Genomic DNA, 109,971 nt, shown 5'->3' with positions numbered 1-109,971 from the left:
CAGGGTGATGTTGGACTGCAGGTACTCGGCGATGGCCTTCTCCGGCAGCTTGATGGTGCAACCGGCGGCGGAGCGTTCGGCCGAGGCGTCGGACAGCTCGAAGGCTTGCTCGACGGTCAGGTCGTTGAGGCCTTCGATCTCCAGGATGCGGCCGGAGAAGGCGTTCTTCTTGCCTTTCTTCTCGACGGTCAGCAGGCCTTTCTGGATGGCGTAGTAAGGGATGGCATGGACCAGGTCACGCAGGGTGATGCCAGGCTGCAGCTTGCCCTTGAAGCGCACCAGGATCGACTCCGGCATGTCCAGCGGCATGACGCCGGTGGCAGCGGCGAAGGCCACGAGGCCCGAGCCTGCCGGGAACGAGATGCCGATCGGGAAGCGGGTGTGCGAGTCGCCACCGGTGCCGACGGTGTCAGGCATCAGCATGCGGTTCAGCCAGCTGTGGATGATGCCGTCGCCCGGGCGCAGCGACACGCCGCCACGGGTGCGGATGAAGTCTGGCAGGGTGTGGTGGGTGGTGACGTCGATCGGCTTCGGATAGGCCGCGGTGTGGCAGAACGACTGCATTACCAGGTCGGCGGAGAAGCCCAGGCACGCCAGGTCTTTCAGCTCGTCGCGGGTCATCGGGCCAGTGGTGTCCTGGGAGCCGACGGTGGTCATCTTCGGCTCGCAGTAGGCACCTGGGCGCACGCCCTGGCCTTCTGGCAGACCGCAGGCGCGGCCGACCATCTTCTGCGCCAGGGTGAAGCCTTTGGTCGAAGCGGCAGGTTGCTCAGGCTTCTTGAACAGGTCGGAAGGGGCCAGGCCCAGCTCGGCACGCGCTTTCTCGGTCAGGCCACGGCCGACGATCAGCGGGATACGACCGCCAGCGCGGACTTCGTCCAGCAGCACTTCGGTTTTCAGCTCGAAGTTGGTGACCAGTTCGTCGCTGCCGTGACGGCGTACTTCACCTTTGTAAGGGTAAACGTCGATGACGTCGCCCATGCCCAGGTTGGTGCAGTCGAATTCGATCGGCAGGGCGCCGGCGTCTTCCATGGTGTTGTAGAAGATCGGAGCGATCTTGGTGCCGAAGCAGAAGCCACCGGCGCGCTTGTTCGGCACGTACGGGATGTCGTCGCCGAAGAACCACAGCACCGAGTTGGTGGCCGATTTACGCGAGGAACCGGTACCGACCACGTCACCGACGTAGGCGACCGGGAAGCCCTTGGCCTTGACCGCTTCGATCTGCGCCAGCGGGCCGACCGAACCAGGCTGCGAAGGCTCGATGCCGTCGCGGGCCATTTTCAGCATGGCCAGGGCATGCAGCGGGATGTCTGGGCGCGACCAGGCGTCCGGGGCAGGGGACAGGTCGTCGGTGTTGGTTTCGCCAGGCACCTTGAACACGGTCAGGGTGTACTTGTCGGCGATCGCCGGGCGCGAGGTGAACCACTCGCCGGCAGCCCAGGATTCCAGCACGGCCTTGGCGTGGGCATTGCCCGCCTTGGCTTTTTCGGCCACGTCGTGGAAGGCATCGAACATCAGCAGGGTGTGCTTGAGCTGTTCGGCCGCGACGGCGCCCAGTTCGGCGTCGTCCAGCAGCGCGACCAGCGTTTCGATGTTGTAGCCGCCCTGCATGGTACCCAGCAGCTCAGTGGCGTGCTTGCGGTCGATCAGTGGCGACTTGGCTTCACCCTTGGCGACAGCGGAGAGGAAAGCGGCCTTGACGTAGGCGGCTTCGTCGACTCCTGGCGGAACGCGGTTGGTGATCAGGTCTACGAGGAAGGCTTCTTCGCCGGCCGGCGGGTTTTTCAGCAGCTCGACCAGGCCTGCAGTTTGTTCGGCGTTCAGCGGCTGGGGCACGATACCCAGAGCGGCACGCTCTTCGATATGTTTGCGGTAGGCTTCAAGCACAGTTATTACCCTCATCAGTGGTCCCTAAAGGGAGTCCGGGACGCTCATCCAGCATTCTTCTGCACCCATGCGCTGAAGACGGCTTTTTGAGCCGGCAAGCCAGGGTCGCAGAGAATCCTTACAGAAGCTGTTTTCAAAGTTTTACGCCTGTAGAACGGAAGGCTGATGAGGGGTTGGCCGTGGCCATGCGCTCGCATGGACAGGGCCAACGCCGTTCTACCGGATGAACTGTGCTCGTGACGCTTTGAAAACAGCTTCCAACGGACATGGTTGCCTTGAAAAGGCGGAGTGATTCTACGGCAAAAATTAGCCGAAAGTAAGGCGGCGAAGAAGACTTTAACGGGTGACCCTGGTTAGACAAAGGGCTAACATGGGGGCGTGTTCCACCGCCAAGCCGTTGTTTTTACATGTCCAACCAATCCATCAAGACGCCTTGCGTCGGCCTCTGCTCCACCGTGTATGGAGACCTGGTGTGCCGCGGCTGCAAGCGCTTCCACCACGAAGTGATCCACTGGAACGGCTACGACGACGAGCAGAAGCGCGCCGTGTGGCTGCGCCTGGAGCAACTGCTGGTGCAGGTGATGATGGCCAAGCTGGAAGTGTTCGACAAAGCGCGCTTGCGTGAGCAGCTCGAACAGCGTTCGATCCGCTATGTGGCACAGCAGTCGGAATATTGCTGGGCCTACCAGCTGATCGCCCGCGGGGCGCGGATGATTCGTGACCTGGAGGCCTACGGGATGGCCTTGCTGCCGGAGTTCCGCGACTGGGAGCTGCCACAGCTGCGCGACGCCATCGACCGGGAATTCTTTTTGCTTTCCGAGGCGCATTACCAGCGCTATATCGCCCCGAGCTTCTTGCGTGATGCTTTGGCGGCAGATCAGAAATAAGCGTTGCCCTCATCGCTGGCAAGCCAGCTCCCACAGGTTCCGCGCTGTCTTAAGAACGTGCGCAAGACCTGTGGGAGCTGGCTTGCCAGCGATAGGGCCCATGCAGATGCTCGATCAGTCGCCGGTGTACTCGCACCCGCTGGTGCAGGTCTCGTGGATGCGCACCTTCGACAGTTCCGGCAGCAGCGGCTTGACCTGATCCCAGATCCACTTGGCGATCACTTCGCTGGTGGGGTTTTCCAGCCCGGGAATATCGTTCAGGTAGTTATGGTCCAGTTGCTCGTAGATCGGCTTGAAGATCGCCTTGATCTCGGAGAAGTCGCGGATCCAGCCGGTGTGCGGATCGAGCGGGCCGGTCAGGTGCAGGGCGACCTTGAACGAATGGCCATGCAGGCGGCCGCACTTGTGCCCGGCCGGGACGTTGGGCAGGCGGTGAGCCGATTCGAAGGTAAATTCCTTAAAGATTTCCACGCTGGCATAACTCTGTGTGAATCAACGATGCGCGCAGTCTACCAGCATGCCCGCTACAAGGCTTGCAACTGATCCTGCAACCGCCCGGTGGCGATCAGCTCCAGCAGTTCGTCGCCCAGGCGCCGGCTTTCGGCGATGGCCTTGTACCAGTAGCGCTTGCGGCTCGGCGCATCGCCCATGAAACGCTTGAAGTCGTTGCGATCCGGCAGCTTGCCGTAGGGCAGGGCGGCGAGGTACTGCGGCGACGGGGTCATCAGCAACACATTCTGCAGGCGTGTGGCATTGCCCTTGCGCCAGGGCAGGGCCTTGTCGAACCAGCCGGGCACCACCTTGTCGGTGAAGTGCGGGTAGAGCACCAGGTCGTCGCCCCGGTAGGGCAGGTCCAGATGGTAGTCGAGCAAGCCGCCGTCGCGGTAGGTGCCGGCACCCGCGCCGGGGATGTCGCGCACACCCTCCATGACCATCGGGATCGAACCCGAGGCGAGCAGGGCGTGGCGCAGGTTGGCCAGGTCCAGCGGCAGGCTGCGCGAGGGGAAGTCGGTGAGCGCCTCCAGCGGCGGCGCGGCACGTTCATCGTGCAGGATCACCCGCTCGAAGTGCCGCGCCAGGCGCGAGCGGCCCAGCAGGTTGCTGGCGATCACCGAGCCCAGCCCCACCCCCAGGCGTGCGCGGTGGTCGTGGGCGAGTTGGCCGTGGCTCTTCACCACCAGGATGTTCAGGCGATAGTGCGGGTTGGCGAGGATCTGCCCATCGCGGCCCTGCAGCAGGTCGTCGAGCATGCGTTGGCAGCTCTGGCTGATTTCCCTGGGGGTCACGCCCTTGGCGAAATCCTGCTCGGTATACAGCTCGCCCAGGCGGCGGATGCCGGCCACCGGGTCGTCGAGGCAGGCACTGGCGAAACGCCAGGAGCCGATCGAGGCGCCGATCAATGCCCGTTGCCGTGGTGCCGTCGGCAGCCATTCACCGAACAGCGCCAGGTCCAGGCCCTGGATTCCCAAGGGCTTGGGGCCACCGGCGGCGCCCGGCAGCACGCCGACATCGGCGGCCAGCAGGCCGCGCTCGCGAATCTGCCGCAAGGCGCGCTGGCCGGCCTTGAAGGTCAGGGCGGGGTACTTGATGTGGATGGCGCTCATGGCGGGGTCTCGGGCAGGGCAGGCGGGCAGTATAGGGCTTTATCGCGAGGCGGCGATGCCATCACCGCCCCACGTGGCCGCGACAAGGCCGCAAGCTGCGCTATCATGCGGCCAGCTGTTTTCAGGTTGAGTTAAGGACCGGTGGTTAATCTTAACCCCGTAGACAAATTGCACATCTCGCAGGAGAGAACCTCATGAAAACTTTGACTGCCCTGTTCACCGCCGCCGCCCTCGCTTTCGGTGCCAATGCCGCCTTCGCCAAGGATGTGCAGCCCGATGAAGTGGTCAAGCTGGTGAACGCCAAGACCATCAAGTCGCTGGACGAACTGAAGGCCGCCGCCGTGGCCAAGCACCCCGGCGCCACCGTGACCGACTCGGAGCTCGAGGATGAGTACGGCCGCTACATCTACAAGGTCGACCTGCGTGATGCCCAGAACGTCGAATGGGACGTGGCCCTGGACGCCAAGACCGGTGAAGTCCTGAAGGACGAGCGAGACAACTGATGCCTGCACTACCGCGAACGGCACGCTACCTGGCCTTGGCCCTGTTGACCGTCTGTTCGCTGGCCGCCGCGCGCGACCTGGACCAGGATGAAGCCCTGGAGCTTCGGCAAAAGGGCATCATCCTGCCACTGGAGCAATTGCTCGAAGCCGCCCTGGGGCGTTACCCCGGGGCACGGCTGCTGGAGGCGGAACTGGAAGAGAAGCACGAGCGCTACGAGTACGAGGTCGAACTGCTGACCCCGGCAGGCGTGGTGCGCGAGATCAAGCTCGACGCCCGCACTGGCGCGCTGCTCAAAGACGAGGAAGACGACTGAATGCGCCTGCTGCTTGTCGAGGACAATGTCCCCCTGGCCGATGAACTGACCGCCACCCTGCAGCGCCAGGGTTATGCCGTGGACTGGCTGGCCGATGGCCGCGATGCGGTGTACCAGGGCCAAAGCGAACCCTACGACCTGATCATCCTCGATCTGGGCCTGCCTGGGCTGCCGGGGCTCGAAGTACTGGGGCAATGGCGCGCAAGCGGTCTGGCCACTCCGGTGCTGATCCTCACCGCCCGTGGCTCCTGGGCCGAGCGTATCGAGGGACTCAAGGCCGGGGCCGACGACTACCTGAGCAAGCCTTTCCACCCCGAGGAGCTGCAACTGCGCATCCAGGCCCTGTTGCGCCGGGCCAAGGGGCTGGCCAACCAGCCGAAACTGGAAGCGGCCGGCCTGCATCTGGACGAGTCGCGCCAGTGCGTGAGCCGTGAGGGTGTCGATGTCCAGCTCACCGCCGCCGAGTTTCGCCTGTTGCGCTATTTCATGCTGCATCCGGGACAGGTGCTGTCCAAGAGCCACCTGGCCGAGCACCTTTACGACGGGGAAACCGAGCGTGATTCCAATGTGCTGGAAGTGCACGTCAACCACCTGCGGCGCAAACTGGGGCGCAGCGTGATCGAGACCCGCCGCGGCCAGGGCTACGTGTATGCCGGGAGCGCCGCGTGAAGTCGATCCAGGCGCGCCTGAGCCTGGGCCTGGTGGCGGTACTGGTAGTGGTTGGGCTGGCCCTGGCGCAGTTGACCCTGTGGCTGTTCGAGGCGGGCCTGCAGCGTTACCTGGAAGCTGGCCTGCGCAAGGAAAGCGAAAACCTGCTGGTGGCGCTGGTGCGTGGCCCGTCCGGCCTGCAGTTGGACGAGCGACGGCTGTCGGCAGCCTACCAGCAGCCGTTCTCGGGCTACTACTTCCGCATTGATTTCGACCAGGGTACCTGGCGCTCCCGATCGTTATGGGACATGGACATGCCCAAGCCTGGCAAGCCCGGCCTGGACGATGGCCACGAACTCGGTCCCGACGGCCAGCAACTGCTGGCCTATCGCGGGGACTACCGGCGGCTCGGCCAGGACATCTCAATCAGCGTGGCCCAGGACTACTCACCGGTGCGTGAGGGCTTTCGACGCATGCAACAGATCGGCCTGGGCCTGGGGCTGGTAGCGTTGATATTGGTACTGGTGCTGCAACGCCTCACCGTGACCCGCTCGTTGCGCCCGCTGGAGCGGGCGCGCCAGCAGATCGCCCAGTTGCAGCAGGGCCAGCGCTCGCAACTGGACGCCGAAGTGCCCAGCGAACTGCAACCGCTGGTGGACCAGATCAACCACCTGTTGACCCATACCGAAGACAGCCTGCGCCGTTCGCGCAATGCCCTGGGCAACCTCGGCCATGCCTTGAAGACGCCGCTGGCGGTACTTGTCAGCCTGGCTACCAGTGAACGCCTGCAGGCGTTGCCCGAGGTGCGCGCGCAAATGCGCGAGCAACTGGAGCAGATCCAGCAACGCCTGGCCCGCGAACTCAACCGCGCGCGCCTGGCCGGCGATGCCTTGCCTGGCGCGCAGTTCGATTGCGACGCTGAACTGCCCGGGCTGCTGGCGACGCTGGGGATGATCCATGGTGAAGGCTTGCTGCTCGAACGCGACGCGCCGCCCGGCCTGTTGCTGCCCTGGGACCGCGAGGATTTACTGGAGCTGCTCGGCAACCTGCTGGACAACGCCTGCAAATGGGCCGACAGCGAGGTGCGCCTGGGCATCGCGCCCACCACCGAGGGCTACCAGTTGATGGTCGATGACGATGGCCCGGGCATCCCTGAGGCGCAACGCCTGCAAGTGCTCGAGCGCGGCTCGCGGCTGGACGAGCAGGTCGATGGCCATGGCCTGGGGCTAGGCATCGTGCGCGACATCGTCGAGGCCTGGGGTGGGCGCATTGCGCTGCTGGAAAGCCCACTGGGCGGGTTGCGAGTGAGTATCGAGCTGCCCCGCAAGGTCCGCTGAATCAATCCGTTCCTGCCGAGGGACCGGATCAAGCCTGCAAAAAAATTGCAGTACAGCCGCAGTTTTTTGAATTGGCCCAGCGCCACCCGCGCCCGGCACAATGCCGGCCACGAAACCTTGCGGTTTCCATCTCTCCAAGGAAGGAGCCCCTTGCGCCACTGCATTGCGCAACACAGGGCCCAGGCCGGTCGCGCTGGGCTTTCTTTTTACAATCAGAAGAACACGATCAAAATCACCTCGATGTCTGCCTCGCGTCCCGAATCCCGCCTGCAGCGCCTGCTGCCGGCGCCCCTGAACATCCCTCCCCGAGAATGGTTGCGAGCAGGCCTAGGCGCGCTGCTTGGACTGTTTCTTGCGGGTTACCTGTGCAGCCTGGCCTATGGGCCATCGATCGCCCTGCATTTGCTGGGGCCGCTGGCAGCCTCGGCGGTGCTGGTGTTCGCCGTGCACTCGGGCCCGTTGGCCCAGCCCTGGCCCGTACTGGGCAGTTATGCGTTGGCGGCTGCCGTGGGCCTGGCCATGCGTCACGCATACGGCGATGGGTTGTGGGTCGCGGCCGCGGCGTTGGGCATCGCCATCCTGGCGATGTGCCTGCTGCGCTGCCTGCACCCGCCCGGTGGCGGCGTGGCGGCCAGCGCCGTGCTGGCCGACCCGGGGCTGGTGGCCATGGGTGACCACCTGCTCGAGCCGGTATTGCTCAATGCGCTGATCCTGGTCGGCGTGGCCGTGCTCTACAACCGCCTGACCGGCGTGCGCTACCCCAAGGGCGCGACCCCGCGCCGCGACCTGCACCACACCCACGACGCGCTGCCGGGCGATCGAGTCGGCATCTGCGCCGCAGACCTGGACCAGGCCCTGGAGGAGATCGGCGAGTTCGTCGATGTCACCCGTGACGAGCTGGAGCGGATCATCCTGGCCACCGAGCAACACGCCCTGCACCGTAGCCTGGGCGGCATCACCGCCAGTTCGGTGATGTCCCGCGACGTGCAGTGGGCAACGCCGCGCACCACCCTCGAACAGGCCTGGAAGCTGCTGTCCGGCCATCACCTCAAGACCCTGCCGGTACTGGAAGAGGGGCGCTTGGTGGGGATCGTCAGCCTCAGCGACCTGGTCGGCCCGGCCATGGCGCGTGGGCGTTTCAGCTGGCGTGGCCTGTTCCGGCGCAAGGTGGTGCGCTTGGAACAGGTGATGAGCCGTCGGGTGGTCAGCGTCGGCAGCCAGCATCCGCTGGAGCGCCTGTTGCCGTTACTCAGTGAGCAGGGGCTGCACTGCCTGCCGGTGCTCGACGATGAAAAGCTGGTGGGGGTGATCACCCAGACCGACCTGATCGCCGGCCTCAAGCGGCACCTGCTCACTGCCGCGGCGCAGGGCTCAGATCACCGGGTCCCAGCGCTGTGACCAGTCGCTTTCGCCAGCGGCCACCAGCCGGCGCAACACGCTGAAGGCCTGCTGCAACGCCTCGCTGTCGCGCTCGCGGGCATGCACCAGGAAGGTCGGGTAGGTGAACTCCGGCGCCTGGGGCACGCGCTCGAACACCCCGCTTTGCAGGTAGGCCTGGACCACCCGGGTGCGGAAATAGCCGCTGCCGCCGTGCTCGAGAATGAACTGCAGGGCCAGGGGCCCGAGGTTGAAGCTCAGGGCCGGGCGCGACAGCTCGGGCAGGGCGGCGTCGTGCTGGCGGCGGAAAGCTTCGCCCCAGTCGATGTAGATGTACGGATCGGGCGCATCGACCCGGCGCACACGGATCAGCTTCTCTTCCATCAATTGCTCGACTTGCAGGCCAGGACCATAGGTCGGTTGGTAGACCAGCGCGGCGTCGAGCAAGCCCATCTCCACCTTGCGCAGCAGTGCTTCGCCATCGCTGACCTCGCTGCGGATGGCATGGCTGGGCAGGCCCTGGTGCAAGGCGCTGACCCAGTCGAGCAGCATCGGATTGCCCAGGCTCACTTCGGCGCCCACATGCAGCACCAGCTGGCAGCCCTGGGGCAGCGGCAGGTCACGGCGCGCCGCCTCCCAGGTCTGCACCAGCTGGTTGGCATAGCTGACGAAGGCCTCGCCGTCAGCGGTCAGGCTGGCGCCGTTGCGGCTGCGCACCAACAGCTGGCAGCCCAGTTGCTGCTCCAGGCGCTGCACACGGGCGCTGATTGCCGTCTGCGAGACGAACAGCCGTTCAGCCGCGGCGACCAGGCTGCCGCAGCGGACGATTTCCAGGAAGGTACGGGCCTGATCGATGTCCATGGTGCTGCTTCTGTGGCTGGAGAGGCGGCCTATTCTAGTGTGATGTTTTGCAAATACGACCAATAAATCGCGAGCGACTTTTGCGCTCAGGCAAGGCGTCGCGACGAGTCGTAGCCCAGCTACGGCGAGGAGCGACAACGCTGCATGAGCGCAAAAAGCGCCGCGAGTTATGGTCGTTATTTGTGAAACACCACACTAGATCTATTGCACCTGTTTGGGGCGCTGGTTCAGCCACGTGCCAGCTCAGCCAGGTGTGCCGTGGCCTCTTCGCTCTTGAGTACCAGCACATCGCCTTCCAGCGCATCCAGGACCACTTCCGCCGTGTTGCCGATCAGCGCCCCGGAGATGCCGGTGCGGGCCACGGTGCCGAGGATGGTCACCACAGCGTCAAGTTTCTTCTCGGTATAGGGAATCAGTACGTCGGCCGGTCCTTCGGCGATATGCAGCCTGTCATCGGTAATATCGAATTCCGCCTGGAACGCCGTGCACGCCTCGCGATAGCGTTTCTCGATGGTCTCCGTGAGCTGATAGACCGGGTCGGAAGCCGACAGCATCGGCGATGGATGGGCGCTGATCACGTGCAGTTGGCCTTTGGCCAGGCTGGCGATGTCATAGCCGTGATCAATGATGCTGGCGTGCAACAGACGATGGGCCTCGTCCTGGTTGCCCACATCCACCGCCGCCAGGATCACGCCGCCGGTCCAGGGGCGTTCGCTCTTGACCATCAGCACCGCGCAGGGGCACGCGCGCAGCAGCTTCCAGTCACTGGGGGTCAGCAATGCCTTGCGCAAGGGGTTTTCCGGGCGGTGCTCCTTGATCACCAGTTCACAGCCTTCCGCTTGCTGCACATGGATGATCGACTGGTGCAGGCTGTCCTTCCACTTCTGTTCATGGGTGACATTGTCGTAGCCATCATCATGCAACTGGCTGCTTAGCAGGCTCAACAGCGCGCTGTGGTCCTGCTTCTTGTCGCACATCAGCAGGTGCAGGCGCGCACCGGTCACCCCGGCAATCAGTTTGGCCCGGGTCAGGGCCCGGCTATGGGCGTGCTCGGGGTCGAGGACGACGAGGATGCTGCGCACGGCTTGCATGGACGTGAACTCCTTTCGCGGATGGCGACCAATGCTTGACTATAGACGGCGCGGCGGCTGTTGCCGGTTGATCTGCATCAAGCATAGTCACTGGCGCTCGCCACCGCCGCCGGTATAATCGCCGGTCCCGCCGATGTCCCGTGTGATTGTGAGTACCATGTCCCTGATTCCTGAAATCGATGCCTTCCTGGGTTGCCGCACCCCTGACGCCTGGATCGAGGCGGCACTGGCCGACCAGGAAACCCTGCTGATCGATCACAAGAATTGCGAGTTCAAGGCCGCCAGCACGGCGCTGAGCCTGATCGCCAAGTACAACACCCATCTCGACCTGATCAACATGATGTCGCGCCTGGCCCGCGAGGAACTGGTGCACCACGAGCAAGTGCTGCGTCTGATGAAGCGCCGCGGCGTGCCGCTACGGCCGGTGTCGGCAGGGCGCTATGCCTCTGGGCTGCGGCGGCTGGTGCGGGCGCATGAACCGGTGAAGCTGGTGGACACCCTGGTAGTGGGGGCTTTCATCGAGGCGCGCAGCTGCGAACGCTTCGCCGCCCTGGTGCCGCACCTGGACGAGGAGTTGGGCACCTTCTATCACGGCCTGCTCAAGAGCGAGGCGCGACACTATCAAGGTTATCTGAAGCTGGCTCACCAGTATGGCGACGAAGCGGACATTGCCAGGGTTGTGGAGCAGGTGCGCGAAGCGGAGGTCGGGCTGATCACCTCGCCCGACCAGGAACTGCGTTTCCACAGCGGTATTCCCCAGGCGCAAGCCGCCTGAGTTATTGCCGGCGACCGAGCAGCAACCCGACCACCAGGCCGAAGCCTGCGGAAATCGCCACGGTCTGCCAGGGGTGACCTCCGATATACTCCTGTGTCGCCTCGACCACCGGCTGCGCCTTCTGGCCCAGGCGGCTGGTGGCATCGCGCGCCTGGCGCAACTTGAGCCCCAGTTGCGCGCGCATGCCTTCGGCTTCCTCGCCGACCAGCGACGCGCTGTCGCTGAGCAGCTTCTCGGATTCCTCGATCAATGCCTGCAGTTCGCTGAACACCTGATCCTTGATCTGGTCGTTGTTGCCTTGCGCAGCGGTTTTCCTGGCCATGTACACATCCTCGTGAAGGGTTGGGCGTTGAACAGTGGATGCCACGGTGACGGGAAAGTTGCAGTGGCGTACCGGTGGCGCGTCGACGCAGTGTAAGATAGCGCCCATTTTCCAGCGGCAGGTAATACCCGATGAGTTTCAATCTGGCCAACATGAGCTTCCAGGAACGGGCGCAGATCGAGGCAGAAAAGGCCCGCTTGTTCGACTACTGGCAGAACAACCTGGGCAAGGCCAAGGGCGAGGCGGCGCGACTGATCGCAGAGAAGCCGCGGCGCAAGGGCAAATGGGCGGAATGGGTACGTGCCGAACTCGACGTCATGTCGCCGCCGGAGTTCAACCAACTGGTGCGCAGCGAAGTGAACAAGATGATGGCCGCCGCCAGCGCCAACCGCTGAGCCAGGCGAACACCCCGAACGCCTGCGCTGGAGAATCCAACAGACCTTCCTGACTGGAGTTCCCTCGATGCCCAAGTCCATCGTCGCCGCCCTGCAGATCGGTTCGCTGCCTGGCGGCAAGGCCGCCACCCTGGCGCAGATCCTCGACTACGAGCAGGCCATCTGCGACGCCGGTGCCAACCTGGTGGTGATGCCCGAGGCCTTGCTCGGTGGCTATCCGAAAGGCGAAGGGTTCGGCACCCAGCTCGGCTATCGCCTGCCTGAGGGGCGTGAAGCCTTCGCCCGCTATTTTTCCAATGCCATTGATGTACCGGGGCCCGAGACCGACACCTTGGCCGGCTTGTCGGCGCGTACCGGAGCGAGCCTGGTGATCGGCGTGATCGAGCGCAGCGGCAATACCCTGTATTGCACGGTGCTGTTCTTCGAACCGCACGCCGGCCTGGTGGCCAAGCACCGCAAGCTGATGCCCACCGGCACCGAGCGGCTGATCTGGGGCAAGGGCGACGGCTCCACACTGCCGGTAATCGAAAGCCGTGCCGGGCGCATCGGCGCGGCAGTGTGCTGGGAGAACTACATGCCGCTGCTGCGCACTGCGATGTACGCCAAGGGTGTGCAACTGTGGTGCGCGCCGACAGTGGACGAGCGCGAGCTTTGGCAGGTGAGCATGCGCCATATCGCCGCCGAGGGGCGCTGTTTTGTCATCAGCGCCTGCCAGGTGCAGGATTCGCCCGCCGCACTGGGCCTGGAGGTGGCCAACTGGCCGGCCGAACGGCCATTGATCAACGGCGGCAGCGTGATCATCGGCCCACTTGGGGAGGTGCTGGCCGGGCCGCTGGTGGGCGAGCGTGGCCTGCTTTGCGCCGAGGTCGATACCGATGAACTGGTGCGTGCGCGCTACGACTTCGACGTGGTCGGCCACTATGCGCGGCCGGATGTGTTCGAGCTCAGCGTGGACGAGCGTCCGCGGCCCGGAGTACGTTTCGTCGGTTCATCCGGCGCAGGTGAGTGATCTGCCAGCCTGCCGGTAAAGCTGATTACCAGGCAGGGCCTGCGGTCGTTGGCAGGTCGAGCTTGCCTTTGTCGGTAAAGCGCACGGTACCGAGCGGCCCTCCCGCCAGCTTGCCGCGCAATACATAGGGCAGGCCCTGCAGCGAGTCCACCCGGCTCAGGCCGTAGGCCTGGCGCAGGAAGGCGAAGGCGGTGACGCTCACCGGCACCACCAGCACCGCTTCGTCGTAGCGGCCGATATGCCCGCGCTGGTCGCTCACCCCGGCCGCCAGGGGCTGGTCGTTGACCTCCAGGTTGAGGGCGATGCCGTTGAAATCCACCGGGGTTTCGTTGGGGTTCTGCACGCGGATCTTCACGGCCATGCGCAGCTCCAGGTCCTGGCCGGGCAGGGGGTCGATGCCGATCACGCTGATGTTCAGCGGGTCGCGACCCTGGAACAGGGCGCAGGCATTCAGGCCAAGGGTCAGCAGCAGGATCAGGCAGACGCGGGCATACATGGTGATCAAGGCCTCGTGGCGCGGGCGAGTCGGCAGTGTCGCAAATGCGCGGTGGTGATGAAAGCGGGGCCTGCCGACGTTCCGGGCCTAGCGCGAGCTGAATGTCATGCGCAGGTCTTCCATGAAGGCTTGCTGCGCCTCGCCGGGTGTTTGCCCGCGATGCCTGGCCAGGGTGAACGGCACCACGAAATCCAGCGCGGTATCCAACGCTCGCAACAGGCCTTGGGCTTCCCAGGGCGCGGCACAGTGGCACGGCAGAAAGCCGATGTGTCGTCCTGAAAGGATGAACGTCAAGGCGCTGTCGATCTGCTCTGCCACCGCCATGCTGTGGCGGCTCTGGAAGGGCTCGCCCTGTTTGAGAAAACGATAGGGGTGGCTCACTTGGTCGGCCTCGAGCAACTGCTCGCGGGTTACCTGGGCCTGGGTGAACAAGACGTGCCCCTTGCCGCAGTAAAGCCTCTGGCGCTCCTCGAACAGCGGCAGGTAGTCGAACGCCGCCTGGTTGCCGGAGAAGTAGCTGATGGCGCAGTCCAGGCGCTGCTCCAGCAGCAAGCGTTCGAGTTCGGCCGGTGGCGCGCTGGTCAGTTCCAGGCGCACGCTCTCGTCACGCTGGCGAAACCGCGCGATGGCCTGGGCCAGGCGCAGGCTGACGTCACGGTCCTGGTTCTCGGCCAGGCCGATGCGCACGCTGCCCAGCAAGCGCCCGGCAACACCGTTGGCCTGCTGGCGGAACTGCTCGATCTGCAGCAGCAGGCCGCGGGTGGCCTGCAACAGCAACTCGCCTTTCTCGGTCAGCCGGAAGCCGCCCTTGCCCCGGCTGCATAGGCGATAACCCAGGCGGGTCTCCAGTTTCGCCATTTGTTGGCTGATGCTGGGCTGGCTGAGCCCCAGCACACCTTGGGCGGCGCTGAAACCGCCGGCCTCGACTACAGTGACGAACAGCCGCAGCAGGTGCAGGTCCGGGTCGTGCAATTGTCCGAGCATCACATTGCTCCTGGTGAATGTCAGCTTCGCAAAGTTGCCATTTTTGCAATGTAACCCGACAGGCATGCTGGCGGCATCCACCCCTATGCCGAGGTGTCCGCCATGCGTTCGACGTTGTGCCTGCTTTCATTGCTGATCGCTCTGCCGCTGCAGGCCGAGGAGAAGGTCGTCAACTTGTACAGCTGGGCCGACTATGTCGCCCCGCAGACCCTGGAACGTTTCGAGAAGGAGACCGGCTACAAGGTCCGCTACGACACCTTCGACACCACCGAGGTGCTGGAGACCAAGCTGCTCACCGGTGGCAGCGGCTACGACGTGGTGGTGCCGTCGGCCACGGTGCTGGCCCGAGCCCTCAAGGCCGGCGCCCTGCAGCCGCTGGAGGCGCAGGCGATGCCCGGCTATGCCAACCTCGACCCGGACCTGCTGGCCAAGCTGGCCGAGGCCGACCCCGGCAACCGCCATGCCGTGCCTTACACCTGGGGCACGCTGGGGCTGGGGGTGAATGTCGAGGCCGTGCGCCAGCGCCTGGGCGATGTGCCCCTGGACAGCCTCGACCTGCTGTTCAAGCCTGAGTACGCCAGCCGCCTGAAGGACTGCGGCATCGCCATGCCGGACTCGCCACAGGAAGTGATCGGCGTGACCCTCAACTACCTGGGCAAGGACCCTTACAGCCAGGACAAGGCCGACCTGGACGCAGCCCAGGCGCTGTTGCAGCAACTGCAGCCGTCGATCAGCTACGTGGCCAACGGCCGCCAGATCAATGACCTCGCCAATGGCAGTGTGTGCCTGGCGCTCACCTACAACGGCGACGCCGCCATGGCCGCCGACCAGGCGCGCCGCGCCGGCAAGCCATTCGAGCTGATCTACCGCATCCCCCGTGAGGGCACACTGGTGTGGCAGGACAACCTGGTAATCCCCAAGGACGCACCGCATCCCGAGGCTGCACGCGCCTTCATCACCTTCATGCTGCGCCCCGACTCAGTGGCGGCGCTGACCAACACGCTGTTCTTCGCCAACGCCAACCAGGCCGCCACGCCGCTGGTGGACGAGGCGATCCGCGACGACCCGGACATCTATCCCCCGGCCGCGGTGCGCCAGCGCCTGTTCGCCGACCGCAGCATGGCGCTGGCCGACCTGCGCCAGCGCAACCGCCTGTGGACCGCCTTCCGCAGCCGGCAGTGAATGACAACGACAGGAGATATACCGTGGACCTCGCCCAAGACAACGACCAGGCCATCACCCGTGACAGCCTCTACGGCACTGCCGCCGAGAGCACCTACGCCGGCATCACCAGTTTCTCCCGGCGTCGCTACAGCCGCGATTTGCGGGGTGTCGACGTGGTGGTCAGCGGCGTGCCGTTCGACACCGCGACCAGCAATCGGCCCGGCGCGCGCTTCGGTCCGCGTGCGATCCGCGCCGCCTCGGTGCAACAGGCCTGGGCCAGGCACTGGCCCTGGGCGTTCGATCCGTTCGACCACCTGGCGGTGATCGACTACGGCGACTGTGCGTTCGATAGCGGTACGCCGCGGTCGGTGCCGCAGAGCATCGAGGCGCATGCCGAGCACATTCTCGAGGCCGGCTGCGCCATGCTCACCTTGGGCGGAGACCATTTCATCAGCTATCCGCTGCTCAAGGCCCATGCCCGTCGGCATGGCCCGCTGGCGCTGGTGCACTTCGACGCGCACAGCGACACCTGGCCGGACGAGGAGGGCCAGCGCATCGACCATGGCACGATGTTCTGGCACGCGGCGCGGGAAGGGCTGGTGGACCCGTCGCGCTCGGTGCAGATCGGCCTGCGCACCACCAACGACGATAGCCAGGGCTTTGCCATTCTCGACGCCCGCCAGGTGCATCGCCAGGGCACCGAGGCGATCGTCGCTGCCATCCGCCAGCGGGTGGGCGACCGGCCGGTGTACCTGACCTTCGATATCGACTGCCTGGACCCGGCCTTCGCACCCGGCACCGGCACGCCGGTATGTGGCGGCCTGAGCACGGTACAGGCGCTGGAGATACTCGGCGGGTTGCGTGGGATCAACCTGGTGGGCATGGACCTGGTGGAGGTGGCGCCGGCCTATGACCATGCCGATATCACTGCGCTGGCAGGCGCGACCCTGGCGATGGAGATGCTGTGCCTGTATGCGGCGCGGCACAAGGTTGATAGAGCCGGGTAACGCCAGGGCCGCGCTGCGGCAATCGCCGGCACGCCGACTACCACAGGAAGGCGCATGGCTCAAGGCTGGTACGCACGGTGTGGGAGCCGGCTTGCCGGCGATTGGGCTGCATGGCAGCCCCAGGGGGCGCATACTGAAACATCAGGACCCAAATTCATCCTTTTGCGTCGAACCCTGAGCGCCGTAGGCTATCCAACCTTCGAGCGCGCCTTTTCGTACCGGAGGTGAAGCATGAATCCCACACTGCCAATCCTGGGCCTCGGCCTGTTGCTGGCCTTGCCACTCCAGGCCGCTCCCTTGGCGCCGCCGCTGATTGCCGCCAACGACAGCAACAACCCGTACAACAGCCCGATCATGCGCGCCAATCCCAACAGCCGTCAGGGCAGCGTGCCGGCAATGCCGCCTGTGCGCGGCCCGTCCACGCAACCCAACCCGCGACCTCCCACACTCGATAATCGCGGCATCGGCAACGGCGAAAACCTGCGCCGCGAACAGCAGACCCCGAACCTGGAACCCACCCGCCCACCACGCGATTCACCGCGCGTGCCGTGAGCCCTTGCGAAGGAAGCGAGCATGACGCCACGCATCTGGTTGACCACCCTGGCCGCCGCCAGCCTGTTCCCCCTGCTGGCGCAGGCCGCCGCAGAACAGCAGTACCCCAGCGAGGAGGGCCGACTGACCGTCAGTACTGTCGCTGACGGCCTGCGCAATCCCTGGGCGCTGGCCTTCCTGCCCGGCGGCAAGGACATGCTGGTCACCGAACGCCCCGGCAACCTGCGCATCGTCAACGCTGAAGGCAAGGTCGGGCCGCCACTGTCCGGCGTGCCCAAGGTCTGGGCCGAGGGCCAGGGTGGCCTGCTCGATGTGGTGCTCTCGCCTGAGTTCGCCAAGGATCGAACCGTTTACCTGTCCTATGCCGAGGAGGGCAACGATGGCAAGGCTGGTACCGCCGTCGGCCGTGGCCAGCTGACCCAGGACCGGTCGCGCCTGGAGAACTTCACGGTGATCTTCCGCCAGCAGCCCAAGCTGTCCGAAGGCAACCATTTCGGCTCGCGGCTGGTGTTCGACCGTGACGGCTACCTGTTCATCGCCCTGGGCGAGAACAACCAGCGCGCCACGTCGCAGGACCTGGACAAGCTACAGGGCAAGATCGTGCGCATCCTGCCCGACGGCGAGGTGCCCAAGGACAACCCTTTCGTCGGGCGCGACAACGTACGCCCGGAGATCTGGTCGTTCGGCCACCGCAACCAGCAGGGCGCGGCGCTGAATCCCTGGACCGGCAAGCTCTGGACCCACGAGCATGGCCCGCGTGGCGGCGACGAGATCAACATCCCCAAGGCGGGCACGAACTATGGCTGGCCGATCGCTACCCACGGCATCAATTATTCGTTGCTGCCGATTCCCGAAGCCAAGGGCAAGCATGTCGCTGGCATGGCCGACCCGCATCATGTGTGGGAAAAGTCGCCGGGCATCAGCGGCATGGCGTTCTACGACAGCCCTACGTTCAAGGCCTGGGACCACAGCCTGTTCATCGGAGCGCTGGCGACACAGGAGTTGATCCGGCTGAAGCTCGATGGCGACAAGGTCGTGCATGAAGAAAGACTGTTGGGTGACCTGAAGGCGAGGATTCGCGATGTTCGGGTAGGGCCGGATGGCTATCTGTACGTGCTGACCGATGCCAAGGATGGCGCCTTGCTGAGGGTGGGGCTGACAGAGGGCTGATCGTCCTCGCCTGGAGCAAGGTTGTGGCAGCGGGCTTGCCCCTCGATGGCGTACCATGCGCGGCATGACCCCTGAATCCCTTTATCACAAGGCGCTGGCCGAGCGTGGCTACGTCGCCGATCCCGCCCAGGCAGCGGCTGTGGCTGCGTTGCAGGACTGCTTCGACGCCCTGCGTCAGGGCCAGCCGACGCAAGGCCTGTACCTTTGGGGCCCGGTCGGCCGTGGCAAGACCTGGTTGATGGACCTGTTCCATCGCAGCCTGCAATTGCCGGCCCGGCGTCAGCATTTCCACCATTTCATGGCATGGGTTCATCAGCGCCTGTTCCAGCTCAATGGCACCGCCGACCCGCTCGCGGCCCTGGCCCGGGCGTTGGCCGAGGAGATACGGGTGTTGTGTTTCGACGAACTGTTCGTCAGCGATATCGGCGATGCGATTATCCTTGGCCGTCTGTTCCAGGTGTTGTTCGATCACGGTGTGGTGATCGTCGCCACCTCCAACCAGCCGCCCGGCCAGTTGTACCGCGATGGCTTCAACCGCGAGCGGTTCCTGCCGGCCATCGCCGCCATCGAGCGGCACATGCGGGTGCTGGCGGTGGCGGGGGAGCAGGATCACCGCTTGCACCCCGGCCTGCAACAGCAGCGCTACTGGGTCGGCCAGCCGGGGCGGTCGAGCGCGCTCGAGGCGGTGTTCGGCCAGTTGAGCCCGGACGACCCAGGCAACGACAAGCCGCTGCAGCTTGGCTCCCGGCAGATCGGCGTGCTGCGCCGAAGCACGCAGGCCCTCTGGTGCCACTTCAGCGCTTTGTGCGAGCAGCCTCTGGCAGCCATGGACTTCATGGCCTTGTGCGACCGCTTTCCGGCGATCCTGGTCAGTGGCATTCCGGCCCTGGGCGGGGTCCAGCAGGCCGGGCGAATTGCCCGCGGTACCGAGGATGGGGCCACCCGCGTCGAGGCCGGGGACCGCCAGTTGCCGACACTGGCGCCGAAGGATGACAGCGTTCGGCGCTTCATCGCCCTGGTGGACGAATGCTACGACCGTCGGGTGTTGTTGTACCTGGAGGCCGAGGTCCCGCTGGAAGCGCTCTACACTCAAGGGTATCTGGCGTTCCCGTACCAACGGACCCTGAGCCGGCTACGGGAGATGCAACTGCAACGCTTCGCCTGAAGGAGCCGACCATGGAGCCGCTGTCGCATCATCTGCTGACCCAGGCCTACAACAATGGCTGGGCCAACCACCGCCTGTACAAGGCTTGTCTGCAATTGACCCAGGACGAGTTCGTCGCCCCGCGCTGCAGTTTCTTCCCGTCGATCAAGGCCACCCTCAACCACCTGTTGACGGTGGACTGGTTCTATCTGGATGCACTGGAGTGCGAGCAACGCGGCCAAATGCCGGATCCGGACGGCGAGCGCTTCTTCCAACCCGAGCAGCCCTTTGCCACCTGCACCGACCTGCAGGCCCAGCAGGCCCAGGCCGACCAGCGCCTGATCACCTATTGCCGGCAATTGCGCGACGACCAGTTGCGGCGCTATGTGAGCATCGTGCGACCGGACCGGGTGCAACAGGAGCAACGTTTGCGCTTGCTGTCACACCTGTTCGAGCACCAGATCCACCATCGCGGCCAGGTGCACGCAATGCTCAGCGATACGGCGATCAGGCCACCGCAGTTGGACGAATTCTTCTGTGAAGAGGAGGCCTCACTGCGATCCGAGGATTTTGCCGCGCTGGGTTGGAGCGAGGCGCAGGTCTGGGGGCAGCACTGAGCGGCGTTCAGGCTGTTTCGTCACCCACCAGATCGTGGGCGGCCTGCACCAGTTGCTCCAGCTGGTGATGCACCATGGCGCGGTCCAGCTGCGCCAGGGGCTGGCGATTCCACAGTATTTGCATGTCGGTGAGCGGATCGACACCGATCACAGGCTTGCAGGTGTCCTGGCAGAACAGGTTTTGTTCGCCCCAGCGTATGTTGTCGATTGCGGGAAGTTCGATGAACATCAGCAAGTGGTCCGCCGGGTGCTCGGTGACGTTGCACACATAAGGCCCTGCCCGCAGGCTGATCACCGGCTCGAAGGTCGTTGGGGGCTCCAGCTTCAGGGCAGCGTACAGCTGGGTCAATGCATAGTCATAGTTCGTGCCTGACATGGCGAGCTCTCGATCAAAGGGCTTGCCACGGTAGTCAGTGCATACCCTGCAAGATACTGGGTGTAGTCGCCATTTTTTAACTGCTGGGCTTCCTGCGGTTCGGCGAAGGCTTGCTTCGCATTGCCTTACAGAGTCGATAAATTTCCTACAAGTGATGGCGAATAGCCTCCCTCTCGGCAAGGACAATCCCTGCGTTTATTCGTGGGAAGGCGCCGTAGTCTGTGGTCCTGGCTGCATCGCGGGGGGCAAGGGCTGCAAGGTCATTCGAATCTTGCACGATCTGCTGCTCGATGGTGCGTAAAGGGTCCTACGGGAAGTATGGCCTCGCGTGGAAGGGATTTCTCCAGTTGAGGGCTGGTGTGTGCAAGGTCGGCAGTTGGATGTTGTCGGGGCGGGGTTCGCGTCCCAGGGGCAGGAAGGCTTCTACGCGGTGATGGTGGGGGAGCTGACGCTTCGCGAAAAGGACGACATCATTCACCTACAGGCAGGCGAGCTGCTGTTCGTCAAGCGCGGCACCTATCTGGTGGCGAGCCAATGGCAGGCATGCGAAGTGCTCTGGCTGCCGCTGGATGTGAATTTCGTGCAGGCGTTCGTGAAACGTCATGGCAATGACCTTGCCCACCTCGAACGCCGTGACGAGCCAGGTGTGGGTACCCTCCGGCTGCGACCCTGCACGATGGCGCAGGAATGCGTGACCCGCCTGGCGGCGCTCGGGGGCGAAGGTACCTCGTCGATGCTGGCGATGCTGCGCCTGGAGGAGCTGTTGCTGCTGCTCATTTTCGGAGCGCAGGGGCGGACCTTGCTGGCGGCACTGCGGCAACAGGGCAATCGCCATGTCGATCGCCTGCACGCATTCATGGAACAGCACTATCTGCGCGATTGGCGCCTGGACCAGTACGCCCAGGCCTTCGGCTTGGGCCTGACGGCGTTCAAGAGTTTGTTCAACACCTTCTACAACTGCTCGCCCCGGGCCTGGATCACCGAGCGCAGGATCGTCCATGCGCACCATCTGCTGCTTAACACGCGCATGAGCATTGTCGACATCGCCATGGAAAGCGGCTTTTCCAGCCAGTCGTATTTCAGCCAGAGCTACCGCCGACGGTTCGGCCGCACCCCCAGCGATGCTCGCCGTGGCTGACAAACTCTTCTGTTCCCTCCGTTGCACGGACGATGCCCGTATGAACACACTTTTGCAGCAAATGGCCCGACGGTTGGGCATGCCTCCCTGGTTGGCCAATGAGCGCGGTGGCTACCAGTTGTGCATCGAGGGACGTGCCCTTTCGCTCGAGCCGCAAGGCACGCAACTGGTTGTTCGCAGCTCGCTGTCGTCACTGGCGGGCCATGGCGCCAGCCTCGACCCGCAAGCCTTGCGCCGCTTGATGAGCATGCTGACAGTGTGGGCGCAGCACTGTCCGCAGCGACTGGCGCTGACACCCGCGGGAGAGCCGCTGCTTGAAGCGCAGGTAGACCTGGCCCAGGGCGATCTCGACATCGTGGATCACGTGCTGGGTGCTCAGGTCGACCTGCTCGCTCTCCTGTGCGAGCAACATGCCGATCCAGTGCCTGCGACCCACCGGGGAGCTCGCGTATGGCTGCCTTGAGGTCGCTTGCCGTCGGTGTGACGGCGCTGTTGGCCAGCCTTGCGGCCCAGGGCGAGTCACTGGATTGGCCCCAGGAGCCTTTCCACTACGTTGCCCAGGGCGAGAGCCTGCGTGACCTGCTGGGCAACTTCGCCGCCAACTACCAGGGGGCGGTGGTGGTCAGCGACAAGGTCAGGGACCAGGTGAGCGCCACGTTCGAGCAGCCGGACCCGGAGGCGTTTCTGGAGCAGGTCGCCGTACTGTTCAACCTGGCCTGGTACTACGACGGCGCAGTGCTGCATGTCGGCAAGTCCAGCGAACTACAGACCCGCCTTGTTCACCTGGACAAAGTGCGCGAGCCACAATTGCGCGCCGCCCTGCAGGAGGCTGGCGGCTGGACGTCGCGCTTCGCCTGGCGCGCCGCGGCGGGTGGGCAGCTGGTGTATGTCTCGGGCCCGCCGCGTTACCTTGATCGCGTCGAGCAGACCGCCAAGGCCCTGGAGCAGCAGGCGGTGTTGCAGGACGAACGCGGTGGCAGCCTGAGCGTCGAGGTGATCGCGCTCAGGCATGCGGTAGCCGAAGACCGTGAAATCGATTATCGCGACCAGAAGGTGGCGGTACCCGGGGTGGCCACGCTCCTCTCTCGGGTACTGACGAACGCCGATGTACGCGCGGTCGAAGGTCAGGCTGTGGCACAGGGGGCGCCCGTTCGCTCCAGTCAAGCCGTTGTCCAGGCCGAAGCGTCGCTCAATGCCATCATCGTGCGTGACCACCCAGAGCGCATGCCCATGTACCGGCGTTTGGTGGCGGCGCTGGACCGTCCGGCGGCGCGCATCGAGGTGGGGCTGACGATCCTCGACATCAATGCCGAGCACCTGGCGGAGCTGGGGGTGGAGTGGCAGGTTGGCATAGGTACCGGCAAGCACCAGTTGATCGACATTCGCACCAGCGCAGGCCAGGCGCAGGGCACGCTTGCCGGCAGCCTGGTCGACAGCCGGGGCGTGGACCGGCTGCTGGCCAAGGTCACGTTGATGCAGGGCGAGGGGCGCGCCCAGGTGGTGTCGCGGCCGACCTTGCTGACCCAGGAGAACACCCTGGCGGTGATAGACCACAGCGAAACCTATTATGTGCGGGTGCTGGGAGAACGCGTCGCCGAGCTCAAGGCGATCACCTACGGCACCCTGTTGAAGATGACCCCACGTCTGATCCGCAGTGCGGACCGGCCGGAAATCAGCCTGAGCCTGCATATCGAGGACGGCAGCCAGAAACCCAACAGTACAGGGCCCGATGGTATACCCACCATCAGTCGCACGGTCATCGACACGCTGGCCCGGGTCGACCTGGGGCAGAGCCTGATGATTGGTGGCATCCACCGCGACGAGTCGAGCGAGAGCCTGCGCAAGGTCCCGCTGTTGGGGGACATTCCGTTCCTGGGCGCCTTGTTTCGTTATCAGTCCAGCAGCACGCGCCGCTCGGTTCGGCTGTTCCTGATCGAGCCGAAGCTGATTGACCCGGGGCTCGCAAGTGTCGGCAATGGCTTGAAGTCAGGTCCTGTCCGTGATGAGCGCTCTTGAAATGACTTGGAAACTGCGGGTCTACAGTGGCCTGAATGCGGGGGCCGAGGTGTCCCTGGCACCTGGCCGGGTAGTCATCGGCGCCGACCCGGTGCAAGCCGATCTGGTGCTGGTGGACGCAGGGATCGCCGCTATCCACCTGGTGCTGATGGTCGGGCCTGGCGGGGTACGCCTGCTGGAGTGGGGCGCCAGCGAACCACCGACACAGGCCGGGGTGACGTTAGCGGCAGACGTCGAGTTGCAGGCACTTGCCATCCAGCGTTGTGGTCCGTTGTGCTGGGCATTCTGTACAGAGGGCGAAGTCTTTGCCGAGCGGCTTCCCGAGTCGATCCCCCGGCCCGGATTGCGGGCCGGCTGGTTCATGGTCCCCGGCGCCGGGGTGCTGCTGTTGCTGGCGTTGCTCACTCGATTGCTGAGTCCAGAGGCCGAAGCACAGGGTAAAGCGGACACAGCCGATCCCCAGGTCGTGCCACACAGCCTGCCCGTTCCACAGGCCCGGACGCGCCTGGCCCAACTGCTGCGCGAATGGCGCCTGGAAGATGCCCTGACCCTGGAGGACCGCGGTGACACCCTGGTGCTGCGTGGGGCACTGCATGACCGCCAGCATCAGGACTTTCTCAACCTGCAACGCCAGTTCCGCAAGGCATTCGCCGAGCATCCGCTGTTGAAGCTGGTCGATGAGGGCAGGGCCGCTGTGCCCGGGAAACTCGATTTCCCGGTGCGCGCGGTGTCGCTGGGGCGCGTGCCCTATGTGACGCTGACGGACAACCGCCGTTATCCGGTAGGTGCGCTGATGCCTTCCGGTATCCGCATCCTGGCGATCGATGGTCAGGCGATCACTTTGCGCAAGGGTGGGCAGGACTACTCGATCAATCTCAAGGAGCGCTCCATTAATGATGGATGAACTGTTGCAGGAAACACGTGACCCACAAACACGCGCCTGGATGTACGGGGTGCTGGAGCAAGCGCGGCAAGCCCGCGCCGAGCAGATGTCGCGCCCTTTGCCGCCCACGGCATTCCAGGCAGCGCACGACGAGCGAACGGCCCTTGAAGCGGCCTTGAACATCCTGAAAAAACTGAAGGAACATTGAAATGACAGGCATCAGCAGCGGATTCCACGATGGTACCAACAACACCATGGACATGGTCCACGAAGGCATGGTCAAGCAGGCGCGAGAGGCCAACAAGGCCGTCCTCGAGTCGCTCAGTAAACTCAACGAGAAAAGCGACGACCCCGCGTTGCTGGCCGACATGCGCCACCGTTCGAACATCTGGTCCAACGTGTTCCAGGTCGATGCGACCTTGGGCCAGACCTTCAAGAACACCATCAGCAGCATCCTGCAGAAGTTCTGAGCATGGAGTACTCGGTGAACAATCTGATGGCGCGCCTGGGCTTGCTGGGTGTCGAGCACCATCACCATGACGAAGCGATGGCGATTGCGCGTTGGCTGGCCCGGCAGCCGGAAACCAGGGAAGCCGCCTGTGCGATACGTATCGCCGGCCTGATGGGGGCGGGACGCTGCGAGGAGGCCCTGGCAGAAGGCAATCAGGCCTCCTGGCCATCCCTCGGCCCGTGGCTGGCGCTGTGCGAGCGCCAGCTGGGCTACATGGCGGCGCTGGAAAGGCGCCTTGAGCGTATGGCGCAGAGCGAGGATTGCGATCTGATCCGGTTTGCCGAGGGTATGCGCGCCCAGGTGGTGGCATGAACGGGTTGACCACCTCATTGTTGACGAGTGAGCCAATAGCGCCGATCCCGCAGCCCGTCCATGTCGCTCGGGACGCTGCTGTATTCCAGGCATGCCTGGTCGAGCAGGGCGCAGGTGCTCTGGAGTTCGTGCAGGTGCCGGCACTGGCACAGCAACAGCGCTTGCAAGTGCTCGCCATGGCAATGGACCTGCTCAACGATTCCTTCAAGGTGGAGGGCGACTCATGAATGGCATTGCTGAAGTGACCCGAGTGGTCACCGATCTGCAGTCCCTGGCGGCACCGTCCGTCGATTCCCGCCAAGTGGCCGAGTTCGAGCAGGCGCTATCCAGCAGTGCCGGCAGCCCTGAGGAGGGGGTGTTGCACAAAGTCGCACAGCTCGGCCAGCAGCATGCCGAAGCCAGGCAGGGCGCGCATGCCAGCCTGGTCTCGGGGGTGGGTGATCCGGTGGCATTGATGGATGCCCATTGGGCACTGATACGCACCAACCTGCAGGTCGAGCTGATTGCCAAGGGCGTGGGACGCACCACGCAGAACATCGAAACCCTGATGAAAGCCCAGTAGGTGCACTGTGAAGAATCCATGGCAGTGCTTGCTGCTTGTGACGGTACTGCTGCTGGGCGGATGCAAGGTCGAGCTGTACCTGGGCCTCGGCCAGCGCGAAGCCAATGAAATGCTCGCGGTGCTGGATGCCGAGGGCATCGATGCGGTGAAGGCGCAGGACAAGGACGGCAAGGTGAAGATCCTGATCGATGAGGCTGACATCGGCCATGCGGTAGCCGCGCTCAAGCGCCAGGGCTACCCACGGGAGATGTTCTCCACGGTCAGTGATGTGTTCCCCCGGGATAGCCTGATTTCGTCGCCGCTGGAGGAGCACGCGCGGTTGGCCTATGTGAAGTCCCAGGAGTTGTCACGCACCCTGTCGGAAATCGATGGCGTGCTGGTGGCGCGGGTGCATGTGGTGTTGCCGGAGCCCCGCGACAGCCTGCGTGCAACGGCCCGTGCGGCTTCGGCGTCGATCTTCATCAAGCATGCGGCGGACGCGGCGCTGGACCTGTACATCGGGCAGATGAAGCAGCTGCTGAGCAACAGCATCGAAGGCCTCGACTACGACCGCATCAGTGTGGTGCTGGTGCCTTCCACGCAGGCTCGCCAGCTGTGGCCGGGGGAGCGTCATGCGACGCTGTTGTCGATTCATGTGATGGAGGGTTCGCGCCTGCGTCTTCTTGCGCTGATTGGGACATTGCTGGGGGTGCTGGTACTGAGCAATCTCGCGCAGTATCTGTGGTGGCGCCAGCGGGCATGAGCATGACCCCGTTTCAGCTTCGCTACTGCCCGGCGCGTTACCTGCACCAGGCTCATTGCCCGGAACCGTTGCGGCAGGTGGCCCAGGTCTTGCCACATTGGCGCCGGGACAGCTCGATCAATGGTTGGTTGCTGTCGGCGCTGGACCTGGCCGAACCCTTTGAAATACCGGAACGGCTGGGTGGGCTGGCCCTCTATCCGCAGCCAGCATTCGAACGTGTTCTGGCCACTGTTGGCGGCTTGTTGCATGGCCAGGCCATTGTGCGACTTCTCGACCGAGCCGGCCAGATGCGCTTGCGCCAGGTGCTCGACGATCAAGGCCAGCGCTATTGCCTGGAGAAATGGCGGCTGATCATCGGCCCATGGCCGCCAGGCTGGCAGCAGGCGCTGCCAAGCGGCGCCCTGGACGTGGAGCTGCCCGTGCAGGGTCTGGCGTTCTGGCTACAGGCCAGCGGGTGTACCGATCCCGGTTTTGCCCGGCGCCTGGCCCTGCGACTGCCTGGCACCGGGGCATTGCCGACCTGGCCGATGAGCGACGATCAGCGCGTCCTGGCGCGCACCCTTTGCCTGAAAGTGGCCCGAGACAGGAGCCCGGAATGTTGCCATTTATTGAACTGAATGATTGCCGGCCGATGGTCGAACCAGGCTGTACCGTGTTGCGCGGCGCCGACTACCAGCGCTTTCTCGACGCCGGCGCATTGACCGAAAGCGCCCACCAGCGGGCCAGCGACATCGATGCCCAGGCCGATGCAGTGCTTGAGGCACAGCAACGGCTTGGGCGGGAGGTCGGGCTGGAAATGGCCGCGGTCGAGCAGGCGGCGTTGATGCACACTGTGCGATTGCGCTGTGCCGAGTTCTATCGCCGGGCCGATCGACAGATGAGCGAGGTGGTGTACCAGGCGGTGGCCAAGGTGCTGGGGGCATACCCGGACATCGAGCTGACGCTCGCGGCCACACGTCAGGCGATGGCGCAGGTTCGCCCACGGGAGGAGTTGATCCTGCACGTGCGCCCTGACCAGGTGTCCGAGGTTCGCCTGCGTATCGATGAAATACTCGCGCAGTTTCCCGACACGGGCCCCCTGGAAATCTGCGGTGATGCTCGGCTTGCACGCGGTGGTTGCCGACTGGAAACCGAAGGTTGCGTCATCGACGCCAGCATCGAGGGGCAACTGAGCGCTTTGCAGCGGGCGTTGTTGCAAGGAGTTCCTGAAAATGAGGCTGCATACGCATGAACCCGCTCGAACATGGCAATGGGGCGGTGCTGGCCGCCGCTGCGCGGGCTATCCGCGATGACCAGGAGCGTGATGCGCTGCTCCAGGTATTCTGGGCGCAGCTTCGTCAGCCTGCTCGACCGTCTGTGCGGGAGGACATCTTGCCCGTGCGCCGGCCATTGCCGCAGCGTGGGATCTTGGTATAGCACCTGCCCCCAAAGCCTGCAGGAACGGGCAAATCCTGCTCAGACCGGCGGCGCCTGCTCTTGCGCCTGCAACCAGCGGATCACCTCGGCGACCGGCTGGATCAGCTCGCCGGGGATGTATTGCTCCTCCAGGCTGTCCGCGAACAGCGCCCGCGCCAGGGGGATGCGTTCCAGCACCGGCACGCCTTCTTCCTCGGCGATCCGGCGCACCCGCAGGGCCTGCTCGTCGGTGTACTTCAGGGTGACCAGCGGCAACGGGGTTTCCCCGGCCTTGTAGCGCAGGCCCACGGCGATGTGGGTCGGGTTGGTGACGATGACCGATGAACGCCTGACGTCCGCACGCAACGTCCCCTGCTGCAGTTCACGGTGGCGTTTGCGGCGCTCGCGCTTGAGCTCCGGCGCGCCTTCCATCTCCTTGTGCTCACGCTTGACCTCATCCTTGCTCATGCGCAACTGCCGGTGATGCTGCCTGCGCTCCAGGCCGTAGTCGGCCGCTGAAATCGCCATGAGGCCAATGGCACAGACGCCGATCAGTTGGCCCAGCAGGCTACCCAGCACAGGCAGGATGCAGCCGATGCCGCACAGTGGGACCCTCAGCAACGCGTGCAGGTTGTCGCTGAGCAGGCCGAGCACCAGTGCGCCGAGCAACAGCACCTTGAGCAAAGACTTGAAAAAGTCGAGCAGGTTCCTGACCGAGAAGATTCGTTTCATCCCCTCCACCGGGCTGACCTTCTTGAGGTCGGGTGAGAGCGATTGCGTGCTGAACACCCAGCCGGTCTGCAGCAGATTGCCCGCGCTGGCGGCAATCAACGTGGTCAGCAGGAACGGCAGGGTGAGCCACAGCAGTTCGTGCAGCAACTGCTGCAGCATCAGCTCCAATGCCTGGCTAAAAGGCAGGTGGAGCAGGGGATCGGGTAGCAGCATCAGCGCTTGCAGGTGGCCGAGGAAGTAGTTGGGAAAGCCCAGGGGCAGCACGGCCAGGCTCAGGATCAGCATGCTGGATACCAGTTCCTTGCTCTTGACCACCTGGCCGTTATGCCGTGCATCGCGCAATTTGGCCCGAGTGGGATGTTCGGTCTTCTCCGTGCTCATGGCTGCTCCAGCAAGGGACCGAGCAGGCGCACCGCGTGCAGCGCGCTGAACAGCTGATCCTGGGCCTGCTCCATCAGCAGGTACAGGTAAGGCACCAGCAATGCGCTGCAGACCAGGCTCTTGATTGGCATGGACAGGATGAACACATTCAGCGACGGAGCGAAGCGGCTGACCAGCGCCAGGCCGAACTCGGCGAGGAACATGGCGATCAGCAAGGGGGCGGCGAATAGCATGCACAGGGTCATCAGGTAGCCGAACTGGGCCAGGAAGAACGCGTTCCACTGTCCGCTGATCTGTGGGTAATAGCTTGCCACCGGCCAGCTGGCGTAGCTGCCCAGCAATGCGCCGAGCAGTCCCAGGAAGGCGCCGCCAGTGAAGAACAGAGTGACCAGGGTCTGCAGCAGCAGTGCTCCGGTGGGGCTGGTCTGGCTGCCCAGCAACGGGTTGAGGGTGGACGCCAGGGTCGCGCCGCGCTGGTTGTCGATGAGAAAGCCGCAGGCCTCCAGCGCCCAGAACGGGATGCACACGATGAAACCGAGCAGTAAGCCGAGCAGCACTTCCTTGCCGATGAGAAGCCCCAGTTGCAGCCCATCCAGGCCTGGCGGCAGCGTGCCCGCCACGCTGGGGTAGATGAATAGTGCCAATGAGCATGCCACGCCATTGCGTACCAATGCGCCGCCCAGTACCTGCTTGCCGAGGATCGGCAGCACGATGAAGCAGCTGAACAGCCTGGGCAGGATCAGGCTGAAGTTCAGCAGGGCCTGTTCTAGGGCCTGGGCAGTCATCGCACCCACAGGATCCGCTCGAGCACAAGGTCGGTGTAGCGGTAGAGCTCGCTGCCCATCCAGTCGGCCGTGACGAACAGGGTAACGACCACCGCGACCAGCTTGGCGACGAAGCCCAGGGTCTGTTCCTGCACCTGGGTCAGCGCCTGGACCAGCGACACCAGGGTGCCCACCAGCGCGGCCATCAGCACTGTCGGCAGGGACAGGATCAATATCAGCCACAGCGCCTGGCTGGCGAAGTGCAGGACTTCGGTACTGCTCATCTCAGCCCCCGTAGCTCAGCACCAAGCCGTGGGAGAGGCGCCCCCAGCCATCGAGCAGGACGAACAGCAGCAGTTTGAACGGCAGCGAGATGGTCACTGGCGAGACCATCATCATGCCCATGGCCAGCAGGATGTTGGAAATGATCAGGTCGATGGCGATGAACGGCAGGTAGATCAGGAAGCCGATCTCGAAGGCCCGGGTCAATTCGCTGATGGTGAACGCGGGCAGCAGGACCAGCAGGCTGTTGCCATCGACCTGTTCGGCGTAGCGGCTGGGCCACAACTGGCGGGTGCTGTCGAGAAAGAAGGCGCGTTCGCGTTCATTGACATGCTTGTCGAGAAACGCGCGAAACGGTGCCAGGCCCTCGTCGAGAAAACGTTCGATCGAGGGTGCGTCACCGAGGGCCGTCTCATGGGCATTCAGGTAGTCGTAGGTGGCCATGCCTACCGGCGCCATGACGTAGATACTGAGGATGATCGCCAGGCCATACAAGGCCATGTTGGGTGGGATCTGCTGCACACCCAGGGCGTTGCGCAGTAGCGAGAAGACCACGGTCATCTTCAGGAACGAGGTAGCCATGACTGCGATGAAAGGGGCCAGCGACAGCAGCGCCAGGCCAAGGATCAGGCTCAGTTCGTCCGGCAGCTGGATCATGTCGGGTCGTTTTCCAGCAGCCGGGTCACACGCACCCCGAGACGACCGTCGATGCGCACCAGCAGGCCGCTGCCGATACAGCGCTGATTGGCAAGAATGCGCACCTCGGCCGCCAGCGGGCTGTGCAGCTCGATCAGGGCGCCTGGCCCCAGGGTCGACAGTGTGTGCAGGTCCAGGGTCTGGCGACCGACTTCGAAACTGACCGCAATGGGCAATTGCTCCAGTTCCCCCAGTGCGGTATCGGGCAGCGGTAACGAATCGTGCATGCGGACTAGCTCCAGATGTGTGTCGTCGAGCAGCAGTTCTGCCCAGGGGTGGCCGTCGAGCACGCCGAGCAACCGGGGTGATACTGGCGCGGCGGCGGGTAGCAGCAGGATGTCGCCGGTACCGAGGCCACGCAGCTCGTGCAGCGACAGTTCGAGGGGGCGCCATTGCAACGAGAGGTTCAGCGCGATGTTCAGACGTTCGCGCATTGGGCGTCTCGGCAAGGTGGCCAGCAGGCGCTCAGAATCGCCCTGCAGCCAGCAGGTCAGCGTGCTGGCGGCATGCTTCAGCGATACTTGCAGGCAGGGCGTGCCCCGGCAGACACCTGCCGGTTCTATACCCAGGCATTGCAGGCCAGGAAGCCAAGGGCTGTCCCGTTGCAGCAACGCCAGTTGCACTGGCGCCGGCAGGCTGGCGAAGTCGGCTTCCTGCAAATGCGGCGCCAGCCATTGCGCCAGATGCTGCCGCCGGCAAAGCAGGCGCACCGGCACGCCCTGCCAATCGACCAGCACGGCCAGGTCGGGGTCGCCCTCGCAAGCGGCGATGTTCAGCAAGGCCTGGCGCTCTGCGTCGCCATAGTTGCGTTGGCGATGGCTCAGCAGTCGCTGCAGGTGCAGCTCCTGTTGGGCAGCGGATGGGAAATTCGCAGGGTTCATGGTTCGGGCCACCACTCGTCGAGCACGTGGCGCCGGTTGCGTGAGCCCTGCTCACCGCCGCCATTGGCGGCAAAACCGAGGCTGACCTGCTGCGCAGGATCCAGCCGTTGCAGACGATCAAGCAGGTCCGCGCAGGCCACCTGCAACTGTCGCAGACTCGCTGGCGCGGCCTGGACCTCTACCTGCAAGCCTGAGCCGACATGGCGCATCTGCACCTCGACAGGGCCCAACTGCGGCAGCCGAGCACGCAGCAGGGTCAGTTCGCGGTTGTCGGCTTTGCAACCGAGCACTTGCAGCTGCAGACGATCCACCAGTGCCTGCAGATCTTGGGTGGGTGATACGCCTGGGCAGGACAGTACCCTCTCAACCACTGCACGTTCACAGGTCATGGCATGAACCGGGGCCGGCATGGCGCTTTCATGGGGTTGCAGACGACCCGGCAGGCTGTCGGTGTGCTCGCGAACATCTTGATGCCTGGCCTCGGGCAAACTTGGGCCGGTCGGCTGGTGCGTCTCGGTCTCCTCGGGCTTCGTCGAGGTGAACAGATGACTGACCGAGTCCTCGGTTAGTGCGGGTGGTTCGAGCACAGGTGGGTAGTGGTCTGCCCGGGCCAGGGCGGGCACCAATGGGTAGCCAAGGCCCAGATGGTCAGGCTCCCGAGGGATGCCCTGCCTGTCTGGCGGGGGTAGCAGCAGCTGTTCGAACAACAGCCGCTGGCTGTTCCGGGGAGGCGAGCGAGGCGTGTCAGTCGAGGGGGGGAGTAAGGCAGGCACAGGCAGGGTCTTCATGGTTGCAAGCCACCGTGTAAACAGTGCTTCTCCAACTCGAACTCCTGCCTGCGCTCCGCCAATCGAGTGGCACGCAGGTGTGCCTGGTCCCGCAGTTGGACGAAACTGTCCCTTTTTTTTCGGGTCTGGGCGAGCTGCGCTTGGGCCTGCTGATGTGCCGTGTACTGGCGCGCCAGTGCAGCCTTGCAGGCAACGACTTGCCCATGCAGGCTCGCTTCGCGCTCACCGAGCAGGCCGACCTGCCGGCGCCAGTGCTCCAAGGCACGACAGTCGGTCAACTGGCCGACATGCGCGGCGAACAGGCGTTGTTGTTCTTCGCGGGACCCGCGGCAAAACGCCAGGTGCGCAGCGACGGCCTGTGCCTCGGCTTGCTCTGTCGCCTGTAGAAGGGCCAGCTGGCTTCGCGCTTCACGCTCGGCCCGCTGAAGTCTGCGTTGCTTGATTTTCGCAAGGGCGGTCAGGGGCACCGGGTGATCTCCAGTAGTTGGTCGAGGCTCTGCCGCAGCGAGACGTTTTCGTTGGGGGGCTGGCACAGCCAGGCGCGGATGGCTTCGCGTTTGCCGATGGCCTGGTCCGCGAGTGGATCCTGGCCCTGCGTGTACTCACCGATCCTGAGCAGCAGTTCGACTTCCTCATACCGGGCCATCCATTCGCGCAGTAGTCCGGCGGCGGCACGGTGTTCCGGGCTGACGACCTGGTGCATGACCCGGCTGACCGAGCGCAGCACGTCGATGGCCGGGTAGTGGTTGGCGGCTGCCAGGGCCTGTGACAGGACGATATGGCCATCGAGGATCGAGCGGGTTTCCTCGGCGATCGGTTCGTTCAGGTCATCGCCTTCCACCAGCACCGTGTAGAGTGCGGTGATCGAGCCCTTGGCCGATTGCCCGGCGCGTTCCAGCAGGCGCGGCAACTGGGCGAACACCGAAGGCGGAAAGCCGCGCCGGGTCGGCGGTTCGCCCGCGGCCAGGCCGATCTCCCGCTGGGCCCGGGCGAAGCGGGTCAGGGAATCCATCAGCAACAGGACCTTGTTGCCCTGGTCGCGGAAATATTCGGCGACGCTGGTGGCGACGAAGGCCGCCCGGGCGCGCTCCATGGCCGGGCGGTCGGAGGTCGCGACCACCAGCACCGCACGCCGCAGGCCGTGCTCGCCGAGTTCGTGGTGAATGAATTCACGTACCTCGCGACCGCGCTCGCCGATCAGGGCGAGCACGATCACGTCTGCCTCGGCGTTGCGCAGCAGCGTGGCCAGCAGGGTGCTCTTGCCGCCACCGGCGGGGGCGAAGATGCCTGTGCGTTGCCCTTCGGCACAGGTGAGCAGGCCATCGATACAGCGCACACCCAGGCTCAACGGGGTATCGACCAGCTTGCGGCTCAGTGGCGATGGCGCGTCCCTATGCACGGGGTACCAGGCTTGTGGTGAAGCCGGCGGGCTGCCGTCGAGCGGGTTGCCCAGGCCATCCAGCACCGTCCCCAGCAAATGCTCGCCTACACCCACGCGGTGCATGCCGCCGGTGGGGCATACCTCGGTGCGCGTGCACAGCCCCTGCATGTCGCCCAGCGGAGCGAGCAGCGCCTGGTCCTGCTGCAGGCCGATGACTTCGGCCAACAGTTCAGGCAGGCCGCCCGGCCTGCGCAGCCGGCACAGTTCGCCGACCTGCACGCCGGGCGCCAGTGCACGGATCAAGGTGCCGGTGACCTGGGTGACCTTGCCGTTGGCTTGCACCAGTGTGGCGTTGTTCACGGCGGCCAGCAGGGCCTGGGGAGTCTGGAGCAGCGATGGCGGCATGGGAAAGGTTGCAGCGCGAATGATGGGCGCCATTCTAGGTAGCCTGCCGCGCAGCGGATTTCACTGTGAGGCGCATGTTTTTAGTTTTCGGTCGGACGCTGTCGCGCCTGGCGAAAGGCTAAAAAGAAGCGGCCAGTGGCAACAGAGGGGCACAGGGCTTACCTCTAGCATGGCGCTCATTCTTTGATGCGACGACGAGGTGGGGATGAGCGAAGGCGTCGGCTTTTTACGCAGTGAACCGGGACTGGCCATGCTGCCCGGTTGGGAGGCGCAGGGGCAGTCGGTCCTGCAAGCGCGGCAGGTGGCGCCGATGGCGCAGCAGGCCAGCATGGCGGAGGAGGTGTCCATGGCGTTCTCGTCACTGGCCAACGCGCGGCTCAGTACCCGCAGCCGCGTCACCGATGCGCGCCAGCTGGGTTTGCGCGCGGGCCAGGAGGCCGAGGCCATGCTGGCCAAGGTGCCGGATGTGCAGCGTCGATCACTGGATGAGCTGGTGGCCTGGTTGCGCCAGCACCCTCAGCTGACTCCGGGTGAGCTGCAGGCCCGCCTGGATGGATTTTCTGCTGAGGCCTGTCATCGCTACCTGGCGTTGGCCTATGCCCGCGACGCGTTGGGCACGACGGTCGATGCGCATGGCTTGGCCGGCCAGCTGGACCAGGCCATGGCAGCCTTGACGCAGACCCATGGCCAGGCGATCGAGCTGGGCATCGAGATCGGTCCGCTGGCCCAGGCAACGCAGGCGCAGGGGGTGGCCGAAGTGGTGGCGTTGCGCGGCGTGTACTGCGATTTCCTGTGCGACTATCGCGGGCTCAGGCATGCCTGGGATGAGCTGCGTGCGCGCTTTGGCGATGCCGCCATCGACGACATCGCGCAGTTCATGCTCAACGGCCTGGCCAGCCATATCAATGGGCCGTCCTCGAGCCTGGACAGTAACCGGCTGCAACAGGTCATCAGCGACATGAAGCTGGTGCAGGCGCTCAAGAAACTGGAAGGCGACACTGTCGCGCTGTTCCGCCAGCTTGCCGGAGAGCCCAGTGGCGTACGGACCTTCTGACCTGGTCAGCGACTTGCTGGCGTTGATCGACAAACGCTGGGCAACGGTGCAGGACATCCAGCGCCTGCTCGCGGCGTTGCCGCTTGGCCCGCAGGTGCAACGTATCCAGTGCCTGCGGGAGTTACAGCGGATCTTCCGTCTGCTGCCCGTGCAAGTATTCAGTGACGAGGCGCAACGCGAGCATCTGTTGGCAGTCTGGCAGTTGGCCATGGACCAGGCCGTCGACGATGAGGAGGCGATGCTGTGCGGCGCGCGGGAGGCATGAGCATGGGCTTTTGCACGGCAGCCGTGGCCCAGTTCTGTCGCGACTTGGGTGTGGCGCCAGCGCAACCGCAGGAACCTTTGCTGCGCCTGGAGTTGCCAGGTGCAGGCGTTTTGCAGCTCGAACGGCTAGCAGGGCAGTTGACGCTGTGGCTGGATTTTTCCGTGCACGGGGCGATGTTCGAGCGCGCCATGCGGTGTGCGCTCAGGCAGGTGTACGAACACCAGGCCTGTGGTTGCCTGCTGCGCTGTGGTCTGCTTGCCAACGATCATCTGGTGCTGCTGGCAGGCCTCGACGAACACGGTTTGACCGAGCAGGCCTTGCATCGGGCCTATCGCTTGCTGACGCGGGTACGCACCGAGGTGTTGGCAGCATGAGCGTTATCGAGCTGGCCGGGCAGGCCCATGATTTCTCGCTGCCGTGGGCGCCAGCCGACGCGGCGCTTGCCCAGCCAGAATGCGACGCTCTGCCTATGCCGGGGCAGCCGTTGCAGGCGCACTTGCGTGAGCTGTACCCGCAGCATCAGGCGGCACGCCTGCGTCTGGCGTACGCCAGGCCCGAACATGAACTGCGTAGCCTTTACAACCCGCAGCATTTCACCCGAGCACTGGGCTCGCTGGTGGAACAGCTGCTTGCCTCGCAGGCCCCCGGGTGCCCAGAGGCGGCGGCACTGGTGCAAGCGCTACTGGCCGACCGCCGTACGCTGGAGTGCTGCGTTAACGTCCTGCTCAAGGTGTGAATACATGAAATTGTCGAACGAACAGCAGGATGTCTTGCAGTTGTTGGCCTGGTTGCATCTGCAATGCGGTTGGCCCGAACGGGCGCGGGTGTTGCTGGAGGTGCTGTTGCGCGCCGATCCCCAGCATCGCGCCGGGTGTCGAGCCGCAGTGGTGGTGGCGCTGGAGCTGGGCGATTGGGCGGGGGCCGAACGTCAGTGCCTGGCGCTGCGTGACGCGGGCGAGCTGCAGCCGCCCTTGTGGCTGTGCCTGAGCCAGGCACAGCAAATGGCCGGCCGATTGGAGCAGGCCCAGGCCACCTATGCCGAGTACCAGCGGCGCAAGGCATGCCCATGAATCAGCTGCCCCGAATACTTGGCCAGATCGGCGCACGCAAGGACCTGATGCTGGCCGTGATGTTGCTGGCGGTGGTGTTCATGATGATCCTGCCGCTGCCGCCCCTGCTGCTGGACTTGCTGATCGCCCTGAACATCACCATCGCCGTAGTGCTGCTGATGATGTCGGTGTACGTGGTCTCGCCGCTGCATTTCTCGGTGTTCCCCTCGGTGCTGCTGGTCACCACGCTGTTCCGCCTGGCGCTGTCGATCAGTACCACGCGGATGATCCTGCTGGAGGCCGATGCCGGGCAGATCGTGCAGACCTTCGGCGACTTCGTGGTGGGCGGCAACCTGGTGGTGGGCTGCATCCTGTTCCTGATCATCACCATCGTGCAGTTCCTGGTCATCACCAAGGGCGCCGAGCGGGTGGCGGAAGTCAGCGCGCGGTTTTCCCTCGACGCCATGCCGGGCAAGCAGATGAGCATCGACGGCGACCTGCGCGCCGGCGTCATCGACGTCAACGAAGCCCGTGAGCGCCGCGGCGAGGTGGAGAAGGCCAGCCAGATGTTCGGTGCCATGGATGGCGCGATGAAGTTCGTCAAGGGCGACGCTATCGCCGGGTTGCTGATCATCATCGTCAACCTGCTGGCAGGGCTGGCCATCGGCGTGATGCAGAAGGGCATGAGCGCGGGTGACGCGCTGCAGCTCTACGCGGTACTCACCGTCGGTGACGGTATGGTCAGCCAGGTGCCGGCGTTGTTGATCGCCATCACGGCGGGAATCATCGTCACCCGTGACGGTCAAGGCGCCCATGACCTGGGGGCGAATATCGGCAGCCAGGTCATGGCGCAGCCCAAGGCGCTGCTGATCGGTGGCGCCTTGCTGGGGTTGTTCGGTCTCATCCCGGGCTTCCCGACAGTCACGTTCTTCATTCTCGCGTTGATGGTCGGGGGCGGTGGCTGGTGGGCGCTCCGCCAGCGGCGTGTCGAAGAGGCTGACCAGCAGCACAGTGGCGGTCTGCCGGCGTTGCTGGCCAATGGTGCCGGCGCGCCAGCGCTGAAACCCGCAGGCAAGGCGAAGATGGGCGCCGACCCGCAGGCCTTTGCCCTGACGGTGCCCTTGCTCATCGATGTGGACAGCGAGTTGCAAGCCGCCCTGGAGGCCGCCTCGTTGAACGATGAACTGGCACGGGTCCGCCAGGCGCTCTACCTGGACCATGGCGTGCCGTTCCCTGGTATCCGCCTGCGTTTCAACAGCGCGCTTGGCCCTGGGGAGTACCGCATCCTGTTGCAGGAAGTGCCGGTGGCGCGAGGCGAACTGATGCCTGGGTATCTGCTGGTTCAAGAGCAGCCAGCTCAGCTGGCGCTTGTCGGCGTGCCCTACGTAGAGGGCCAAGCGCTGTTGCCTGGGCGTGCCAGCCTTTGGGTGGAGCAGGACCTGCGTGATTGCCTGGAGCGTGCCGGCTGTGCCTTCCTGGCAGTCGACCAGGTACTTGCCTGGCACCTGTCCCATGTCTTGTGCGAATACGCCGGGGATTTCATCGGCATCCAGGAGACCCGCTACCTGCTGGAGCAGATGGAGCAGGGCTATGGTGAGCTGGTCAAGGAGGTACAGCGGATCCTGCCGTTGCAGCGAATCAACGAGGTCTTTCAGCGGTTGGTGGGCGAGGGCATCTCGATCCGCAACATGCGTTCGATCCTCGAGGCCCTGGTCGAATGGGGGCAGAAGGAAAAGGACGTGGTGCAGTTGGCCGAATATGTGCGCAGCAGCCTCAAGCGCTACATCTGCTACAAGTACGCCAGTGGCCACAACCTGCTGCCGGCCTACCTGCTCGACCCGGCGGTCGAGGAGATGATCCGCAACGGCATCCGCCAGACCAGCGCCGGCAGCTACCTGGCCCTGGAACCTGCGCAGAGCGATGCCTTTCTCGCCCAGGTCAAAGCTGCGGTGGGCAACCTGCATGAAGCCCAGGCAAGGCCCGTGCTCGTGGTGTCCATGGACATCCGGCGCTATGTGCGCAAGTTGGTCGAAGGCGTTTATTCCGACTTGCCTGTGCTGTCCTTTCAGGAACTCACCACGCAGATCAACATCCAGCCACTGGGGCGCATTGGCTGACGCCATTCTGGCGTCAGAAACCGTACCCCTGAACTACAAAATCGCGGCCGGGCCTGACGGAACGACCGCCACCGCCTCATTAGACTGCATCTGTCGGTACCTCGACCTGGTCATGGCCAGGCTCGCCTCGAGACGGGGTAACCAGCCAATCGGAAGCAGATGATGAGCAGTTCTATCGATGTATTGAATCGCCCTGCGCCCTTGCCGCCTGTCGATCGCGTGGCCCCCCCGCCGATCTGGGTGGACATTCAGAGGGTGGAGCGGTTTCTCGACCAAAACACGATCACGGCAGCGGATGGTCAAGGCCTGCCTTTGAGCCGCGAGTACCGGCGCCAGGTCATAGAGACCTTGCTGGGCCCCGAGGGGCAGGCGCGATTGGCGCAGAGCCGACCCTACTTCGACAGCCTGCTGCCGCATCCGCTGCCCGACCAGCCTGTCGATGCGCTGATCCAGTTGCTGGAAGCCTATGCGGCGTGGTTGCCGGGCGCACCCGTGCAGCTGGTGAACCTGGGCGAACGGCTACGCATGGACGAGCTGGTAATGGCGGCGATGGGTTTGCGCATGCGCAAGCAGAAAGCCGAGCGTACCGAGCTCAGCGAGCAACTGAAGAGCCTCACCGCGGAGCTGAAGATCTTCAGCGTGATCCAGTCCAAGGTCAACGTGGTCATGGCAGCCAAGGGCACCTTCGATCTTCAGGACCCGGGCTTCAACCTCTTCGACCCGAAGTTGTACGACCTGGATGCGGCTGCCTGGGAAACCAGCCCTGAACGCCGATTGCTTGCGTCGTACGGCAATGCAGCCGTGACGGTGCGGCAGTTCCTGGCAGACACGCCCACTGGCATTTCGCCCAACGGCAGTGATCGTCGTCCACACAGGGTCAGCGGACCGATGGATGGCCTGGAATCGCAATATAGCTGGCACAAGGACAACAACCCGCTGGCCAACTTCTCCCAGGCCTTGAGCGATCGCACCCGCATCGTCAACGACAAGGTGACCGAGCAGACCACGCTGCTCAATGACGTGGGGTCGCGGTACACCACCTCCACCGAGGTGATGATGAAGTTCGTCGAGACGTGGTTCTCGATGCTGTCGAAGATTATGCAGAACTGAGGTGATTGATGACTGCAGCACAACAGACAGGCGCCGATGCCATCGAGGCCGAGGCGATCGAAGGTTTCTTCGCTGAGGGCGGCACGTTCGCCATGTTGCGCGGGATTGGCGCGGCACAGCTTGAAACGCTCTATGCCCAGGCATTCGGCTTCTACCAGGCGGGGCGGTTGGAGGATGCCTTGACGATGTTCAAGGGGCTGGCGGCGCTCGACCACTACGACGCCCGGGCATTTCTCGGGGTGGCAGCCTGCTACCAGGCGTTGCAGCGTTATCAGGAGGCGTTACCGGCCTACGCCTACGGCGCAATGCTTGCACCGCACGACCCACGTTTCTGCTTGCATGCCGCTGAATGCCAACAGCATCTGGGTGACCTGGTTTCGGCCCGCAGCGGCTACGAACACGCGCAGGCGCTGGCAGAGAACGGTGAACACGGTGGTTTGGCGAGCAGGGCACAGGGGCTACTTGAGGCATTGCGACAGAAGGAGGCTGCGAGCCATGCGAACTGAACACTTCGTCACTGAAGCGCGGGTGATCGCGGCTGCAAGCGAGATTGAAACGCCAATGACGGGCACGGCCGTCCGCTTGCCAGGCGATACCGGTATGGCCTCGGTAGCCACGCCATCCCGGCCTGATCGTAATGTCAGGTTGGACCCTCCGGTGATTCAGGAATCCCTGGCAACCGGACGCGACCTTCACGGCCTGCTCGATAAAAGTGTCGACCCCGGGCGCTTCATGCAGCCGGCATTGGCCACGCTACCCGATGTCGGAGCGTTGATACTCGGGCAGCTCGCCGGAGAGATTTCCGATGCCGAGCTGGATATCCGCCTCACTGAACTGCTGAGCCGGTTGGGCGCCCGCCAGACCGAACTCAACCTGCAGCAAGTTCGGCAGATGACCGAGCAGAACCGCCAGCAGATGGCGCTCAACGCGCAGAAAATGGCAGAGGTGAGGCAGCGCCATCAGGACGCCGGCACGGCGAGTGTTTTTGCCAAGGTCTTCGGCTGGGCAGCGGCCATCGTGTCCATCGTGGTCGGCACGGTGATGGTTGCGACGGGCCTGGGCGCCGTGGCGGGCGCCCTGATGATCGCCGGTGGCGTCATGGGGGTTGTGTCCATGTCGTTGAACCAGACAGCCGAGGACGGGCATATCTCCAAAGAAGTGATGAAGTACCTCGGGCCTGCGCTGATGGCGGTGGAAGTCGCCCTGGCCCTTGCCTCGGTGGTGCTCACCTGTGGCGGCAGCCTTGCAGTGGTCGCGGCCAAAGTGGCCGGCAGGGTGAGTGGCAAGGCTGCGCAGGTTGCCCTGTCGGTGGGCCAGAAAATCCAGAGTGTGGCCTCCAGCGGGGGCTCCTCGGTTGCCAGCGCGGGCACCCAGGCCAAGCTGCAGATGACCTTGACCGGTACCGGCATGGCGACCGCCACGCTGTCGGGCGCCGGTGAGGCGGCCAGTTCGGTGATGCAAGGGCTGGCGCTGCGCAGCGAGGCCCAACTGGCCGAAATGCGCCTGGTGCTGGAGCAGGGCCATGGCTATCTCGAGCAACTGGCCAAGGAACTTGAACAACTACTCGCAAAGAAGCAGCAACGCTTCGAGCAACTGCTGGAAATGTTGAGCGCACGCCACAAAGCCTGCGCGGACATCGCCTGTCGAAACGTCATCGCTTGATCAAGGAGCAATCATGAATCTGTCTATTACCAACATCGATCATATGCCCGCCCTGGATTCCCCATCACCGCTGATCGAGGGACACAATGCCGCGCAGCCGTTGTGGGCGATGCTGGCAATGCCGTGTCCGGCAGCGAGAGCGAAGATCTGCGCACGGCCAGGGCAAGTCGACCTGGATGCGCCACAGGCGATGCCTTGCAGCCAGGATCTTCAGAGCCTGCTGGCCATTCTCCGCGCTGCCATGCAGGTGCGCGACGGTAACGCGCAAGGGCGCAGGACCCAGGCTGAGGTCAGCGTGCAGGCCAGCAAGGAACAGATCGGCTGGATGAGAACCGCCAGCAACGCGCTGTTCGCCTCGGCGGCTGTCAGTGGTGCGTTGAGTGTTTTCACGTTGGCCAGTGGCACCATCGGCATGAGCCGAAACCTGGATGATGCGCGCATGATCAAAAGCCTGGAACAAGCCAACCATACCGCCAGATATGGTCAGTCTGGCGAGGTGACAATGGCCTCGAAAAAACAGATCGACTCGAATCGTATCGAGGTCAAGCATCTGCAGAACGGCATCGATACCCGCAACACCACCCTGCACACGTTCAATGGTGTGGCACAAAGCGGGGCTGCATTCGGCACCGGCATCGCCCTCGCCATCAAGTCGCTGCAGGATGTGTGGGCCAAGGAGCAGGAGCTTGAAGCAACGGTTGCCGACAACCAGAAGGAACTGTTCCAGCGCGGCACCGATGACCTGGCGAAAGTGATCGACCAGCTTCGCCAGCTCACCCAGGAGATCCTGCGTAACGACAACCAAGGATTCAGGGCCGCGGGCGTGATGGTATGAGCGCGTCGCGCAGCATGAACATCGACAGAGGCCGCGGTCTTTTCTTCCGGTATTTTGATAGAGGTTTGCAGAATGATTGAATCGGTTTCCACGGCTTGGGTATTTGGTGCCAGCCTGAATCCAGTCAATGAGCGCAGTGACTGCGCACAGGTCAAGACCAGCGAGTCCGCGCAGCGCTTGGCCCGTCACGAGGAGCCGCAGAAACATGGCATCCTGATGCGGCTGTTCATTACGATTGCCGCGTTCTTCGGCTTTCGCACCGGTGGCCTGGCGGGTGGGACGCAGGCCACGGCCTCGGCGCCGGACGTGATGCGCTCACTCAACGAACAGATGGCCAAGGGACTCCCGGATGTCATCAGGTCGCAGGCAAGCGGAATACTGGCCAAGCAGGAAAACCTGCCAACCGAGCAGTTCATGGCCAGCTATACGGAGCAGCTCACGGGCAGCAACATCATGCGTAACGCCAACTGCCTGTTGTCGAATGTCGTCAAGTTGGGCGAGCTTGTACCTGCGCTGAAGGTTGCGACGAGCATCAACGAGGTCGATATCGTCGGCGGATATTCTTTGAAGGAAGCCCAGTTCCCGGACAATATCGCACTGATGCAGAGCGACCCGAAGGCTGCCGCCAGGGTGCTCGATGCGGTAATGTTCCTGGCCTCGCGATTTGCCGAGTTTCCGGACCCCGAGCAGGTGGGACCTGAAGCGATGGTGGCGTTCGTCAAAGAGGTTGATGCCGAGTTCATTGAGTTGTTCGCCCAGAAGCCTGGGATGCAGGTACCAGCCGTCGTGGTGGATGCACGCGAAGATGACTCTTCGGTGAGGGCCGACACTTTGGGCGGAGCGAGCGATGCTCAGCGTGTGAAACCTGAAGAAGTTTACGACACGACGACTGTCAGTCAGCCTGATCCGGTAACGTCGTTGAAGGCCATCAAGCTCGGCTTTGTCAAGATTGACGACGAGGTCGCTTTGCCAACGCGCAATGACTTCTACGCGACCATGAATTCGCTGCAGCGGCCGACCAGTCCGCTCTCCGAGTCGTTTGAGCATCTGGAGCATCTTGCCGAACATGGCAGTGCTGCCGAGAAGGCAATCGCTTCAATGGTCCTGGACCACCAGGCAATAGGGCAGTCCCACTCCTACGGCGATCTCTTCGGGCAGCGCAAGCTGGAGCCCAATCTGCTGCAGGCCCACTCCGCGCACTCGTTCGTGGACACGCTGCAGAAGAAGCTGGACATGGCAGCACGCCTGCTAGGTGACCTGCAAGCCGCCCACGCGGCTTGAGTGCAACGCTGGCTGGGGGCTTCGGGCTTCAGCCAGCTCTTCGAATTCCCGCCCGCTCACCCCGTGTGAAACCAACCCAGGGTGATCATCGTCACCACGAGATAGCGCCCGCCCTTGGCCACGGTGACCAGCAGCACGAAGCGCCAGAAAGGCTCGCGCATGATCCCAGCGATCAAGGTCAGTGGGTCGCCGATCACCGGCATCCAGCTCAGCAGCAACGACCATTGCCCCCAGCGTTGGTAACGCTGCTGGGCGCGCTCCAGCTGGCGGGTGCCGAACGGGAACCAGCGCTTGTCGCGCAGGTGCTCGATGGCCCGGCCCAGCAGCCAGTTGACGATGGACCCCAGCACATTGCCGAGCGTGGCGACCAGCAGCAGGGTGGCCCAGGCTTGCGGGTCGCGCAGCAGCAGGCCGACCAGCACCGCCTCCGATTGCAGTGGCAGCAGGGTGGCGGCGCCGAAGGCGCTGAGGAACAGCGCCCAGAGGCTGAGCATCAGTAGTTGGCGACCACGGTGTCGCGGTCGTCCAAGGTCACGCCGATGACCTGGTAGGCGTCCTTGTGGTCACCCATCTCCATGCCCGGCGAGCCCATGGGCATGCCGGGCACGGCCAGGCCCTTGAGGTCGGCGCGGCTGGCCAGCAGGCGCACCTGCTCGGCCGGCACATGGCCTTCGACGAACTTGCCGTTGATCACGCCGGTGTGGCACGACGCCAGGCGTGGCGCCACGCCCAGGCGCTGCTTGACCGCGCTCATGTTCGGCTCGACATGGTCGTTGACGGTGAAGCCGCTGTCGCCCAGGTGCTTGATCCACGCCTTGCAGCAGCCGCAGTTGGGGTCGCGGTAGACGTCGATGGTCTCGGCGGCCTGGGCCAGGCCGGTGATGGCCAGCAGGCCAAGGGTGAGCAGGTGTTTGCGCAGCATGGTGAAGCTCCTGTGAAACTAAACATATCTGGTTGATCAGCGCCGCTCCTGCAGGGACACTGGCAGCTCATAAAGGACCGGCGTCAAATTTCAGAAACGCAGGCGGACCCCGGCCACCAACCGGGTCTGGCCGATGTCCTCATCATTTTCTCGGGCCTGGTCGGCGCGGTTGCCGTGCAGGCGGTTGAAGCTGACCCCGACGTAGGGCGCGAACGCGCGCGTGATCTCGTAGCGCAGGCGCAGGCCCACCTCGCTTTCGGCCAGCCCCGCACCTTGTTCGCGCCCGCCGTCGTTGCGCCCGAAGAAGTTGGCTTCGACGGTCGGTTCGAGGATCCAGCGATTGGTCAGCAGCATAGCGTAACCGGCCTCCAGGCGCAGCGCGGTCTGCTGCCGCTCGCCAGCATAGGCGGTGGCTTCCAGCTCCAGTCCGTAGAGCGGCGTGCCCTGGATGCCGAAGGCTGCCCAGCTTTGGCCGCTGGCGGGCTTGAAGTCCTGGCGCACACCGCCGACCAGTTCCCACCAGGGGCTGATGGCATGGCCCCAGAGCGCCTGCAGCTCAGCTTTGTGGGTCTTGCCCTGTTCACGCTCACCCTCGCTGCGCAGCCACAGGCGGTCGATATCGCCGCCGACCCAGGCGGTAGCGTTCCAGTTCAGGGCGCCACTGTTTTCGAAGTTCTGGTACTCCAGCTGGTCGACGATCACTGCCCAGTTGGTTGCCCGGTCGTGCACCTGATGCCCTGGCAGGAGCGGGAAGGCGGCGCGGCGGTCGGCGTCGGTGACTACCGGCAAGGGTGTGCGTGGTTGGTCGGGGGGCGTCGCCGCGTGGTTCATCAGGCTGTGGTCCATGGGCATGCTGCCATGGTTCATCTGGCCGTGGTCCATTGGCATGGCGCCGTGGTTCTTATGGTCCATGCCCGCAGCCAGGGCCCGTTCGCTCGCCAGCAAGGCCATCAGTGCGACACCGGTGACGATACGGCGGTTGCAGTTCTCATTCATCGACCCGTACCTCGCGGAACATGCCGGTCTCCATGTGGTAGAGCAGGTGGCAGTGGTAGGCCCAGCGGCCCAGGGCGTCGGCGGTCACACGGTAGCTGCGCCGGCTGCCGGGAGGGATGTCGAGGGTGTGCTTGCGTACCAGGAAGCGCCCTTGTTCATCTTCCAGGTCGCTCCACATGCCATGCAGGTGGATGGGGTGGGTCATCATGGTGTCGTTGACCAGGGTGATGCGCACCCGCTCGCCATACTTCAGACGCAGCGGCTCGGCATCGCTGAACTTGATGCCGTCGAACGACCAGGCGAAGCGTTCCATGTGTCCGGTCAGGTGCAGTTCGATGTCCCGTGACGGTTCGCGCCCGTCCGGGTCGGGATAGGGACTGCGCAGGTCGGCGTAGGTCAATACCCGGCGGCTATTGCCGCGCAGGCCGATGCCGGGGTCGGCGAGGTTGGCGCGGGGGGCCATGGTCTGCATGTCCACCAGCGGGTTGTCGGTCTCGCTGGTGGGGTGGCTTTGCATCATGGGCATGCCGGCCATGGCCGAGTGGTCCATGCCCGCCATGCTGCCGTGGTCCATCGCCGGCATGTTCGAATGGTCCATCTGGCCCATGCCGCCATGCCCCATGTCGTCCATGCTCAGCACCGGGCGTGGATCCGGCTCGGGTACTGGAGCCTGCAATCCAGCGGCGCGGGCCAGGGTGCCACGGGCGAAGCCGGTACGGTCCATGCTCTGGGCGAACAAGGTGTAGGCGGGCAGGTCGCCCACGGTGACCAGCACGTCATAGGTTTCGGCCACGGCGATGCGTAGTTCGTCCACGGTAACCGGGGTCACCGGCAGGCCGTCGGCGGCGATCACCGTGAGCTTCAGGCCGGGGATGCGAAAGTCGAAATAGGTCATCGCCGAAGCGTTGATAAGGCGCAGGCGCACGGTTTCGCCGGGCTGGAACAGGCAGGTGAAGTTGCCGTCCGGTGGCTGGCCGTTGAGCAGGTAGGTGTAGCCGGCAGCGCTGATGTCGGCGAGGTCGGTGGGGCTCATGCGCATCTTCGCCCAGGCCCAGCGGTTGTCGAGGGTGTTGCGCCAGCCGCTTTCGGCGACATCGTTTATGAAGTCACCCACCGTGCGCTTGTGGTAGTTGAAGGCGTCGGACTGTTTCTTTAGCGTAGCCATCAGCGCTTCCGGCGCCTGGTCCGACCAGTCGCTGAACAGCAGTACATGGTCGCGCTGGTACCTGTGCGGCTCAGGCTCGCGGGGTTCGATGACGATGGCGCCGTACACGCCGGCCTGCTCCTGCAAGCCGGAGTGGCTGTGGTACCAGTAGGTGCCGCTCTGGCGCAGGGTGAACTGGTAGAGGTAGTCGCCGCCCGGTTCGATGCCGGCGAAGCTCAGCCCCGGCACGCCGTCCATGTTGGCCGGCAGGATGATGCCGTGCCAGTGGATCGAGGTGGGCTGGTCCAGGCGGTTGCGCACGCGCAGGGTCACGGTGTCGCCTTCGCGCCAGCGCAGCTGCGGGCCGGGCAGGCTGGCGTTGATGGTCTGCGCGGTGCGTGGGCGGCCGGTGATATTGACCGGGGTCTGGCCGATGAACAGTTCGAACTGCTGGCCACTCAGGTCGTGCAGCGGCAAGCGCCCCTCTGCTGCCTGGGCCAGCGGGCGCCACAGGCCGAGGCCGGCCAGGGCGGTGGCGGCGCCCAGGCCCTTGACGAAGGTGCGGCGGGTTGGAGTCGGTGGCATGGCGTGCTCTCGCTACGAAACTGCCACCATCCTCGCTGCCAGTGCCTGTCAGCTGGCTGAGGCGCGGATTACAGATTTGTCAGGCAGCCGTCTCGGCGCTTTCCAGGTCGCGCATCAGCAAGCCGAACTCCAGGGATACCTGCTCGGGGATCGGCAGGTAGACCACATGGCCATCGCCCGGCGCCACTTCGATGGCCTGCTGCTGACGGTTGCGCAGGCGGTGCAGGTCGAAATGGTAGTTGCCACGCGGAGTCATCAGTTCCAAGTGATCGCCCACGGCGAAACGGTTCTTCACCTTGACCTCGGCCAGGCCATCGACCCGCGCCCCGGTCAGCTCGCCGACGAACTGCTGGCGCTCGGACACCGAGTTGCCGCGCTGGTAGTTCTGGTACTCGTCGTGCACATGGCGGCGCAGGAAGCCTTCGGTGTAACCGCGCTGGGCGAGGGATTCGAGGCTGGCCATCAAGCCGCGGTCGAACGGCCGTCCGGCCACGGCGTCATCGATGGCCTGGCGGTAGGACTGCACGGCGCGGGCGCAGTAGAAGTGCGATTTGGTACGGCCCTCGATCTTCAACGAATGCACGCCCATATGTGCCAGGCGCTCGACGTGCTGGATGGCGCGCAGGTCCTTGGCGTTCATGATGTAGGTGCCGTGCTCGTCCTCGAACGCCGGCATTTCTTCGCCCGGGCGGTTGGACTCCTGCAACAGGAACACCTGGTCAGTGGGGGCGCCTATGCCCAGCGTGGGTTCGAATTCGCGGACGATGTCGCCGGTAGCGTTCTCGGTGGCCGGGGTCGCCTCATACTTCCAGCGGCAGGCATTGGTGCAGGTGCCCTGGTTGGCATCGCGCTTGTTCAGGTAGCCTGACAGCAGGCAACGCCCGGAGTAGGCCATGCACAGCGCGCCATGCACGAACACCTCCAGTTCCATCTCTGGCACCTGCTGGCGGATCTCCTCGATCTCTTCCAGCGACAGCTCCCGCGACAGGATCACCCGGGTCAGGCCCATGCCCTGCCAGAACTTCACGCTGGCCCAGTTCACCGTGTTGGCTTGCACAGAGAGGTGGATGGGCATCTGCGGGAAATGCTGGCGCACCAGCAGGATCAGCCCAGGGTCGGACATGATCAGCGCATCCGGGCCCATCTCGATCACCGGCGCCAGGTCCTTGAGGAAGGTCTTGAGCTTGGCATTGTGCGGGGCGATGTTGACCACCACGTAGAAGCGCTTGCCCAGGGCCTGCGCCTCCTGGATGCCGAGGGCCAGGTTGGCATGGTCGAATTCGTTGTTGCGCACTCGCAGGCTGTAGCGCGGCTGGCCGGCGTAGACCGCGTCGGCGCCGTAGGCGAAGGCATAGCGCATGGTCTTGAGAGTACCGGCGGGGGCGAGCAGTTCGGGCTTGGCGGGAGAGGTCATGGTGCGCACCGGGGCAAAAGGCGCGGATGCTAAGGCGGCGGCGCCTTGCAAGTATTGATCTGGGTCAACGGCACTTTTACCGATGCGCAGCGCACTAAATGGTTGAGCCCTCGAGGAACGCCGATGAACGAAACCGTACTGCAGAACAAAGCCCTGACCGTGTTGTTGGCCCTGGTGACCATCGCCTTCATCTGGATCATGTTGCCGTATTCCGGCGCGATCTTCTGGGCGGTGATCCTCGGCATCCTCTTCGCACCGCTGCAACGCCACCTGTTGCTGCGCTGTGGCGGGCGACGCAACCTGGCGACGGCGGTGGCCCTGGCCACCTGCTTGCTGGTGGCGGTGCTGCCGGTGATCATCATCAGCGCCCTGCTGGTGCAGGAGGGGGCAGCGTTGTACCAGCGCATCGAGAGTGGCCAGCTGGATATCGCCGGCTATATCGAACGGGGCAAGGACATGTTGCCGGCCTATGCCCAGCATTTCCTCGACCGCATGGGCATGGGCAACCTCGATGGCCTGCGCGACAAGATCACCAAGTGGGCGACCCAGGGCAGCCAGTTCCTCGCCGGCCAGGCGTTCAGCTTCGGCCAGGGCACCTTCGAGTTCCTGGTGAGCTTCGGCATCATGCTCTACCTGCTGTTCTTCTTCCTGCGCGAGGGGGCGGAGCTGGCGCGCAAGGTGCGCCAGGCGGTGCCACTGCCCGAGCAGCAGAAACGCCGTCTGCAGCTGAAGTTCAAGCGCGTGGTGCGGGCCACGGTCAAGGGCAACCTGCTGGTGGCGATCACCCAGGGTGCGCTGGGCGGGCTGATCTTCTGGATACTGGGCATTCCCAGCGTGCTGGTGTGGGCGGTGCTGATGGCGTTCCTGTCGTTGCTGCCGGCGGTGGGCGCGGGGATCGTCTGGGCGCCGGTGGCGGTGTACTTCCTGCTGGTCGGGGCGCTGTGGAAGGGGATAGTGCTGACGGCGTTCGGGGTGCTGGTGATCGGCCTGGTGGACAACCTGTTGCGGCCGATCCTGGTGGGCAAGGACACGCGCATGCCGGACTACCTGGTATTGGTTTCGACCTTGGGCGGGTTGGCGGTGTTCGGGCTCAACGGGTTTGTGATCGGGCCGTTGATCGCGGCGCTGTTCATTTCCAGCTGGGCGATCTTCGCCTCGACCAAGCCGCAGGTGCAGTTGCCGTAGTGACAAGTACCGCGCAGGTACAGCTTGCCGAAGGAGCGCTTGGACTGGTCACCTCATTTGTCCGGCCCGTTACGTGGGCAGTCGCTGACGCCTGGTTCCCTGAATACGCCCTGGTTGCCACCTTCCTGCATTTGCCACAAGCGTAACCGCGCGCGTACCACTGCGGCACCGTGGTCGACCACGACCAAGCCGTAGCAAGGTTGAAGATCCTCCACTGACAATTGTTTGAGTGCCTGAGCGGGTGAAATTGACTTGTCCTTGGCAATTTTCACGAAGCCGGCATCATCGACGAGGCGCTGGAAAGCTCCCGTGTTCACTACCGTGATGTTCCTGACCTCGCCGGCGACATTGGTCACCTTCCAGGGATACTCCCACAAGTGCGTGTGACCGTACACGAAGATGTCGAAGCCCCCCAGCTCTCGTTGGCGGTTGGCCAGATGCGAACGGAAGATCGACATTTGGGGGACCAGGGCATTGGTAAGCAAAGCCCCTAGTGAATCGGTGCACGGATTAGCGTTTGACTGGCGGGCTGCCGTGCGGCACAACGTATTGAGATCATCGTCGGAAAGCTGGGTAACCAGTGTGTCGAGTTGATTGCGCATGGCTACCTGCTGTTCATCCACGCCTTCGATCAGCTCTCGCAGTGGGTCTTTAGCGGGAAGCGATAGTAAAAACAGCTGGTGCCCGGCGCGTTCTGCCGCCTTGCGGCTGAAGTTGTCCTGGCCAGGGTCTTGTTTGCCCAGCCCATCGGCTTTCTGGGTCAGCGATGTTTCGAAAATGTTGAAGGCGATGAACCTGGCTGTGTCGGCCAAGGTTCCAAGCCAGCCTCGTTCATGCATGCGGTAACGAGCACCTGCTGTCTCCGGGCTGAGATTATCGATTACCGGGTAGGCGCGTTCTTCGGTGTTGAACAGTTGCTGAACGAACCGTTCTCCCCATGGCCTTACCATGAAGCGTATTCCATCATTGCCTCTGGTGGTTACGGACGGCCATTTCGCGAACGAGTTCACATCGCTGCCGATTTGATGCCCATGTTCGGCAACCACGTGTTTGTCCGCTGATTGCCAGATGCCGCTGGTGACTAGTTGCGCCCGGCCCCGGGTATCGCCGAACGCTGGATAGACCTGCTGCCAAACCTGAGGCACAAGCAATGCGGCGTCATGGTTGCCCGGAATAACATACAGATGGTTGTCTCCCCTGCGTGCGAAATCGCCGAGCAGCGACAGCTCATGGACATGTGCCTTGCTGATCCGGGCTGCCAGGCGCGTCATCTCACCTACTGTGCAGCCTGCGTCGGCCGAACCGCTGCTGCAAGGAATGTCGGCGGGTGTTTGCCACAACTCCAGGAAGTCCCCGACGATGACCAGATCGATGTTGTCACCGTATTCGCTGGAAAGCGCTTGCAGGAAACCTTCCAGAGCATTCGGCCAGCGGAAGTCTTCATAGGGATGCCACCGACCATTGGATTCTTTGCCCAGACCGAAATGCAGGTCACTGATCAAGACGCTCACCCGTGCCGCGGCCATGGCCGAGCCGTTGGGTAGCAGAAACATCAAAACGGTGAGCAATGAAGCCCTAACTGCGCCACGCATGGCATTCCCTCTCCCTAGTGTTTTGCTACGGTGGGGCTGCAAAGTTTCACATCGTGATTGCCGATGATCTGTAATTCCAAGGCCATGTCGCTGTAGCCGGGTTGGTCGTGATAGGCCTGCATCGTGTCATCCACTGCACGGTTGAACAGGTCGATCAGTCTGGCCGGCTCACCTTTGTCCTGAGCGTTCTTGACAGTGTTGGCGAAGCTGACGGCGAAGCGAGTGCCGAATGCCGTGTCGACTTGAAACGGAGAGGTGATAACAGCTTCCATACCGTTGTCCAGCAAATGGTTCATGAAGTTGCGGCTCTCCCGGGATGCACCGCTTGTGGCGCAGGCTGCCAGCACTGCGAAGCTGCCTGTTCCGAATGCTCTGCGTACTTCCGCATTGATGACACGATCAGGTTTTTCATCCCACGCGTAGGTAATGCCGCCTTTATCGTGGTGTGCAAGCAGCAGCAAGCCGGTGCGAGGAGGGTGATCGTCACCTCGTGATCTGAGGAAGTCGAACAATTGAGGATTGTCACGGTACCAACGGTCCCCGGCAGCCGTCGGACGCCAGTCCGACTTTGCAAGCAGCTCGGCTGCTTCGGCCCGGGCACCCTCAAGGCGGTCGGGAATGGCCAGGTCCCAGTTATCGACGCAACTGTCCTTGGGCAGTGACTTGGGTTCAGCTACCGGTTGAACGATCGTCAATCTTCTCGACAGGACCCGCTCCTGGGCATCGGCTGCCAGTAATGCGAGTGGCAGATATTGAATCGATCCATCGTTATCGAAGTAGCGGGTGAGCAATGTGGCAGGGGTGGGCTGCGCGGCAAGCTGCCTCAGCGCGTTTTTCGCGTGCTCGGTCACGGCGTCTTCGCTGCGTTCACGGGCGTTGAAAATGGACGCGGAAAGCTGCCGTACGACGCTGTCGTAGGGGCGTTGCTGGTTGATTTCATCATGAGCCTTGGCAATCGAGTGTTGCAGATTATCGGGTTGTTGAAGAAAACGGGACAGTTCTTCCTTGAGCGTCCAGGCATAGACGGGAGGCGGGTGGCCACTGTCCACAGCGCTTTGCAACTCGGCGCGGCTGACGAAAACGGCTACGGTCTTGGCGTCGCCTTCACGCTTGCTGCCAGTGTCAAAGAACTGCAGGGCAGCATCGGCTTGCGATGGGGTATCGTGTGCATCCAGTGACAGCAGGCTGTCGATGCCGCCGTCAATGGTTGCTTTGCAGTCAGGTGCGGGGTTGCCGGCATCCGCCACCACCGGGACATTGACCACGATCTGGTCGAGAGGCCGCAATCCACTGAAGTTCCAGATGGAGAAGGCAATCTGTGCACAGCCCGTTCGATTGGCCACGACAATGGGCCAGGTGAGCGGCTCACTGACGGAAAGAACCTTGGAAAGCGTCTGTGGTGGTATGCCGTGACTTGCGGCTTGCTCGACCAATTGTACATCGCTGGTCTGCGCAATCAGCCTGCTCCGCTTTATCTTGAGTACCTTCGCGGTCAGTGGTTGGTCCGGGCGTGCGGTCAGGAGATCACTGGTAATGACAGGGCGAATCAACAGGGATATGTCGGCGCCTTCCGGAGTTCGTTGGATTTCTCTGAAAATCCATTTCTCTGCTGCGGTCGCAAGGGCGCCGGGATAGGAGGTGCGGCCTAAATCGAGCGTCAGATCGTACTCGCGGTCTGGATAAAGTTGCTGGCTGAACGTTTTGCTGCCCGACTGATACCAGGTGTTCCAGCGCAGATCGCTGCCTGGCTCGCCTGTATGACTCACCGGATGAAAAACCAGAGGCTCCTGCAGCGCAGCCAACAGCGCTTTATCGACTCGCGCGATCGATTCCCATTGTGTTTTTTCGACCAGGTGGCGCCATTCGTTACGGATATTAACGTCCACATCCAGTTCATTCTCGGCAAAGGATGGCCTTGGCCGGTACATGGCGTTGCGGGTTGTTCTGAATGCGGAGTCAATTCGCTCGCGCAACTCGGCGGAAAGCTGCGCATACTTGGCCTTGTTATAGATGACGGCCAAGGCAGAGAAACGATGAGCGGTCATGGCTATGTAAGGGGTATCGAATGAATGCCCCAACTCCCTCATGGGCAGTTCGGCGGCATCAATCTTTCCACGCTCCAAGGCTCTGGCAATCTGTCGATTGTCCTGCATCAGCACCAGGTGCGCACCAGCAGCCTCAAGGGGGGCGCGCATCGGGCTGTCCTGCAACAGCGCCACCTTGCTGCCGCGGTAGTCGCCGGGCGACCTGGCCGGTGTCTGACTAGCGAGTACGTACGTGTCGACATACAGCGCAACACCAATCTGGCCGAGATCCGAACTCTTCAGGCTGGAGAGCAGATAAGGAGTGGTGTCCTGACCGAAAGCACCGGAAAAGAGTTTATCTTCCGCGCCTTTGCTTACGCTGAACGGTAAGTCGAATACTGCGAAGTTCGGCGCATAGCGACTGATATCACTGGTCGGTACAAGCGCAATGTCGATTTTCCCTTGATGTACCTGTTCGACAACGTCCGAGGCCTCGGACGCCAGCCTCACTTCAACGTTGACCTGTTTGGGCAGGTTCGACTTCAATGTTCCGAGGTCGAAGCCGGTGTCCGGTGGCAACGCCACTTGAACAAGTATGCTCTGAGTTGGCGCAGTTGCAGAGGCCAGGTTGAGCTGGCCGAAGAATATGACAGTGGCAATCAAACCGGCTTTCATCATGCTCGGCTCCTGCTTTGCCCTGCATCGAACCGATGCTTGAGCAATGCACACGGGTGTGGTCCGTGTATCCAAATGCCATCATTCAATCTAGCTGACAAAAGCCATCGGTCAATGGTCGATGGTGGTGTTTTGCTATCGAGGTTGCTGCGCCGACTTCGCCGTGTGCTGCTACATTTTTCCAGGCGTGCATGTAACGGGAGAAGCCAATGGCTGGCAAAACCTCAAGTGTGTGCCGATGGGGGCTGGTCGTCCTCATTCCCTGGGCTCTGGCAGGTTTGTCCGGCTGTAAACCCGAGATGCTGGCATCCCCTATCCCCAGCTCCTTCACTGTCGCCTCGCTACCTATCGGTGCGGCGGGCATAGGTGATGATCGGCAGCTGTTTGCCAACCATTTTGCGGCGGAGTTGGCCCGATCTCCGTTAGGGCGTGCAAGCCATGTCCAGGCGTGGATCCATTGGCCAGACAGGGCAATTGCCCGTCCGACGTCCGAAGCTTCGTTACGGGGCGTTTCCGTGCTAGTGATCCCAGGAATCTTTGGTGACTGTGTAGCCGATCAGTCGCTTCCGTTCAGTGATGGCGTTACCAGAACTCCGGCGCGCAATCTCACAGAAGGTTATACCTACTTGGCATCCCTTGGGCTTCGACGAGTACGTGCCGTGGCGGTGGGGGGAAGAGTCTCGTCCATGACCAATGGCATGGCGATAGCTGATGCGATCCGTCAGGAGGCGACGGACCCGACAGTATCCCGGGTTATCGTCGTCGGGTACTCGAAAGGCGTGGCGGACACCCTGGTAGCCCTTGCGCGACTGGAGGACAGCGGATCGCCCCGAGCGCCATTGTCGTTCGTGTCGCTGTCTGGCGTTGTGATGGGTACCCCGCTGGCCGATTCCCATGACGACCTTTACCAGAAGCTTGCCTCTCGATTCGAAGCATTGCAGTGTACCCGCTCGGACGGACATGAGGTCACGAGCCTTACCCGACGTGAGCGCGTCCGTTGGCTGGCGAGCCATCCCCGGCTACCTGGGGTAAACAGCTATACGGTGCTTGCTTACACTGTTGCCGGAGATGTTTCTCCAGGTTTACGTCCTTTCTACGAACGCCTTGCCAGAATCGATCCTCGCAATGATGGCCAGATGCTTGCCGCCGATGCCGTGTTGCCGGGCTCCACTTTGTTGGCAGAAGTGAAGTCGGACCACTGGACTTATGTGTTGCCCTTACAGGATCACCCGAACTGGCTTGTGCGTGGCGCTGCTGCCAACCTTACCTTCCCCCGTGCGGCATTTTTCCGAGCTTTGTTGCGTACGGTTGTTGAGTTGGATGAGCAACGGCAGCGCAGTGAAGACCTAGCCACCAGTCAGCGAAAACTGTAGGACACCCCCGCATACACCCCGAACCCTTCCCCCGGCGTCGAGCGGGCGATGTCCTGCCCGGCATCGTTGTACCCCGGCGTCACCGTCGCCGCGTAACGCTTGTTGGTCAGGTTGCGCAAGTCCAGCCAGGTCTGCCAGTCGCGCTTGGGCGAGTCCCAGCCCAGCCGCGCGCCGAGCAGGGCGTAGGCGTCGGCGTGGTAGCTGTTGGCATAGTCCACCTGCACCTTGGAGGCCATCTGCGTGTTCACCCCCGCGTAGAAGCCCGCCGGCCAGTCGTAGCGCAGTTCGGCCTGGTAGTAGTGCATGGGGATGCCGGGCAGGCGGTTGTCGCCGAACTTGTCGTCGTCGCGGTAGTGGAAGTCACTGAAGGCGTAGGCTTGGCGCAGGCTGAGCTTGCCGGTGCCGGGTTGCTCCCAGAGGAGGCTGTCCAGGCCGGCTTCGAGGCCCTGGTGCACGGTGGGGCTGGCGTTGAACTCCTTGAACGGCAAACCTTGCACGACTTCCACGTTCAGCAGTTCGTGGCGCACTTGGGCGTAGTACCAGGCCAGGTCCCAGCGCCCCAGGGCCGAATCACCGCGGGCGCCCAGTTCCAGGGTAGTGGCGGTCTGGTTCTGCATCTTCATCGGCTGGTTGTTTACCGGCGCGCTCCAGACCAGCGACCACGGGTGCGGCGGCTCCACCGAGCGGCTGAGGTTGCCGTAGACCTGCAGGTCCGGGCGGATGTCGTAACGCAGGCCCAGGCGTGGCGCATAATCCCAGTCATGCTGGCTGACCTTGCCGCCACTGCTTGGATAGGTGACATCGCTTTCACGGCGGGTGTAGATCATCGCCAGGCCCGTGGTCAGCCACAGGTTCGGAATAAGCTCCAGATCGTTGCCTGCATGCAACACAGTGTCCGAACCTTGGTAGCTGAAGTCGCGGGTGCGGGCCCCGAAATTGTCGCCGCCGGGGCGGGCGAACTGCGAGGCGCCGCTGTTGGGCAGGTGCTTGGTGGTGCGCCAGCCTAGCGTGGTCTTGCTCTCATGGCCAAACAGGGTGTCACGACGCAAGTAGTTCAGCGTGCCGCTGACATCGGTGTAGGCGACCTTCAGGCGCATCGGGCCTTCACGCAGGTCCATCGGGTAGTCGTGATAGACCAGCCCCGCCTCCAGGCGCGAATCGTCATCCAGGAAGAAGGTCGTCTTGTTGCCGACCCAGGTGCTGCCCGGTTGCGGGCGGCTGTCATCGCGGGCCAGGTAGGCAGGGTTTGCCGCGCGTGGATCGTGCTTGATCTGGCCTTTGGTCAGGCGTCCGGCCAGATCGTTCTCGGTCTCGCGGTAGCGCAGGTAGAAGCGCGTCTCCAGGTTCGGGTTGAAGCGATAGCCGACGTTGGCGGCGATGCCCTTGGCGCTGCCACTGCTGTGCCGCTGGAAGCCGTCGTACTCGGCGTCGGTAAGCGCTACGTAATAGTCGAGGTTGCCCAGCACCTGCCCGGAGCTGATGTGCCGGCGCTGGTAGCCACGGCTGCCGACTTCGTAGCGCACCTGCAAGGGCGCGGCATCGTAGCCGGTGTGGGTCACGTAGTTGATCGCGCCGCCCAGGGCCAGCGAGCCCTGGGCGAAACCGTTGGCACCGCGCAGCACTTCGGCGCGGCTCAGCCACAGCGGTTCGAACAGCTCATAGGGCGTGCCGCCGGGACCTGTCAGCGGCAGGCCGTCGAACATCGTGTAGACGCCCGAACCGTGGGCACCCGGCGCGCGGTTGATGCCCGAACCACGGATCGACAGCTTGATGCCGTCGTTGCCCGCCGACTGGGCGAACACTCCCGGCTGGTAGGCCAGCACATCCTGATTGGTCGCCACCCGGCCCTGGCCCACCTTGTCCATGTCCACCAGGTTGCTGGCGCCGGGGATTTCACGCAGGTGATCGGCGGCGGCTTCCAGCTCGGACTGTTGATGGTCCTGGATCAGCACCTGGTCGAGTTCGACGCGGTTGGCGGCCTGGGCGGAGCCGGCGACGAACAGGGCCAGCAGGGAGTAGGGCAGGGTGGGGCGCATGGGGACGAGGTTCCAGATCGGGTGCGGGAGTCTGACGCTGCAAAGGGCAGACGAAGCACAGTGGTCGATCTGTAATAGCCATGGGGCCGCAAAGCGGCCCCAAAAAAGAACACCCCGCCGAGGCGGGGTGTCTTGTGTTGCTGGCAGCCGATCAGCCGATCAGTTGCAAACCAGCCTGCTGCACCATCTCCAGCAGCGGCTGCGGGTACACGCCCAGCACGAAGGCAAGGATCGCGATGGCCAGCAGCATCACGCCGCCGGTGCGCTGTTCCCACTTCAGCGGGGCGTCGTGGCGACGCAAGTTCGGCTCGACCAGGTACAGGGTGACCATGACACGCAGGTAGTAGTACACGCCGATGGCGCTACCGATCACCAGGGCGCCGACCAGCCACCAAAGGTGCGACTCGACGCCGGTGGCGATGATGTAGAACTTGCCGATGAAGCCTGCGGTCAGCGGGATACCGGCCAGCGACAGCATCATCACGGTCAGTACCGCGGTCAGGTACGGACGGCGCCAGAACAGGCCGCGGTACTCGTACAGGGCGTCGGCGTCACGGCCGGCGTATGGCGAGGACATCAGGGTGATCACGCCGAAGGCGCCGAGGCTGGTGATCACGTAGGTGACCAGATACACGCCCATGGCTTCCAGGGCCAGGCCCTTGCTGGCGACCAGGGCGATGACCAGGTAGCCGAAGTGGGCGATGGATGAGTAACCCAGCAGGCGCTTGAGGTTGCTCTGGGTCAGCGCCAGCAGGTTGCCGATGATGATCGACGCCACGGCGATGACTGCCAGTACGGTGCTCAGTACGCCGCTGCTGGCGGCGGGGGAGAGCATGAACAGGCGCACGACCACGGCGAATACCGCGACCTTGCTGGCGGTGGCCAGGAACGCGGCGACCGGCGCCGGGGCGCCTTCATACACGTCCGGGGTCCACAGGTGGAACGGCACCAGCGACAGCTTGAAGGCCAGGCCCACCAGCATCATGCCCAGGCCCAGTTGCGCCAGCAGGCTTGGCATGCTGGTAGCGGCCAGGGCCTTGCCCAGCTGGTCGAAGGTCAGGGCGCCGGCGTCGGCATACAGCAGCGCCATGCCGAACAGCAGGAAGGCGGAACCGGCGGCCGACAGCACCATGTACTTGATGCCGGCTTCCAGCGAGCGCTTGTTGAAGAACGCATACGCCACCAGGCCGTAGACCGGCACCGACAGCAGCTCCAGGCCGATGAACAGGCCGGCCAGGTGGTTGGCGCTGACCAGCACCAGGCCACCCAGTGCCGACATCAGCAGCAGCAGGTACAGCTCTTCACGGTTGCCTGGGAAGCCTTTGGAGCCTTCGCCGAGGTAGGCGTGGGCGAGGGTGACGCAGGCCAGGGTGGCCACCAGGATGATCGCCATGTACAGGCAGGCGAACTTGTCGATGGTCACCAGCGAGGTCACCGCCAGGGGCGCGACCTTCAGCGCCGGCAGGATCGACAGCAGGGCCAGGTTCAGGCCCACGGTGGACAGCAGGAAGGTCTGCGAGTGGTTGCGCTTCCAGGCGATCGCCAGCATCACCACCACCGTGGTGATGGTGGTGATCAGCATCGGCGCCAATGCGATGAAGTGTTGAGTGGTGAATTCCATAGCGCTCTTACCGGGCCGAAGCGAGTTGAGTGAAAGCGGAACCGAGCCACTGCTGCACACCGCTCATGGTGGCGGCAGAGGTGTCGAGGAACGGCTGCGGATACACGCCCAGCAGGATCAAGAGGCCAGCCAGGCCCAGCACCATGATCAGCTCGCGACTGTCCATGCCGGCCAGCACGGTGTCGGCCTTGGCCGGGCCGAAGTAGGCGCGGTGGATCATGATCAGCGAGTACACCGAGCCGAACACAAGGCCGGTGGTGGCGATCACGGTGATCCATGGGACGTGGGCGAAGCTGCCGATCAGGATCAGGAACTCGCCGACGAAGTTGCCGGTACCCGGCAGGCCCAGTGAGGCGGCGGCGAAGAACAGGCTGATGGCTGGCAGATAAGCGATGCGGTGCCACAGGCCACCCATCTCGCGCATGTCACGGGTGTGCAGGCGCTCGTACAGCTGGCCGGCCAGGATGAACAGCGCGGCGGCCGACAGGCCGTGGGCCAGCATCTGGATCACCGCGCCCTGCAGGGCCTGCTGGCTGCCGGAGTAGATGCCGATCAGCACGAAGCCCATGTGCGAAACGCTGGAGAAGGCCACCAGGCGCTTGATGTCGGTTTGCGCGAAGGCCAGGAAGGCCCCGTAGAAGATACCGATCAGGCCCAAGGTCATGGCGATCGGCGCGAACTCGGCCGAAGCGTTCGGGAACAGCGGCAGGGCGAAGCGCAGCAGGCCGTAGGCCGCAGTCTTCAGCAGGATACCGGCCAGGTCCACGGAACCGGCGGTCGGCGCCTGGGCGTGGGCGTCCGGCAGCCAGGAGTGGAACGGCACCACCGGCAGTTTCACCGCGAAGGCGATGAAGAAGCCCAGCATCAGGATGTACTCGACGCCGGCCGGCAGTTCGGCCTTGAGCAGGTCGCTGTAATTGAAGGTGATTACGCCGGTGCTGTTGTAGTTGACCAGCACCAGACCGAGGATCGCCACCAGCATGATCAGGCCGCTGGCCTGGGTGAAGATGAAGAACTTGGTCGCCGCGTAGATCCGCGTCTTCTTGCCGTCCGACGAGCTGTGACCCCAGAGCGCGATGAGGAAGTACATCGGCACCAGCATCATTTCCCAGAAGAAGAAGAACAGGAACAGGTCCAGGGCCAGGAACACACCGACCACGCCGCCGAGAATCCACATCAGGTTGAGGTGGAAGAAGCCGACGTGGCGCTGGATCTCTTTCCACGAACACAGCACCGACAGCACGCCGAGCAGGCCGGTGAGCAGGATCATCAGCAGCGACAGGCCGTCGAGGGCCAGGTGGATGCTGATGCCGAAGCGCTTGATCCACTCGACCTTGTATTCGAGGGCCCAGGCCGGTTCGGCACCCGGCGCCGGGGCCAGAGTGTAGTTGCCGTTCGCCCACAGCCACAGGCCGATGCCAAGCAGCAGGGACATGGTCAGCAGCGCGATCCAGCGCGGCAGGGTGGAGCCGAAGCGCTCACCCAGCCAGCACAGGAAGCCGCCGATGAAGGGGATCAGGATCAGCCAAGGCAAAATCATGACGGGTTGGTTTCCTTTGGCAAAGTCGCAAGATTCATGGTCATACCGCGGCCACTACCACGGCACCGAGTACCAGTACGGCACCGACGGCGATCGAAGCGGTGTACCAGCGCAGCTGGCCGGTCTCGGTTTTGCTCATGGCGACGTGACCGCCGCGAGCCAGGCGAGGAATGAGGCCGATGCTGCGGTCAACCGGATCCTTGCGCAGGATGTGGCTGATCAGCAGGTAAGGTTTGACGAAGAGCTTGTCGTAGATCCAGTCGAAGCCCCAGGCAGCGAACCACCAGGCCGACAGGACGCGACCGATACCACTGTTGGCGATCGCGGTGACCAGGCGACGCTTGCCCAGGAACAGCAGGGCCGACAGCAGGATACCGGCGATGGCGATGGCGCCCGAGGCGATTTCCAGCGAGTGCTTGGCTTCGCCACCGGCGTGGCCGGCGCTTTCAGGCAGCACGCCTGCCAGTGGCGGGTGGATCCAGGCGCCGACGAAGGTCGACAGCACGATCAGCACGCCCAGCGGCAGCCAGTGGCTGATGCCGTGGCCGGCGTGGGCTTCGGTCTTGGCTTCGCCGTGGAAGGCGATGAAGATCAGGCGGAAGGTGTACAGCGAGGTCATGAATGCGCCGACCAGGCCGGCGTACAGCAGGCCGCTGTTGCCGCTGGCGAAGGCTTCCCAGAGGATCTCGTCCTTGGAGTAGAAGCCCACGGTCAGGATCGGCAGGGCGGCCAGGGCGGCGCCACCGACCACGAAACTGGCATAGGCCAGCGGCAGCTTCTTCCACAGGCCGCCCATCTTGAAGATGTTCTGCTCGTGGTGGCAGGCGACGATCACCGCACCGGAGGCAAGGAACAGCAGGGCCTTGAAGAAGGCGTGGGTCATCAGGTGGAAGATCGCCGCGTCCCAGGCGCCGACGCCCAGGGCCAGGAACATGTAGCCGATCTGGCTCATGGTCGAGTAGGCGAGGATACGCTTGATGTCGGTCTGCACCAGGGCGGCGAAGCCGGCCAGGACCAGGGTCACGCCGCCCACGACGCCGACCAGGTGCAGCACATCCGGCGCCAGCAGGAACAGGCCGTTGGTACGGGCGATCAGGTACACGCCCGCGGTCACCATGGTGGCGGCGTGGATCAGTGCCGAAACCGGGGTCGGGCCGGCCATCGCGTCGGCCAGCCAGGTCTGCAGCGGCAGCTGGGCCGATTTACCGACCGCGCCACCCAGCAGCATCAGGGTCGCCAGGACCATCCAGGTGTCACCGGCCTGGAACTTCTGCGGCGCCAGTACCAGCAGTTCCTGCACGTTCAGGGTACCCAGCTGGACAAACAGGATGAACAGGCCGATGGCCATGAACACGTCGCCGATGCGGGTGACGATGAATGCCTTCAGTGCCGCGTTACCGTTGTTGCGGTTGCTGTAGTAGAAACCGATCAACAGGTACGAGCACAGGCCCACGCCTTCCCAGCCGAAGTAGATGAACAGCAGGTTGTCGCCCAGCACCAGGAACAGCATGCTGGCGATGAACAGGTTGGTGTACGAGAAGAAGCGCGAGTAGCCGGCTTCGCCACGCATATACCAGGAGGCGAACAGGTGGATCAGGAAGCCCACGCCGGTGACCACGCCCAGCATGGTGACCGACAGGCCATCCACGTACAGGGTGAAGTTCGGCGCGAAGCCGTCCACCGACATCCACTGCCACAGCAGCTGGCTGTAAGCGCCGCCTTCAGGCGGGGCAACGTTGAACTGCCAGATCACGTAGGCGGCGGTGGCCGCCGACAGACCGACCGAGCCGACGCCGATCAGCGCCGACAGGTTCTCGGACCAGCGGCCGCGCGAGAACGACAGCAGCAGGAAGCCGATCAGGGGGAATACGAACGTCAGGAAGATAAGGTTCATCCGCGCATCTCACTGGCAGCATCGATGTCGAGAGTGTGGAAGCGGCGATACAGCTGCAGCAGGATCGCCAGGCCAATGCTGGCCTCGGCGGCTGCCAGGCTGATCACCAGAATGAACATCACCTGGCCGTCGGGTTGGACCCAACGGGCACCGGCGACGATGAACGCCAGGGCAGCGGCGTTCATCATGACTTCCAGGCTCATGAGCACGAAGAGGATGTTGCGGCGGACCATCAGGCCAACCAGACCTAAGCAGAACAGGATGCCGGCGACCGCCAGACCATGCTCGAGAGGGATAGCACCCATGATTTACTCCTTCGCCTCGTTGCGGCCCAGGTGGAAGGCGGTGACGGCTGCCGCGAGCAGCAGCATCGACGCCAGTTCGACCACCAGCAGGTACGGCCCGAACAGGCTGATGCCGACCTCTTTGGCGCTGACGGTGGTACCGCTGATGGCGGCGCCCGACGGGGTGACGAACAGCACGTAGAGCAGCTCCAGCAGCAGCAGGGCGGCGAGGATCACAGGCCCCGCCCAGATACCCGGCTTGAGCCAGCCACGCTCTTGGGCGACCGAGGCCGGCCCGAGGTTGAGCATCATCACCACGAAGACGAACAGCACCATGATGGCACCGGCGTAGGCGATCACTTCCAGGGCACCGGCGAAGGGGGCGCCGAGGGAGAAGAAGATCATCGCCACGGAAATCAGCGAGATGATCAGGTAGAGCAGGGCGTGCACCGGGTTGGTGCCGGTCACCACGCGCAGCGTGGAGACAACGGCGACACCGGATGCGAAGTAGAAAGCGAATTCCATCTTTCTGTCCTTATGGGAGCAAGCTCTTCACGTTGATCGGCTCGGCTTCGTTCTGTGCTGAGCCCTTCGGCTTGCCAGCGATCGCCATACCCGCAACACGGTAGAAGTTGTAGTCAGGGTTCTTGCCGGGGCCGGAGATCAGCAGATCTTCTTTCTCGTACACCAGGTCCTGACGCTTGAACTCGGCCATTTCGAAATCCGGAGTCAGCTGGATCGCGGTGGTCGGGCACGCCTCTTCGCACAGGCCGCAGAAGATGCAGCGCGAGAAGTTGATGCGGAAGAACTCGGGGTACCAACGGCCGTCCTCGGTCTCGGCCTTCTGCAGCGAGATACAGCCGACCGGGCAGGCCACCGCGCAGAGGTTGCACGCCACGCAGCGCTCCTCGCCGTCGGGGTCGCGGGTGAGGACGATGCGGCCACGGTAGCGCGGCGGCAGGTACACGGGTTCTTCGGGGTACTGCAGGGTGTCGCGCTTGCGGAACCCGTGGGAGAACACCATTGCCAGGCTGCGCAGCTGGGTGCCGGTGCCCTTAACGATGTCGCCGATATACTTGAACATGGGTCAAATCCTCACTGGGCCGCGACGGCTGGCGTGTTGTAAAGCACGATCGCAGCGGTCACCAGCAAATTGATCAGGGTCAGCGGCAGGCAGAACTTCCAGCTGAAGTCCATCACCTGGTCATAGCGTGGGCGCGGGATCGAGGCGCGCAGCAGGATGAACAGCATGATGAAGAACGCGGTCTTCAGGGCGAACCACAGGAACGGCACCTGCGGCAGCAGGCCGAACGGGCCGTGCCAGCCACCGAAGAACAGGGTCACCAGCAGCGCCGAGATGAGGATGATGCCGATGTACTCACCGACGAAGAACATGCCCCATTTCATGCCGGCGTATTCGATGTGGTAGCCGTCGGCCAGTTCCTGTTCCGCTTCCGGCTGGTCGAACGGGTGACGGTGGGTCACGGCGACGCCAGCGATGAAGAAGGTGCAGAAGCCGAAGAACTGCGGAATGATGAACCACAGGTTCTGGGCCTGGTAGTCAACGATGTCGCGCATGTTGAACGAACCCACCTGCACCACCACGCCCATCAGCGCCAGGCCCAGGAACACTTCGTACGACACGGTCTGCGCCGAGGCCCGCAGGCTGCCGAGCAGGGCGTACTTGTTGTTCGACGACCAGCCGGCGAACAGCACGGCGTAGACCGACAGGCCGGCCATGGCGAAGAAGAACAGCAGGCCAATGTTCAGGTCGGCCACGCCCCAGCCCGGGGTGATCGGGATGATCGAGAAGGCGATCAGCAGCGCACTCATGGCCACCACAGGCGCCAGGGTGAAGATCATCTTGTCGACGAAGGGCGGGTTCCAGTCTTCCTTGAAGAACATCTTCAGCATGTCGGCGGCGATCTGGAACATGCCGAACGGGCCGACGCGGTTCGGGCCGTAGCGGTCCTGCCACCAGCCCAGCAGGCGACGCTCGACGAAGCTGAGCAGCGCGCCGCAGACCACCACGGCCAGCAGCACCACGATGGCCTTGACGACCTGAATGATCACATCGATCACTTCGGGGGTGAACCAGCTCATTGTGCTGCCTCCTGCAGGCCTTCGACGGCTGCACCGAAGATGGCGGGCGGAATGCCGGCCAGGCCTTTGGGCAACGCAACCAGGCCAGCGCCCAGTTCTTCATTGATACGCAGCGGCAGGCGCAGTGACACGCCGGCCACGTTCAGGCTCAGCATCGCACCGTCGTTGACGCCCAGGCGGTCGGCTTCGGACTTGGCCAGGCCGACGTAGGCGGCCGGAATGCGCTCCTGCACCGGGGCGGCGCGGGAAGAGGACTCTTCGCTGCCGAACAGGTGGAAGAAAGGTACCGCGGTCCAGGTGCCGCGAGCCGGGTTGAACGCGCCCGGGATGGCGCTGAACCAGCTCAGGCGATCGCCTTGCGACTCGATCAGGCGCACGCCCGGGTCACCGGCACGCAGGTGGCCACCGACTTCGTCCTGGAACTTGTTCCAGGCTTGCGGCGAGTTCCAGCCCGGCGACCAGGCGAACGGCACCTGCTGGCGCGGTTCGGCCGAGCCCGAGTAGCCTTCCATGGAGAAGGCGAACGCGGTGTCCTTGTCCTGTGGGGTACGCGGCTCGTGCACGCTGATGTTGGCGCGCATGGCGGTACGGCCAGAGTAGCGCAGCGGCTCGCGGGCCAGTTTCATGCCCTTGATGCGGAATGCGGCGCTTGGCGCTGCGTTGACAATGCCGGCCAGTTGCGGGGCGGCTTCGGCGCAGGCGCTGGTGACGTGGTCCAGTTGGGTCCAGTCCACCGGCTTGTTCAGCAGGGTCGCACGCAGGGCGTGCATCCAGCGCCAGCCTTCGTGGATCTGGATGCTGCTGTCCAGGTACTGCGGGTCGAACACCTGGAAGAAGCGCTGGGCACGGCCTTCCTGGCTGACCAGGGTGCCGTCGCCTTCGGCGAACGAGGCGGCTGGCAGCACCAGGTGGGCGCGGTCGACTGTTGGGGTTTTCGAGTGGTCGGCGACGATCACCACCTTGGCCGCGGCCATGGCTGCGTCGACCTTGGCGGCCGGTACGCGGGCGTACAGGTCGTTTTCCAGCACGACGATGGCGTCGGCCTTGCCGCTGATCACGGCGTCCAGCGCCGCGTCGACGGACTCACCGCCCATCATCGCCATGCCCAGGCTGTTGGCCTCAGGCACGACCAGGCTCAGCGAACCGTTCTTCTCGCGCAGCTTGAGGGCCTTGGCGATGTTGGCGGCGGCTTCGATCAGCGCAGGATCCGCCAGCGAGGTACCGGCGACCACCAGCGGGCGGTTGGCAGCGACCAGGGCGTCGGCGATGCGCTGGGCCAGGGCCTTGGCTTCAGTGTCCAGGCCTTCGACGGCAGGGGCGCTTGGGTCGATGGCGTGGGCCACCGCGAAACCGATGCGGGCCAGGTCCGCAGGTGCGGCGTGTACACACTCTTCGGCCACGTCGTCCAGCTTGGTTTCAGCCAGCGAAGCGATGAACAGCGGGTACAGCGCGTGCTGGCCGATGTTCTTCACCGCGGCGTCCAGCCAAGGCTGCACGCGCATGGCGTCGGCCATGGCCTCGGCCTTGCCCTTGGTGGCCTGGCGCACGGCCAGGGCAACACGGGCGGCGGTCTGGGTGAGGTCTTCGCCGAGCACGAACACGGCGTCGTGGTCTTCGATGTCGCGCAGGGTCGGCACCGGCAGCGGGCTGTCGTTCAGCACGTTCAGCGCCAGGCGCACGCGGGCCAGTTCGCCAGCTTCCATACCGGAGTAGAAGTATTCGGCACCGACCAGCTCGCGCAGGCCGTAGTTGCTCTCGAGGCTGGCGCGTGGCGAGCCGATACCGACGATGGTGCGGCCGCGCAGCAGGTCGGCGGCCTTGTCCAGGGCGGCGTCGAGGGACAGCTTGGTGCCGTCGGCCAGGTGTGGCTGGCGTGGGCGGTCCTTGCGGTTGACGTAGCCGTAGCCGAAGCGGCCGCGGTCGCACAGGAAGTACTGGTTCACCGAGCCGTTGAAGCGGTTCTCGATGCGGCGCAGTTCGCCGTAGCGCTCGCCGGGGCTGATGTTGCAACCGCTGGAGCAGCCATGGCAGATGCTCGGGGCGAATTGCATGTCCCACTTGCGGTTGTAGCGCTCGGAGTGGGTCTTGTCGGTGAACACACCGGTCGGGCAGACCTCGGTGAGGTTGCCGGAGAACTCGCTTTCCAGCACGCCGTCTTCGACGCGACCGAAGTACACGTTGTCGTGGGCGCCGTATACGCCCAGGTCGGTGCCGCCGGCGTAGTCCTTGTAGTAGCGCACGCAGCGGTAGCAGGCGATGCAGCGGTTCATCTCGTGGGCGATGAACGGGCCGAGGTCCTGGTTCTGGTGGGTACGCTTGGTGAAACGGTAGCGGCGCTCGTTGTGGCCGGTCATTACCGTCATGTCTTGCAGGTGGCAGTGACCGCCTTCCTCGCACACCGGGCAGTCGTGCGGGTGGTTGGTCATCAGCCATTCGACGACGCTGGCGCGGAACGCCTTGGACTCTTCGTCTTCGATGGAGATCCAGGTGCCGTCGGAGGCAGGGGTCATGCAGGACATGACGATACGACCACGGGTGTCGTTCTCGTCGGTGTACTGCTTGACCGCACACTGCCGGCAGGCACCGACGCTACCAAGCGCCGGGTGCCAGCAGAAATAAGGGATATCGAGGCCGAGTGACAGACACGCCTGTAACAGGTTGTCCGCACCGTTGACTTCGAGCGCTTTGCCGTCTACGTGGATAGTGGCCATTGTTCAAAGTTCTTCGTTGGCCCGCGTGAGCGGGCGTGGCTAATGGAAATCTGTACGCCTGTGGCACGCCACGCTTCATACGGGCCGGCCTGCAGGCTGGCGGGTGGCACGGACCACCCGCGTTCTATCTTTTTATGCGCCGACCACAATCGGCTTCGCCAGGTTCGGGCGCAGAGTGTCGGTAGCAGTTGCTGGCGCGACACCGGCCTCGAACTCGGACCTGAAGTATTTGATGGCACTGCCCAACGGCTCGACGGCACCTGGTGCGTGAGCACAGAAGGTACGGCCTGGGCCGAGGAAGTTGACCAGCCCCAGCAGGGTCTCGATGTCTTCGGCGCGGCCCTGGCCGTTTTCCAGTGCGCGCAGCATCTTCACGCTCCACGGCAGGCCGTCACGGCAAGGGGTGCACCAGCCGCACGATTCGCGGGCGAAGAACTCTTCCATGTTGCGCAGCAAGGACACCATGTTGACGCTGTCGTCGACCGCCATGGCCAGGCCTGTACCCATACGGGTGCCGACCTTGGCGATGCCACCGGCATACATTTGCGCATCGAGGTGCTCGGGCAACAGGAAGCCGGTACCGGCGCCACCAGGCTGCCAGCACTTGAGCTTGAAGCCGTCGCGCATTCCGCCGGCGTAGTCCTCGAACAGCTCGCGGGCGGTGACGCCGAACGGCAGCTCCCACAGGCCCGGGTTCTTCACCTTGCCGGAGAAGCCCATCAGCTTGGTGCCGTGGTCTTCGCTGCCTTCGCGGGCCAGCGACTTGTACCAGTCGTTGCCGTTGGCGACGATGGCCGGCACGTTGCACAGGGTCTCGACGTTGTTCACGCAGGTCGGCTTGCCCCACACGCCGACGGCGGCAGGGAAGGGCGGCTTGGAGCGCGGGTTGGCGCGACGGCCTTCGAGCGAGTTGATCAACGCGGTTTCTTCGCCGCAGATGTAGCGGCCGGCACCGGTGTGCACGAACAGCTCGAAGTCGAAACCGCTGCCGAGGATGTTCTTGCCCAGCAGGCCGGCGGCCTTGGCTTCATCGATGGCGCGGTTGAGGTTCTTCGCTGCGGTGGTGTATTCGCCACGCAGGAAGATGTAGCCACGGTAGGCCTTCAGCGCGCGGGCGCTGATCAGCATGCCCTCGATCAGCAGATGGGGCTGTTGCTCCATCAGCATGCGGTCTTTCCAGGTGTTGGGCTCCATTTCGTCCGCGTTGCACAGCAGGTAGCGGATGTTCATGGATTCGTCTTTGGGCATCAGGCCCCACTTCACGCCAGTGGGGAAGCCCGCGCCGCCACGGCCCTTGAGGCCGGAGTCCTTGACGCTCTGCACGATGTCGTCGGCGGACATGTCGGCCAGCGCCTTGCGCGCGGCGGCATAGCCGTTCTTCGATTCATACTCGGTCAGCCAGACCGGCTCGCCGTCGTCACGCAGGCGCCAGGTCAGCGGGTGGGTTTCGGCCGAGCGCGCGATGCGGTTGGCCGGGCCGAAGGAAGTGATGGTCATACGTAACCCTCCAGCAGCTTGGAGACGCCGGCAGGTTGCACGTCGCCAAAGGTGTCGTCGTCGATCATCAGCGCCGGGGCCTTGTCGCAGTTGCCCAGGCAGCACACCGGCAGCAGGGTGAAACGCCCGTCCGCGGTGGTCTGGCCGAGGCCGATGCCCAGCTCGCTCTGGATCTGGCTGACCACCGACTCATGGCCGCCGATGTAGCAGACCATGCTGTCGCACACGCGGATGATGTGGCGGCCGACCGGCTGGCGGAAGATCTGGCTGTAGAAGGTGGCCACGCCCTCGACGTCGCTGGCGGGGATGCCCAGCACTTCGCCGATGGCGTAGATGGCGCCATCCGGCACCCAGCCGCGCTCTTTCTGCACGATCTTCAGGGCTTCGATGGACGCCGCGCGCGGGTCCTCGTAGTGGTGCATCTCGTGCTCGATGGCCGAGCGCTCGGTTTCGCTCAGGGCGAAACGGTCGGTTTGGATAAGCGTGCTGTTCATGCTTAGCGGTCCACGTCAGCCATAACGAAGTCGATACTGCCCAGGTACGCGATCAGGTCCGCGACCATGCTGCCTTTGATCACCGAAGGGATCTGCTGCAGGTGCGGGTAGCTCGGGGTACGGATCCGGGTGCGGTAGCTCATGGTGCCGCCATCGCTCGTCAGGTAGTAACTGTTGATGCCCTTGGTCGCCTCGATCATCTGGAACGACTCGTTGGCCGGCATGACCGGGCCCCACGAGACTTGCAGGAAGTGGGTGATCAGGGTCTCGATGTGCTGCAGGGTGCGCTCTTTCGGCGGCGGCGTGGTCAGCGGGTGATCCGCCTTGTACGGGCCTTCCGGCATGTTGCGCAGGCACTGGTCGATGATGCGGATGCTCTGGCGCATTTCCTCGACACGGACCATGCAGCGATCGTAGGCATCGCCGTTGTGGGCCAGCGGTACTTCGAACTCGAAGTTCTCGTAGCCGGAGTAGGGGCGCGCCTTGCGCAGGTCGAAGTCGCAACCGGTGGAGCGCAGGCCGGCACCGGTGGTACCCCAGGCCAGGGCTTCCTTGGTGTTGTACGCGGCGACGCCGATGGTACGGCCCTTGAGGATGCTGTTCTGCAGGGCAGCCTTGGTGTATTCGTCGAGGCGCTTGGGCAGCCATTCGACGAAGTCCTTGACCAGCTTGTCCCAGCCGCGCGGCAGGTCGTGGGCGACGCCACCGATGCGGTACCAGGCCGGGTGCAGGCGGAAACCGGTGATCGCCTCGATCACGGTGTAGGCGCGCTGGCGGTCGGTGAAGGTGAAGAACACCGGGGTCATGGCGCCGACGTCCTGGATGTAGGTACCCAGGAACAGCAGGTGGCTGGTGATGCGGAAGAATTCGGCGAGCATGATGCGGATCACGTCGACCTTCTGCGGCACCTGGATGCCGGCCAGCTTTTCCACCGCCAGTACGTACGGCAGGTTGTTCATCACCCCGCCGAGGTAGTCGATACGGTCGGTGTAGGGGATGAAGCTGTGCCACGACTGACGCTCGGCCATCTTCTCGGCGCCACGGTGGTGGTAGCCGATGTCCGGGACGCAGTCGACGATCTCTTCGCCGTCCAGCTGCAGGACGATACGGAAGGCACCGTGGGCCGAAGGGTGGTTGGGGCCGAGGTTGAGGAACATGTAGTCCTCGTTGGCACCCGAACGCTTCATGCCCCAGGCTTCCGGGTTGAAGCGTGCCGATTCCTCTTCAAGCTGCTGCTTGGCCAGGGTCAGGCTGTAGGGGTCGAATTCGGTGGCGCGGGCGGGGTAGTCCTTGCGCAGCGGGTGACCTTCCCAGGTCGGCGGCATCATGATGCGGCTCAGGTGCGGGTGGCCGGCGAAGTCGATGCCGAACATGTCCCAGACTTCACGCTCGTACCAGTTGGCGTTGGGCCAGATGCCGGTCACGGTGGGCAGGTTCAGGTCGCCTTCGCTCAGCGACACCTTGATCATCACGTCGCTGTTACGCTCGACCGACAGCAGGTGGTAGAACACGCTGAAGTCGGCGGCCGGCAGGCCGCGGCGCTGAGTGCGCAGGCGCTCGTCGACGCCGTGCAGGTCGTACAGCATGCTGTACGGCTTGGCGACGTTGCGCAGGAAGGTGAGGATTTCCTTGAGCTGGGCACGCTTTACCCACAGTACCGGCATGCCGGTACGGGTTTCCTGGGCGACGAAAGCGTCGGCGCCGAATCGGTTGTGCAGTTCGACGACCACATCCTGGTCGTCAGCCTTGTAAGGCGGAATATAAATAGCGTTGTCCGCTGTCATGGTCTCGGTCGCTTTGGGTCAACGTTAAGAATGAAGCCAGGCCGCCGGCTCCTGGGGGAGCGGGCGGCAGGTCGCTGGATCAGACTTCGTCGGGGCTGCGCAGGTTGGTTACCGCGATACGCTGTTCGCGACGCAGGTCTTTCTGGGCGGGCATCTCGGCACGGTAGATGCCTTGATCGCCAACCACCCAGGAAAGCGGGCGTCGCTCCTGGCCGATCGACTCCTGCAGCAGCATCAAGCCTTGCAGGAACGCCTCGGGGCGCGGTGGGCAGCCGGGCACGTACACGTCCACGGGGAGGGAACTTGTCGACCCCCTGAACGACCGAGTAAATGTCGTACATGCCGCCGGAGTTGGCGCACGAGCCCATGGAGATGACCCACTTGGGTTCGAGCATCTGCTCGTACAGGCGCTGAATGATCGGCGCCATCTTCACGAAGCAGGTACCGGCGATGACCATGAAGTCGGCCTGACGCGGCGAGGCCCGGATGACTTCGGCGCCGAAGCGGGCGATGTCGTGGGGCGCCGTGAAGGCCGTGGTCATTTCCACGTAGCAGCAGGAAAGGCCGAAGTTGTACGGCCAGAGGGAGTTCTTGCGACCCCAGTTGACCGCGCCACGCAGCACATCTTCGAGTTTCCCCATGTAGATGTTCTTGTGGACCTGGTCTTCCAGCAGTTGATCGGTGACGGTTTCCCGTTCACCGACCGGATACTGCTCGTTAGGTGCGTCCGGATCGATTCTGGTGAGATTGTATTGCATGCCAAAGCCTCATTGTTTCAGCTTCGCTTGCCGCTTGCGGCGACCTTCGGGAGCCCAATCGAGCGCCCCGACGCGCCATAGGTAGACAAGACCTGCCAACAGAATTGCTATGAAAACGAGTGCTTCGACGAATCCGGTCCAGCCGCTTTCGCGGACGGACACAGACCATGCATACAGGAAGAGGGCTTCGATATCGAAGATCACGAACAGCATCGCGACCAGATAGAATTTGGCGGACAGGCGCAGGCGGGCGCTGCCGACGGGTAGCATGCCGGATTCGAAGGGTTCGTTCTTGGCGCGACCCCAGGCCTTGCTACCGAGCAGGCTGGACAGGCCGAGCATGAAGGCACACAGGCCGACGACACCCAGGAGGAAGATGGCAAAGCCCCAGTTGTGGGCGATGAGTCCTGCCGAATCGGACATGCTAGAAATCCTTATACAGAGACCCAGCTCTGCAGTCTGAAATAAGTAGAGCGGCGACGTGGTGTCGCAGACGCAGTGACCAAATGTCGCAGCTGAATCAATCGCGCTGATTTTATGGGTAAACCCAGTGCAAGTAAAATTTCCGTTGCAAATTTATTCGTAGGTTTAAGAACAAAAATCTTTCGTAACTGGCTGAAAGCCTTGAGTTTCGGGCATTGCACGTGGATTTGTTAATTATGTTTCTTACCTCGCGTAATGACTGGCTAGTTGCGTAATGATAATTAATATCATTTAACCTGAGCTGTATTGTTTTAGCTGTTCTGGGCCTTGCAAAGTTCATCAACCGATCTGCCCACTTGCAAATGCGAAAAACTCTCGTTCTAGCAGCTTCCGGCGCAGCGCGTACCGCTCTGGATCAATGCTTTGTCGTTTGTGCTGCGGCTGACCGACGCGGCAATGAGCCACTGGCCGAGCCAGTAGGACAGGATGATCAGGTACTCGGCAGCGGCAAACGGGCTGACGAAGCGGTCGATGCCGATCAGGCTGTCGGAGAAGACGAAGGCGCAGGCACCCAGTGCGGCGACACCGCCGCAGCCCAAGGCGCGCCAGAGCATGCAGCCGATCGCCAGGGCATACAGCGCCACCGGGATCAGCAGTGGGCCCAGGCCGTGGCTGGCGAGCAGGCCGAACAGCGAGGCGCCCACCAGCAGTGCGAGGGCCAGTGACGGGTAGGCCGGGCGCTGGGTCAGGCTGCAGTAACCGCGAAGGTACGCCAGGTGGGCGCAAAGGAATGCGGCCAGGCCGAACACGAACAGATCGCGGGGGATGGCCAGGAGGATGTCGCCCAGTACCGAGAAGGCCAAGCCGATCATGATCCAGCGACGGTAGGGCGTGGTGGGCATGGTCCTAAGCCAGGCGATCAGGGCCAGTACCGGAATGGGTTTGACCAGTAGGCCAAGCAGGGCATTGTCGCTCGCCAGTGCATATAGATAGCAGGTGGCGGCTGCGACGGCGATGGTGAGCAGGTGGCCAGGGCGGGGCATGGGCAGTCCTTGCTATGGGGTAGCCACAAGCTTAGACCTGATCTGCAACTTTGCTGGTGCGACGCGATTGCTGTAGGAGCGGCTTCAGCCGCGATCACCCGCGAAGCGGGTGCCAGATACCGCGTTGCCTGCATCGCGGCTAAAGCCGCCCTAAAAAAGCGGAAAGCCCAGGAACCTTGCGGAACCTGGGCTTTCTGTTCAGTTCACCAGACTCAGTGGAACTGCTCTTCCTCGGTCGAACCGGTCAGTGCGGTTACCGACGATGCACCACCCTGGATCACGGTGGTCATGTCGTCGAAGTAGCCGGTGCCGACTTCCTGCTGGTGCGCCACGAAGGTGTAGCCTTTACTGGCGTCGGCGAATTCCTGCTCTTGCAGCTTCACGTAGGCGGTCATGTCGTTGCGGGCGTAGTCGTGCGCCAGGTTGAACATGCCGTGCCACATGTTGTGGATGCCGGCCAGGGTAATGAACTGGTGCTTGTAGCCCATGGCCGACAGTTCGCGCTGGAACTTGGCGATGGTGGCGTCGTCCAGGTTCTTCTTCCAGTTGAAGGAAGGCGAGCAGTTGTACGACAGCAGTTGGTCCGGGTATTCCTTCTTGATCGCTTCGGCGAAGCGACGGGCTTCGTCCAGGTCCGGCTTGGCGGTTTCGCACCAGATCAGGTCGGCATACGGCGCGTAGGCCAGGCCGCGGGAGATCGCCTGGTCGAGGCCGGCGCGGACTTTGTAGAAGCCTTCACGGGTGCGCTCGCCGATCACGAACGGCTGGTCGTAGGGGTCGCAGTCGCTGGTCAGCAGGTCAGCGGCGTTGGCGTCGGTACGGGCCAGGATGATGGTCGGTACACCGGCAACGTCGGCGGCCAGACGGGCAGCCACCAGCTTCTGTACGGCTTCCTGGGTCGGTACCAGTACCTTGCCGCCCATGTGGCCGCATTTTTTCACCGAGGCCAGCTGGTCTTCGAAGTGCACGCCGGCGGCGCCCGCTTCAATCATGTTCTTCATCAGTTCGTAGGCGTTCAGTACGCCGCCGAAACCGGCTTCGGCGTCAGCCACGATTGGTGCGAAGTAGTCGATGTAGCCTTCGTCACCTGGGTTCTTGCCAGCTTTCCATTGGATCTGGTCGGCGCGGCGGAACGAGTTGTTGATGCGCTTGACCACGGTCGGTACCGAATCCACCGGGTACAGCGACTGGTCGGGGTACATCGACTCGGCCGAGTTGTTGTCGGCGGCAACCTGCCAGCCGGACAGGTAGATGGCCTGGATGCCGGCCTTGACCTGTTGCACTGCCTGGCCGCCGGTCAGGGCGCCCATGCAGTTGACGAAATCTTTTTCTGGGCGGAAGGACGGGTGGGCACCTTGGGTGACCAGCTTCCACAGTTTTTCCGCGCCCTGGCGAGCCAGGGTGTGCTCTGGTTGCAGCGAGCCACGCAGGCGAACGACATCGGCGGCGGTGTAGGTACGGGTCACGCCTTTCCAGCGCGGGTTTTCGGCCCAGTCTTTCTCGAGGGCTGCAATTTGCTGTTCGCGTGTCAGTGCCATGGAAATAAACCTCGTCGCATCGATCTTGAGTGTAATTGTGCTGATGCTCGGATACGCGGGTCAGAGGGCCAGGCTGCGCTGTCCGGGGGAGTGCGGCGGCGAACGGGGAAGTGCGAAGGGGAAGGGTGGGCAGGCCAGGCGAAGGTGTGCCCTGCAGGTTGGCTCGTGGATGCCTTGCTGCGGTGCGACGCGATTGCCAGAACTGCGGTGATGCGCTTCCGTCCCTCGGGACAACTTCTTCGTTGCAGTCGCAATCCCGTCGAACCGCCTTGTGGGCCGTATGGACACGAGGTGCCTCCACGGTGGGAGGAGCGCACCTCGAAGACCCTTGCCAGGGCCTCTGATTAGCGGGAGCGAGGCCATCATGCCCTTGGCGAAAAGAGCCTGTCAAACATTTTGTAGTGCTTTTTTCGGCTTACTACATCTTTGGTCTAATGCGACTTGGCGGTCAGTTTCAAGGCCCTTGGTCGAGGCCTTGAATTGCCTGGGTTCAGTCGAGAAGGTCGACTTTGACTCGCAAAGTCATGTTTTCACCGCGCTGGGTGCTGTAACTGAGGCTTGACGCACTGCGATCGGACTGACTCTGCTGGTTGAATCCGGCCAGGGTGATCCACTCGCCGAGCTTGCCGGTGACGGTCGTGTCGGTGCTCTGCACTTTCACTACATCGGCACGTTCCTGGCTCATTCGGTCGTTATTGGTGCTGATTTGCAGGCGAACGTTATCACCGCTCAGGCGTGGCGTGACGTAGAAGCCCTGGGTAACGTTGCGGTATTCGGTGTTGCTCTGGATGCGCCCGTAACCGTCGGTGGAAGTACTGGTGACGGGGATGCTCTGGCCCACCTGGATCAGTGCCGGCTGGCCGTCGCTGGCCTGTACCTGCTGCATGCCGCCTTCGCGGTTGGCGGTGCCGTAGCGGATCACGCGGGCATTGCCGCGGTTGTCCTGGAAGTTGCTGTCGTTGTTGTCGACGCTGATCAGCAGGCGTTTGGGCGCGGTGTCGAGCTGTTGCAGCAGGGCGCGCAGATCGTCAATGCGTTCCTGGCTGGCGTTGACGATCAGCTTGTCCTCGAAGGTGCTGACGCTGCCGTCCTTGCCCAGGAAGGACTGGGCGGCGGGCAGCAGTTCGGCGCTGCTGCGGTGTTGCAAGGGAATGACCTCGGTGGCGGCCTGGGCCGTAAGGCTGGCGGCCAGCAGCAGCGAGGCGAGGAGGGGGCGTAGCGGCATGTCCATGATCTCCGCGGGTGGAATGGACATGATGGCAAATTTGTCGGCATCTTGCTGGTTGTGGATCACAGCGGCATGCACAGGTCGGCTTTTCAGTGGTTGCAGTCAGGCAAATTCCGTAACATCCCGATCCTCGATTTCAAGCTCATTCCCTCGGCATTACGCTGCGTGGGAGCGGGCTTGCCCCGCGATTGCGTCCGGCCAGGCAACGATGAGTCGCCTGCAAGGCCTTGTCGCGGGGCAAGCCCGCTCCCACGCAGCGTAATGCCGGGGTTGTTTACAGGATCTCCATGAAACCCGCACGCCTACGCGCCGACCTGCTCGCCGGCCTCACCACTTCGTTCGCCCTGGTACCGGAGTGCATCGCTTTCGCCCTGGTGGCCCACCTCAACCCGCTGATGGGTCTGTACGGCGCCTTCATCATCTGCACCCTGACCGCGCTGTTCGGCGGCCGCCCGGGGATGATCTCCGGCGCCGCCGGTTCGATGGCGGTGGTCATCGTCGCCCTGGTGGTGCAGCACGGCGTCCAGTACCTGCTGGCCACGGTGCTGCTGGGCGGGCTGGTGATGATCCTGTTCGGCGCCCTGCGCCTGGGCAAGCTGGTGCGCCTGGTGCCGTACCCGGTGATGCTCGGCTTCGTCAACGGCCTGGCTATCGTCATCGCCCTGGCCCAGCTGGAGCACTTCAAGGAAGGCGAGCACTGGCTCAGCGGCGCGCCGCTGTACCTGATGATCGGCCTGGTGGCGTTGACCATGCTGGTGGTCTACGTGCTTCCCAGACTGACCCGCGCCGTGCCGCCAGCGCTGGTGGCGATCCTCGGCGTCGGCCTGCTGGTCTATCTGCTTGGCCTTCCAACCCGCACCCTCGGCGATATGGCGCACATCGCCGGCGGCCTGCCGAGACTGGCGCTGCCGGACATCCCCTGGAACCTTGAGACCTTGAAGATCATCGCGCCCTACGCGGTGCTGATGGCCATGGTCGGCCTGCTGGAAACCCTGCTGACCCTCAACCTCACCGACGAGGTCACCGAGAGTCGCGGTTACCCGGACCGCGAGTGCGTGGCCTTGGGCGCGGCCAACATGGTCTCGGGCCTGTGCGGCGGCATGGGCGGCTGCGCGATGATCGGCCAGACCGTGATCAACCTCAGCTCCAATGGCCGTGGCCGACTGTCGGGCGTGGTGGCGGGGGTGATGATCCTGCTGTTCGTGCTGTTCCTGTCGCCGTTGATCGAGCGTATTCCGCTGGCGGCGCTGGTCGGGGTGATGTTCGTGGTGGCCCAGCAGACCTTCGCCTGGGCATCGCTGCGGGTGCTGCACAAGGTGCCGGTGAGCGATGTGCTGGCGATCATCGCCGTGACCGTGGTCACGGTGTTCACCGACCTGGCCACGGCGGTGCTGTTCGGTATCGTCATCGCGGCCATCAATTTTGCCTGGCAGCACGCGCGCGAGCTGTATGCCGACAGTCATGAGGACGCCGAGGGGAGCAAGCATTACCAGGTGCACGGCACGTTGTTCTTCGCCTCGACCACGCCGTTCCTCAACCAGTTCGACCCGGCCAACGACCCGGCCAAGGTGACGCTGGATTGCCAGCACCTGAGCTTTGTCGATTATTCGGCGATCGCGGCGCTCAAGACCCTGCGCGAGCGCTATGCCAAGGCGGGCAAGCAGTTGCGGGTGGTGCATCTTTCCGAGCGCTGCAAGAAGCTGTTGAAGCGGGCAGGGGAGCAGCATTGAAGGCAATGGTTGCCTGCACCGGCCCTATCGCCGGCAAGCCGGCTCCCACAGGATTGTCACTGCACTCAAGAACTGTGCAGTACCTGTGGGAGCCGGCTTGCCGGCGATAGGGCCGTTATAGGAGAAAGGCTTACTCCCCGCGGTTTTTCTTGACGATGGTGTCGGCAATACTCGCCGGCGCCTCGGCGTAGCGGGTGAACTCCATCGAGAAACTCGCCCGGCCCTGGGTCATCGAGCGCATCGAGGTGGCGTAGCCGAACATCTCGCCCAAAGGCACCTCGGCACGGATCACTTTGCCGGCCGGGGTTTCGTCGCCATCCTGGATCATGCCCCGGCGCCGGCTCAGGTCGCCGAGGATATCGCCCTGGTACTCCTCGGGCGTCACCACCTCGACCTTCATCACCGGCTCCAGCAGCACCGCGCCGCCTTTCTGCGACAGCTGCTTGGTGGCCATGGAGGCGGCAATCTTGTAGGCCATCTCGTTGGAATCGACGTCGTGGTACGAGCCGTCGAACACCGCCGCCTTGAGGTTGATCAGCGGGTAGCCGGCGAGCACGCCGTTCTTCATCTGCTCCTCGATGCCTTTCTGGATCGCCGGGATGTATTCGCGCGGGACCACGCCGCCGACAATCTCGTTGACGAACTCCAGCCCTTCCTTGCCTTCGTCGCCGGGGGCGAAGCGGATCCAGCAATGGCCATACTGGCCGCGTCCGCCTGATTGGCGCACGAAACGCCCTTCGATTTCGCAGGTGTTGCGGATCTTCTCGCGGTAGGCCACCTGCGGCTTGCCGATATTGGCTTCGACGTTGAACTCGCGGCGCATGCGGTCGACGATGATGTCCAGATGCAACTCGCCCATGCCGGAAATGATGGTCTGGCCGGTTTCCTCGTCGGTCTTGACCCGGAACGACGGGTCCTCCTGGGCCAGCTTGCCCAGGGCGATGCCCATTTTCTCCTGGTCGCCCTTGGTCTTCGGCTCCACCGCCACCGAGATCACCGGGTCGGGGAAATCCATGCGCTCGAGGATGATCGGCTTGTCCATGTCGCACAGGGTGTCGCCTGTGGTCACGTCCTTCATGCCGATCAGTGCGGCGATATCGCCGGCGCACACGTCCTTGATCTCGGCGCGCTGGTTGGCGTGCATCTGCACCATGCGGCCGATGCGCTCCTTCTTGCCCTTGACCGAGTTGAGCACCGCATTGCCCGAGCTGAGCACGCCGGAATACACCCGGGCGAAGGTCAGGGTGCCGACGAACGGGTCGGTGGCGATCTTGAAGGCCAGGGCCGAGAACGGCTCCTTGTCGTCGGCGTGGCGTTCCAGGTGCTTGTCTTCATCGTCCGGGTCAGTGCCCTTGATCGCCGGGATTTCGGACGGGGCGGGCAGGTAGTCGATCACCGCGTCGAGCATCAGCGGCACGCCCTTGTTCTTGAATGACGAGCCGAGGATGGTCGGGACGATTTCGTTGGCGATGGTGCGTTGGCGCAGGGCGGCCTTGATTTCCTCGGTGGTGAATTCCTCACCTTCAAGGTACTTCAGGGTCAGTGCTTCGCTGGCATCCGCCGCCGCTTCCAGCATATGGGCACGCCACTCGTCGGCCAGGGCCTTCAGTTCAGCGGGGATCGCTTCCTCGCGGTAGCTGGTGCCCTGGTCGGCATCGTTCCAGTAGATGGCTTTCATCTTCACCAGGTCGATCTGGCCGATGAAGTTCTCCTCGCTGCCGATGGCCAGCTGGATCGGCACCGGGTGGTGGCCCAGGCGCTGGTCGATCTGTTTCACCACACGCAGGAAGTCCGCGCCCTGGCGGTCCATCTTGTTGATGTAGGCCAGGCGCGGCACATGGTACTTGTTGGCCTGGCGCCACACGGTCTCGGACTGCGGCTCGACCCCATCGGCGCCGCTGAACACCACCACCGCGCCATCGAGCACGCGCAGCGAGCGCTCCACCTCGATGGTGAAGTCGACGTGGCCTGGGGTGTCGATGATATTGAAGCGGTACTTGTGCTTGAACTGCTTGGTCGAGCCCTGCCAGAAGGCCGTGGTGGCCGCCGAGGTGATGGTGATGCCACGCTCCTGCTCCTGAGCCATCCAGTCCATGGTCGCGGCGCCGTCGTGCACCTCGCCCATCTTGTGGTTGACCCCGGTGTAGAACAGGATCCGTTCGGTGGTGGTGGTCTTGCCGGCATCCACGTGAGCGACAATGCCGATATTGCGGTACAGCTCGATGGGAGTCGTGCGGGCCATGGCGGGTCACCTGCGGGTGAGGATTCTCCCAAGGTAGCAGAGCGGGAGAATCCTGCCGGGGCGACCGTCAGTCGGCGAGCACCTGCAGCTGCCATTGGCCCTCGGCTTCACGCGCCAGGCCGCTGGCCGGCAACAGGGCCAGCAGGCGTTCGTGCAGGGCTGCGTCGGTGAAGGCCTTGAGGGTGGTCATGTCGAGCGCGCCGACGGTGATCAGTTCGGCCTTGGTGTAGGACAGCCACGCCTTTTTCAGCACCATCAACACGTCGCTGCCGGCGGTGCTGGCGAAGCGTCGGTGCAAGGTGCGGCCTTCCAGTTCGAAGCTGTGGCGGTGGCTATAGGTGCTCTCGTCACCATTGCCCTCGACGCAGCGGTGGCAGCGGCAGGGGCCGTCGCCGAAAGCGTTGCGCAGGTAGGCATTGAAGTCCACGACGGGCTTGAGGGTCAGGCGTTTGTCGACCTCGAACAGGTCGGCGATCAGGGGAAGTTCTGCGCTCACTCGGTATCCTCGCGTGGTGTGGCGTGCATCGGCGGGCACCCTAACAGATCGGGGCGGGGGAGGCCATGCCGTACCATCCATGAGGCCGCTAGAGACAACAACCACCGTCTGCCGTACCCTAGCGCCAATTTTCGCACCCTACCCCGAGGTAACCCCGCTTGAGCAGCAAGTACCCCTACATCGCCACCGTGACCGTCAGCGCCGAAGACCGTGGGGGCGACACCGAGGCTTCGGAAAACAGCAACATGCGCGTGGGCCTCGAGGCGGTAACCGAAGTGCTGAAGAAGGTGCATTTTGTCGGTACGCTCGCGGCACCGGAAAAAGGCGCCACGCACATCTGCGTCACGCTGGAGAATGGCCTTACTTACTACGGCCTGATCGTCAACGGTCATGCCGAACTCGAAGGCGGCTGGATCGCCTTCGAATGCGACATGCCCACCCCCGAAGAGCTGGGCCTGTAAGCCTTACCCCAGTTCAGCCAGGCACTGCTCGAGGATATCCAGCCCTTCCTCGAGCACCTCGGCCTCGATGGTCAGCGGCGCCAACAGGCGGATGATATGCCGCGCCTTGCCACTGGGCATCAGCAGCAACCCCTTGGCACGCGCCGCCTCCAGCACCTTGGCCAGTTGCGCCGGTGCCGGGCTGCCATCGCCGTTGACGAACTCCAGCCCGCGCATGGCGCCGACGCCGGTCAGGCGGCCGAGCGAACTGGACAATCCTGCGGCTTTCCAGCGTGCATGGCGTGCGACGATGGCCTGTTCCTGGCGTTCGCCCCAGGTGGCGAGGTTGGCGTCGGTCATCTGCGCAAGGCTCGCCAAGGCCGCCGCACAGGCGATCGGATTGCCCGAGTAGGTGCCGCCCAGGCCGCCCTTGGGCAGCGAGTCCACGATCTCCCGGCGGCCGACCACCGCGCCCAGGGGCATGCCACCGGCGATGCTCTTGGCCAGCAGCAGCAGGTCCGGCTCGATACCCAGTCGGGGGAAGGCGAAACGTTGCCCGGTGCGGCCGAAACCGGACTGGATCTCGTCGACGATGATCAGTATCCCGTGGCTGTCGCAGAAGCGGCGCAAGGCCTGGGCAAAGCTCGGATCGAGGGCGAGGAAACCACCTTCACCCTGCACCGGCTCGAAGATGAACGCCGCCACGTCCTCCACCGCCAACTCCACGCTGAACAGGCGTTCCATGGCCTTGAGCGCCTGTTCGCAGCTCACTCCGGTGTCCGGGCTGGGGTAGGGCAGGTGATAGACCGGGCCTGGCAGTTCCCCCACGCGTTGCTTGTATGGGGCTACCTTGCCATTGAGGTTGAGGGTGGCCAGGGTGCGGCCATGGAAGCCGCCGTCGAAGGCGACGACAGCGCGCTTGCCGGTGGCGCCGCGGGCGACCTTCAACGCGTTTTCCGCCGCTTCCGCGCCGCTGTTGGTGAGCATGCCGGCCAACGGGTAGCTGACCGGGACGAATTCACGCAGGCGCTCCATCAGCTCCAGGTAGGGGCCGTGGGGCGCGGCGTTGAAGGCGTAGTGGGTCAGGCGCGTGGCCTGCTGCTGGATCGCTTCGACTACCGCGGGATTGCAGTGGCCCAGGTTGAGCACGCCGATGCCGCCGACGAAGTCGATGTAGCGCTTGCCGGTGATATCCCAGACTTCGGCATTGCGACCATGGGAAAGCGTGATCGGGTGAACGATGGCAATGGACTGGCTGATGCTTGGCTGATTCATGTGCGCGGCGCCTGTGATTCGATGGCGTGAATATCGAAGTGTGCCGGGGGTATCCGCAAACGATTTATTGGATTGCTGTCATTCCTTTGAGTCATGAAATTATGCGGGGCCTGCCTACGCCGCCCGCTTGCTGGAATCGCGCCAAGATAAAAGGCGGCTGTGCCTTAAGGGGCAGCCGCCTTTTGCTGTTTCGCCTCGAGCCTTCGACCGTTGGGGTCAGTGGCGACGCTTGTGCTTGCGGTTGCTGTCGCCCATGTGGTTGCCGATGGCGCCACCGGCCGCGCCGCCCAGACCTGCGCCAATGGTCGATCCGTTGGAGCCGCCGAGCTTGCCGCCAATCAGCGAACCGCCCGCCGAGCCCAGGCCGCCACCGATGGCCGCTTCGGTACGGTTGCCCTTGCGCGCGCCGACCGCGCTGCCGGCCGCGCCACCGAGACCGGCGCCGATGGCCGCACCGGTGCTGCCGCCGATCTGTTTGCCCACGACGTTGCCCAGGGCGCCACCCAGGCCGCCGCCGATGGCCGCGGTGCCGTCACCGGCGAAAGCGCCCTGGCAGAGCAGCAGGCCGAGGGCGAGGGAAGGCAGAGTCAGACGCATGTTATGAACCTCAGGGGAGTCATCAGGGGGGATTGCCGCACGGTCGCGGCAAGTCAGGGTTGCAAGGACGCTTCAGCGGTAGTAGCGGTCACGGTACTGGCGATCGTCATCGTCACGGTCATGACGATGGTGGTGACGGTGGCCGCGGTCACGATCGCGCCAGCCATCGTCATCATCGTGGTAATGGTTGCTGTAGCAGCCGCCGAGCAGCAGCAAGGTGGCGACCATGGAAAGGCTTGCAAGGCGTGTCATCACGATATAGGTCCTTGATCCGCAACGGTTTACGCGGTACCTCCTGAGACCGAAGGCGATCGATTTGGTTCTTGGGCGCGCAAGATTTTATCGCGGCGGCGATGAACGGCAGCGGCGATTCACCTAGTGTGGTGTTTTGCAAATACGACCAATAACTCGCGAGGGATTTTTGCGCTCAGGCAAGGCGTCGCGACGAGTCGTAGCCCAGCTACGGCGAGGAGCGACAACGCCGCATGAGCGCAAAAAGCGCCGCGAGTTATGGTCGTTATTTGTGAAACACCACACTTGTGCCCCGGCAGTGCTAGAGTCACCTTCTTTTTTGTCCCGAGGATGGAACATGCGAGCAATTCTGCCGATCACCGTGGCGCTGCTGCTGGCGGGCTGTGCATCGTCGACCATGGAAGCGGCGCGCGGCGGCGCACCCACCGCGCAGCTGGATTCGCACAAGACGCCGGATCTGGTGGCACAGTGCATCCAGTTCAGCTGGCAGGAAGAGAACACCTTCGGGGTCGACGCCAGCGGCTACCTGGAGGCTCGCAAGCAAGGTGGATTCACGGTTTACACCCGCGAAGCCGAGTCGTTCGTCGACGTTTACGCCCAGGCCGGCGGGACGCGGGTGGACTACTACGCGCAGAAGAACGACGGCATGGCCCTGCGCCGGCGGGCGGCAGCCGCGACCTGCCTGTAGGCCGCGCCCGGTCAGTGGCCCGATATCACATCGGCAGCAGCCGGTCCTGAATCACCTCCTTCATCACTAGCGTCGAACTCAGGCGCTTCACATTGGGAATGCTGGTCAGCTGTTCGTCATACAGCTTCTGGAAGGCCGGCAGGTCCCTGGCCACCACGTGCAGCAGGTAGTCGGGGTCGCCGAACAGGCGCTGGGCCTCGACGATCTGCGGGATCTCCCCCAGCGCCGCCTCGAAGTCCGCCACCGGCTGGCGGGTCACCTCGCGCAGGGTCACGAACACCAGCGCGGCGAAGTTCAAACCCAAGGCCGCCGGGGCCAGCCGGGCGTGATAACCGAGGATGGCGCCTGAGTCCTCCAGCGCCTTGAGGCGCCGGTGGCAGGGCGACAGGCTCAAGCCGACGCGGTCGGCCAGTTCGGTCACGGACAGGCGCCCGTCTTTTTGTAGCTCGGCAAGGATCTTTCGATCTGTTCGATCCATGGGGAAGATTATTCCATTACTTGGCTTGGTACGGGGAATATACGAAAGAAAATCCCTGGGCGATATCCGTAGTCTTTCTTTCACCGAAACCTGTGTAAGGAAGGCTCGAAATGGCCATGAATGTACTGACGGCGTTCTGGGCCGTTTCCCTGCTGTTCGTGATCACCCCCGGCGCCGACTGGGCCTACGCCATCTCGGCCGGCATGCGCGGGCGCTGGGTAGTGCCGGCGGTGGCGGGCATGCTGTCCGGCCATCTACTCGTCACCCTGGTGGTGGCCGCCGGCGTCGGCAGCCTGATTGCCGGGCACCCGCTGGCGCTGAGCTTGCTGACCCTTGCAGGTTGCATGTACCTGTTGTGGCTGGGCGGCAACCTGCTGCTGAGCCCGGCCGTGCCCGAGGCCGGCGCCGGAGGTGGGCAGGACTCGGGGTCGCGCTGGGCATTCAAGGGCCTGTGCGTCAGCGGCCTCAACCCCAAGGTGTTCCTGCTGTTCCTGGCGTTGCTGCCGCAGTTCACCGACCCGCAGTCGAGCTGGCCGCTGCCCTTGCAGATCCTGCTGCTGGGGTTGGTGCACCTGAGCAGTTCGCTGGTGATCTACCTGATGGTCGGTTATGGTGCCAAGGCCGTGTTGCGCACCCGGCCTGCCGCGGCGCAGGCCGTGGGACGGTTGTCCGGCGGGGTGATGATCCTGATTGCCGTGGGGCTGATAGCCGGGCAGTTGCGTTGAGCCTGTCAAGGACGGCGGGTTGGGCTATGCTGACGGCCCTCACGATTCGGACCTGACCCTCATGAAATACGCCGCCGTACTTCTGCTCAGCCTGCTGGCGCTCGTGGCCCACGCCGCGCAACCCGGCGACACCCTCGCGCCCTGGACATTGCTCGATCAGTACGACCAGCCCTACAGCCTGGGGGCCGATACCCGGGTCCTGCTGGTCGCCCGCGACATGGACGGTGCCAAGCTGGTCAACGCGGCCCTGGCCGAACAGCCCAAAGGCTACCTGGAGGCGCGGCATGCGGTGTTCGTCGCGGATATCCAGCGCATGCCGGCGCTGATCAGCAAGCTGTTCGCCATCCCGGCCATGCGTGACTACAGCTACCGCGTGCTGCTCGACCGCGAAGGCCGGGTCGCCAGCCGCTATGCCGGGGACGAAGGCAAGGTGCTGTGGCTGGCGCTGGATAACGGCGTGGTGGCAGCGCGCAACAGCTACGCCGATGCCGATGCCTTGAAGGCTGCGTTGGACCAGGCTGGCCGCTGAACCGGCCTGCCCGGTAGCTCAGACGAAGGCCTGGCGCAGCAGTTGCGGCAGCACCTCACCCGCCTTGCCGGGCAACATGAACGCCCGCGGGTGCTCGCAGGGCACGGGCTGCGGATTGACATGCACCACCGTTGCCCCCGCCGCCAGTGCCATGCGAGGTATCGAGGCCGCCGGCTGTACCAGGCCTGAGGTGCCTACCGACAGCAGTACATCGCACTGCTGCGCGGCGGCGAATGCCTGCTCCAGTACAGCCTCGGGCAACATCTCGCCAAACCACACCACACCGGGGCGCAGAGGCCCGGCGCAGCAAGCGCAGCGCGGTGGTTCCATACGGCAGCCGTGAGCGGCCTCCTCGGGCAGTGCCACGGGCTCATCCGCCGGGCGCGCGCAGTCCAGGCAGCGAAAGGCATCCAGCCGCCCATGCAGGTGCAGCACGGCGCGGCTGCCGGCGCGTTCGTGCAGGTCGTCGACGTTCTGCGTTACCAGGGTCAGCTTCGGCACCTGCGCGGCCAGCGCGGCGATGGCCAGGTGACCCGCGTTGGGAGCGGCCTTGGCGATCCCGGCGCGGCGCATCTGGTACCAGCCCCAGACCAGCGCCGGGTCGGCGCGAAAGCCCTCGGCGCTGGCCAGCTGCGCCGGATCGAAGCGCGCCCACAGGCCGGTCAGCTTGTCGCGAAACGTGGCTATGCCACTTTCCGCGGACACCCCGGCACCGGTGAACACAACCACGTGGCGGGCCTGGGCAAGCAGCGTCGGATCGAATGGCATGAGGGCTCCCATGGTGCGGTGCAGGGCGGTCGGTCACTGTGCCAGTGGGTCGCGGGCCGGACAAGATCCGAGTGAACCCTCGGCGCGCGTGGCAACCCAAGCCAGTACAGCCAATAGGAGAAGACTCATGGAAATCGGAACAATCTGGTTCGTTGTCGCGCTCGTCGTCATCCTCCTGGAAATCTGGGCCATCTGGCACATCATCGGCAGTGATCGGCGCGCCGAGCGCAAGATGCTGTGGGTGGTGTTCGTCGTTTATGCACCGTTTCCGGGCTTGTTGTTCTGGGCCTGGCGTGGGCCGCGCGCGGTGAAGGGCAGGGCGGTGTTGCAGGAAAAATAGGCGCCGATCAAGGTGTGGCAGGCGGGGCTTGACCTCGACTTAACCTGAGGTTTGATACTCGGCCGCTCTTTCCATCGATGGAGCGCTAACATGACCCAGCCAGCCGCCTTTGCCCTGAGCAACCCCGAAGGCCTCTACGACCCCAGCGGCAATGCCTATTCCCACGTCGCCGAGGTACGCGCCGGCAGCCGCCTGCTGTATATCGCCGGCCAGGGCGGCGAGGACCTGCAGGGCAAGTTGTCGGCACGTTTCGACGAGCAGGCGCGCCAGGCCCTGGTGAACCTGAAGATCGCCCTGGCTTCCCGTGGGGCAACGCTTGAGCACGTGTGCAAGCTCACCCTGCTGGTGGTCGACCATTCCGAGGCGCGGCTGCGCCAGTGGGTGGCTGAGGCCGAGCGTGCCTGGGGCGGCAGGATGACCCCGACCTGCACCTTGATCCCGGTCCCGCGCCTGGCGCTGGACGGCATGCTGGTGGAAGTGGACGCGGTGGCGGCCTTGCCGCAGGGGTGACAGAACCCGTATCCATCGTCGTGGCGACGCGCCGCGAGGATGGATGCGACGCCGCCCCGCTGCAAACACCTGAGCGCCCAGGTAGACTCGCGCTCCCGCATTCATCGAGCCTGTACCATGACCCTCCCCGTCGACCTGCTCCAGACCGGCCCCGAGCATGCCGACCTGGTGCGCAACCTCTACCAGTTCTACGCCTACGAGTCTTCTGGCTGGGAGCAGGAAGATGTCGAGGCGGATGGGCGCTTCTACCTCCATGAGCCACACTTCACCCGCTACTGGCAAACCCCGGGCTGGAGCGCCAGCCTGATACTGGTGGACGGTTTCATCGCCGGCTTCCTGCTCATCGAGCGCAGTGAACTGCCCGGCATCGACGCCTGGGAGCTGGCCGACCTGTTCGTGCTCAAGAAATATCGCCGCCAGGGCGTGGGCCTGGCGGTAGCGCGGCGCACGCTGTGCGAGGGTCAAGGCGACTGGTTGGTGCGGTGCTACGGCGAGGATGCCCCGGCCCTGGCGTTCTGTCAGGCGGTACTGGCCGACCTGCCACGGCCAGTGCAGGAGATTGCCCTGGATGACGAGCCGTCGCTGCGCAATTTCCTGGTGACCCCGCGATTGCACTGAAGGACTGCGGGTCGAGCGCCAGCATGCTTTGTGCTCTCGCTGCCAGCGAAGATCGCTGGCGTTGACGGACATGTGCGAAAGTGGCCGATCAGCGAACGGAATGTACTGATTGGACCACAATGCTTTGTCCACCCTGTGGCTTCTCTTCTAGAATCCGCCCATGCCTGGGCGTCATGCCGGGGCAATCGCCCGAGAGCCCCATGAGTTCCAGTACACCGTTGTCCGGAGTCAACCAGCCACTGCGCGGTATCGCCCTGGTGGTCGTGGCCACCTTCCTGTTCGCCAGCCACGACGCTTTGTCGAAATTCCTCGGCGGGATCTATCCGATCATCATGGTGGTGTGGGTCCGTTACCTGGTGCACACCTTGCTGATGGCCGGGATCTTCCTGCCCAAGGCCGGCCTGGCGGTACTGCGCACCCGCCGACCGTTGTTGCAGACCTTGCGTGCGCTGAGCCTGCTCAGCACCAGCCTGCTGTTTACCGCCGGGCTGCAATACCTGCCGCTGGCGGAGGCGACCTCGGTCAACTTCCTCGCTCCGGTGCTGGTCACCGCATTGTCGGTGCCGCTGCTCGGGGAGCGGGTGAGCGCGGGGCAGTGGCTGGCGGTGGTCATGGGCTTCGTCGGCGTGCTGGTGGTGGTGCACCCGGGCGGGGCGATGTTCACCCCGGCAATCCTGTTCCCCTTCGGTTCGGCCCTGGGCTTTTGCTTCTACCAGTTGCTGACGCGCAAGCTGGCGGCCCATGACAGCCCGACCACCAGCAACTTCTACGCGGGCTTATGTAACACCCTGATCATGACAGCGCTGGTGCCGTTCTTCTGGCAGACGCCGCAGTGGCCGCATATACCGCTGATGCTGGCGCTGGGCGGTTGCGGGATGACCGCCCACCTGCTGCTGACCCAGGCGTTCCGCCACGCTGCGCCGGCGTTGCTGGCGCCGTTCAGCTATTGCCAGATCGTGTTCGCCGGGTTGCTGGGCCTGGTGGTGTTCGGGCAGGTGCCGGACGGTACGAGCCTGGTGGGCATCGCGGTGATCTGCCTCAGCGGGCTGGGGGCAGCCTGGATGCAGCGGCGGCGTTGAACGGCCCTTAACCCGCGCGTCCTTCGTGCTGTTTGCGGTATGCCCCCGGCTGCACCCCGATGGCCTTGGCGAACGCCCGGGTGAATGCCGCCACCGACTGATACCCCGCCTGCGCGCCTACCTGCTCGACGGTATTGCCAGCCTTGAGCAACTGGCAGGCATGGCGCATGCGCAGCGCCAGCAGCACTTGCCCGGGGGATTGCCCAGCCAGTTCGTTGAAGCGCTTGAAGAACGCCGAGCGCGACAGCCCCGCGCAGGCCGCCATGGCCTCTAGCGTCCAGGCCTGGCCTGGCGCCTCGATCAAGCGCTCCAGCAACCCGGCGAAGGCCGGCTGGCGGGCGAGGGCGACCAGCCCTCCCAGTGCCTGGCCGTCATGCACCTGCTGGCGCAGCACGTAGAGAAACAGCAGGTGGGTCAGGCGCTCCAGCAGCGCCTGCGAGGGTTGCGGGCGGCGGCACTCCTCGAGGATCAGCCCGAACAGCGCCCGCGCCGCGCTGCCGGCCGGATCGCTGGCGCGCAGCAGGATCCAGTCCGCCAGCCCGTCGACGATCAATGACGACAACCCCGACTGAAAGTGGAAGAAACCGCATACCAGCCCCACGCCGTCCCCGGCTTCCATGTCCAGCGCCCGCATGCTCCGGCGCGGCTGGGCACAGGCGTTGGCGGCATCCTCGTCGCCGGACAACCGATAGGCCAGGTCACGCAAGAGGAACACCGCGTCGCCGCTTTCCAGGCGCAGCGGCTGCGCCTGGCCGTCGATGTGCAGCCAGCAATGGCCCTGCACCACCAGGTGGAAGCTGGCCCGGCCCAGGCCTTGGGTGCTGGCGTGCCAGCCGCCGCAGTAGCGGCCCACATGGAACAGGCTGGCATCGAGCTCCAGGCTCTCTAATAACCAATCGACGAGGGGGCTGGAAGAAATCATCTAATGCAAGGACTCTGGAGCAAGGAAAGACGACTGATGAATATGGATGCTACTTCTTATAACCAACAGACTGTAGCGACCTACATCAAAGGAGACCACTCCAATGTCCGCGCGCATCACTCTACACAGCCTGCAGACCGCTCCGGAAGCCGCCCGCCCGTTCCTCGAGAACGCGCAGAAGAACTCCGGCTTCATCCCCAACCTGCTGGGCATCCTGGCCAACGCCCCGGCGGCGCTGGAAACCTACGTCACCGTTTCGGCGCTCAACGGCAAGTCCGAGCTGACCCTGGCCGAGCGCGAAGTGGTGCAGCTGATCGCCGCCACCCAGCACGGTTGCGACTTCTGTGTCGCCGGCCACACCGCGGTGGCCCTGAACAAGGCCAAGCTGCCTCAGGAAGTGGTCGATGCCCTGCGTGCCCGCGGCGAACTGCCCGACGCCCGCTACGAGACCCTGGCCGCGTTCGCCCGTGAAGTGATCGCCACCCGTGGCAACGTCAGCGACGCCACCTACCAGGTCTTCCGTGAAGCCGGTTTCAGCGAAGGCAACGCGCTGGAAGTGATTCTCGGTATCAGCCTCGCAACCCTGTGCAACTTTGCTAATGTGTTCGCCCAGACGCCGCTCAACGACGAGCTCGGCAAATACCGCTGGCAGCCTTCGGCCTGACCGAGGCCTGATGCCGGCGCGCCCGGCGTTTCAAAAGGAGTTAGGGACATGCTTGACCATGCATTTCGACAATGGCTGGATGCCAATGCCGAGGCCATTGACCAGGGCCAGTGCGATCCGCACCTGGTGCTGGCGCAGATCGCCGAGTCGCAGTTGCTGCGCGTCGGCGTCGACCCGGCCCTGGGTGGCACGGGCGGCGACGTCAGCGAGGCGGTCGAGGCCATCGCCGCCATCGCCAGCCGGTCGCTGGCCGCGGCCTTCGTCTGCTGGGGCCAGCGCGCCTTCATCGAATACCTGCTGCAAAGCCCCAACCGGGAGCTGTGCAAACGGCTGATGCCCGACCTGCTCAAGGGCGAACTTGCCGGGGCCACCGGCCTGTCCAATGCCATGAAGTTCCTCTCTGGCATCGAGGCCTTGCAGGTGCGTGGCCGCCTTGCGGCCGATGGCTGGAACCTCGAAGGCCGGCTGCATTGGGTGACCAACCTGCGCAAGCGCGGTTTCGTGGTGGCGGCGGCTATTGAGGATGACGCCGGCGGCGCGCCGTTCGTGGTCGCCATACCCTCCAACGCGCCGGGCCTGGAGCGTTCCGACGATCTGCAACTGATGGGCCTGCAGTCGAGCAACACCGCGGCGCTGGCGTTCCACCAGGTGCCACTGGCCCGCGACTGGCTGCTGCATGACAACGCCCGCGAGTTCCTGCCCAAGGTACGCCCGGCGTTCCTGGCGCTGCAGTGCGGCATGGCCATGGGCCTGGCCCGGCGCGCGCTGGATGAAGTGCAGGAACACCTGCAAGGCCGTGGCTCGTTCCTCGAAGAGGCCCGCCAGGTGCTCAAGGAACGCCTGGAGAATACTGTCGGCGAGCTCAAGCAGGGGCTGCTCGACGGGCGCTTCCAGGGCCAACCGGCCGCCTTGTTCAAGTTGCGCATCACCCTCGCCGAATGCGCCGCCGATGCCGTGCAGCTGGAGCTTCAGGCCAGCGGTGGCAAGGCCTACCTGACGGCCTATGGTGAAGGCTTCGCCCGGCGTTGGCGCGAGTCGGCGTTCGTGCCGATCGTCACCCCGAGCCTGGTGCAGCTGCGCGCCGAACTGCAACGCCAGGCGGCCAGCGCATGACCGAAGTGCTGCTCGAAGCCTGTGAGATCAGCCTGGGCTACCCGCGCGACGATGGCTGGCAGGCGGTGCTGGAGCAGTTCGACCTGGCGCTGGCGCCCGGCGAGGTGGTAACCATCCTTGGCCCAAGCGGGGTCGGCAAGTCCAGCCTGTTGCGCGTACTGGCCGGGCTGCAACAGCCCCGTGGCGGTAGCGTGCACCTGCGCGGCGAGCCACTGCAGGGCCCGCACCCGCGCCTTGCGGTGGCGTTCCAGGACCCAAGCCTGCTGCCCTGGCTGAGCCTGGAAAAGAACGTCGCCTTCGGCCTCGACTTCGCCCGCCAGCCTAAGCTGGCGGCGGCCGAGCGGCGTGCACGGATCGACCACGCCATCGACGCGGTGGGCCTGGCCCATGCCCGTGGGCAGTACCCGGCGCAACTGTCCGGCGGCATGGCCCAGCGCACCGCGCTGGCCCGCTGCCTGGCGCGCCAACCCGAGGTGCTGTTGCTGGACGAGCCGTTCGGCGCGCTGGACGAGGTGACCCGCGCCGACATGCAGCAACTGCTGCTGCAACTGATCGCCACCCACAACACCGCCGCCGTGCTGATCACCCACGACATCGACGAAGCCCTGCTGTTGTCCGACCGCGTGCTGCTACTGGGCAACCACCCGGCGCGCACCCTCGGTCAGTGGCACATCGACCTGCCGCAGCCGCGGGCGCAGCGGGTCGAGGAGCTGGGCGCACTGCGTATCGAAATCCTCAAAACCCTTCGGCGGGCAAGCCGCACAGCCGAACCCACCCCATCCCCCTTGCCCTCGGAGGCTGTCCATGTGCATGGATGACTGCTGTTCCACCACGTCCCGTCGCGATTTTCTCAAGTTGAGCGCCATGCTCACCGCCGCCGGCGCCGTGCCGTTGCTGTCGAGCCTGCAGGCCCGCGCCGCCGCCGAGCCGGACGCGCCGGTGCGCATCGGCTACCTGCCGATCACCGATGCCACGCCACTGCTGGTGGCGCACAACAACGGCCTGTTCGAGGCCGAGGGCATCAAGGCCGAGCGCCCGGTGTTGCTGCGCAGCTGGGCACAGGTGATCGAGGCGTTCATCTCCGGGCAGGTCAACGTCATCCACCTGCTGTCGCCGATGACCGTGTGGGCGCGCTACGGCAGCAAGGTGCCAGCCAAGGTCGTGGCCTGGAACCACGTCGGCGGCTCGGGCCTGACCGTGGCCCCGGACATCACCGATATGAAGCAGCTCGGCGGCAAGACCGTGGCCATTCCGTTCTGGTACTCGATCCACAACGTGGTGCTGCAGCAGATGCTCACCGACAACGGCCTGAAGCCTGTGTCCAAGCCCGCCACCGCGCAGCTGGCGGACAACGAAGTCAACCTGCTGGTGCTGCCGCCTTCGGACATGCCGCCGGCCCTGGCCAGCAAGCGCATCGCCGGCTATATCGTCGCCGAACCGTTCAACGCCCTGGCCGAGAACCTCAAGGTCGGCCGCGTGCAGCGCTTCACCGGGGACGTCTGGCGCAACCACGCCTGCTGCGTGGTGTTCATGCACGAGCATGATCTGAACAATCGCCCGGAGTGGTCGCAGAAGGTGGTCAACGCCATCGTCAAGGCCCAGCACTGGACCCGCGAGCACCGTGCCGAGGCCGCGGCGTTGCTGTCCAAGGCCGGCCCCAACAAGTACACCCCGCACGAACCGGCGGTGCTGACCAAGGTGCTGGCGCCATCGGCCGATGACCGTGCCGGCTACATCGCCAGTGGCGCGATCCAGCACCAACAGTGGGACGAGAAGCGCATCGACTTCCAGCCTTATCCGTTCCCCAGCTACACCGAGGAGTTGGTCAAGCGCCTGAAGAACACCCTGATCGTCGGCGAGAGCGATTTCCTTGCCGCTCTCGATCCGGCCCAGACTGCCCGCGACCTGGTGGACGATCGCTTCGTGCGCAACGCCATCGCCGCGGTGGGTGGCCCGGCGGCGTTCGGCATTGCCGAGAATTTCCAGCGTAGCGAGGAGTTCGCGGTCTGATGCGCAGGCATTTCGTGCATGGCGCCCTGGGCCTGGCGGGCCTGGCGGCGCTGCTGTTGCTGTGGTGGGCGGGGGTGCGCCTGTTCGGTGCCGCCGATGGCCTGTCGGCGCGCTTCGCGCCCCAGGCCACGTTGCAAAGCCTGATCGAGCTGCTGGGGCAGGGTGAGGTCTACGGGCATATCTGGGTGAGCCTCGAGCGTATCCTCATTGGCCTGCTGCTGGCGCTGCTGATTGGTGTGCCGTTGGGCCTGCTGGTGGGCAGCTATCGCCACCTGGAGGCGGCGACCACGCCGGCATTCCAGTTCCTGCGCATGATCTCGCCGCTGTCGTGGATGCCGGTGGTGGTGATGCTGATGGGCGTGGGCGACCAGCCGATCTACTTCCTGCTGGCCTTCGCCGCGCTGTGGCCGATCCTGCTCAACACCGCCGCCGGGGTGCGCCAGCTCGACCCGCGCTGGCTGCAGTTGAGCCGCAGCCTCAGCGCCACGCGCTGGGAGACGTTGTGCAAGGTGATCATCCCCGGGGTGATCGGCCATGTGCTGACCGGCGTGCGCCTGGCCATCGGCATCCTGTGGATCGTGCTGGTGCCGTGCGAAATGCTCGGGGTGAGTGCCGGGCTTGGCTATTTCATCCTCGACACCCGCGACCGCCTGGCCTATTCGGAGCTGATGGCGATGGTGCTGCTGATCGGCGCACTGGGGTTCATGCTCGATGCCTTGGCGCGGGCGCTGCATCGACGTTGGGTGCATGCCTGAACAAAGAAGGCGCGTATAGCGAATCCTGGCGCGGATCTATGGGGGCGGCGTAGCGCAGCGCCCACAAAGTTCGCGTTCAATCTTGGTATCAAGCGCATCCCTGCGCCTGAGCTGGTCAGAAGCTGTACTTGGCGGTCAGCATCAGGTTGCGCGGATCGCCAAAGGTGTCGCCCCCGTAGTTCACCGAGCTGGAAATCGACGAGTAGTACTTCCTGTCGAACACGTTGTTGGCATTGAGCTGCAGGTCCAGGTGCTGGTTGACAGCGTAGCCGGCCATCAGGTCGGTCACCGCGTAGGCACCTTGCTCAAGGCGGTAGCGGCCGCCATCGGCCACGCTGAAGTCGTTGTACATGCGGCTCTGCCAGGTGACGCCGCCACCGACGCGCAGTTTTTCCAGCGGGCCCTGGAAGCGGTAGGTGGTGAACAGCTTGAGCTGGTGCTCGGGGGTGTCGGAGGACAGCGGCTTGTTGACGTTGGCGGGGTTCTTGGCGTCCTTGATGGTGTGCACGCGGGCGTAGGTGTAGCCGGCACCGATCTGCCATTGCTCGGTCAGCGCGCCTTGCACCTCGAAGTCGATACCCTGGCTGCGCACCTCACCGGAGGCTTCGTAGCAGGTGAACTGGCCCGCTCGGCAGACGCTCTTGTCGTCCACCTCGACCGCGCGGTTCTCCTGGTCGATGCGGAACACGGCAAGGCTGGCATTGAGCGCGCCATCGAAGTATTCACCCTTGATGCCTACCTCGTAGTTCTTGCCTTCGATCGGCCGTACCGGCGTGCCGCTGCTGTCCTGGCTGTCCTGTGGCTGGAAGATATCGGTATAGCTGGCGTAGACCGAGTGGTGTTGGTCCAGCTCGTAGATCAGGCCGGCATAGCGGGTGACGTTGCGGGTCACTTTGTAGTCGCCATCGTTGCTGCCGCGCTTGTCGTAGTCGTACCAGTCCAGGCGCCCACCGAGGATCAGCTTGAGCGGGTCGGCCAGGCTCAGGCGAGTGGTGGTGTACACGCCTTCCTGGTTGATCAGGTAGCGGCTGCTGCTGGTGTGCAGGAAGTCGGGCTTGCCGCCGTCGATGGGGTAGTCCATGTCGTAGGGGCTGTAGTTGCGCTCGCTCATGTCGTAGATGCGCTTGCTGGCGCCGACCACCAGTTCGTGGGTGCGCCCGAATGCCTCGAACGGGCCGCTGGCGAAGGTGTCCAGGCCCAGTTGGTTCTCGTCGTGGGCCGACTGGTAGACCGTTCGGCTCAGCGGCTTGGCCAGGTCCCAGCGCGACTGGTAGGAGCCGCGGAACAGCGCGTTCTGCTCACTGTAGGTGGCGTTGACCTGCAGCTTCCAGTCATTGGCCAGGCGCTGGCGCACCTCGGCGAACAGGGTATTGATCTCCTGGTCCTTTACCTCCCAGTCGGTGGCCGGGTTGTAGGAGCGTGGCAGGTCCAGGTGATGACCGTCGAGGGCGGTGGGGATCGCGCCCCAGAACACGTTGGTCTTGTCCTTCTGGTGGGAGAGGCCGAGGGTGAGGGTGGTGTCTTCGCTCAGGTCGGCCTCGGTGATCGCGTAGAACAGCCCGTGGTCCTCCTGCTGGCCGTCACGGAAGCCGTTGGCGTCCTGGTACGAGGCCACCACGCGGCCGCGCAGGGTGCCGCTGTCGTTGAGCGGGCTGGAGGCGTCCAGTTCGCCGCGGTAGTTGTCCCAACTGCCGGCGGCGCCGGTGAGGGTGACTTTCTGCTCCGCCAGCGGGCGCTTGCGCACCAGGTTGATCGCCGCCGAGGGCGTGCCGGAACCGGTGACCAGGCCGGTGGCGCCGCGTACCACTTCCACCCGGTCGAACATCGCCAGGTTCGGCTGCGCACCGACCACCCAGCCGGTGTAGGCGCTGGGGATGCCGTCGTACATGATGTTGTCGACGTCGAAGCCACGGGCCTTGTAGGTCTGCCGGCCTGGGCCGTTGGACTGGTTGAGGAACAGGCCCGGGGTGTACCTGGCCACGTCGTTGATGCTGGTCATGCCCTGGTCGTCCATGCGCTGGCGGGTGATCACCGTTACCGCCTGGGGCGTTTCGCGCATGGTCAGCGGCAACTTGGTGGCGGTGGACATGGCACCGGTGGTGTACGACTTCGATCCCTCGGTGGTGCTGCCCAGGCTGCTGTCGTCAATAGCCGTGGCGCCCAGCTCGATCACGGCAGGTGCCTGTTCGGCTGCCAGTGCGGGCGTGACGGTCGCCATGCAGATGGCCATGGCCAGCAGGTTGCGGGTTGGCGCGAAACGGTGGGTCAAGGGAAGCGATGACATGCCGAGCTTTATCCTTATTACTAGTGCTTATGAGAACGATTAGCAATAAGTATGTCGGGATTGCCCGGTCAAGAACAGGGTGGATGCATTGGAAATGATGAAATTTTCACAATTTTCTATTCGAATGGATTGTTTCTCCGGCTTTCGTGGCTACCGGTCCGCGCTACCTGGGCCAATCCGTTTACCTTGTTGTCGACCTATTTCCAGCGCTTGGCCATCGCGTTGCTTGCCGTGCCGTGCCTGGCCCACCAGCTCGGGGATCAGCGGCCCCTCGGGCAGATGACGCCAGAAGCGTCCGGGCAGATGCTGGCGTAGAGCGCCGGGGTTGAGCCGGGCAGGGTTGAAGGTGTGCCGGTAGTAGGCCAGCCACAGTTCGGCCCCGGGGTCGTCGGCGTTGCGCGCCCATTGCCGCCAGTCTTCCGGGCATTGGCGACGGTAGTCCAGTTGCGCGCCGTCGTAGCGGATGCCGTCGTGGGGCGTGGCGATCAGCCAGCGCTGGCGGCCCAGGCGTTCGGCGAAATGCCCGCTGGCGCTGTCGAGGATGTCATGCGCGGGTTCGTGGTAGGCCACCAGGTCCAGTTGCAGCTGCTCGGCCAGCGTCTCGGGCAGTGGCACGAAGCGCACGAAGGCATGCAGATGGTGAGCCTCGCGTCCGACCTGGCGGATGCGCCGTTGCAACTCGCTGCCCAGGCGGTCGCCGGCCAGCATCGCGGTGCGATCGCCATGGGCGACGCGCCAGAGCACCTCGTACAACAGGTTCCAGCGCTGCTCGCCGCGGTAGCGCCCGGCCTGTTCCAGCTGGGCCAGCAGCGCCGCTGGCACGCGGGCGTGGAACGGGCCGGGACCTGCGGGCAGGGGCGTGGGCACGGCCAGCAAGTCATCCATCCAGGTCTGGCCCCAGGTCACCGTGGCCGGGTCGATGCCGTGGCCGAGCAGTTGGCGGGCCTGGTCGCGCCAGGTGGCGAAGTCATCGCCGCACTCCAGCGCGATCATCCCCACAGCCCCATCTGCACGGGCGCCTGAGGTTCACGCAGGCGGGCCCGAAGCAGGCCGCTGCGCAGCTCGGCCTGGGCCGGGCGGTAGTCACTGGTGACGATGAACGGGCGGGCCTTCTCCAGCACGCAGCGCAACTGGATCAGGTCGTCGTAGCGGATGCGCCGCTCCCGGCGCAGGGCGACCAGGCGCTGCACGCTGCGCAGGCCGATACCGGGGATGCGCGCCAGCAACGCCGGCTCGGCGCGGTTGACGTCGAGCGGGAAGACCTCGCGGTTGGCCAGCGCCCAGGCCAGCTTGGGGTCGATGTCCAGGGCCAGGTTGCCGGTCTCGCCCAGCAGTTCGCCGGCCTTGTAGCCGTAACCGCGCAGGAGGAAGTCGGCCTGGTACAGGCGGTGTTCGCGCAGCAGCGGCGGTGCGGCCAGGGGCACGCTGGAGGGGCTGTCGGGGATCGGGCTGAAGGCGGAGTAATAGACCCGTTTGAGGCCATAGCCCTGGTACAGCGACTCGGCGTTGCGCAGCAAGGTGCTGTCGTCGGTGGCGTCGGCGCCGACGATGACCTGAGTGCTCTGCCCGGCGGGGGTGAAGCGTGGTGCCCGTGGTTCGCCGGCGACGGCCTGCTGGCCGTGGTGGATCACGCCCATGGCCTGGCGGATGGTGCTGGCGCGCTTTTCCGGGGCCAGGCGCTGAAGGCTGGCGTCGGTGGGCAGTTCGATGTTCACGCTCAGCCGATCGGCCAGGCGCCCGGCCTCCTCGATCAGCAGCGGGTCGGCGTCGGGGATGGTTTTGAGGTGGATGTAGCCGCGAAAGGCATGCTCTTCGCGCAGCAGGCGCGCCACCCGGATCAGTTGCTCCATGGTGTAGTCGGCCGAGCGGATGATGCCTGAGCTGAGGAACAGGCCGCTGATGCAGTTGCGCCGGTAGAAATCCAGGGTCAGGCGCACCACCTCCTCGGGGCTGAAGCGTGCCCGGGGCACGTTGCTGGAGCGGCGGTTGACGCAGTACTGGCAGTCGTACAGGCAGAAGTTGGTCAGCAGCACCTTGAGCAGCGACACGCAGCGGCCATCGGGGGTGTAGCTGTGGCAGATGCCCATGCCATCGGTGGCGCCGAGGCCGTCGCGGCCGCGCGAGCTGCGCTTGGGCGCGCCGCTGCTGGCGCAGGACGCGTCGTACTTGGCTGCGTCGGCGAGGATGCCGAGTTTGGCGATGAGTTGCATGGGGTGGTCCACTGAATACTGAATATTCATACAGTATTTCGGGATTAGCCTGATGGCAAGCCTTTGCCAATGGCTTCTGATCCGCCAGGCGCTGCCCCGTCGCCTGTGGGACACCCAAACGTTCGATTACAGAATTGTAATCTTCACGCCACCCCCCAGATAACCAAGGCTCCCTAAAGTCCCTCGCCAAAGCATTCCGCCGCTTGTCGACGAGGACTTCCGCCGTGCCCATCCCCCGCAAGATCGCCTTGCTCTGCCTGTTGCTGGCCGGCCCTGCCGGCGCCCAGGGCCTGAGCCTGGACCAGGCGCTCGACGCCGCCTTTGCCCAGAACCCGGACTTCGCCGCCATCGGCCGTGAGATCGGCATCGCCGAAGGCGAGCGCCGCCAGGCCGGGCTGATCCCCAACCCCGAGCTGTCCTGGGAGGTCGAGGACACCCGCCGCGACACCAGTACCACCACCGTGACCCTCAGCCAGGCCCTGGAGCTGGGCGGCAAGCGCGGTGCGCGGATCGAGGTCGCCGAGGCCGGTCAGGCGGTCGCCCGCCTGGAACTCGAGCGCCAGCGCAACAGCCTGCGCGCCGATGTGATCCAGGCTTTCCATGCCGCCTTGCGGGCGCAGACCGCGCTGGAGTTGGCGCAGCAGTCACAGGCGCTGACCGAACGTGGCCTGCGGGTGGTGGAGGGGCGGGTGCGCGCGGGGCAGTCCTCGCCAGTGGAGGCCACCCGCGCCCAGGTGCAGTTGGCCCAGGCCGAGGCGGCGGTGCGCCGGGCGCGAACCGAACGCACGGTGGCCAATCAAGCCCTGGCGCGGCTGACCGGCAGCGCCGAGGCCCGCTTCGACCGACTCGACGCCAGCTCGCTCTCGCCAGGCCCGGCGCCCAAGGCCGAACGCCTGCTGGCCACGGTCGAGCAGACCGCCGAATGGCGCCTGGCCGCGGCGCAGATCGAGCGTGGCGATGCCAGCCTGGGCTCCGAGAAGGCCCAGCGCATCCCCAACCTGACCGTGAGCCTGGGCAGCCAGTACAGCCGTGAGGAGCGTGAGCGGGTCAATGTGGTGGGGTTGTCCATGCCGCTGCCGCTGTTCGACCGCAACCAGGGCAACGTACTGGCCGCCGCGCGCCGCGCTGACCAGGCCCGCGATCTGCGCAACGCCGTCGAACTGCGCCTGCGCAGCGAAACCCGCAGTGCCCTGGAGCAGTGGGGCACGGCCATGGGCGAGGTGCAGGCGTATGACCGCACCATCCTGCCCGCCGCCCAGCAGGCGGTGGACACCGCCACCCGAGGTTTCGAGATGGGCAAGTTCGCCTTCCTCGATGTGCTCGATGCCCAGCGCACGCTGATCGAGGCGCGGGGCTTGTATCTCGAAGCGCTGGCCCAGGCGACTGATGCCCGGGCACAGGTGGAGCGGATCTACGGCGAGCTTTGAGCCTCGTCCCGTCGCGGGGCAGGCCCTGAACTGCAACGACTTTTCCAGCAGGAGCAACAATGACCAACCCACGCAAGCTCGCCATCCTCGCCGCCGCCCTGGCCGTTATCGGCCTCGGTGGCGCGGCCTGGACCGGCACCCTTGGCAAGGCCGGCGGCGGCCAGGCCCAACACGACGACCACGGCGAAGCCGGCCATGGCCATGACGAAGAGAAGGACGACGGACACGGCCACGGCGAGTCCGCAGGCGAGGGGCATGGCGAGGAGGAGGGCCAACTGCACCTGACTGCCGAGCAGATCCGGGCCGCCGGTGTGCAGCTGGCCACCGCCGGCCCGCGCACCTTGGGCACTGCCATCAATTTCCCTGGCGAAATCCGTTTCGACGAAGACCGCACCGCCCATGTAGTACCACGGGTTCCTGGGGTGGTCGAGTCGGTGCAGGCCGAGCTGGGCCAGGCGGTCAAACGCGGCCAGGTGCTGGCGGTGATCGCCAGCCAGCAGATCTCTGAGCTGCGCAGCGAACAGCAGGCTGCGCAACGGCGCCTGGAGCTGGCGCGATTGACCTTCGAGCGTGAAAAACAGTTGTGGCAGGAGCGCATCAGCGCCGAGCAGGACTACCTGCTGGCCCGACAGGCGCTGCAGGAGGCCGAGATCGCCGCCGCCAACGCCGGGCAGAAGGTCGCCGCGGTGGCGCCGGCCGGCAAGGGCAACCGCTACGAGCTGCGCGCACCGTTCGACGCGATGGTAGTGGAAAAGCACCTGACCGTGGGCGAGGTGGTGGACGAGACCAGCAATGCCTTCACGCTATCCGACCTGAGCCGGGTCTGGGCCACCTTCGCCGTGGCCCCGCGCGACCTGGACAAGGTGGTCAGTGGCCGTGGCGTGACCGTCAGCGCGCCGGATCTCGGCGCCCAGGTGGAGGGCAAGGTCAACTACGTCGGCAGCCTGCTTGGCGAGCAGAACCGCGCCGCTACCGTGCGCGCCACCCTGGCAAACCCCAATGGCGCCTGGCGCCCCGGGTTGTTCGTCAACATCGCGGTTACCGTTGAGCGCTTCGACGCCGCGGTGGTGGTGCCGGAAAGCGCCCTGCAGACCTGGGAAGAGCAGACCGTGGTGTTCGCCCGCACCGATGAAGGGTTCGCGGCCCGCCCGGTCAAGCCGGGCCGACGTGATGCCGGCCAGGTGGAGATCCGCGAAGGCCTGGCCGCCGGTACCGAGGTGGCCGCCGCCGGCAGCTTCGTCCTCAAGTCCGAGCTGGGTAAAGGCTCGGTCGAACACAGCCACTGACCGGGGACGCTTTTCATGTTCGAACGCCTGATCCAATTCGCCATCGAGCAGCGCCTGGTGGTGATGCTCGCCGTAGTGCTGATGGCCGCCGTGGGCATCCACAGCTACCAGAAGCTGCCCATCGACGCCGTGCCCGACATCACCAACGTGCAGGTGCAGATCAACACCGCGGCGCCCGGCTATTCGCCCCTGGAGACCGAGCAGCGCATCACCTTCGCCATCGAGACCGCCATGGCCGGGTTGCCGGGCCTGAAGCAGACCCGCTCGCTGTCGCGCTCGGGCTTGTCGCAGGTGACGGTGATCTTCGATGGCGGCACCGATATCTTCTTCGCCCGGCAACTGGTCAACGAGCGCCTGCAGGTGGCCCGCGAACAGTTGCCCGAGGGCATCGAGGCGGCCATGGGGCCGATCTCCACCGGCCTTGGCGAGATCTTCCTGTGGACGGTCGAGGCCAAGGAGGGCGCCGTGAAGGACGACGGCACGCCCTATACCGCCACCGACCTGCGGGTGATCCAGGACTGGATCATCAAGCCGCAGCTGCGCAATGTGCCGGGCGTGGCCGAAGTCAATAGCATCGGCGGCCATGCCAAGCAGTACCTGATCGCCCCGGAACCCAAGCGCCTGGCAGCCTACAAGCTGACCCTCAACGATCTGGTCGCCGCGCTGGAGCGCAACAACGCCAACGTCGGCGCCGGCTATATCGAACGCAACGGCGAGCAATTGCTGATCCGTGCCCCGGGCCAGGTGGCTTCGGCCGAGGACATCGCCAGCATCGTCATCTCCAGCGTCGACGGCACGCCGATCCGCGTCAGCCACGTGGCCCAGGTCGGCCTGGGCCAGGAGCTGCGCTCCGGCGCCGCCACCGAGAACGGCCGGGAAGTGGTGCTGGGCACGGTATTCATGCTGATCGGCGAGAACAGCCGCACGGTGTCCCAGGCGGTGGCGGCCAAGCTCGAGGAGATCAACCGCAGCCTGCCCAAGGGGGTGGTGGCGATCACCGTGTACGATCGCACCAACCTGGTGGAAAAGGCCATCGCCACGGTGAAGAAGAACCTCATCGAAGGCGCGATCCTGGTCATCGCGGTGTTGTTCCTGTTCCTGGGCAACATCCGCGCGGCGCTGATCACCGCCATGGTCATCCCATTGTCGATGCTGTTCACCTTCACCGGCATGTTCAGCAACAAGGTCAGTGCCAACCTGATGAGCCTGGGGGCACTGGACTTCGGCATCATCGTCGACGGCGCGGTGGTGATCGTCGAGAACGCCATCCGCCGACTGGCACATGCCCAGCAGCATCATGGCCGCATGCTGACCCGTTCCGAGCGCTTCCACGAAGTGTTTGCCGCCGCCCGCGAGGCGCGCCGGCCGCTGATCTACGGGCAGTTGATCATCATGGTGGTGTACCTGCCGATCTTTGCCCTGACCGGGGTCGAGGGCAAGATGTTCCACCCCATGGCTTTCACCGTGGTGATGGCGTTGCTGGGGGCGATGATCCTCTCGGTGACCTTTGTCCCGGCGGCCCTCGCGCTGTTCGTCACCGGCAAGGTGAAGGAAGAAGAAGGCGTGGTCATGCGCGCTGCCCGCCGCCGTTACGCCCCGGTGCTGGAGTGGGTGCTGGGCCGGCGCAACCTGGCCTTTGCCGGCGCCGCGACCCTGGTGCTGCTGTCCGGCTTGCTGGCCAGCCGCATGGGCAGCGAGTTCATCCCCAGCCTCAGCGAAGGCGACTTCGCCCTGCAGGCCCTGCGCGTGCCAGGCACCAGCCTGTCGCAGTCGGTGGACATGCAGCAGCGCCTGGAGAAGACCATCATCGAGCGGGTGCCGGAGGTGGAGCGGGTGTTCGCCCGCACGGGCACCGCCGAGATCGCCTCCGACCCGATGCCGCCGAACATTTCCGACGCCTATGTGATGCTCAAGCCGCGCGAGCAGTGGCCGGACCAGGGCAAGTCGCGTGACGCGCTGATCGCCGAGGTGCAGCAGGCGGCGGCCAGCGTGCCGGGCAGCAACTACGAGCTGTCGCAGCCAATCCAGCTGCGCTTCAACGAGCTGATTTCCGGGGTGCGCAGCGACGTGGCGGTGAAGGTGTTCGGTGATGACATGGAGGTGCTCAACCGCACCGCCGCGCAGATCGCCACCAGCTTGCAGCAAGTGACGGGGGCGTCCGAGGTGAAGGTCGAGCAGACCACAGGCCTGCCGGTGCTGACCATCGATATCGACCGCGACAAGGCCGCCCGCCACGGCTTGAACGTGGGCGATGTGCAGGATGCCATTGCCATCGCGGTGGGGGGCCGTACCGCCGGTACCCTGTACGAAGGCGACCGTCGCTTCGACATGGTGGTGCGTCTGTCCGAGGCGCTGCGCACCGATGTCGACGGGCTGTCGAGCCTGCTGATCCCGGTGCCGGCCAGTGCCGCCGCGGGCGCTGCGCAGATCGGCTTCATCCCGCTGTCCCAGGTGGCCACGCTGAACCTGCAGTTGGGTCCCAACCAGGTCAGCCGAGAGGATGGCAAGCGCGTGGTGGTGGTCAGTGCCAACGTGCGCGGGCGTGACCTCGGCTCGTTCGTCGAGGAGGCGTCGCAGACCTTGATCGACCAGGTGCAGATCCCACCGGGCTACTGGACCCGCTGGGGCGGCCAGTTCGAGCAGTTGCAATCGGCGGCCGAGCGCCTGCGCGTGGTGGTACCGGTGTCGTTGTTGCTGGTCATGGCCTTGTTGCTGATGATGTTCAACAACCTCAAGGACGGTCTGCTGGTGTTCACCGGGATTCCTTTCGCCCTCACCGGTGGCGTGCTGGCGCTGTGGCTGCGCGACATTCCGCTGTCGATCTCGGCGGGCGTGGGCTTTATCGCGCTTTCCGGGGTGGCGGTGCTCAACGGTCTGGTGATGATCGCCTTTATCCGCAACCTGCGCGAGGAAGGGCGCGGCCTGCGCGCCGCAGTCGAGGAGGGCGCCCTGACCCGTTTGCGGCCAGTGCTGATGACCGCGCTGGTGGCATCGCTCGGGTTCATCCCGATGGCTCTGGCCACTGGCACCGGTGCCGAGGTGCAGCGACCGCTGGCGACGGTGGTGATCGGCGGGATCCTGTCGTCGACGGCGCTGACCTTGCTGGTGCTGCCGGCGTTGTACCAGTGGGCGCACCGGCGCGATGAGGCCGAGACTGCGTGAACCCCTGTCGCTGGGCAAGCCCTCTCCCACGAAGGCATTCACTTCGTGGGAGCGGGCTTGCCCCGCGATGCTTTAATGCCGACGCCACAGCCAGTGGTCCAGGCTCAACCTTCCAGAACCTTTCAACAGCAGTGGCAACAACGCCACCAGGTAGATCAGCGGCAGCTTGAAGTTGCCAAACCCTTGGTCGGTGATCGCATACCCCCGCCCCAGTTCCGCCAGGCTCGACCACTGGCTCGGCCAGTGCACCGCCGCGATCGCCACCACGGTCACCACCATCAGCACCGCCGAGGCCAGGCGGGTGCCGAGCCCGAGCAGCAGGAGCAGCGGGCAGAGCAGCTCGGCCCACATCGACAGTTGCCAGTTCAGGCCCGCTGGCAGCAAATCGAACGGGAACGGAAAACTGCCTTGCAGGTCGGTGAACCAGTTGGCGCCATTGAACTTCTCCAGGCCCGATTCGAAGAACTCCCAGGCCAGGAACAGGCGCAACGGCAGGTCGGCGCTCCAGCTACCGGCCCGGTCGAGGGCCATGAACGGGCGAGTCAGGGTATTTGTCAGCATGGTGATCTCCTTGTGTCAGTGCGACAGGGCAGTGGCGGCCCGGCGTGAGCGTTGGGCCTGCTTGGCGATGAGCTTGAGGGTAATGGCGGCGAACATCAGGGCGAACGCCAGCGGGTACCAACCGCCCATGGGGACGCGCTTGTAGAACGACAGGCAGAACACCGCCGCCAGCACCCAGGTGCCGGTGCTGTGCAGGCCCTTCCACAGGCGTGGACCGAGCACGCTCATCGGTGCCTTGAACGAGGTCAGGGCCAGCAACAGGATGAACAGGTAACCCACCGAGCCCGGGATGTTCGCCACGGCGCTGCGCCCGGCCCAGAACAACTCCGGGTAGCGATGCGCAAACAGGTAGATCAGCACACCATGCACGGTGTGCGAGAAGGCGAAGGCCAGGCCCAGGTATCGCCGTTCGCGCAGCAACTGGCGGCTGGCCCAGCCGGGTAGCAGGGTGACCAGCGTCGAAGCCAGGAAGGTCAGCAGGAACAGTGCGAAGGAGCTGCGTGCCGTGGCGCGGATGGCGCTGCGCAAGCCGTCGGCACCGAGCGGATGGGTGGCGATGACCAGAGTGGTCATCAGCAGGGTCAATGCCGCGAGGGCGTGGAACAGCTTCCAGCCAGTGGGCAATGGCAATACTTTCATGGGCAAGGGTCCCGGCGTGCTTGGCGACGGCGGGGGCCGTCGCGTGGTGTGGCCGGAAGTGTGCGGGGGCGGCGTATCGGCAGTGTGTCGCGGGAGGCTGGGTTATGTATCGCTGTGTAGCGGTGCTCAGCGGGTACTGGTCAGGCGCTGCTGCGCCGCCGCGCAACCGTTGATCTCCACTGCCTTTTGCAGGTAGGCCTGGCGCTGGCGCGGGTCCAGCTCGCCCAGCAGCCGGTAGATCTCGGCCTGATAGTCACGCTGGCGCCCCCACTGCAGCTGCAGGCCTTGTGGCCTGCTGCGGTTGCACGCCAGGCGGGTGGCCGGCTGCGGATAGTAGGCGGCATACAGGGTGGCCATGCTCGGGACTGCCTCCAGGGCCTCGCGGTAGGCGGGGCTGGCATTGTAGGGTGCGCACCAGTGGGCGATAGCCAGCGCCGGTGGGGCAAAACCTTGCTTGAGGCTGGCCTCGAGCAAGGGGCAGGCAGCCTCGGCGATCTGGTTGGCGGGCAGGTAGGTGGTGTAGTACAGCGCCAGTCGATACTGGGCCACCGGGTGGCCGAGGGCGACGGATTTCTTCAGCAGCGCCACGGCCGTGGGCAGTGTGTGCGCCATGGCCTGGCCCTGGCGGCTGAGCTCAGGGTCGCCAACGGCGGTGCGCAGCGGGCTGGCGCTGTCGTCCTGGCTGTCGGCCTGCTCCAGCAGGGGCAATGCCTGGCGGTAAAGCAGGTCGGCATGCGGGTCGATGTTCACTTCCAGGGCCTGGGTGCCGACGGCGGCCAGCAGCAACGGCATCGCCACGGCCAGGCTGGCGCGATGGCTGCGACCCTGAGGGCGGGCCGGGAACGAAGGAACGTCTGGGATGGTCATGGCAGTTACGCGGTTGCCTCGGGCAAATCAGGAGCGACGACAGCGTATTCTATCCATCCGCGCCCCTTCCCCGAAAGCCCGGCGTACGGCCATCAGACCAGCTTGATTGGTGCGACCTTGCGCAGGGCCTGTCTTTCCTGGGCCAGCCCCAGCTTGGCGGTGATCACCTTGGCCAGCGCGTTATTGCCCAGGTCGTTGAAGTGCAGGCGGTCGACGAACAGGTGTTCGCTGAAGACCGGCGAGCTGCTGAGCATGCTGTTCATGTCATAGCACGGCACCGGCTCAGCCTGGTTCTTGATACGGCGAAAGAAGGCCATGTGCAGTTGGCTGTCGAAGGTGTCGCCGAGCAGGCGATCGAAATTCGACGGCTGGCGCTCAAGTTCGCCGAGCATGGCCTGTTCGGCGCTGGGCACGACCTCGCGGCACCAGGGCAGCAGCGGCTGGAGGATGAAGGTGAGGGTGGTATGGCCGTCGGCCAGCAGGCGATCCCATTGGCGCAGGGTGCGGCCGACGCAATCGGCGGCGCGGATCAGACGCTTGTCGGGACTGGACAGCGGCTCGATGTCCGGCCAGCGCGGTTGTCGCGCAGGCGCCAGAACCTGGCCCAGGCGTTGCCAGAGCGATTCGCGGCGTGCCTCGCCGGTAGCTTGCACCCCTTCGTTGAAGCGATTGAGAAAGTCCTGATAGGCCTGTGCCCGATGCGGATCCTGCGCGCCGGCCAGTACCTCGGCCAGGGCCTCCTGGGCCAGTGAGTTGAGGCCACTGAGCACCACCACATGACCGATCTGGCCAAAGCGGTGCTGGTGGGTGAGGAACATCAGCAGTTCCTGCGTGGCATTGAGCCCGCAACCGGTCAGGTTCAGCCAGATCTCGCCGGTCAGCATCGACAGGTAAGAGGCCACGGTGTGCTCGTCGGAGCTGGCGCCGATGCCCATGGCGGTGGAGCCGCCTACCAGCAGGTTGACCCGCGCCGCGCCGCCGCGTTCGGCCACCGAGAAGCGCTTGCCGGCGCAATGGCTGTAGCGCATGCCCAAAGCGTCGGTGTTGATGGTGCCGGAGCGGTAGCCGCGCTCATGCACGTACAGCGTGTGCGGTGCCCGGCGGCTGCCCAGTTGCAGGAAACGCTGGTAATCCTCTGCCAGTGGGTCGGGCGTGCCCATGCTGCCGGGGGTGGCGCTGTCGGTCGGTGTCATGGGCGCTCCTTGGTGTGAGGGCAGGCTCAGGCGGCCAGTTCCCTGATGTTGTAGGCCAGGCCGACAGCGGCAATCAGCAGCAGGGCGACACCCGAGGCCAGGCTGATCAGGCGGTTGCTGCGCGGCGAGGCGATCTTGCCGATGGCGAAGATGTAAAGGCTGAGCACGGCGAAATCGATGGCGATCCACAGCAGCGACAGCACCACCATGCTCTTGCCGAACGACTCGGTGATCTGGATGAACTGCGGGAAGAAGGCGATGAAGAAGATGATGTCCTTGGGGTTGGAGATACCGACCATGAAGCCCTGCAGCAAGCCGCCACGGCCCGGTTGCACAGCGGTTGCGGCCTGCGCGGCGCTCTCGGCCGGTACCTGCAGCGCTTCGCGCAGGGTGCCCAGGGCGATGTAGCCGATGAACAGGCAACCCAGCAGGCTCATGCCGCTGAGCCAGGTCTTGTCGATGGCCGCGCTGGTCAGGATGATCCAGGCGGCCGCGCCGATCAGTACCAGTGATGCCCAGTTGGTGCCGACCGCCGTGAACAGGGCTTTGCGCGAACCCGAGGCGGCGGCGGTATTGACGATCAGCGCCACCACCGGGCCGGGCGTGGCGATCAGCAGCAGGACGGTGAGGGCATAGGTGGCGGTCAGTGCGGTATTCACGTTCAGTTCTCGGTAGGGCGTTCAGCCATTGCGTGGGTGTGGAACGGGCAGCGCGCCGGGCTCGGCGAACCGGGCTCCTGCAGTTGGTACTGCTTCCATTCGAAGTTGTCGTCCTGGCCGAAGAAGCCAAGGGTCTCGGGCATGACGCCGTCGTTGTAGTGACGTACCCGCTCGCGGATGCGCGCACGGATGCGCTGGCCGCTCTCGGTGCTGGCGCTGGCCACTTCGTCGAAGCTCTCCCGCGGATTGATGACGAAGGCAATGTGCGGGCCCAGGTTGCGGCTTTTCATCAGGCGATGGGCGGGAAAGTTCATGTTGATGAACAGCGGCATGCCGGCGAAGCAGAATGACCAGCGTGCGTCATGTGGGTCCTGCGGGATCTCCTCGGGCCATGGCAGCGAGTCGCGGGCGTGGACCTCGCGCAGCACATCCCAGGCCAGCGCCTGCTGCGCCTCGAGCGAGGAGTCAGGGGCCGTTTCGAGAAACACCAGCAGCGGGTTTCCGATGCGCTGCTTGAGCGGGATCGGCTCGATGGTGGCGATGTAGTCGGCCAGGCCCAGGGCGATATCGTCGGCCAGCCGTGCGGCGCGAGCGAAGACGATATGGCAGGTGCGCGCCGTGACCGCCTTTCGCCCGAACAGGCAGGGGAAGTCAGGGTTGGCCAGGGTTTCCTTGAAGTGTTCTATGGTCTTGTGTGTCCAGTGGTGTCGGTTCTGGACATGTTCGTCGGCGAGCTCTAGCGCATCCAGGCGATAGCAGTTTCCATAACCCGTAAACATGATTTCCCCAGGTAGATCCGAAGGTAGCGTTAATAGAACTTTTTCGT

114 protein-coding genes and 1 pseudogene (1 of these 115 only partly in view) are annotated in these 109,971 nt (G+C 64.5%); 57 read left to right on the top strand and 58 right to left on the bottom strand.

Annotated features, from left to right (window positions below; genetic code table 11):
- Positions 1–1,887: the 5' portion of a bifunctional aconitate hydratase 2/2-methylisocitrate dehydratase gene (acnB, locus tag ACZ9C1_RS09360; RefSeq protein WP_110700910.1), read on the bottom strand. Its footprint begins 723 nt before the window's first position; 1,887 of the gene's 2,610 nt are visible here — the first part of the coding sequence; the start codon lies at positions 1,885–1,887; its stop codon lies off the left edge, out of view.
- Between the two features lie 407 nt (positions 1,888–2,294).
- On the opposite strand from acnB, the gene ACZ9C1_RS09355 reads away from it, so the two are divergent.
- Complete coding sequence (locus ACZ9C1_RS09355; RefSeq protein ID WP_046854916.1) at positions 2,295–2,774, top strand: DUF1289 domain-containing protein; 480 nt, start codon at positions 2,295–2,297, stop codon at positions 2,772–2,774.
- A 114-nt stretch (positions 2,775–2,888) separates the two neighbouring features.
- Here ACZ9C1_RS09355 and queD read toward each other — a convergent pair whose 3' ends face one another.
- Together queD and ACZ9C1_RS09345 are read right to left on the bottom strand one after the other, a co-directional pair.
- Complete coding sequence (queD, locus tag ACZ9C1_RS09350; protein WP_023630589.1) at positions 2,889–3,245, bottom strand: 6-carboxytetrahydropterin synthase QueD; 357 nt, start codon at positions 3,243–3,245, stop codon at positions 2,889–2,891.
- A gap of 53 nt (positions 3,246–3,298) precedes the next feature.
- Positions 3,299–4,378, bottom strand: a complete 1,080-nt coding sequence (locus tag ACZ9C1_RS09345) for a patatin-like phospholipase domain-containing protein (protein ID WP_139669939.1) — start codon at positions 4,376–4,378, stop codon at positions 3,299–3,301.
- Positions 4,379–4,572: 194 nt separating this feature from the next.
- Between ACZ9C1_RS09345 and ACZ9C1_RS09340 the strand changes: the two genes are divergently transcribed.
- The 5 genes from ACZ9C1_RS09340 to ACZ9C1_RS09320 all read left to right on the top strand — a co-directional run bounded on the left by ACZ9C1_RS09340 (position 4,573) and on the right by ACZ9C1_RS09320 (position 8,578).
- Positions 4,573–4,881, top strand: coding sequence for a PepSY domain-containing protein (locus ACZ9C1_RS09340; protein ID WP_046854989.1), 309 nt, complete (start codon positions 4,573–4,575; stop codon positions 4,879–4,881).
- Positions 4,881–5,195 carry a PepSY domain-containing protein gene (locus ACZ9C1_RS09335; RefSeq protein ID WP_023632694.1) on the top strand — a complete coding sequence of 105 codons (315 nt, stop codon included), beginning with the start codon at positions 4,881–4,883 and terminating at the stop codon, positions 5,193–5,195. The genes ACZ9C1_RS09340 and ACZ9C1_RS09335 overlap by 1 nt, the downstream gene beginning before the upstream one ends.
- The gene (locus tag ACZ9C1_RS09330; protein ID WP_102683274.1) at positions 5,196–5,864 is read left to right on the top strand and encodes a response regulator transcription factor; all 669 of its coding nucleotides are present in this window, start codon (positions 5,196–5,198) and stop codon (positions 5,862–5,864) included.
- Entirely contained in the window at positions 5,861–7,180 is a 1,320-nt protein-coding gene (locus tag ACZ9C1_RS09325; RefSeq protein WP_277504966.1) for a sensor histidine kinase, read from the top strand. The genes ACZ9C1_RS09330 and ACZ9C1_RS09325 overlap by 4 nt, the downstream gene beginning before the upstream one ends.
- A gap of 240 nt (positions 7,181–7,420) precedes the next feature.
- The gene (locus tag ACZ9C1_RS09320) at positions 7,421–8,578 is read left to right on the top strand and encodes an HPP family protein (protein WP_139669944.1); all 1,158 of its coding nucleotides are present in this window, start codon (positions 7,421–7,423) and stop codon (positions 8,576–8,578) included.
- Here the strand turns inward: ACZ9C1_RS09320 and ACZ9C1_RS09315 are convergent.
- Positions 8,552–9,418: a LysR family transcriptional regulator gene (locus ACZ9C1_RS09315; RefSeq protein ID WP_476253904.1), complete on the bottom strand. Its 867-nt coding sequence runs from the start codon at positions 9,416–9,418 to the stop codon at positions 8,552–8,554. The genes ACZ9C1_RS09320 and ACZ9C1_RS09315 overlap by 27 nt on opposite strands.
- Before the next feature lie 227 nt (positions 9,419–9,645).
- The gene (locus ACZ9C1_RS09310) at positions 9,646–10,509 is read right to left on the bottom strand and encodes a universal stress protein (RefSeq protein ID WP_277504965.1); all 864 of its coding nucleotides are present in this window, start codon (positions 10,507–10,509) and stop codon (positions 9,646–9,648) included.
- Positions 10,510–10,666: 157 nt separating this feature from the next.
- On the opposite strand from ACZ9C1_RS09310, the gene ACZ9C1_RS09305 reads away from it, so the two are divergent.
- Positions 10,667–11,284, top strand: coding sequence for a MiaE family protein (locus ACZ9C1_RS09305; RefSeq protein WP_046854995.1), 618 nt, complete (start codon positions 10,667–10,669; stop codon positions 11,282–11,284).
- 1 nt (position 11,285) lies between these two features.
- Here the strand turns inward: ACZ9C1_RS09305 and ACZ9C1_RS09300 are convergent, their stop codons facing one another.
- Positions 11,286–11,606, bottom strand: a complete 321-nt coding sequence (locus ACZ9C1_RS09300; protein ID WP_031315252.1) for an ElaB/YgaM/YqjD family protein — start codon at positions 11,604–11,606, stop codon at positions 11,286–11,288.
- A gap of 131 nt (positions 11,607–11,737) precedes the next feature.
- On the opposite strand from ACZ9C1_RS09300, the gene ACZ9C1_RS09295 reads away from it, so the two are divergent.
- Together ACZ9C1_RS09295 and ACZ9C1_RS09290 are read left to right on the top strand one after the other, a co-directional pair.
- Positions 11,738–12,001 carry a hypothetical protein gene (locus tag ACZ9C1_RS09295; protein WP_277504962.1) on the top strand — a complete coding sequence of 88 codons (264 nt, stop codon included), beginning with the start codon at positions 11,738–11,740 and terminating at the stop codon, positions 11,999–12,001.
- Between the two features lie 67 nt (positions 12,002–12,068).
- Positions 12,069–13,010 (top strand): carbon-nitrogen hydrolase family protein, encoded by a 942-nt coding sequence (locus ACZ9C1_RS09290; RefSeq protein ID WP_476253903.1) that lies wholly within the window; start codon positions 12,069–12,071, stop codon positions 13,008–13,010.
- Positions 13,011–13,035: 25 nt separating this feature from the next.
- Here ACZ9C1_RS09290 and ACZ9C1_RS09285 read toward each other — a convergent pair whose 3' ends face one another.
- Positions 13,036–13,506 (bottom strand): LEA/WHy family protein, encoded by a 471-nt coding sequence (locus tag ACZ9C1_RS09285; protein WP_277504959.1) that lies wholly within the window; start codon positions 13,504–13,506, stop codon positions 13,036–13,038.
- Positions 13,507–13,593: 87 nt separating this feature from the next.
- Positions 13,594–14,490 (bottom strand): LysR family transcriptional regulator, encoded by an 897-nt coding sequence (locus ACZ9C1_RS09280; protein ID WP_277504958.1) that lies wholly within the window; start codon positions 14,488–14,490, stop codon positions 13,594–13,596.
- A gap of 102 nt (positions 14,491–14,592) precedes the next feature.
- Here ACZ9C1_RS09280 and ACZ9C1_RS09275 point away from each other — a divergent pair, with 102 nt between their 5' ends.
- From ACZ9C1_RS09275 to ACZ9C1_RS09250, 6 genes are all read left to right on the top strand, one after another.
- Positions 14,593–15,672, top strand: a complete 1,080-nt coding sequence (locus tag ACZ9C1_RS09275; RefSeq protein ID WP_102683281.1) for an extracellular solute-binding protein — start codon at positions 14,593–14,595, stop codon at positions 15,670–15,672.
- 23 nt (positions 15,673–15,695) lie between these two features.
- A complete protein-coding gene (gene speB / locus ACZ9C1_RS09270) occupies positions 15,696–16,661 on the top strand; it encodes an agmatinase (protein ID WP_476253902.1) in 966 nt (321 codons plus the stop codon).
- A gap of 231 nt (positions 16,662–16,892) precedes the next feature.
- On the top strand, positions 16,893–17,213 hold the full coding sequence (locus ACZ9C1_RS09265) for a hypothetical protein (RefSeq protein ID WP_139669955.1): 321 nt from the start codon (positions 16,893–16,895) through the stop codon (positions 17,211–17,213).
- Between the two features lie 21 nt (positions 17,214–17,234).
- On the top strand, positions 17,235–18,383 hold the full coding sequence (locus tag ACZ9C1_RS09260; RefSeq protein ID WP_476253901.1) for a PQQ-dependent sugar dehydrogenase: 1,149 nt from the start codon (positions 17,235–17,237) through the stop codon (positions 18,381–18,383).
- A gap of 64 nt (positions 18,384–18,447) precedes the next feature.
- Positions 18,448–19,548 (top strand): cell division protein ZapE, encoded by a 1,101-nt coding sequence (gene zapE, locus ACZ9C1_RS09255; RefSeq protein WP_457377786.1) that lies wholly within the window; start codon positions 18,448–18,450, stop codon positions 19,546–19,548.
- Positions 19,549–19,559: 11 nt separating this feature from the next.
- A complete protein-coding gene (locus ACZ9C1_RS09250) occupies positions 19,560–20,144 on the top strand; it encodes a DinB family protein (protein ID WP_102684865.1) in 585 nt (194 codons plus the stop codon).
- Positions 20,145–20,151: 7 nt separating this feature from the next.
- On the opposite strand, the gene ACZ9C1_RS09245 is transcribed toward ACZ9C1_RS09250, so the two are convergent.
- Positions 20,152–20,520 (bottom strand): CesT family type III secretion system chaperone, encoded by a 369-nt coding sequence (locus tag ACZ9C1_RS09245; protein ID WP_102684866.1) that lies wholly within the window; start codon positions 20,518–20,520, stop codon positions 20,152–20,154.
- A gap of 376 nt (positions 20,521–20,896) precedes the next feature.
- On the opposite strand from ACZ9C1_RS09245, the gene ACZ9C1_RS09240 reads away from it, so the two are divergent.
- From ACZ9C1_RS09240 to ACZ9C1_RS09185, 12 genes are read left to right on the top strand one after another with little or no spacing between them, the layout of a single operon-like run.
- Positions 20,897–21,658 (top strand): helix-turn-helix transcriptional regulator, encoded by a 762-nt coding sequence (locus tag ACZ9C1_RS09240; RefSeq protein ID WP_146022595.1) that lies wholly within the window; start codon positions 20,897–20,899, stop codon positions 21,656–21,658.
- 40 nt (positions 21,659–21,698) lie between these two features.
- Positions 21,699–22,121, top strand: coding sequence for a CesT family type III secretion system chaperone (locus ACZ9C1_RS09235; protein WP_198753939.1), 423 nt, complete (start codon positions 21,699–21,701; stop codon positions 22,119–22,121).
- Positions 22,109–23,674: a type III secretion system outer membrane ring subunit SctC gene (gene sctC, locus ACZ9C1_RS09230; protein WP_476253900.1), complete on the top strand. Its 1,566-nt coding sequence runs from the start codon at positions 22,109–22,111 to the stop codon at positions 23,672–23,674. The genes ACZ9C1_RS09235 and sctC overlap by 13 nt, the downstream gene beginning before the upstream one ends.
- 1 nt (position 23,675) lies before the next feature.
- Positions 23,676–24,578 carry an FHA domain-containing protein gene (locus tag ACZ9C1_RS09225; RefSeq protein ID WP_476253899.1) on the top strand — a complete coding sequence of 301 codons (903 nt, stop codon included), beginning with the start codon at positions 23,676–23,678 and terminating at the stop codon, positions 24,576–24,578.
- Complete coding sequence (locus ACZ9C1_RS09220) at positions 24,568–24,765, top strand: EscE/YscE/SsaE family type III secretion system needle protein co-chaperone (protein ID WP_277504948.1); 198 nt, start codon at positions 24,568–24,570, stop codon at positions 24,763–24,765. The genes ACZ9C1_RS09225 and ACZ9C1_RS09220 overlap by 11 nt, the downstream gene beginning before the upstream one ends.
- A gap of 1 nt (position 24,766) precedes the next feature.
- Positions 24,767–25,027: an EscF/YscF/HrpA family type III secretion system needle major subunit gene (locus ACZ9C1_RS09215; protein ID WP_476253898.1), complete on the top strand. Its 261-nt coding sequence runs from the start codon at positions 24,767–24,769 to the stop codon at positions 25,025–25,027.
- A 14-nt stretch (positions 25,028–25,041) separates the two neighbouring features.
- Positions 25,042–25,380 (top strand): YscG family type III secretion system chaperone, encoded by a 339-nt coding sequence (locus ACZ9C1_RS09210; RefSeq protein WP_256659264.1) that lies wholly within the window; start codon positions 25,042–25,044, stop codon positions 25,378–25,380.
- Positions 25,377–25,607 carry a hypothetical protein gene (locus ACZ9C1_RS09205; RefSeq protein ID WP_177486005.1) on the top strand — a complete coding sequence of 77 codons (231 nt, stop codon included), beginning with the start codon at positions 25,377–25,379 and terminating at the stop codon, positions 25,605–25,607. The genes ACZ9C1_RS09210 and ACZ9C1_RS09205 overlap by 4 nt, the downstream gene beginning before the upstream one ends.
- Positions 25,604–25,942, top strand: coding sequence for a type III secretion system inner rod subunit SctI (gene sctI / locus ACZ9C1_RS09200; protein WP_177486006.1), 339 nt, complete (start codon positions 25,604–25,606; stop codon positions 25,940–25,942). Before ACZ9C1_RS09205 ends, sctI begins: the two co-directional genes overlap by 4 nt.
- A 7-nt stretch (positions 25,943–25,949) precedes the next feature.
- Positions 25,950–26,684: a type III secretion system inner membrane ring lipoprotein SctJ gene (gene sctJ, locus ACZ9C1_RS09195; protein WP_102684876.1), complete on the top strand. Its 735-nt coding sequence runs from the start codon at positions 25,950–25,952 to the stop codon at positions 26,682–26,684.
- A 2-nt stretch (positions 26,685–26,686) separates the two neighbouring features.
- Positions 26,687–27,301 carry a SctK family type III secretion system sorting platform protein gene (locus ACZ9C1_RS09190; protein ID WP_232967879.1) on the top strand — a complete coding sequence of 205 codons (615 nt, stop codon included), beginning with the start codon at positions 26,687–26,689 and terminating at the stop codon, positions 27,299–27,301.
- Complete coding sequence (locus tag ACZ9C1_RS09185; RefSeq protein ID WP_476253897.1) at positions 27,280–27,915, top strand: HrpE/YscL family type III secretion apparatus protein; 636 nt, start codon at positions 27,280–27,282, stop codon at positions 27,913–27,915. Before ACZ9C1_RS09190 ends, ACZ9C1_RS09185 begins: the two co-directional genes overlap by 22 nt.
- Positions 27,916–28,139: 224 nt before the next feature.
- On the opposite strand, the gene sctU is transcribed toward ACZ9C1_RS09185, so the two are convergent.
- The 8 genes from sctU to sctN form a co-directional block, all read right to left on the bottom strand.
- Positions 28,140–29,192, bottom strand: coding sequence for a type III secretion system export apparatus subunit SctU (sctU, locus tag ACZ9C1_RS09180; RefSeq protein ID WP_139669979.1), 1,053 nt, complete (start codon positions 29,190–29,192; stop codon positions 28,140–28,142).
- The gene (sctT, locus tag ACZ9C1_RS09175) at positions 29,189–29,977 is read right to left on the bottom strand and encodes a type III secretion system export apparatus subunit SctT (RefSeq protein ID WP_139669981.1); all 789 of its coding nucleotides are present in this window, start codon (positions 29,975–29,977) and stop codon (positions 29,189–29,191) included. The genes sctU and sctT overlap by 4 nt, the downstream gene beginning before the upstream one ends.
- Positions 29,974–30,240, bottom strand: coding sequence for a type III secretion system export apparatus subunit SctS (sctS, locus tag ACZ9C1_RS09170; RefSeq protein ID WP_102684882.1), 267 nt, complete (start codon positions 30,238–30,240; stop codon positions 29,974–29,976). The genes sctT and sctS overlap by 4 nt, the downstream gene beginning before the upstream one ends.
- Before the next feature lies 1 nt (position 30,241).
- On the bottom strand, positions 30,242–30,895 hold the full coding sequence (gene sctR / locus ACZ9C1_RS09165) for a type III secretion system export apparatus subunit SctR (protein ID WP_277504940.1): 654 nt from the start codon (positions 30,893–30,895) through the stop codon (positions 30,242–30,244).
- Positions 30,892–31,815 carry a type III secretion system cytoplasmic ring protein SctQ gene (gene sctQ / locus ACZ9C1_RS09160; RefSeq protein ID WP_277504939.1) on the bottom strand — a complete coding sequence of 308 codons (924 nt, stop codon included), beginning with the start codon at positions 31,813–31,815 and terminating at the stop codon, positions 30,892–30,894. The genes sctR and sctQ overlap by 4 nt, the downstream gene beginning before the upstream one ends.
- Positions 31,812–32,522, bottom strand: a complete 711-nt coding sequence (locus ACZ9C1_RS09155; RefSeq protein WP_277504937.1) for a type III secretion system needle length determinant — start codon at positions 32,520–32,522, stop codon at positions 31,812–31,814. Before ACZ9C1_RS09155 ends, sctQ begins: the two co-directional genes overlap by 4 nt.
- Before the next feature lie 77 nt (positions 32,523–32,599).
- Positions 32,600–33,070, bottom strand: coding sequence for a type III secretion system stalk subunit SctO (gene sctO / locus ACZ9C1_RS09150; protein ID WP_476253896.1), 471 nt, complete (start codon positions 33,068–33,070; stop codon positions 32,600–32,602).
- Positions 33,061–34,389, bottom strand: a complete 1,329-nt coding sequence (gene sctN, locus ACZ9C1_RS09145) for a type III secretion system ATPase SctN (protein ID WP_277504934.1) — start codon at positions 34,387–34,389, stop codon at positions 33,061–33,063. The genes sctO and sctN overlap by 10 nt, the downstream gene beginning before the upstream one ends.
- Positions 34,390–34,594: 205 nt before the next feature.
- Between sctN and sctW the strand changes: the two genes are divergently transcribed.
- The 11 genes from sctW to ACZ9C1_RS09090 all read left to right on the top strand — a co-directional run bounded on the left by sctW (position 34,595) and on the right by ACZ9C1_RS09090 (position 43,762).
- Positions 34,595–35,443, top strand: a complete 849-nt coding sequence (sctW, locus tag ACZ9C1_RS09140) for a type III secretion system gatekeeper subunit SctW (protein ID WP_198753950.1) — start codon at positions 34,595–34,597, stop codon at positions 35,441–35,443.
- Entirely contained in the window at positions 35,424–35,708 is a 285-nt protein-coding gene (locus tag ACZ9C1_RS09135; RefSeq protein WP_102684889.1) for a TyeA family type III secretion system gatekeeper subunit, read from the top strand. The genes sctW and ACZ9C1_RS09135 overlap by 20 nt, the downstream gene beginning before the upstream one ends.
- 2 nt (positions 35,709–35,710) lie before the next feature.
- Positions 35,711–36,082 (top strand): type III secretion system chaperone family protein, encoded by a 372-nt coding sequence (locus ACZ9C1_RS09130; protein WP_198753951.1) that lies wholly within the window; start codon positions 35,711–35,713, stop codon positions 36,080–36,082.
- The gene (sctX, locus tag ACZ9C1_RS09125; RefSeq protein ID WP_277504930.1) at positions 36,079–36,444 is read left to right on the top strand and encodes a type III secretion apparatus assembly protein SctX; all 366 of its coding nucleotides are present in this window, start codon (positions 36,079–36,081) and stop codon (positions 36,442–36,444) included. Before ACZ9C1_RS09130 ends, sctX begins: the two co-directional genes overlap by 4 nt.
- A 4-nt stretch (positions 36,445–36,448) precedes the next feature.
- Positions 36,449–36,778, top strand: a complete 330-nt coding sequence (gene sctY / locus ACZ9C1_RS09120) for a type III secretion apparatus assembly chaperone SctY (protein WP_102684891.1) — start codon at positions 36,449–36,451, stop codon at positions 36,776–36,778.
- Entirely contained in the window at positions 36,775–38,874 is a 2,100-nt protein-coding gene (gene sctV / locus ACZ9C1_RS09115; protein WP_476253895.1) for a type III secretion system export apparatus subunit SctV, read from the top strand. The genes sctY and sctV overlap by 4 nt, the downstream gene beginning before the upstream one ends.
- 312 nt (positions 38,875–39,186) lie before the next feature.
- Positions 39,187–39,984: a virulence-associated V antigen gene (locus ACZ9C1_RS09110; protein ID WP_457377790.1), complete on the top strand. Its 798-nt coding sequence runs from the start codon at positions 39,187–39,189 to the stop codon at positions 39,982–39,984.
- Positions 39,985–39,992: 8 nt separating this feature from the next.
- On the top strand, positions 39,993–40,490 hold the full coding sequence (locus tag ACZ9C1_RS09105; protein ID WP_277504925.1) for a SycD/LcrH family type III secretion system chaperone: 498 nt from the start codon (positions 39,993–39,995) through the stop codon (positions 40,488–40,490).
- 151 nt (positions 40,491–40,641) lie between these two features.
- Complete coding sequence (sctE, locus tag ACZ9C1_RS09100; RefSeq protein WP_476253894.1) at positions 40,642–41,646, top strand: type III secretion system translocon subunit SseC family protein; 1,005 nt, start codon at positions 40,642–40,644, stop codon at positions 41,644–41,646.
- A gap of 43 nt (positions 41,647–41,689) precedes the next feature.
- On the top strand, positions 41,690–42,481 hold the full coding sequence (locus ACZ9C1_RS09095; protein WP_476253893.1) for a hypothetical protein: 792 nt from the start codon (positions 41,690–41,692) through the stop codon (positions 42,479–42,481).
- Between the two features lie 72 nt (positions 42,482–42,553).
- Positions 42,554–43,762, top strand: coding sequence for a hypothetical protein (locus ACZ9C1_RS09090; RefSeq protein ID WP_277504922.1), 1,209 nt, complete (start codon positions 42,554–42,556; stop codon positions 43,760–43,762).
- Positions 43,763–43,818: 56 nt separating this feature from the next.
- Here ACZ9C1_RS09090 and ACZ9C1_RS09085 read toward each other — a convergent pair whose 3' ends face one another.
- From ACZ9C1_RS09085 to trhP, 5 genes are all read right to left on the bottom strand, one after another.
- The gene (locus ACZ9C1_RS09085; RefSeq protein WP_277504920.1) at positions 43,819–44,256 is read right to left on the bottom strand and encodes a YqaA family protein; all 438 of its coding nucleotides are present in this window, start codon (positions 44,254–44,256) and stop codon (positions 43,819–43,821) included.
- The gene (locus ACZ9C1_RS09080; protein WP_139670011.1) at positions 44,256–44,684 is read right to left on the bottom strand and encodes a DUF411 domain-containing protein; all 429 of its coding nucleotides are present in this window, start codon (positions 44,682–44,684) and stop codon (positions 44,256–44,258) included. The genes ACZ9C1_RS09085 and ACZ9C1_RS09080 overlap by 1 nt, the downstream gene beginning before the upstream one ends.
- A gap of 90 nt (positions 44,685–44,774) precedes the next feature.
- A complete protein-coding gene (locus tag ACZ9C1_RS09075; protein WP_198753959.1) occupies positions 44,775–45,680 on the bottom strand; it encodes a copper resistance protein B in 906 nt (301 codons plus the stop codon).
- Complete coding sequence (locus ACZ9C1_RS09070) at positions 45,673–47,409, bottom strand: copper resistance system multicopper oxidase (protein WP_277504919.1); 1,737 nt, start codon at positions 47,407–47,409, stop codon at positions 45,673–45,675. Before ACZ9C1_RS09070 ends, ACZ9C1_RS09075 begins: the two co-directional genes overlap by 8 nt.
- A 79-nt stretch (positions 47,410–47,488) precedes the next feature.
- Positions 47,489–48,823 carry a prephenate-dependent tRNA uridine(34) hydroxylase TrhP gene (gene trhP / locus ACZ9C1_RS09065; RefSeq protein WP_139670018.1) on the bottom strand — a complete coding sequence of 445 codons (1,335 nt, stop codon included), beginning with the start codon at positions 48,821–48,823 and terminating at the stop codon, positions 47,489–47,491.
- Positions 48,824–48,946: 123 nt separating this feature from the next.
- On the opposite strand from trhP, the gene ACZ9C1_RS09060 reads away from it, so the two are divergent.
- Positions 48,947–50,008: an AI-2E family transporter gene (locus tag ACZ9C1_RS09060; RefSeq protein WP_277504918.1), complete on the top strand. Its 1,062-nt coding sequence runs from the start codon at positions 48,947–48,949 to the stop codon at positions 50,006–50,008.
- Positions 50,009–50,061: 53 nt separating this feature from the next.
- Here the strand turns inward: ACZ9C1_RS09060 and ACZ9C1_RS09055 are convergent, their stop codons facing one another.
- Positions 50,062–51,600: a metallophosphoesterase family protein gene (locus ACZ9C1_RS09055; RefSeq protein WP_277504916.1), complete on the bottom strand. Its 1,539-nt coding sequence runs from the start codon at positions 51,598–51,600 to the stop codon at positions 50,062–50,064.
- A 14-nt stretch (positions 51,601–51,614) separates the two neighbouring features.
- Complete coding sequence (locus ACZ9C1_RS09050) at positions 51,615–54,302, bottom strand: TRAP transporter substrate-binding protein (RefSeq protein WP_457377793.1); 2,688 nt, start codon at positions 54,300–54,302, stop codon at positions 51,615–51,617.
- Positions 54,303–54,985: 683 nt separating this feature from the next.
- Here ACZ9C1_RS09050 and ACZ9C1_RS09045 point away from each other — a divergent pair.
- Positions 54,986–55,672 (top strand): hypothetical protein, encoded by a 687-nt coding sequence (locus tag ACZ9C1_RS09045; protein ID WP_277504910.1) that lies wholly within the window; start codon positions 54,986–54,988, stop codon positions 55,670–55,672.
- Here the strand turns inward: ACZ9C1_RS09045 and ACZ9C1_RS09040 are convergent.
- From ACZ9C1_RS09040 to ACZ9C1_RS08960, 17 genes and pseudogenes are all read right to left on the bottom strand, one after another.
- Positions 55,657–57,708: a TonB-dependent receptor family protein gene (locus ACZ9C1_RS09040; RefSeq protein WP_277504907.1), complete on the bottom strand. Its 2,052-nt coding sequence runs from the start codon at positions 57,706–57,708 to the stop codon at positions 55,657–55,659. The genes ACZ9C1_RS09045 and ACZ9C1_RS09040 overlap by 16 nt on opposite strands.
- A gap of 151 nt (positions 57,709–57,859) precedes the next feature.
- On the bottom strand, positions 57,860–59,329 hold the full coding sequence (gene nuoN / locus ACZ9C1_RS09035; RefSeq protein ID WP_102685131.1) for an NADH-quinone oxidoreductase subunit NuoN: 1,470 nt from the start codon (positions 59,327–59,329) through the stop codon (positions 57,860–57,862).
- Positions 59,330–59,336: 7 nt separating this feature from the next.
- On the bottom strand, positions 59,337–60,869 hold the full coding sequence (gene nuoM / locus ACZ9C1_RS09030) for an NADH-quinone oxidoreductase subunit M (RefSeq protein ID WP_102685132.1): 1,533 nt from the start codon (positions 60,867–60,869) through the stop codon (positions 59,337–59,339).
- Between the two features lie 40 nt (positions 60,870–60,909).
- Positions 60,910–62,763, bottom strand: a complete 1,854-nt coding sequence (gene nuoL, locus ACZ9C1_RS09025; RefSeq protein WP_102685133.1) for an NADH-quinone oxidoreductase subunit L — start codon at positions 62,761–62,763, stop codon at positions 60,910–60,912.
- Complete coding sequence (gene nuoK / locus ACZ9C1_RS09020; RefSeq protein WP_023631349.1) at positions 62,760–63,068, bottom strand: NADH-quinone oxidoreductase subunit NuoK; 309 nt, start codon at positions 63,066–63,068, stop codon at positions 62,760–62,762. The genes nuoL and nuoK overlap by 4 nt, the downstream gene beginning before the upstream one ends.
- Before the next feature lie 3 nt (positions 63,069–63,071).
- Complete coding sequence (gene nuoJ, locus ACZ9C1_RS09015; RefSeq protein ID WP_023631348.1) at positions 63,072–63,572, bottom strand: NADH-quinone oxidoreductase subunit J; 501 nt, start codon at positions 63,570–63,572, stop codon at positions 63,072–63,074.
- 10 nt (positions 63,573–63,582) lie between these two features.
- Positions 63,583–64,131, bottom strand: coding sequence for an NADH-quinone oxidoreductase subunit NuoI (gene nuoI / locus ACZ9C1_RS09010; protein WP_003251442.1), 549 nt, complete (start codon positions 64,129–64,131; stop codon positions 63,583–63,585).
- Between the two features lie 11 nt (positions 64,132–64,142).
- Positions 64,143–65,150 carry an NADH-quinone oxidoreductase subunit NuoH gene (nuoH, locus tag ACZ9C1_RS09005; protein WP_046855038.1) on the bottom strand — a complete coding sequence of 336 codons (1,008 nt, stop codon included), beginning with the start codon at positions 65,148–65,150 and terminating at the stop codon, positions 64,143–64,145.
- Positions 65,147–67,861: an NADH-quinone oxidoreductase subunit NuoG gene (gene nuoG, locus ACZ9C1_RS09000; RefSeq protein ID WP_111533048.1), complete on the bottom strand. Its 2,715-nt coding sequence runs from the start codon at positions 67,859–67,861 to the stop codon at positions 65,147–65,149. Before nuoG ends, nuoH begins: the two co-directional genes overlap by 4 nt.
- 132 nt (positions 67,862–67,993) lie before the next feature.
- Positions 67,994–69,358, bottom strand: a complete 1,365-nt coding sequence (gene nuoF, locus ACZ9C1_RS08995) for an NADH-quinone oxidoreductase subunit NuoF (RefSeq protein WP_476253892.1) — start codon at positions 69,356–69,358, stop codon at positions 67,994–67,996.
- Positions 69,355–69,852: an NADH-quinone oxidoreductase subunit NuoE gene (nuoE, locus tag ACZ9C1_RS08990; protein ID WP_012313767.1), complete on the bottom strand. Its 498-nt coding sequence runs from the start codon at positions 69,850–69,852 to the stop codon at positions 69,355–69,357. Before nuoE ends, nuoF begins: the two co-directional genes overlap by 4 nt.
- Positions 69,853–69,854: 2 nt before the next feature.
- Positions 69,855–71,636: an NADH-quinone oxidoreductase subunit C/D gene (gene nuoC, locus ACZ9C1_RS08985; RefSeq protein ID WP_023630474.1), complete on the bottom strand. Its 1,782-nt coding sequence runs from the start codon at positions 71,634–71,636 to the stop codon at positions 69,855–69,857.
- 79 nt (positions 71,637–71,715) lie between these two features.
- A pseudogene (locus ACZ9C1_RS08980) lies at positions 71,716–72,394 on the bottom strand (NuoB/complex I 20 kDa subunit family protein).
- 9 nt (positions 72,395–72,403) lie between these two features.
- Complete coding sequence (locus tag ACZ9C1_RS08975; protein ID WP_011534614.1) at positions 72,404–72,817, bottom strand: NADH-quinone oxidoreductase subunit A; 414 nt, start codon at positions 72,815–72,817, stop codon at positions 72,404–72,406.
- A gap of 380 nt (positions 72,818–73,197) precedes the next feature.
- On the bottom strand, positions 73,198–73,860 hold the full coding sequence (locus tag ACZ9C1_RS08970) for a lysoplasmalogenase (RefSeq protein WP_476253891.1): 663 nt from the start codon (positions 73,858–73,860) through the stop codon (positions 73,198–73,200).
- A 212-nt stretch (positions 73,861–74,072) separates the two neighbouring features.
- Positions 74,073–75,398 (bottom strand): isocitrate lyase, encoded by a 1,326-nt coding sequence (gene aceA / locus ACZ9C1_RS08965; RefSeq protein WP_110700796.1) that lies wholly within the window; start codon positions 75,396–75,398, stop codon positions 74,073–74,075.
- Between the two features lie 490 nt (positions 75,399–75,888).
- A complete protein-coding gene (locus ACZ9C1_RS08960) occupies positions 75,889–76,653 on the bottom strand; it encodes a secretin N-terminal domain-containing protein (RefSeq protein WP_173862476.1) in 765 nt (254 codons plus the stop codon).
- A 260-nt stretch (positions 76,654–76,913) separates the two neighbouring features.
- Between ACZ9C1_RS08960 and ACZ9C1_RS08955 the strand changes: the two genes are divergently transcribed.
- On the top strand, positions 76,914–78,356 hold the full coding sequence (locus tag ACZ9C1_RS08955) for a SulP family inorganic anion transporter (RefSeq protein WP_277504896.1): 1,443 nt from the start codon (positions 76,914–76,916) through the stop codon (positions 78,354–78,356).
- 130 nt (positions 78,357–78,486) lie between these two features.
- Here ACZ9C1_RS08955 and fusA read toward each other — a convergent pair whose 3' ends face one another.
- Both fusA and ACZ9C1_RS08945 read right to left on the bottom strand, forming a co-directional pair.
- A complete protein-coding gene (fusA, locus tag ACZ9C1_RS08950) occupies positions 78,487–80,598 on the bottom strand; it encodes an elongation factor G (RefSeq protein WP_277504895.1) in 2,112 nt (703 codons plus the stop codon).
- A 67-nt stretch (positions 80,599–80,665) separates the two neighbouring features.
- On the bottom strand, positions 80,666–81,094 hold the full coding sequence (locus ACZ9C1_RS08945) for a hypothetical protein (RefSeq protein ID WP_277504894.1): 429 nt from the start codon (positions 81,092–81,094) through the stop codon (positions 80,666–80,668).
- Between the two features lie 158 nt (positions 81,095–81,252).
- Between ACZ9C1_RS08945 and ACZ9C1_RS08940 the strand changes: the two genes are divergently transcribed.
- Positions 81,253–81,555 (top strand): hypothetical protein, encoded by a 303-nt coding sequence (locus ACZ9C1_RS08940; RefSeq protein WP_046855047.1) that lies wholly within the window; start codon positions 81,253–81,255, stop codon positions 81,553–81,555.
- Between the two features lie 3 nt (positions 81,556–81,558).
- Here ACZ9C1_RS08940 and ACZ9C1_RS08935 read toward each other — a convergent pair whose 3' ends face one another.
- The 3 genes from ACZ9C1_RS08935 to ACZ9C1_RS08925 all read right to left on the bottom strand — a co-directional run bounded on the left by ACZ9C1_RS08935 (position 81,559) and on the right by ACZ9C1_RS08925 (position 83,658).
- Positions 81,559–82,809 carry a 2-aminoadipate transaminase gene (locus tag ACZ9C1_RS08935; RefSeq protein ID WP_277504891.1) on the bottom strand — a complete coding sequence of 417 codons (1,251 nt, stop codon included), beginning with the start codon at positions 82,807–82,809 and terminating at the stop codon, positions 81,559–81,561.
- Positions 82,810–83,025: 216 nt separating this feature from the next.
- Complete coding sequence (locus ACZ9C1_RS08930) at positions 83,026–83,406, bottom strand: glycine zipper domain-containing protein (RefSeq protein WP_110700784.1); 381 nt, start codon at positions 83,404–83,406, stop codon at positions 83,026–83,028.
- Between the two features lie 72 nt (positions 83,407–83,478).
- Positions 83,479–83,658, bottom strand: coding sequence for a hypothetical protein (locus ACZ9C1_RS08925; RefSeq protein WP_110700782.1), 180 nt, complete (start codon positions 83,656–83,658; stop codon positions 83,479–83,481).
- Positions 83,659–83,995: 337 nt separating this feature from the next.
- On the opposite strand from ACZ9C1_RS08925, the gene ACZ9C1_RS08920 reads away from it, so the two are divergent.
- Complete coding sequence (locus ACZ9C1_RS08920) at positions 83,996–84,346, top strand: hypothetical protein (protein WP_046855051.1); 351 nt, start codon at positions 83,996–83,998, stop codon at positions 84,344–84,346.
- 25 nt (positions 84,347–84,371) lie between these two features.
- Here ACZ9C1_RS08920 and ACZ9C1_RS08915 read toward each other — a convergent pair whose 3' ends face one another.
- Positions 84,372–84,824: an Lrp/AsnC family transcriptional regulator gene (locus ACZ9C1_RS08915; RefSeq protein WP_110700780.1), complete on the bottom strand. Its 453-nt coding sequence runs from the start codon at positions 84,822–84,824 to the stop codon at positions 84,372–84,374.
- 110 nt (positions 84,825–84,934) lie between these two features.
- Between ACZ9C1_RS08915 and ACZ9C1_RS08910 the strand changes: the two genes are divergently transcribed.
- Together ACZ9C1_RS08910 and ACZ9C1_RS08905 are read left to right on the top strand one after the other, a co-directional pair.
- Positions 84,935–85,549: a LysE family translocator gene (locus tag ACZ9C1_RS08910; RefSeq protein WP_457377794.1), complete on the top strand. Its 615-nt coding sequence runs from the start codon at positions 84,935–84,937 to the stop codon at positions 85,547–85,549.
- A gap of 61 nt (positions 85,550–85,610) precedes the next feature.
- Positions 85,611–86,078 (top strand): FAD/FMN-containing dehydrogenase, encoded by a 468-nt coding sequence (locus ACZ9C1_RS08905; protein WP_457377795.1) that lies wholly within the window; start codon positions 85,611–85,613, stop codon positions 86,076–86,078.
- 18 nt (positions 86,079–86,096) lie between these two features.
- Here the strand turns inward: ACZ9C1_RS08905 and ACZ9C1_RS08900 are convergent, their stop codons facing one another.
- Entirely contained in the window at positions 86,097–86,846 is a 750-nt protein-coding gene (locus tag ACZ9C1_RS08900; protein ID WP_476253890.1) for an SIR2 family NAD-dependent protein deacylase, read from the bottom strand.
- Positions 86,847–86,973: 127 nt separating this feature from the next.
- Here ACZ9C1_RS08900 and ACZ9C1_RS08895 point away from each other — a divergent pair, with 127 nt between their 5' ends.
- The 4 genes from ACZ9C1_RS08895 (at position 86,974) to ACZ9C1_RS08880 (ending at position 89,393) form a co-directional block, all read left to right on the top strand.
- Positions 86,974–87,186, top strand: a complete 213-nt coding sequence (locus ACZ9C1_RS08895) for a PLDc N-terminal domain-containing protein (protein ID WP_031315336.1) — start codon at positions 86,974–86,976, stop codon at positions 87,184–87,186.
- A 90-nt stretch (positions 87,187–87,276) separates the two neighbouring features.
- Positions 87,277–87,696, top strand: coding sequence for a RidA family protein (locus ACZ9C1_RS08890; protein ID WP_102684083.1), 420 nt, complete (start codon positions 87,277–87,279; stop codon positions 87,694–87,696).
- Positions 87,697–87,813: 117 nt separating this feature from the next.
- Positions 87,814–88,314, top strand: a complete 501-nt coding sequence (locus ACZ9C1_RS08885; protein ID WP_457377797.1) for a GNAT family N-acetyltransferase — start codon at positions 87,814–87,816, stop codon at positions 88,312–88,314.
- Positions 88,315–88,514: 200 nt separating this feature from the next.
- Positions 88,515–89,393, top strand: coding sequence for a DMT family transporter (locus ACZ9C1_RS08880; protein WP_139670043.1), 879 nt, complete (start codon positions 88,515–88,517; stop codon positions 89,391–89,393).
- A gap of 7 nt (positions 89,394–89,400) precedes the next feature.
- On the opposite strand, the gene ACZ9C1_RS08875 is transcribed toward ACZ9C1_RS08880, so the two are convergent.
- Positions 89,401–90,315: an AraC family transcriptional regulator gene (locus tag ACZ9C1_RS08875; protein WP_457377798.1), complete on the bottom strand. Its 915-nt coding sequence runs from the start codon at positions 90,313–90,315 to the stop codon at positions 89,401–89,403.
- A gap of 103 nt (positions 90,316–90,418) precedes the next feature.
- On the opposite strand from ACZ9C1_RS08875, the gene ACZ9C1_RS08870 reads away from it, so the two are divergent.
- From ACZ9C1_RS08870 to ACZ9C1_RS08850, 5 genes are read left to right on the top strand one after another with little or no spacing between them, the layout of a single operon-like run.
- The gene (locus ACZ9C1_RS08870) at positions 90,419–90,979 is read left to right on the top strand and encodes a carboxymuconolactone decarboxylase family protein (protein ID WP_277504880.1); all 561 of its coding nucleotides are present in this window, start codon (positions 90,419–90,421) and stop codon (positions 90,977–90,979) included.
- 48 nt (positions 90,980–91,027) lie between these two features.
- Positions 91,028–92,092 carry an acyl-CoA dehydrogenase family protein gene (locus ACZ9C1_RS08865; protein ID WP_277504878.1) on the top strand — a complete coding sequence of 355 codons (1,065 nt, stop codon included), beginning with the start codon at positions 91,028–91,030 and terminating at the stop codon, positions 92,090–92,092.
- Positions 92,089–92,910, top strand: coding sequence for an ABC transporter ATP-binding protein (locus ACZ9C1_RS08860; RefSeq protein WP_139670049.1), 822 nt, complete (start codon positions 92,089–92,091; stop codon positions 92,908–92,910). The genes ACZ9C1_RS08865 and ACZ9C1_RS08860 overlap by 4 nt, the downstream gene beginning before the upstream one ends.
- Positions 92,897–94,102, top strand: a complete 1,206-nt coding sequence (locus ACZ9C1_RS08855) for an ABC transporter substrate-binding protein (RefSeq protein ID WP_102684090.1) — start codon at positions 92,897–92,899, stop codon at positions 94,100–94,102. Before ACZ9C1_RS08860 ends, ACZ9C1_RS08855 begins: the two co-directional genes overlap by 14 nt.
- Positions 94,102–94,857 (top strand): ABC transporter permease, encoded by a 756-nt coding sequence (locus ACZ9C1_RS08850; RefSeq protein ID WP_102684091.1) that lies wholly within the window; start codon positions 94,102–94,104, stop codon positions 94,855–94,857. The genes ACZ9C1_RS08855 and ACZ9C1_RS08850 overlap by 1 nt, the downstream gene beginning before the upstream one ends.
- A gap of 115 nt (positions 94,858–94,972) precedes the next feature.
- Here ACZ9C1_RS08850 and ACZ9C1_RS08845 read toward each other — a convergent pair whose 3' ends face one another.
- The 3 genes from ACZ9C1_RS08845 to ACZ9C1_RS08835 all read right to left on the bottom strand — a co-directional run bounded on the left by ACZ9C1_RS08845 (position 94,973) and on the right by ACZ9C1_RS08835 (position 99,351).
- Positions 94,973–97,141, bottom strand: coding sequence for a TonB-dependent siderophore receptor (locus tag ACZ9C1_RS08845; RefSeq protein ID WP_139670051.1), 2,169 nt, complete (start codon positions 97,139–97,141; stop codon positions 94,973–94,975).
- Positions 97,142–97,291: 150 nt separating this feature from the next.
- The gene (locus tag ACZ9C1_RS08840; protein ID WP_277504875.1) at positions 97,292–98,134 is read right to left on the bottom strand and encodes a TIGR03915 family putative DNA repair protein; all 843 of its coding nucleotides are present in this window, start codon (positions 98,132–98,134) and stop codon (positions 97,292–97,294) included.
- Complete coding sequence (locus ACZ9C1_RS08835) at positions 98,131–99,351, bottom strand: putative DNA modification/repair radical SAM protein (protein ID WP_102684094.1); 1,221 nt, start codon at positions 99,349–99,351, stop codon at positions 98,131–98,133. Before ACZ9C1_RS08835 ends, ACZ9C1_RS08840 begins: the two co-directional genes overlap by 4 nt.
- A 224-nt stretch (positions 99,352–99,575) precedes the next feature.
- Here ACZ9C1_RS08835 and ACZ9C1_RS08830 point away from each other — a divergent pair, with 224 nt between their 5' ends.
- From ACZ9C1_RS08830 to ACZ9C1_RS08820, 3 genes are read left to right on the top strand one after another with little or no spacing between them, the layout of a single operon-like run.
- Positions 99,576–100,778 (top strand): TolC family protein, encoded by a 1,203-nt coding sequence (locus tag ACZ9C1_RS08830; RefSeq protein WP_457377800.1) that lies wholly within the window; start codon positions 99,576–99,578, stop codon positions 100,776–100,778.
- A gap of 59 nt (positions 100,779–100,837) precedes the next feature.
- Entirely contained in the window at positions 100,838–102,064 is a 1,227-nt protein-coding gene (locus ACZ9C1_RS08825) for an efflux RND transporter periplasmic adaptor subunit (protein WP_476253889.1), read from the top strand.
- A 15-nt stretch (positions 102,065–102,079) separates the two neighbouring features.
- Complete coding sequence (locus tag ACZ9C1_RS08820; protein ID WP_476253888.1) at positions 102,080–105,226, top strand: efflux RND transporter permease subunit; 3,147 nt, start codon at positions 102,080–102,082, stop codon at positions 105,224–105,226.
- Between the two features lie 72 nt (positions 105,227–105,298).
- Here ACZ9C1_RS08820 and ACZ9C1_RS08815 read toward each other — a convergent pair whose 3' ends face one another.
- The 6 genes from ACZ9C1_RS08815 to ACZ9C1_RS08790 all read right to left on the bottom strand — a co-directional run bounded on the left by ACZ9C1_RS08815 (position 105,299) and on the right by ACZ9C1_RS08790 (position 109,924).
- Positions 105,299–105,787: an HvfX family Cu-binding RiPP maturation protein gene (locus ACZ9C1_RS08815; protein ID WP_139670063.1), complete on the bottom strand. Its 489-nt coding sequence runs from the start codon at positions 105,785–105,787 to the stop codon at positions 105,299–105,301.
- 15 nt (positions 105,788–105,802) lie between these two features.
- Positions 105,803–106,426, bottom strand: a complete 624-nt coding sequence (locus ACZ9C1_RS08810) for a ferric reductase-like transmembrane domain-containing protein (RefSeq protein WP_277504869.1) — start codon at positions 106,424–106,426, stop codon at positions 105,803–105,805.
- 126 nt (positions 106,427–106,552) lie between these two features.
- A complete protein-coding gene (locus ACZ9C1_RS08805; protein WP_102684100.1) occupies positions 106,553–107,218 on the bottom strand; it encodes a hypothetical protein in 666 nt (221 codons plus the stop codon).
- Positions 107,219–107,385: 167 nt separating this feature from the next.
- Positions 107,386–108,486, bottom strand: coding sequence for a hypothetical protein (locus ACZ9C1_RS08800; protein ID WP_046855073.1), 1,101 nt, complete (start codon positions 108,484–108,486; stop codon positions 107,386–107,388).
- A 26-nt stretch (positions 108,487–108,512) separates the two neighbouring features.
- Positions 108,513–109,145, bottom strand: a complete 633-nt coding sequence (locus ACZ9C1_RS08795; RefSeq protein ID WP_139670069.1) for a LysE family translocator — start codon at positions 109,143–109,145, stop codon at positions 108,513–108,515.
- A 2-nt stretch (positions 109,146–109,147) separates the two neighbouring features.
- Complete coding sequence (locus ACZ9C1_RS08790) at positions 109,148–109,924, bottom strand: YqcI/YcgG family protein (protein ID WP_476253887.1); 777 nt, start codon at positions 109,922–109,924, stop codon at positions 109,148–109,150.
- Between the last annotated feature and the right edge of the window lie 47 nt (positions 109,925–109,971).

Source organism: Pseudomonas sp. TE21435, from assembly GCF_056279265.1.
Note: the sequence above shows the minus strand (reverse complement) of the source record. Positions and strands in the feature narration are given on the sequence as shown.

Bases quoted from the DNA above. Each gene is read 5' to 3' on its own strand.
- ACZ9C1_RS09355 (WP_046854916.1), top strand. From the start codon at position 2,295: ATGTCCAACCAATCCATCAAGACGCCTTGCGTCGGCCTCTGCTCCACC.
- ACZ9C1_RS09345 (WP_139669939.1), bottom strand. From the start codon at position 4,378: ATGAGCGCCATCCACATCAAGTACCCCGCCCTGACCTTCAAGGCCGGC.
- ACZ9C1_RS09340 (WP_046854989.1), top strand. From the start codon at position 4,573: ATGAAAACTTTGACTGCCCTGTTCACCGCCGCCGCCCTCGCTTTCGGT.
- ACZ9C1_RS09335 (WP_023632694.1), top strand. From the start codon at position 4,881: ATGCCTGCACTACCGCGAACGGCACGCTACCTGGCCTTGGCCCTGTTG.
- ACZ9C1_RS09330 (WP_102683274.1), top strand. From the start codon at position 5,196: ATGCGCCTGCTGCTTGTCGAGGACAATGTCCCCCTGGCCGATGAACTG.
- ACZ9C1_RS09320 (WP_139669944.1), top strand. From the start codon at position 7,421: ATGTCTGCCTCGCGTCCCGAATCCCGCCTGCAGCGCCTGCTGCCGGCG.
- ACZ9C1_RS09315 (WP_476253904.1), bottom strand. From the start codon at position 9,418: ATGGACATCGATCAGGCCCGTACCTTCCTGGAAATCGTCCGCTGCGGC.
- ACZ9C1_RS09310 (WP_277504965.1), bottom strand. From the start codon at position 10,509: ATGCAAGCCGTGCGCAGCATCCTCGTCGTCCTCGACCCCGAGCACGCC.
- ACZ9C1_RS09305 (WP_046854995.1), top strand. From the start codon at position 10,667: ATGTCCCTGATTCCTGAAATCGATGCCTTCCTGGGTTGCCGCACCCCT.
- ACZ9C1_RS09300 (WP_031315252.1), bottom strand. From the start codon at position 11,606: ATGGCCAGGAAAACCGCTGCGCAAGGCAACAACGACCAGATCAAGGAT.
- ACZ9C1_RS09295 (WP_277504962.1), top strand. From the start codon at position 11,738: ATGAGTTTCAATCTGGCCAACATGAGCTTCCAGGAACGGGCGCAGATC.
- ACZ9C1_RS09290 (WP_476253903.1), top strand. From the start codon at position 12,069: ATGCCCAAGTCCATCGTCGCCGCCCTGCAGATCGGTTCGCTGCCTGGC.
- ACZ9C1_RS09285 (WP_277504959.1), bottom strand. From the start codon at position 13,506: ATGTATGCCCGCGTCTGCCTGATCCTGCTGCTGACCCTTGGCCTGAAT.
- ACZ9C1_RS09280 (WP_277504958.1), bottom strand. From the start codon at position 14,490: ATGCTCGGACAATTGCACGACCCGGACCTGCACCTGCTGCGGCTGTTC.
- ACZ9C1_RS09275 (WP_102683281.1), top strand. From the start codon at position 14,593: ATGCGTTCGACGTTGTGCCTGCTTTCATTGCTGATCGCTCTGCCGCTG.
- ACZ9C1_RS09265 (WP_139669955.1), top strand. From the start codon at position 16,893: ATGAATCCCACACTGCCAATCCTGGGCCTCGGCCTGTTGCTGGCCTTG.
- ACZ9C1_RS09260 (WP_476253901.1), top strand. From the start codon at position 17,235: ATGACGCCACGCATCTGGTTGACCACCCTGGCCGCCGCCAGCCTGTTC.
- zapE (WP_457377786.1), top strand. From the start codon at position 18,448: ATGACCCCTGAATCCCTTTATCACAAGGCGCTGGCCGAGCGTGGCTAC.
- ACZ9C1_RS09250 (WP_102684865.1), top strand. From the start codon at position 19,560: ATGGAGCCGCTGTCGCATCATCTGCTGACCCAGGCCTACAACAATGGC.
- ACZ9C1_RS09245 (WP_102684866.1), bottom strand. From the start codon at position 20,520: ATGTCAGGCACGAACTATGACTATGCATTGACCCAGCTGTACGCTGCC.
- ACZ9C1_RS09235 (WP_198753939.1), top strand. From the start codon at position 21,699: ATGAACACACTTTTGCAGCAAATGGCCCGACGGTTGGGCATGCCTCCC.
- sctC (WP_476253900.1), top strand. From the start codon at position 22,109: ATGGCTGCCTTGAGGTCGCTTGCCGTCGGTGTGACGGCGCTGTTGGCC.
- ACZ9C1_RS09225 (WP_476253899.1), top strand. From the start codon at position 23,676: ATGACTTGGAAACTGCGGGTCTACAGTGGCCTGAATGCGGGGGCCGAG.
- ACZ9C1_RS09220 (WP_277504948.1), top strand. From the start codon at position 24,568: ATGATGGATGAACTGTTGCAGGAAACACGTGACCCACAAACACGCGCC.
- ACZ9C1_RS09215 (WP_476253898.1), top strand. From the start codon at position 24,767: ATGACAGGCATCAGCAGCGGATTCCACGATGGTACCAACAACACCATG.
- ACZ9C1_RS09205 (WP_177486005.1), top strand. From the start codon at position 25,377: ATGAACGGGTTGACCACCTCATTGTTGACGAGTGAGCCAATAGCGCCG.
- sctI (WP_177486006.1), top strand. From the start codon at position 25,604: ATGAATGGCATTGCTGAAGTGACCCGAGTGGTCACCGATCTGCAGTCC.
- ACZ9C1_RS09190 (WP_232967879.1), top strand. From the start codon at position 26,687: ATGACCCCGTTTCAGCTTCGCTACTGCCCGGCGCGTTACCTGCACCAG.
- ACZ9C1_RS09185 (WP_476253897.1), top strand. From the start codon at position 27,280: ATGTTGCCATTTATTGAACTGAATGATTGCCGGCCGATGGTCGAACCA.
- sctU (WP_139669979.1), bottom strand. From the start codon at position 29,192: ATGAGCACGGAGAAGACCGAACATCCCACTCGGGCCAAATTGCGCGAT.
- sctT (WP_139669981.1), bottom strand. From the start codon at position 29,977: ATGACTGCCCAGGCCCTAGAACAGGCCCTGCTGAACTTCAGCCTGATC.
- sctS (WP_102684882.1), bottom strand. From the start codon at position 30,240: ATGAGCAGTACCGAAGTCCTGCACTTCGCCAGCCAGGCGCTGTGGCTG.
- sctR (WP_277504940.1), bottom strand. From the start codon at position 30,895: ATGATCCAGCTGCCGGACGAACTGAGCCTGATCCTTGGCCTGGCGCTG.
- sctQ (WP_277504939.1), bottom strand. From the start codon at position 31,815: ATGAACCCTGCGAATTTCCCATCCGCTGCCCAACAGGAGCTGCACCTG.
- sctN (WP_277504934.1), bottom strand. From the start codon at position 34,389: ATGCCGCCATCGCTGCTCCAGACTCCCCAGGCCCTGCTGGCCGCCGTG.
- sctW (WP_198753950.1), top strand. From the start codon at position 34,595: ATGAGCGAAGGCGTCGGCTTTTTACGCAGTGAACCGGGACTGGCCATG.
- ACZ9C1_RS09130 (WP_198753951.1), top strand. From the start codon at position 35,711: ATGGGCTTTTGCACGGCAGCCGTGGCCCAGTTCTGTCGCGACTTGGGT.
- sctX (WP_277504930.1), top strand. From the start codon at position 36,079: ATGAGCGTTATCGAGCTGGCCGGGCAGGCCCATGATTTCTCGCTGCCG.
- sctY (WP_102684891.1), top strand. From the start codon at position 36,449: ATGAAATTGTCGAACGAACAGCAGGATGTCTTGCAGTTGTTGGCCTGG.
- sctV (WP_476253895.1), top strand. From the start codon at position 36,775: ATGAATCAGCTGCCCCGAATACTTGGCCAGATCGGCGCACGCAAGGAC.
- ACZ9C1_RS09105 (WP_277504925.1), top strand. From the start codon at position 39,993: ATGACTGCAGCACAACAGACAGGCGCCGATGCCATCGAGGCCGAGGCG.
- ACZ9C1_RS09095 (WP_476253893.1), top strand. From the start codon at position 41,690: ATGCCCGCCCTGGATTCCCCATCACCGCTGATCGAGGGACACAATGCC.
- ACZ9C1_RS09090 (WP_277504922.1), top strand. From the start codon at position 42,554: ATGATTGAATCGGTTTCCACGGCTTGGGTATTTGGTGCCAGCCTGAAT.
- ACZ9C1_RS09085 (WP_277504920.1), bottom strand. From the start codon at position 44,256: ATGCTCAGCCTCTGGGCGCTGTTCCTCAGCGCCTTCGGCGCCGCCACC.
- ACZ9C1_RS09080 (WP_139670011.1), bottom strand. From the start codon at position 44,684: ATGCTGCGCAAACACCTGCTCACCCTTGGCCTGCTGGCCATCACCGGC.
- ACZ9C1_RS09075 (WP_198753959.1), bottom strand. From the start codon at position 45,680: ATGAATGAGAACTGCAACCGCCGTATCGTCACCGGTGTCGCACTGATG.
- ACZ9C1_RS09070 (WP_277504919.1), bottom strand. From the start codon at position 47,409: ATGCCACCGACTCCAACCCGCCGCACCTTCGTCAAGGGCCTGGGCGCC.
- trhP (WP_139670018.1), bottom strand. From the start codon at position 48,823: ATGACCTCTCCCGCCAAGCCCGAACTGCTCGCCCCCGCCGGTACTCTC.
- ACZ9C1_RS09060 (WP_277504918.1), top strand. From the start codon at position 48,947: ATGAACGAAACCGTACTGCAGAACAAAGCCCTGACCGTGTTGTTGGCC.
- ACZ9C1_RS09055 (WP_277504916.1), bottom strand. From the start codon at position 51,600: ATGCGTGGCGCAGTTAGGGCTTCATTGCTCACCGTTTTGATGTTTCTG.
- ACZ9C1_RS09050 (WP_457377793.1), bottom strand. From the start codon at position 54,302: ATGATGAAAGCCGGTTTGATTGCCACTGTCATATTCTTCGGCCAGCTC.
- ACZ9C1_RS09045 (WP_277504910.1), top strand. From the start codon at position 54,986: ATGACCAATGGCATGGCGATAGCTGATGCGATCCGTCAGGAGGCGACG.
- ACZ9C1_RS09040 (WP_277504907.1), bottom strand. From the start codon at position 57,708: ATGCGCCCCACCCTGCCCTACTCCCTGCTGGCCCTGTTCGTCGCCGGC.
- nuoN (WP_102685131.1), bottom strand. From the start codon at position 59,329: ATGGAATTCACCACTCAACACTTCATCGCATTGGCGCCGATGCTGATC.
- nuoM (WP_102685132.1), bottom strand. From the start codon at position 60,869: ATGATTTTGCCTTGGCTGATCCTGATCCCCTTCATCGGCGGCTTCCTG.
- nuoL (WP_102685133.1), bottom strand. From the start codon at position 62,763: ATGAACCTTATCTTCCTGACGTTCGTATTCCCCCTGATCGGCTTCCTG.
- nuoK (WP_023631349.1), bottom strand. From the start codon at position 63,068: ATGGGTGCTATCCCTCTCGAGCATGGTCTGGCGGTCGCCGGCATCCTG.
- nuoJ (WP_023631348.1), bottom strand. From the start codon at position 63,572: ATGGAATTCGCTTTCTACTTCGCATCCGGTGTCGCCGTTGTCTCCACG.
- nuoI (WP_003251442.1), bottom strand. From the start codon at position 64,131: ATGTTCAAGTATATCGGCGACATCGTTAAGGGCACCGGCACCCAGCTG.
- nuoH (WP_046855038.1), bottom strand. From the start codon at position 65,150: ATGAGCTGGTTCACCCCCGAAGTGATCGATGTGATCATTCAGGTCGTC.
- nuoG (WP_111533048.1), bottom strand. From the start codon at position 67,861: ATGGCCACTATCCACGTAGACGGCAAAGCGCTCGAAGTCAACGGTGCG.
- nuoF (WP_476253892.1), bottom strand. From the start codon at position 69,358: ATGACCATCACTTCCTTCGGCCCGGCCAACCGCATCGCGCGCTCGGCC.
- nuoE (WP_012313767.1), bottom strand. From the start codon at position 69,852: ATGAACAGCACGCTTATCCAAACCGACCGTTTCGCCCTGAGCGAAACC.
- nuoC (WP_023630474.1), bottom strand. From the start codon at position 71,636: ATGACAGCGGACAACGCTATTTATATTCCGCCTTACAAGGCTGACGAC.
- ACZ9C1_RS08975 (WP_011534614.1), bottom strand. From the start codon at position 72,817: ATGTCCGATTCGGCAGGACTCATCGCCCACAACTGGGGCTTTGCCATC.
- ACZ9C1_RS08970 (WP_476253891.1), bottom strand. From the start codon at position 73,860: ATGCCCCGCCCTGGCCACCTGCTCACCATCGCCGTCGCAGCCGCCACC.
- aceA (WP_110700796.1), bottom strand. From the start codon at position 75,398: ATGGCACTGACACGCGAACAGCAAATTGCAGCCCTCGAGAAAGACTGG.
- ACZ9C1_RS08960 (WP_173862476.1), bottom strand. From the start codon at position 76,653: ATGTCCATTCCACCCGCGGAGATCATGGACATGCCGCTACGCCCCCTC.
- ACZ9C1_RS08955 (WP_277504896.1), top strand. From the start codon at position 76,914: ATGAAACCCGCACGCCTACGCGCCGACCTGCTCGCCGGCCTCACCACT.
- fusA (WP_277504895.1), bottom strand. From the start codon at position 80,598: ATGGCCCGCACGACTCCCATCGAGCTGTACCGCAATATCGGCATTGTC.
- ACZ9C1_RS08935 (WP_277504891.1), bottom strand. From the start codon at position 82,809: ATGAATCAGCCAAGCATCAGCCAGTCCATTGCCATCGTTCACCCGATC.
- ACZ9C1_RS08930 (WP_110700784.1), bottom strand. From the start codon at position 83,406: ATGCGTCTGACTCTGCCTTCCCTCGCCCTCGGCCTGCTGCTCTGCCAG.
- ACZ9C1_RS08925 (WP_110700782.1), bottom strand. From the start codon at position 83,658: ATGACACGCCTTGCAAGCCTTTCCATGGTCGCCACCTTGCTGCTGCTC.
- ACZ9C1_RS08920 (WP_046855051.1), top strand. From the start codon at position 83,996: ATGCGAGCAATTCTGCCGATCACCGTGGCGCTGCTGCTGGCGGGCTGT.
- ACZ9C1_RS08915 (WP_110700780.1), bottom strand. From the start codon at position 84,824: ATGGATCGAACAGATCGAAAGATCCTTGCCGAGCTACAAAAAGACGGG.
- ACZ9C1_RS08910 (WP_457377794.1), top strand. From the start codon at position 84,935: ATGGCCATGAATGTACTGACGGCGTTCTGGGCCGTTTCCCTGCTGTTC.
- ACZ9C1_RS08905 (WP_457377795.1), top strand. From the start codon at position 85,611: ATGAAATACGCCGCCGTACTTCTGCTCAGCCTGCTGGCGCTCGTGGCC.
- ACZ9C1_RS08900 (WP_476253890.1), bottom strand. From the start codon at position 86,846: ATGCCATTCGATCCGACGCTGCTTGCCCAGGCCCGCCACGTGGTTGTG.
- ACZ9C1_RS08895 (WP_031315336.1), top strand. From the start codon at position 86,974: ATGGAAATCGGAACAATCTGGTTCGTTGTCGCGCTCGTCGTCATCCTC.
- ACZ9C1_RS08890 (WP_102684083.1), top strand. From the start codon at position 87,277: ATGACCCAGCCAGCCGCCTTTGCCCTGAGCAACCCCGAAGGCCTCTAC.
- ACZ9C1_RS08885 (WP_457377797.1), top strand. From the start codon at position 87,814: ATGACCCTCCCCGTCGACCTGCTCCAGACCGGCCCCGAGCATGCCGAC.
- ACZ9C1_RS08880 (WP_139670043.1), top strand. From the start codon at position 88,515: ATGAGTTCCAGTACACCGTTGTCCGGAGTCAACCAGCCACTGCGCGGT.
- ACZ9C1_RS08875 (WP_457377798.1), bottom strand. From the start codon at position 90,315: ATGATTTCTTCCAGCCCCCTCGTCGATTGGTTATTAGAGAGCCTGGAG.
- ACZ9C1_RS08870 (WP_277504880.1), top strand. From the start codon at position 90,419: ATGTCCGCGCGCATCACTCTACACAGCCTGCAGACCGCTCCGGAAGCC.
- ACZ9C1_RS08865 (WP_277504878.1), top strand. From the start codon at position 91,028: ATGCTTGACCATGCATTTCGACAATGGCTGGATGCCAATGCCGAGGCC.
- ACZ9C1_RS08860 (WP_139670049.1), top strand. From the start codon at position 92,089: ATGACCGAAGTGCTGCTCGAAGCCTGTGAGATCAGCCTGGGCTACCCG.
- ACZ9C1_RS08855 (WP_102684090.1), top strand. From the start codon at position 92,897: ATGTGCATGGATGACTGCTGTTCCACCACGTCCCGTCGCGATTTTCTC.
- ACZ9C1_RS08850 (WP_102684091.1), top strand. From the start codon at position 94,102: ATGCGCAGGCATTTCGTGCATGGCGCCCTGGGCCTGGCGGGCCTGGCG.
- ACZ9C1_RS08845 (WP_139670051.1), bottom strand. From the start codon at position 97,141: ATGTCATCGCTTCCCTTGACCCACCGTTTCGCGCCAACCCGCAACCTG.
- ACZ9C1_RS08840 (WP_277504875.1), bottom strand. From the start codon at position 98,134: ATGATCGCGCTGGAGTGCGGCGATGACTTCGCCACCTGGCGCGACCAG.
- ACZ9C1_RS08835 (WP_102684094.1), bottom strand. From the start codon at position 99,351: ATGCAACTCATCGCCAAACTCGGCATCCTCGCCGACGCAGCCAAGTAC.
- ACZ9C1_RS08825 (WP_476253889.1), top strand. From the start codon at position 100,838: ATGACCAACCCACGCAAGCTCGCCATCCTCGCCGCCGCCCTGGCCGTT.
- ACZ9C1_RS08820 (WP_476253888.1), top strand. From the start codon at position 102,080: ATGTTCGAACGCCTGATCCAATTCGCCATCGAGCAGCGCCTGGTGGTG.
- ACZ9C1_RS08815 (WP_139670063.1), bottom strand. From the start codon at position 105,787: ATGCTGACAAATACCCTGACTCGCCCGTTCATGGCCCTCGACCGGGCC.
- ACZ9C1_RS08810 (WP_277504869.1), bottom strand. From the start codon at position 106,426: ATGAAAGTATTGCCATTGCCCACTGGCTGGAAGCTGTTCCACGCCCTC.
- ACZ9C1_RS08805 (WP_102684100.1), bottom strand. From the start codon at position 107,218: ATGCCGTTGCTGCTGGCCGCCGTCGGCACCCAGGCCCTGGAAGTGAAC.
- ACZ9C1_RS08800 (WP_046855073.1), bottom strand. From the start codon at position 108,486: ATGACACCGACCGACAGCGCCACCCCCGGCAGCATGGGCACGCCCGAC.
- ACZ9C1_RS08790 (WP_476253887.1), bottom strand. From the start codon at position 109,924: ATGTTTACGGGTTATGGAAACTGCTATCGCCTGGATGCGCTAGAGCTC.